Raw genomic sequence first — 110,327 nt, forward strand, 5'->3', positions numbered from 1 at the left:
GTGGGGTAGAAGGCGTCGGGGCGGGCGTCGATAAGCAAACGAAGCTCTGCTTCGTCGAGCTGCGCAAGTGCTTGGGCAAAAGACATTTCCAGCAATCCTACGTGCGTTTTGTTTCCCGGCGTGAGATAATGCTGCGTATGGCTAAAGATGCAGCGAAGATCGGCCGCGCGAACCCGGCATGGCCCACCCACGTTCCCGGTAATGGTCACCCGGTGACCGAAATCTCCAACAAGCTCACTGGCGCGAACAGCCCGTTCGGCAACGAGCTTGTCCTGCCGCTGCCGGCAGACCAGGTCGGGTACGTCCACCCGACCACGCGCATCAACCGGTAAGCATTATCGGTAGCAAAAAGGACCGGCTCCCCGCTGCGGGGAGCCGGTCCTTTTTGCCGCGCGCGTTTCAGCCGTTCTAACGCAACGCGGCGATCGCGCTCTGGACGTCGCCGGTGAGTGCGGCGTCGATCAGCGTCTGGTTCGCCAGGTAGAAGCCGTTGTAGTCGTGGCGGTTCGCGGCGTAGTTGTCGTGAACGAACTGCGGCACGGCGAAGCCTGCGTCTTTCACAGCCTGGGTGAGTTGGTTGTACAGCTCGTCAACGGCCAGATCGGACTTGGAGCTCGTTGCCGGAGCCGCGGGAGCGGCCGGTGCTGCAGGAGCCGGGGCCGGGGCCGCTGCCTGGTGGTCGCGGTTGGTCGGCGCCGAGTTCAGGCCGTAGCGCGCGGAGCAAGCCGGCCATGCGCCCCAGCCCTGGCCGGCGAGGGTGCGCTCAGCGACGATGATCTGCTGCTCGCGGGTGGCCAGGTTTGCGGTCGGGGCGAACTGGCCGCCGCCGTAGGCGAGCCAGGTGCCATATGAGAACTGAAGGCCGCCGTAGTAGCCGTTGCCGGTGTTGATGGCCCAGTTGCCGCCGGACTCGCACTGCGCGAGCTTGTCCCAGTCGGAATCCGGGGCGGCGGAGGCCTGCGGGGCGGCGATGCCGGTGAGCGCTGCAACGGCCGCGGTGCCCGCGAGCGTCTTCTTGGTCACCGAGGAGGTCTGCTTGGAGTGGCGTCCCATGGAGATGTTCCTTCGTATCGACTTCGGTTGACGTTTGCGGCAAGCCTAACGGTTTATAACGATTCAGTCACGCTGCGGATACGATACGAACGATATGACACGTCCGCGAAGAGTGTTTGTGCTGGTTACGCGCGATTCAACATGTAGATGTGAACTGCACCACAGGTAGTGCGATCTGGGTGCGTTGCGGGCAGGAGTATGCTGAAGCCTTTAATTAGAGGAGGTTTCGCCATGCCAGTTGGAAAAGTCAAGTGGTACGACGCGGAAAAGGGCTTCGGTTTCGCGTCCAACCCCGGGGATGAGGACGTCTTTATCGGTCGCAACGTGTTGCCGGAGGGCGTTGACGAACTCGTCGCCGGCCAGCGCGTCGAGTTCGACTTCGCCGCCGGCCGCCGCGGCCCGCAAGCGCTGCGCCTGAAGGTGCTGGAGACCCCGAAGCGCCGCCCCATCCACCAGCGCAAGCCGGAGGAGCTGGGCAGCATGCTTGCCGACGTAATGACGCTCATCGAGACGCAGATTCAGCCGGCGCTGACCGCGGGCCGTTACCCGGACCGCAAGGAATCCCGCCAGGTGGCGGAGATCCTTCGCGCGGTGGCGAAGGAGCTCGACGCTTAAAAAGCCAGCACCTAGAACCCGACCGACCACGTCGCGATCACGGGGATTTCCTCCCCGGACGCGTCGTGGTCGATTGCTAGCGCTGAAACCTCTGCGACCACGAGGCGGGCACCGGACTCGGTGACCGCCTCTACGTCGTGTTCGGAGGCTTCGCCCGAGGTGTAGACGGTTTCGTTGTTGGCGGCGGGGTCGTCGTAAATCGCCAGCATCCGCCAGCTGGAGTTGGCTATTTCAGCAGGGACGGAAACGTGCACCGCCGCTTCGTCGAGCTCCATGCTCGGCGGCTGGCCGCCGGGGCACTCCTCGTCCAGTTCGCAGACGGTGTACGGCTCGACCTCGAGCGTCTTCCCAGCCGAGGTGACCTCGACGCGCAGCTCGCGAACCGGGGTGCCGGGGCGCGAGTTCTGCCACTCCAGAAACGCGTACAAACCCGCGACCAGCAGCAGTGCCGCGATCACGATCGCGATGACGGGCTTCACACTCTTCGCTCCAGCAGGACGTGCCATGGGTGCGCAGTCTAGTCGGCCGCCTCGAAGGTGACGCGGTACAGGTCGGGCCAGCGCTTGCCGGTTATGTAGAACTGCGCGGGGTCCGACGTGCCGGGAATGTGGGCGATGCCGTTGAGCACGTTGTTCGGGTCCGCTGCGGCGTTGTTGGGCACGCCGGAGGCGTCGATGACCGCGGTGACCTCGCCCGTCGACGCGTCGATGCGGACGATGTCGGTCGTGGTGAAGATGTTTGCGTAGACGTCGCCGCCCACGCACTCCAGCTCGTTGAGTCCGTCGACAGGCGCGCCGCCGCGGGTGACGGTGAAGCGCTCCCGCTCCTGAAGCGTCACGGGGTCCATGCGTCGCAGCTCTGCGGAGCCGTCCGAGAAGATGACCTCGTCGGCGTCTTCGCGGAAGCAGATGCCCCAGCCCTCGCCTTCGTACCCCGCGCGCGAAATCTCCTCGAGGGTGACCGGGTCGCGCAGCACCGCTACCTGGTCTTGCCAGGTGAGTTGGATGAGGTGGGCGTCGGCAAGCGTAATGCCCTCCCCGAAGTGTGTCGGGTCGAGTGGCGCGGAAGCGACCTCCTCACCTTCGACGGTGCGGCGGTACACCCGAGACTGCCCCTCCCAGCCGGTGCCGACGACGATGGTGCCGTCGGGCGCGACCTCCAAACCTTGGGTGAAGCTGGTGTCGTCGAAATCCAGGCGCTCGTGCACCACGGCGGTCAGCGCTTCGGGCGCAGCATCAGCTGAGCAGCCGGCGGAAAGCAGCGAGGAACACACGGCGAGCGACCCAACGAGGCGGCAGTGTTTGACCATGGCCACCATCTTGCATCAGCCAATTCTGCGTTGCGCATAATGGGGGAGTGAGACAAACCAGACGCCAACGCACCTCCTCCGGCTCTCCGCTTCTTACCCCAGAGGCAGTGGAGACCGCCCGCGGCGCGCTCGCGGACGTTGCCGACGACGGCCAAATCGGCGATCACATCGGGGTGACGGGCTTAAGCGCCAACGTGGCCACCCACCGCTTCGAGGCGCACCTGCCCGGCTACACCGGCTGGGAGTGGAACGCGGTGCTGGCATGCGCGACCGGGTCGGACAGCGTCACCATCAACGAGGTCGCCCTGGTGCCGGCCACCGGAGCGCTCGAGGCGCCGGAGTGGGTGCCGTACTCCGAGCGCGTGCGCCCAGGCGACCTAGGTCCCGGGGACTTCATTGAGCTTTTGCCTGACGACGTCCGCGTGACCCAAGATTCATTCTCCCGCCACGCCATCACTTTCCCCGGCAGGGAGACGAAGTATTACCTGACTGAGCAGGGGCTCGCCGACGCGGAGAAGCGCTGGCGCACTGGCGACTACGGTCCCAACAGCGAGTTCGCGGAGAAGGCGGCGCTGCACTGCCGAAGCTGCGCGTTCTACATCCCGATGGGGGAGCCGGTGGGCGACAACTTCGGCGTGTGCACGAACATGTACTCCGCGGACGGTCATGTCGTGGCCGCGTCCTACGGCTGCGGCGCCCACTCAGACACCGTCGTCAACGACTAGCGGGTGCTACACCCGCTCCGCGAGCAGCTTGCGCGTCTCGTTCACCTCGCGGTGGGAGGGCAAGCCGCCGCGGTCGAACAGGAGGCGCGCCGGGCGGGGCGTGCCGTACTCGAGCCACGTCTCCACCAGTCGAACGCCGTAGACGGGGTCGATCACCCACACTTCGTTATCGCGCAGTTCCCCCACAACGAACCCGCGAGGCTCCTCCACGATGTCCGCGCCGCGGCTGGCGAGGATGTCGAGGACCGATGCAAGCGCTACCGAGCGCGGCGAGTGCGGGTGGGTGGAGACCCGGACAGCACCCCGCTCGATCACCGCAAGCGGGTGCATGATTGCGGAAAGGATGCTGCCCGCGGCGTCGATAAGCAAGCCCTCCTGCGCCGGCAGCGCGGCGAGCGTGCTCTGCTGCCAGCCGTAATCCGGACCGGTGCGGGTGGGCTGGGTGCGCTCGTCCGCAACCGGCTCCGCGGCCACGGTGATTTCCACCGGCGCAGGGGCCAGCGGGCGCAGCGCGAGCGAGGCGGTGCCGCCGGTAATCTCCAGCACGCCGCGGCGGGTGCCCGCCACATCTGCCAGCTGGATGCGCAGGCGCTGCAGCTCTTTCTGGCTCACACCTAGATCGCGCAGCGCGCGAGCGTACCGCGGCGCGTCGATCACCCTGCCCTCTGCCACTACGAAATTGAAAACGTCCACGCTTACTACGGTTGCCCCAAATGCGCCTGAATTGGAAAAAATGGTTGCGGAGTGCAAGTCTATGTCAGTCATTAGCCAGCGAAATCCTATGGCCTTCCCATGAGTACGAAGGGTTGCACACTTCCCGTGACTACGAAACACGAACCGGCGCACAAGCCGGCGGCAGGCGGTCTCGACCGGTTTTTCCACATCTCTGAGCGCGGCTCCACCGTCGGCCGCGAGGTCCGCGGCGGCGTGGTCACGTTCTTCGCCATGGCCTACATCATTCTGCTGAACCCGCTGATCCTGGGCACGAGTCCGGACCGCGACGGCGTGGTGCTCGGCATCCCGCAGGTCGCTGCCGTCACGGCGCTCGTGGCAGGTGTGATGTGCATCCTCTTCGGCGTGGTTGCGAAGTACCCGTTCGGCATCGCGACGGGCCTCGGCATCAACACCCTGGTGGCGGTGACCCTGGTCGGGCAGCAGGGCCTGACCTGGCCCGAGGCGATGGGGCTGGTGGTTATCGACGGCCTGATTATCTGCCTGCTCGCCGTCACCGGCTTCCGCACCGCGGTGTTCAACGCCATCCCGAACTCCATGAAGGTGGCCATGAGCGTGGGCATCGGCATGTTCATCGCGATGATCGGTCTGGTGGACGCGGGCTTCGTGCGCCGCGTGCCGGACGCCGCGATGACCACCGTGCCGGTGCAGCTCGGCTTCGAGGGTTCTATCGCTTCCTGGCCGACGCTGGTCTTCGTTATCGGCCTTGCCATCTGCGGCTTCATGGTGGTGCGCAACGTCCCCGGCGGCCTGTTCATCGGCATCGTGGTCACCACCGTCATCGCCATGATCGTCGAAGCGCTCACCGGCGCAGGTTCCTCGGCGGACGACCCGCACGGCTGGTCGCTGGCCGTGCCGCGCCTGCCGGAGTCCTTCGGCGGTGTGCCGGACCTGTCGCTGGTGGGCAAGGTCGATCTGGTCGGCGCGTTTGTCAACGCCGGTGCCGTCGCCGCCTCGCTCATGGTGTTCACGCTCGTGCTCGCCAACTTCTTCGACGCGATGGGCACCATGACTGCGCTCGGTCGCCAGGCGGAACTTGCGGACGAGCAGGGCAACCTGCCGGACATGAAGCGCGCCCTGGTGGTCGAGGGCTTCGGCGCGGTTGCCGGCGGTTTCGCCTCCAGCTCCTCCAACACCGTGTACGTCGACTCTTCCGCGGGTATCGCCGACGGCGCCCGCACCGGTCTGGCCAACGTGGTCACCGGCGTGTTGTTCCTGCTCGCGATGTTCTTCACCCCGCTCTACGAAATCGTGCCGATCGAGGCTGCGGCACCCGTGCTGGTGGTTGTCGGCGCGCTGATGATGATGCAGGTCGGCGGCATCGAGTGGGACAAGTTCCACGTGGCGCTGCCGGCGTTTCTCACCATTGCGGTGATGCCGTTCACTTACTCCATCGCTAACGGCATCGGCGTCGGTTTCATCGCGTTCACGCTGATGGCGCTGTTCTCTGGCAAGGCGAAGGAGATTCACTGGATCATGTGGCTGATCTCCGCGCTGTTCATCGTCTACTTCGCGCAAGGCCCGCTGCTGGCGGCATTGAGCTAATGCTTATCGACGACCCCTTCAACCCCCTTCTCGACGACATCCGGAACCTGAAGCGTTCCGACGCCGAGAAGGGGCTCGTCATTGCCGAGGGACCGCTTGTGGCCGGCCGCCTCGTGGAATCGCGTTTTCCGCTTCGTGCCGTCTACGGGTTCGGCGGGCGCTTAGCCGCGTTCCTGGAAGAACATGGTGACGAGCTTTCCCGCCGCGGCGTGCCGGTGTACGAGACCCCGCGCGAGGTGATGGGTGCCGCCGCAGGCTACGACCTGCACCGCGGGCTGCTCGCATCGGCGGACCGCCCAGAGCCGTTGACGGTGCCTGAGGTGATCGGCGGTGCGCGTTCACTCGTCATCCTCGAAGGCGTTGGCGACCACGAGAACATCGGCTCGATCTTCCGCAACGCCGCCGGGATGGGCGTCGACGGCGTGCTGTTCGGCGCGTCCACCGCGGATCCGCTGTACCGCCGCAGCGTGCGCGTGTCCATGGGCCACGTCCTGCGCACCCCGTTCGCCCACTTGGAGGGCACCACGACCACTTGGCAGCGCTCGCTTACGCAGCTGCAAGATGCGGGCTTCCACGTCGTTGCGCTCACCCCGTCCCACGACGCGGTGCCGCTCAAGCAGGCGTGCGCGGGGCGCGAGAAGATCGCCTTCCTCGTCGGCGCCGAGGGCCCGGGACTGACTGAGCACGCGATGCGCGCAGCTGACGTGCGGGCTCAGATCCCGATGGCGCCGGGCACAGATTCGCTCAACGTCGCCACCTCGGCGGCGATCGCGTTCTACGAGTTCATGCGCTAGCGGTCGGAGTGGCGAATCCGCTCCTGGATTGCCCGCTTCGCCTCAGCCAGGCGGCAGCGTATGTCGCGCCCGAGGCGGCGCGCGGCAGCGACTGACGCATCCGCAAGCTCGGCAAACTCGTTGCCGTCTTCGGCCGGCGGCGTGACGTCGTAGTCGTCGTAGTCGTTGTCTTTTTCTGCGAAGCGCGCGGCGACTTCGCTCACCGTCTTGGTTTTCGGCTTCTCCGGCGGCGCAATCTTCGGCTCTGGGCGGCCGTCGACCGCGTAGCCGACCACGTGGACGTCTGGTCCGGCGCCGCGGTGCTCCAGATCCACCCCGACCCAGCTGCGCTGCGCCTCATGCATCAGGTCCTTCGGCTCGAAAGGCAGCGTGATGCCGCCGAGCTGCTCCGCTTTCTCGCCGGCCCAATAGACCGCTTCGAAGGGCTCGGGCAAACCGATGTCTTCCAGCACCCGCTGACGCGTCGCAGTCAAGGAGCGGCGAAGGTCGTCGCCGACGTAGTGGGCGAAGCCCGCGTAGTCCGTGTCGGCTCCCTCGGCGAAGAGGTAGGTGTCGGCCGCCGGCAGCGCGCCGCGGAGGTACTCAACAGTCTCCGTGAGCTTGTCGGAGTCCTCGACGAACGTCTGGACCACCGCAACCCCCGGGTAGCCGGCGATGTAGAACTCGTCTCTGCCCGGCTTGGAGGAGCGGTTTAAGGGGAACTCGCCGATTGGGGTGATGGGCCACGCTGGGTTGATCTGCGCCAGCAGCTTGCGGCCGAACCCGCGGTCCGCCTTCGGCTCGGCCTCGAGCACCTCGCGCGGGTTGGCTGCGGTGATAAACCAGAACGTCACAACTGCCGGGTAGCCCATGGTTAGCTCCTTGGACGCTTCTGCGTGGTGCGCACACCGAGCAGGACGTCCTCCCAGTGCGGGGTAACAGCCTTGCGGCGGCGCTTCTGCGGTTGTTCGGCCTCGTCAGGGTGCTGCAGGAACTCGCCTTCGAGCGCCTCCGGCTCGTCGTCCTCCACGGCGGTCAGCGAGCGCACCGGCTGGACGAAGTCGGGGTCTGTCAGGTCGGCAGCGACGGCGTCGCGCGCCTCCGTGGTCGCTCCCGCGCCCATCTGGCGCTTGAACGACCACGTCGCTTCGTTATCGGTGAGGCCTGCTTGCCAGCGAAGGTGGACGACCCATGTGTCGCCGGGTTCGCGGGTGGCGTCCCACGTAGCGTCGACAAGCGAATGCCCCCTAGCCGCGAACGCTGAGGCGAGGATCTCAAACAGGGTGAGCTTGGCCGGGCCGCCGTCGCGGATTGGGTGGGACTGCTTGGCGGCTTCGGCGATCTGGGAGCGTTCCAGCAGCACCGGGTGCGCGTAGGGCTCGACGCGGCTTGCGGCGACCCCCATTTCCTCGGCGAGCTCGGTGACAGTCGCGCCGGCGCGGATGCGGGCTTGAATCTCGCTGGGCCGCATCGACAGCGCCGTGGCGAAGAGCGGATCCGGCTCGGGCAGCGTCCGCTCGACCTCGGCGGGTGCTTCCGCCTCAGACGCCTCAGCGGAGGCCTCGTCGACCGTCTCGGCGGCTTCGGCCAGCTCGGCCGGTTCCGCAGGCTCCGTCAACACCGCCGGGACCTGCGGGATCTCGGTGCGTGCGAGCTGGTAGCGGACACCGTCAGCGTCGTGCAGTACAAAAAACTGCTCCGTTGACTCCTCTTCACTGAGATATAGCTCGCGCATAATGGCCTAGCTTAACCCAGGGCAGCGCTAATTTTTCGCACCGACGCCCTGCTCGAGCAGCGCGTCGATCGCGTGGGTGAGCGTTTCGATGTCCGCGGTGTCGATCGAGGGGAACATGCCGATGCGCAGCTGGTTGCGGCCCAGCTTGCGGTACGGCTCCACGTCTAGGATGCCGTTGTGGCGCAGCGCCTTGGCCAGCTCGGCGGCGTCGATCTCGTCGTCGAAGTCGATGGTGCCGACCACGAGTGAGCGCGCGGCGGGGTCGGTCACAAACGGGGTGGCGTGCTCGTGCGACTCGGCCCAGGAGTACAGCGCGTTGGCGTTAGCGGTGGTGCGCTTGACCATGCCCTCGAGGCCGCCCTCGGCGTTCATCCACTGCACTTGGTTCGCCAGCATGAGCAGCGGCGCCACGGCCGGAGTGTTGTAGGTCTGGTTCTTGCGCGAGTTGTCCACGGCGGTTTGCAGGTCCAAGAATGCCGGGATGAAGCGGCCGGACGCCTTGACCTTTGCAATGCGCTCGATGGCCGCAGGGCTCATCGCAGCGAGCCAGATGCCGCCGTCGGAGGCGAAGCACTTCTGCGGGGAGAAGTAGTAAACGTCGACCTCGGTCATATCGACGGGGAGGCCGCCGGCGCCGGAGGTGGCGTCGATAAGCACCAGCCCCTCGGTGTCGGGCCGCACGACCGGCACCATGGCGCCGGTCGAGGTTTCGTTGTGCGCCCACGCGACCACGTCAGCTGCCGTGCCGTCCAGGTCGCTCGGGCTGGGGGCGGTGCCAGGCTCGGCCTTGACCACTTGCGGCTCCTCCAGCCACGGCGCCTGCGCGGACGCCTTGGCGAACTTGCCCGAGAACTCGCCGAAGCTCAAATGTGCCGACTGCTTTTCGATGAGTCCGAACGTTGCGGCGTCCCAGAACGCCGTTGCGCCTCCGAGGGAGAGGATGATCTCGTAGCCCTCGGGCAGGTTGAAGAACTGGCTGAGGCCGTCGCGCACTTCGCCAACCAGGTTCTTCACCGCCGGCTGGCGGTGCGACGTGCCGATGATATCGGCGCCCTTGGCGATGGCGTCGAGCTGCTCGGGGCGAACCTTCGACGGGCCGCAGCCGAAGCGGCCGTCAGCGGGAATGAGATCGGCAGGGAGGGTGGGGTAGACGCTCATCGAGTGGTCTTGTCCTTCGCTCGGTTGAAATTGCAGTAGGTCGCATAATATACCGGTTGGTTCCTCTGGGCGGGGCGGGAAAGCGATATCTATTCGCCGCCGCAGAATGTGGCCGGATGCTGTTTGCGCGAACCCTGTCGTCCGCATCACAGGCGGTGCTACTATGGCACATGGAAAATGTCCGGGTTGTCATTTCAACTATCTCGTTCCTGCAGGTTACTGCGGTTACGGGTAAGTCTGGCAAGACGGATTGTGATCACACGTGGAAAGGCACACAGTGGCTTCTGAGAATGAAAACAAGGCAGTACTGCACTACCCGGGCGGCGAGTACGAGATGGACATCATGCGCGCCACCGAGGGCAACGACGGCGTCGTGCTGGGCAAATTCCTTGGCGAGACAGGCCTGGTCACCTTCGACCCGGGCTACGTCTCCACCGGCTCGACCGAGTCGAAGATCACCTACATCGACGGCGACGAGGGCATTCTGCGCTACCGCGGCTACGACATCGCGGACCTGGCAGAGAAGGCCACCTTCAACGAGGTGTCCTACCTGCTGATCAACGGCGAGCTGCCAACGGTGGAGGAGCTCGACTCCTTCAACAGCGAGCTGCGCCACCACACCCTCTTGGACGAGGACTTCAAGGCAGCGTTCAACATTTTCCCGCGCAACGCGCACCCGATGGCCGTGCTCGCGTCCTCGGTGAACATTCTCTCGGCGTACTACCAGGACCAGCTCAACCCGCTCGACGAGGAGCAGCTGGACAAGGCGACCGTGCGCCTGATGGCAAAGGTGCCGATGCTGGCCGCGTACGCCTACCGTGCGTCGCGCGGTAAGCCGTACATGTACCCGGACAACTCGCTCAACCCGCGTGAGAACTTCATGCGCATGATGTTCGGTTACCCGACCGAGGACTACGAGATCGACCCGATCCTCACCAACGCGCTGGACAAGCTCCTCATCCTGCACGCCGACCACGAGCAGAACTGCTCCACCTCCACCGTGCGCATGATCGCGTCGGCGCAGGCCAACATGTTTGTTGCCATCGCCGGTGGCATCAACGCCCTTGCGGGCCCGCTGCACGGCGGCGCAAACCAGGCCGTGCTCGAGATGCTCGAGGACATCAAGAACAACCACGACGGCGACGCCACCGACTTCATGAATCGCGTGAAGAACAAGGAGAAGGGCGTCCGCCTGATGGGCTTCGGCCACCGCGTGTACAAGAACTACGACCCGCGCGCTGCCATTGTGAAGGAGACCGCGCACGAGGTGCTCGAGCACCTCGGTGGCGACGAGCTGTTGGATCTCGCGATGAAGCTCGAGGAGATCGCGCTGAACGACGAGTACTTCATCCAGCGCAAGCTGTACCCGAACGTGGACTTCTACACCGGCCTGATTTACCGCGCGATGGGCTTCCCGACGGACTTCTTCACCGTCCTGTTCGCCATCGGCCGCCTGCCGGGCTGGATCGCCCAGTACCGCGAGCAGCTGGAGATGAACTCCAAGATCAACCGCCCGCGCCAGATCTACACCGGCTACGAGCAGCGCCCGTTCGTGCCGAAGGACCAGCGCTAGCCGCGCGCTTATAGCGTGTAAGAAGCGCTGACAGCGCGATAACCGCCGGTTCACGGCATTCCCCTATAATTTTGGGGAAGTCCGTGTCGGCGGTTTTTCTATGCCGCCGAGTCAACGAACAAGGAGAAATTGAGCAATGGAAAAGCCCATCATTGAGGTACCGCAGGAACCGGCGCCGATGGATCTTGTCATCGAGGATCTGGTGGTCGGCGACGGCGCAGAGGCTGTCGCAGGCGGGCACGTCAAGGTGGAGTACCTCGGAGTCACCTACGACTCCGGCAACGAGTTCGACTCCACCTGGGACCGCGGCGAGGCCGCAGAGTTCCCGCTTGCTGGCCTGATCGAGGGCTGGCAGGAAGGCATCCCCGGCATGCGCGTCGGCGGCCGCCGCAAGCTCACCATCCCGCCGGAGAAGGCGTACGGCCCCGCCGGCGGCGGCCACCCGCTCGCCGGCCGCACGCTGGTCTTTGTCATCGACCTGCTCGAAGCGAACTAGGGAGCACTTATGCGAGTCCCCGTGACCACCCTGAACGACGGGTACGACTTCCCCCTCCTCGGCCTTGGCACGTACAAGCTTCAAGGTGACGAGGTGGAAAAGGTGGTTCGCACCGCGATCGAGCTGGGCTACCGCCACATCGACACCGCCAAGGTCTACGACAACGAGGTCGAAGTTGGCAAGGCGATCAACGCCGCCATTGCGGCAGGCGACGTGACACGCGAGGAGCTGTTCATCACCACCAAGCTGTGGAACGACGACCAGTCCCGCGCTGCGGAGGCGTACCAGGAGTCTCTGAAACGTCTGGATCTGGATTTCATCGACCTCTACCTGGTGCACTGGCCGGTGCCGCAGCAGGGGACCTACGTCCAGGCGTTCGAGCAGATCGTGCAGCTTCAGGGCATGGGCCAGCTGCAGTCGGTGGGTGTGGCGAACTTCTACGAGGAGCTTTTGGACGAGCTTGCGGCTGCCACAGGTGTGACCCCGGTGCTGAACCAGGTGGAGCTGCACGCTGGGTTCACCCAGCCCGAGTTGCGCCAGTATCACGCCGACCACGACATCGTGACGGAAGCGTGGGCACCGCTCGCGCGCGGCGAGAATTTCGACGCGCCCGAGATCGTCGCGGTGGCTGACCGCCACGGCAAGACTCCGGCGCAGGTCGTGCTCGCGTACCTGCTTCAGATGGGGTGCTCGGTGGTGCCGAAGACCTCCAACCCGCAGCGTCTGGTTGAGAACATCGGCGCGCTCGAGGTCGAACTCACCGACGAGGATATCGCCACGCTCGACCAGGTGCAGGGAGGCAGGATGTCGGGGGATCCTCGGACGTTCCCGAACTAAGTCATTGAGGCGTTTGCGCCTCGCGGAAGGAAACAGGGCAGTTGCTTGGCGACGTGCCCTGTTTTTCTATTGCCCCATCCGATTATCAACGCGTCGGGGGTGAGGTAGTACCTATTAATGTGCCAGTTCAGGGCGGGTGACGGGGGTAACAATCCGGGCTTCGCAAAGCCCCAAACGCCGAACGCTGCTGCCGCTTGTGTGTTGTAGGTTACATTTTGCTTCAAGCGTTGCAGATCCAACAGGATTCTCGCGCAGTGATTGACTTCTTCGACTTAGAAAGGATGAGCCTGTGGCCGGATCAACAGCCATCACGGGCCGCCGCGAACCCACGCCTGAGGAATTCGTGGCGATGCAGCAAAGCCCCGAATTCCAAGAACTACGTGGCACCTTCCGCGGTTTCACGTTTCCCGTGATGATCGGCGCTTTCATCTGGTACGTGTGCTACGTGGTCGTCGCCACGTTCGCACCAGGATTCATGGGCCGGCCCTTTTGGGGCCTCAACGTCGGCCTCTGGTTAGGCCTGGCGCAGTTCATCACCACCTTCGCTATCACGTGGATCTACGTGAAGTGGGCGAACAAGAACATCGAGCCGCGTGCGGCGCACATCCGTGAAGAGATGGAGGGCTAAGCAATGCACACGACAACCCTCGCCGCAGCCCAGTCTGAGGCAGCCGGCAACCCGATCCTCAACATCGCCATCTTCGGTATCTTCATCGTGGTGACCCTGTACGTGGTCACCCGCGCCGGTAAGACCACCGGGGAGTCCGCTGACTTCTACACCGGTGGCGCGTCGTTCAGCGGCACGCAGAACGGCCTTGCCATCGCTGGCGACTACCTGTCTGCCGCGTCCTTCTTGGGCATCGTCGGCTCGATCGCGCTCAGCGGTTACGACGGCTTCCTGTACTCCATCGGCTTCTTTGTGGCGTGGCTCGTGGCGCTGTTGCTGGTTGCTGAGCCGCTTCGAAATGTCGGACGCTTCACCATGGCGGACGTGCTCTCCTTCCGCTTGAAGCAAAAGCCGGTACGCGTCGCCGCCGCCTTCGGCACGCTGTTCGTTTCGCTGTTCTACCTCATTGCCCAGATGGCCGGTGCTGGCTCCCTGGTGAGTGTGTTGCTCAACCTGCACTCGTTCACCTCCCAGGCTATCTGCGTGGCAATCGTCGGCGTGATCATGATCATCTACGTTCTCGTCGGCGGCATGAAGGGCACCACCTACGTCCAGATGATCAAGGCGGTCCTGCTCATCGCCGGTGTGGCAATCATGGCCGTGCTCGTCTTCGTTAACATCCGCGGCGGCATGAACACCCTGTTCGATTCCGCCATCGCCACCCACGCGGCGTCCCAAACTGCCGCAGACAAGGGCTACGACCCGGCGGCGATCATGGAGCCGGGTCTGAAGTACGGCGGCACCTTGACAAAGCAGCTGGACTTCATTTCCCTAGGCCTTGCGCTCGTCCTCGGTACCGCGGGTCTGCCACACGTGCTGATGCGCTTCTACACCGTGCCGACGGCGAAGGAAGCCCGCAAGTCCGTGACCTGGGCCATCGTGCTTATCGGTTCCTTCTACCTGCTCACCCTGATTCTCGGCTACGCGGCCGGCGCTCTCGTCGGCCCGGACCGCATCCTCGCCGCACCCGGCGGCGCGAACTCCGCTGCTCCGCTGCTTGCGTTCGAGCTCGGCGGCTCCATCTTCATGGCGCTGATCTCCGCAGTTGCGTTCGCCACTGTGCTCGCCGTGGTCGCCGGCCTGGCGATTACCGCCTCGGCGTCCATCGCCCACGACGTCTACGACGCCGTGTTCCGCGACGGCCAGTCCACTGAAGAGGAGCAGGTCCGCGTCTCCCGCATCACCGTGGTCGTCCTCGGCATCGTGTCCATCATCCTCGGCATCCTCGCTATGACCCAGAACGTGGCCTTCCTGGTCTCCCTGGCATTCGCCATCGCGGCGTCCGCGAACCTGCCGACCATCCTGTACTCCCTGTACTGGAAGCGTTTCAACACCACCGGTGCTGTGGCCTCGATCTATACGGGCCTGATCTCAGCGCTGCTTTTGATCTTCTTCTCCCCGGCAGTGTCCGGTTCTCCGACCGCAATGTTCCCGAACGCGGACTGGGCGCTGTTCCCGCTGACCAACCCGGGTATCGTCTCGATCCCGCTTGGTTTCCTCGCCGGCATTGTGGGCACCTTCCTAGGCAAGCCGGACAACTTCGACGAGCTGCAGGCCGAGATGGAGGTTCGCTCGCTGACCGGTGTCGGCGTCGAGGCTCCGGTCGACCACTAACACCCGCGAGCGGCCACTCGGCCTCACCGCGACAGAAGCGCGGAGGGAGGGTTCGAACCCTCCCTCCGCGTTCGTGCTGTGTCGGCGGAGTCGCACCCACTACGGCAGCAGCTTGCTCCAATCCGCCTTGGAGGAGAGCTCGCTGCTGGTTGCGATGAGGTCGGCCAATTGGGCCGCCTTCTCCTGCTGCGGGCGGTTCAGATTCAGCTGCGGCAGCGATGGCGCGGTCGGCTTCGCGGCTCCGCCCGGCACCCACTGGCCCCAGTCGGACGCGTAGACGTTGTTGACGTCCACCTGCACGCCGTCGATTACCGCAGTCCACTTCGCCTTCTGGTGGATGGTGGTGCGCGGGTGAATTTTGCCGCCGGAGCCCCAGTCGTGCTGCCAGAAGAAGGAACCGATGCCGTCCTCGATGCACCACTGGATCACGTTGTAGTTGCCGTACACGCCGGTCTGGTACCCGGCGACGGTGAGCGCAGCCTGGAACGCCTTGAGGTACGGGCGAATCTGGTGCGTGTAGTGGTCGCGGTGCGGGTTGTCGTCGATCGCCACGTAGATCGGCCGCCCAGTCGGTCCGCCGGCGGCCTTGTGCAGGCGGATTGCCTCGGGCGCGTGCCGCGCTGCAGAGGCTGCGCCGCCGAGCCAGTCGGCAGTTTCGGCGCGGCCGAATTGGTAAACCGAGGCCGTCGCTAAGCCGTTTGCGGCGTAATCGCGGGTTTCGCCCAGCGACACCGGCTTGCCCAGCATCCAGTTCGCGCCGGGGCGGCGCTCCGAGACGTAGCGCACCGCACCCATGTGGCCGGCGGCTTTCACTGCGCGGGCTGATGGCACGCCGGCTGAATAGTCGACAACCGTGCCAAGGACCCGTCCCTGCGCTGCGGCGGGGGAGGGGGCAGCAAAGCCGAACGTGGCGGCGGCGGTCGCGATGCCGGCTGTTTTCAGGAAGGAGCGGCGAGAAACTTTAGTCACATCAGTAACAATAGGCCCAGAAGGGGGCTTCAATCACGCTGACACGGCTACAGGCCCAGGGTTACGAACCTCGTGTGCCCCGCCATAGCCTCCAGCGCCTGCTCCACGCCGGCGGCCGTCTCTGAGTGCGGGTGGTTCATGTGCATCAGCACGACAGCACCGTCTGGCGCGTGCTGGATTTGCTGCGCTACCTGAAAAGCCCCGGCTGAAGCGCCGAAGTCGCCGTTGACGCTGAACCCCGCAACCCGCATGCCCGCGTCGTTCGCGATCCGCACCGCCACATCGTCGTAGTGCGCGGTACCTGCCCGAAACCAGGTCGAACGAACCCCGAAACGCTCAAGTGCAGTGGCGTTACCGGCGATCTCCTCGATGGCTTCGGCGGCGTTCGCGGTGCCGTGGATGCCGTACGCCGCATGCCCGCTCACCGAGAGCGGAACGTGGCGGGTGCCGTGGTTCTCAAGTTGGAAGAGGGGATCAGCCGCGAGCTCGCGAGTCAGGTCTGGATGCGCATCAATCCACGGTTTCGCGAGAAACAGCGTCGCCGGCACGCCATGGGAGCGAAGCATCTCGATCAGGTGCGCGTCGTAATCCCCGCCGCACGCGTCGAACGTCAGGGCCACCGTGCGCTGGCCCGGCACCGTCGGCACCGAATCCACAATGCCGTCGAGGTGCGTGCCGAAATCGCTTGGGCTCATCTCGTCGTACGCGTGCGGGGGCAGCATGCTTGCCGACGCCCCCGTCGTCCCCGGAAGCGCAGTCACCTCGGTGACCTCAGCCGTTTCGGTGACCTCACTCAGAGCTGATGAGGTCTCCGGGGTAGGAGCGGGCGGTTTTGACCCGCACCCGGCGACTCCAGCCGCGGCGAGCAGGCTCGCGCCGAGGAAAGCGCGGCGGGTTAACGGAGACGGCATGCGTTAGCAGTGTAGTTTCCTCGAGACGGTGTTGCACAAGGGTAGTACCTTGATCGCTATGCAGAACACCACGCAGCGCCTCATCGTGCCTGACCTCGCCCGCGGCATGGCCCTTCTAGGCATCGCCATGGCCAACGCCGCGCAGGCGTGGATTATCAACGACTGGTCCGAAGACAGCTCCCGCGCCGGGTGGTCCGTCGGCGGCGTGCGACCGGACGACCTCCTCGACCAGATCTGCGCCGTCTTCGCCGCGATGTTCGTCCACGTCCGCGGGTTGCCGATGTTCAACACGCTCCTCGGTTTCGGCTTTGGCTTGGTTGTGGCCAGCCTGTTTAGGAAGGGCTACACCCACAAAGAGGCGCGCCGCATTCTGGTGCGCCGCTACGGCATCCTCGCGCTGTTCGGTCTTTTGCACCTGTCCCTGCTGTTCTTCGGTGACATCATGCTCACGTACGGCCTTGTCGGCGTGGTCATGGCGTTCATGCTGAAGGTCTCCACCAAGTGGCTGCGCCGCATTTCGTACTGGGTTCTCGGCATCTTCGCGGCCTTCGCTCTCTTCGCTACGGCGGTGCAGTGGTTCTTCGAGTTCGACCCGACCGAAGTTGGTCTCATCCCCACCGCGGAGCTGACCACGTTCGCTGACTACTTCAGCGCGAACTTGCAGATGGCGGTGTTCGTCGTGCCGTCGCTGCCGTTCCAGGTGGTGCAGCTTGCGGCGCTGTCAATCCTCGGGTTCGTGTGGGCGCAAGAGGGTGTGCTCACTGACGTCGCCGCTCACCGCAAAACACTCAAGACCTGGATGTGGATCGCTATCGGCATCATCGTGCTGATCGGATTGCCGTGGGGGCTGACCGCGGCAGGGGTGCTGCCGTCGAACCTGGAGACCACCTTCTACCTGCTGAACCAGGCGCTGGGCCTCTACACCGGCCCGGGTATTCTCGCCGCGTTCGCGCTCGCCACCGACAACCTGCACAACGAGGTGCCGGGCTGGGCGCGCGCCTTCGTCGCACTGGGCAAGCGCTCGATGTCGGGCTACCTCGCGCAGTCGTTCCTCTTCATCCTGCTGGTCGTCCCGGCGTTTCTGGGCATCGGCAACGACGCCAGCGTGAGCGGCAAGATCGGGATCGGCATCTTGGTCTGGTTGATCACGCTGCTGCTCGCGGTCGCGCTTGAGGCCGCCGGCAAGCAGGGGCCGTTTGAGTGGGCGCACCGCCACCTTTCCTACGGCAAAACCGGCCGCATCGAACCGAAACGCGAAAACCCCAGGTTAGAGGGGTAAAAAATTGGGGACAGTCGAGTAATCCCTAGCCCATTCACTCCACAACTGCCCCAGCTGAGCTTCCTCTCGCCATTTCTGAGTATTCCTCACACTGCCTCTGCCCGAAATGGGATGGTTCCGTCAAGACAAAAGTTTCTTGATGCCCTCGGAGAGGATTTCTTGTGGGCTTATGTGGTGCGCCACGTGGAGGCGCGCATAAGTCGGGGCTTGTTCGGGGTCGATGGCAACACGCTTTTCGTCGGGTGCCATGGGGGCCGTCAGGGCGGCGCCGATCACAAGGTTTGATAGCCGGTAGGCAGTTCCCAACGGATCCGGGACGCCCTCTCGTTCAAGCAGGACACACATGCGCTCAGAAAGCGCCAGGTAAGCAGGGCCTCTGGGGGCGCGCATGCCGATGACCTGACCAGCCCACCGGTGGGTCGTGAGGTGCGTGAAGAAAGCTTGCATCAGGGTGGGCAGGTCGGCGTTGCTGATCGACTCGGACATTGCGGGATCATCTGCAAGCGCTGTATCTAGGGCGAGGTCGAATAGGTCGTCAACCGACTCCACGCGGGAGTACAGGCTAGCTGGGGCGACGCCCACCTGTTGCGCCACAGCCCTCATAGTGAGCGCCTTCAAGCCACCTTCGTCCAACAGTCTGCCCGATGCTCTTGCAACTTCCGCAATATCCACGGCGCGATGGCGTTGCACCGGTTTCCGATGTTCCCAGTAGCTCACCCCGCCAGCCTAACCAAACATCCTTGAACCACCTATCCAAACTATGTTAGTTTTGGGCGCATGCTGGATGCCGCCAACCTTCCGATCACCTTTGAGAACACTCGCCTACGCCCTCTCGCCGAACTGGACGCAGACGCGTATGCAGCAGGCACAAAAGACGAAGCTGTGCGGCGCTTCGCTCACCTGCCTGAACCTGATTACACCCCCGAGTCCGTGCGACGGATGATCTGTGACGAGGTCGCGACGGGCCTCTCGTCCGGCACGTTGGCAGTCCTCGCACTTGCCGACGCCGAAACCAACCGGTTCGTGGGTTCCATGGTTCTCTTTGACGTTAGCTCCGATGCTGCCGAGGTTGGGTTCTGGATTCATCCCGGTGCGCGAGGGGAAGGACATGCCCGTCGGGGCTTGGAGCTGGCATCACGCTTCGCGCGCACCAGTGGACTTAAAACCTTGACGGCACGCACGCTTCCGGAAAACAGGGCCTCCCAGCACTGCTTGACGACGGCGGGATTCCACGAGACCGGCCGAGGCGTAGGGACCACGCCCGCAGGACAGCGCGAAGAGTTGTTCCACTACCAGCGCGATCTCGTGACCGTCGCCCAGTGGCCGTTGGTGACAGAACGACTTCGACTCCGTCTGCATGAGACAGACGATGTCGCATGGCTTCACGAGCTGTACTCGCAACCTGACGTTGCTCGTTACCTGTTGGACGAACCATGGACTGTGGAAGTTACCCGTGACAAGCTCGCGGAGCGGCTATCAAAAACTGACCTTGATGGTGAGGCTGCTGCACTTGCACTAGTCATCGAGCATGACGGCACCCCCATAGGAGACGTCGCACTGTGGCTCACAGACAGGGAGCACCGCCAGGGCGAGATCGGGTGGGTTCTGAACCCGGCACACGGTGGGCAAGGATTCGCAAGCGAAGCCGTTCGCGCGGTACTTGCCCTCGGGTTTGACCATTACCATCTCCACCGCATCACCGCGCAGATGGATGCCCGCAACGGCGCCTCCGCGGCACTTGCTAACCGCGTTGGACTCCGGCTCGAAGCGCATCACGTCCAGGACTGGTTCAGCAAGGGCGAATGGACCGACACCCTTATCTACGCGCGACTCGCCTCCGAGACCCATAGCCAATAAATGATGTCTGATTTGAAATGAGCAGCGGCTGGACGCTATTAGCGGATAGCGAACTCTAGTTGCGTTTTCAGGCACAGGTCTCGGACGACAGTCCGCGTATATCAGGAAATGCCTCGCCTACTTTTGCAGGAAGAGGCATTGTTTCATGCTTTCGGGGGTTGTTCGAACAATCAAATCTAATTCTTCGAAACCCCGAATTGAATTGCGCCCCAGGTAGGAATCGAACCTACGACACCTTCTTTAGGAGAGAAGTGCTCTATCCACTGAGCTACTGGGGCAACGGCGATAAGGCTACCGCAGCAACCTGCGGGCCTTGAAATTCGCCCGAGTGGTTTACACTTCCTCGCCGGTGAGCTCGCGAAGCTTCGCACGGACTGCGGAGGCCTCCGGGTTCGTTTCGTGCGTGCCGTCGGAGTACAGCACGGTCGGCACGACTCGGTTGCCGCCGTTGACGCTCTCTACCCACGCGGCGGCGTCCTCGTTGCCGTCAGCCTCGACGTCGACGACGTCGTAGGGTGTCTCCGTGCGGTCAAGACGCTCGCGCAGCTTGCGGCAGAACGGGCACCACGAGGTGGCGAAGATAGTCACGTGGGACGAAGTTTCAGGGGTGGTCATAGCTTCCTTTCTGGTGGCTAGCGCCGCTCGAGGCGCTGGAATTTGTAGCGCAGCCCGTTCTCGGATGTCAGCCAGTCGCCGTCGCGGACGAGTTCGAACTCGTCGCCGAAGCGAGGTGCGAAGACGGGGGTGTCGATGGGGAGAACGTGGACGTCGATAAGCGTGCGCTCAATCACGTCAACCTCGTCCAGCGTGGCCTCGTACAGCTGGCCACCGCCGATGATCCACGCGTCGGTTTCAAGGTCCGGCAGGTCGGTGGACACGTAGGCGCCGTTGGACCACGTGCCCGGCTGGCGCGACGACAGGACGTGGTTGGTGCGGCCCGGAAGCGGGCGCTTAGGCAGCGCTTCCCACGTGCGACGACCCATGATGATGGGGTGCCCCATGGTGGTGTCCTTGAAGTGTTTCAGGTCCTCCGGCAGGTGCCACGGCATCGTCTCGCCATCACCGATCACGCCGTCGACGCTCTGCGCCCAAATTGCTCCAAGTGTTGGCATTACACGGACACCTTCGCGCTAATCGTCGGGTGCGGGTCGTAGCCTTCGACCTCGATGTCGTCGAAGGTGTAGTCGAAGATCGACGCCGCTTTGCGCAGCTTGAGTTGCGGATAAGGGCGTGCCTCCCGGGAGAGCTGCTCCTCAACCTGATCAACGTGGTTGTTGTAAATGTGGCAGTCGCCGCCCGTCCAGATCAGCTCGCCGACCTCAAGTCCTGCCTGCTGGGCGAACATGTGGGTTAAAAGCGCGTAGGAGGCGATGTTGAACGGCACGCCGAGGAACATGTCCGCGGAGCGCTGGTAGACCTGCATCGACAGTTTTCCGTTGGCGACGTAGAGCTGGAACAGCAGGTGGCAGGGCATGAGCGCCATCTTGTCCAGCTCAGCGACGTTCCATGCGGAGACCAAGATGCGACGCGAATCGGGATTTTCGGTGAGGTCTTTCATCACCTGCTCGATCTGGTCGATGTGGCCGCCGCCGGGGGTCGGCCACGAGCGCCACTGCACGCCGTAGACCGGGCCCAGCTCGCCGTTCTCATCTGCCCACTCGTTCCAGATGCGAATGCCGTTGTCTTGCAGCCAGCGCACGTTTGAGTCGCCGCGCAGGAACCAGAGCAGCTCGCCTACGACGGCCTTGAAGTAGACCTTTTTCGTAGTCAGGAGCGGGAACGACTCGGACAAGTCGTAGCGGATCTGGCGGCCGAACACGCTGCGCGTGCCGGTGCCGGTGCGGTCGCCCTTCGCGGTGCCGTTTTCCAGCACGTCGCGGAGCAGGTCCTCGTACGGGGTGGGGACTGACACTAGTTTGAGACTCCTTCGTAGCTGCCGTGCTGCTCAACGTAGCGCGCGCAAGCGGCGAGAATGTCATCGGCCAGCTCGGGACGGCAAATCAGAAGATCCGGGATATAGGTGTCGGCGTTGTTGTAGCGCAGCTCGGAACCGTCGAGGCGGGAGCAGTGCAGGCCCGCGGCCATAGACACGCCCACCGGCGCGGCCTGGTCCCACTCGTATTGGCCGCCGGCGTGAACGTATGCGTCGTAATCGCCGAGGAGCACGTGCATGGCCTTCGCTCCCGCGGAGCCCACCTGGGCCACCTCGAAACCCAGCTCGCCTGCAACGTGCTGCGCGATTGCGGGCGGGCGGTTGCGGCTCATTGCGATCTTTCCCGCGAACGGGCCGGAGACGTGGCGCACGTCGGACGATTTGAAAACCACGCCGAGATCCGGCAAGCCGACGGCGGCGTGGGTGGGCACCCCGTCTTCAACCAGCGCCACGTGCACGGCCCAGTCTTGGCGGCCGGTGGCGAACTCCTTGGTGCCGTCGAGCGGGTCGACGATCCACACGCGGCGGTTCTCAAGGCGCGCTGGGTCGTCCGCGGCCTCTTCGGACAGCACGGCGTCTCCGGGGCGGTGTTGTTCGAGCACGCGGGCGATCCAGTTCTGGGCGAGGTCGTCTCCCGCCTCACCGAGCTCGCGGCCGCGGAGCAGGCCGACGCCGCGGATGCCTTTCAGGATCTCGCCGGTGCCCTGCGCGATCAGATTGGTCAGCCTGGAATCCGAGTACTGGGCGCTCATAGGCTTTAAGTTTAGCCGGTCTGCCGAGTTTCGGGGCTGGGCTGCAGGTTGGCGGGGTGCGTCTGCCCGGAGCAACCGGAGGCGGCAGCGTGCCTGCAGTGGGCCTGCAGCGTGCCGACTACCCGCTGCCGTAGCGGCGTTCCAAGATGCTGCTTGAAGAGTGTTGCTTGCAGATGGTCATTAACCGCCGTCGCGGAAATCGGGCTGGGGCCGGTTACTCGGTTAATGACCATCTGCAAGCAACACTTTGGGGGTGACCATGTGCGTCCGTCCGGGGTAACTGGGGTTTTGCCGGCACACCGGCCGTCGCCCTCCCACACGTGGCACGTGAAGTGGCAAGCTCCCTAGAAGCTTCCATCGAACCCCGCCGCGGTAGGATCCTCGCCATGTCCGACAACGTGCTCGCCCGCTTCCACCCGCAGGTGGCGACGTGGTTCGAGGAGGTTTTTTCCGCGCCCACCGCGGTGCAAGACCAAGCGTGGCGCTCGATCTCGGCGGGGGAGAACACCCTCGTTGTCGCTCCAACCGGCTCCGGCAAGACGCTGGCGGCGTTTCTGTGGTCTTTGAACTCGTTGGTTGAGCGCTCCGGGCAGCAGGCGCTGCCGATCAGCGGGGGCGAGAAATCCACGCACGGCGGCACCCGCGTCCTCTACATCTCGCCGCTCAAAGCGCTCGGTGTGGATGTTGAGAACAACCTGCGAGCGCCGCTCGCCGGCATCGCGCGCGTGGCTCTGCGGATGGACAAGCAGATGCCGGACATCTCCGTCGGTGTGCGCTCCGGCGACACCCCCCAGGCGGAGCGCAACCGCCAGCTGCGCAAACCGCCAGACATCCTGATCACCACGCCGGAATCGCTCTACCTCATGCTCACCTCAAAGGCGGCGGGGATCCTCAAAACCGTGGACACGGTGATCGTGGACGAAATCCACGCGCTCGCGGGCACGAAGCGCGGCGTTCACTTGGCGCTGTCGCTGGAACGGCTCGAGCGCCTTGCGGGGAAGTTCCAGCGCATCGGTCTTTCCGCCACGGTGCGGCCGATGGAAACAGTGGCGAACTTCCTAGGCCCGCGAACCACGATCATCAACCCGCCCGCGGAGAAGAAGTGGGAGCTTGACGTCCGGGTCCCGGTGGACGACATGAGCGACCTGCCGGTTCCGGAGGACGCATCCACCATCGGCGAGGCGGTCGTGGACGACCAGCTGGGCTTCGGCGGCGAGCCGACCGAAACGTTCAGCGGGGCGCACCAGAGCATCTGGCCGCACATTGAGCGCGCGGTGTACGACGAGGTGATGGCGCACCGCTCGACCATCGTGTTCGTGAACTCCAGGCGCGCCGCAGAGCGGCTCACCAGCCAGCTCAACGAGCTGTGGGCCAAGGAGCACACCCCGGAGTCGCTGAGCGCGCCGACGCGGCGCCCGCCCGCGCAACTGATGAAATCCGTCGACACCGCTGGCCACGCGGCGCCGGTGATTGCGCGCGCCCACCACGGCAGCGTGTCGAAGGAGGAGCGGCTCCAGACCGAGACCATGCTGAAAGAAGGCTCGCTGAAGGCCGTGATCTCCACTTCCTCCCTGGAGCTGGGTATCGACATGGGTGCGGTCGATCTGGTCATCCAGGTGGAATCGCCGCCGAGCGTCGCCTCTGGCTTGCAGCGCGTCGGCCGCGCCGGGCACTCCGTCGGCGCGGTCTCTGAGGGCATTTTTTACCCCAAGCACCGCTCCGACCTTGTCCAGGCCGCGGTGACCGTCCCGCGGATGCGAGAGGGGCTGATCGAGGAGCTCAAGCCGCCGCGCAGCCCGCTCGACGTGCTCGCCCAGCAAACGGTGGCGGCGGTCGCGTTCGAGGACTTGAACGTGGACGAGTGGTACGACACGGTGCGCAAAGCCTGGCCCTACCGCGACCTCGCTCGCGACGTGTTCGACTCGGTGATCGACCTGGTTACCGGCGTGTACCCGTCCACGGACTTCGCGGAACTGCGTCCCCGCGCGATCCTGGAGGGTTCCATACTCAAAGCCCGTCCCGGCGCGCAACGAGTCGCGGTGACCAACGCCGGCACGATCCCGGACCGCGGCATGTTCGGGGTGTTCCTGGTCGGTTCCGACGCGGAGGGCGGCGTGCCCAGAAGGGTCGGTGAGCTGGATGAGGAGATGGTGTACGAGTCGCGGGTCGGCGACGTGTTCACGCTCGGCGCGTCCAGCTGGCGGATTGAAAACATCACGCGCGACCAGGTGCAGGTCTCCCCGGCGCCCGGGCATACGGGCCGTCTGCCGTTTTGGACTGGTGACGGGTTGGGTCGGCCGTATGAGTTGGGGAAGGCGGTTGGGGCGTTTCGTCGACAAGCAAAAAGCTCCCTGGACCCTTCCTTGGACCAGCGGGCGCGCAGCAACCTCCTGCAATACCTCGAGGAGCAGGAGGAAGCCACCGGCATACTGCCCGACGACACGACACTGGTGCTCGAGCGCTTCACCGACGAGCTGGGGGACTGGCGGGTGGTGCTGCACACCCCGTTTGGCAAGGGGGTGAACGCCGCGTGGGCGCTGGCGACGGGGTGGCGTGTGAGCCAGGAGACCGGGATGGACGCGCAGGCGGTCGCGGGTGACGACGGCATTGTGCTGCGGCTGCCGCAGGGGGAGAAGGAGCCGGACGGGTCGCTCTTCCAATTCGACCCGGACGAAATCGCGGACATCGTCACCGAGCAGGTGGGCAACTCGGCGCTGTTCGCGTCGCGCTTCCGCGAGTGTGCCGCCCGCGCCCTGCTCCTGCCGCGTCGCAACCCGGGCAAGCGCGCCCCGCTGTGGCAGCAGCGGCAAAGGGCAGAGCAGCTTTTAGACGTCGCGCGCAACTACCCGTCTTTCCCCATCATTTTGGAGACCGTGCGCGAGTGCCTGCAGGACGTTTACGACCTGCCCGCGCTGTCCGAGGTGATGCGCGACATCGCCACCCGCCGCGTGCGTATCGCGGAGGTGACAACGGAAACACCAAGCCCGTTCGCCTCATCGCTGCTGTTCAACTACACCGGCGCGTTCATGTACGAGGGCGACACCCCGCTCGCGGAGAAGCGCGCCGCGGCGCTGTCGCTGGACCCGTCGCTGTTGGCCAAACTCCTGGGAACCGTTGAGCTGCGGGAACTTTTGGATGCGGACATCATTGCCGAGGTCGACGCGAGCTTGCGCCGCGTGGGCCGCGCGGAAACAAGCGAGCAGTTCGCCGACACGCTGCGCATCGTGGGCCCGATCCCGGTAGACGAGCTTTCGCTGTATACCTCCGTGCCCTTGATCTCGCTGGAGCAGGCGCTGGGGCCGGCGCGCATGATGCGGGTGCGCATCGGCGGTCGCGAGCACGTTGCGCAGGTGCTGGACGCCCCACTTCTCCGGGATGCGTTAGGCATCCCGGTCCCGCCCGGCGTCCCTGCCCAAGTGCAGACGATTCCGGACGCGCTGGCGCAGCTGGTCAGCCGCTGGGTGCGCACGCGCGGGCCGTTCGTCTTAAGGGATTTAGCGGACGCGTTCGGGTTGGCGGTTGGCGCCGCTTATTCCGCGCTGCAACCGTTGGTGGACGCGGGCAAGGTGGTGGCCGGGCGCTACCGACAGGGCGTGGACGAAGAGGAGTACGTCGCCGCGGAGGTACTGCGGATCATCCGCACCCGTTCTTTGGCGGCTGCGCGCGCCCAAACCCGACCGGTCACCCAGTCGGCGTACGCCCGCTTTTTGCCGGCGTGGTCGAACGTGGCTCCGCACGGTGTTACACCGGCGCTGCGCGGAGCTGACGGCGTGTACTCCGTGCTTGAGCAGCTGGCCGGAGTGCGGTTGCCGGCTTCCGCGTGGGAGTCGCACATTCTGCCCTCTCGCGTGGGCGATTACTCCCCGGCGCATCTGGATGAGTTGACCGCGAGTGGTGAGATCGCCATCGTCGGCGCGGGCAAAGCTGGCGCCCGCGACCCGTGGATCATGCTTCTGCCGGCCGACTACGCCGCCCAGCTCATGCCGCAGGTGGACGAGCCGCTGCTGAGCTTGACCCAGTCGCAGGTGATGGAGAAAGTGCGTCGCGGCGGCGGATTCCTCTTCCAGGATCTCCTCGAGCCGACCACCACCACCGAGGAGCTGCGCGAGGCGATCTGGGATCTCGTCGAGGCCGGGTTTGTGGCCCCGGATTCTTTCGCCCCCGTTCGAGCGAGGTTGGCCGGCGGGAAGACGGCGCACCGGGCGAAGCGGAGGCCGTCAAGAAGCAGGGTGCGCTCGGGCCGCACCTCGTTCGCTACCCTGACTCCGCCCGACATGGTCGGCCGCTGGTCGCTCACCCCGACCCCGGACGCTGACGCCACGCGCCGCTCGGTGGCGCTAGGGGAGTCACTTTTGGACCGCTACGGTGTGGTCACCCGAGGCTCAGTCGTTGCCGAGGACATTCTTGGCGGGTTCGCGCTGGCCTACAAAACGCTGGCCGGGTTCGAAGAATCGGGCAAGGCGATGCGCGGCTACCTCGTCGAGGGGCTCGGTGCGTCGCAGTTCTCCACGCCAGCAACCATCGACCGGCTGCGCGGCCACCAAGATTCGGACGACGTGGTCGGCTGGCCGTCGGGTGCCCGCGACCCGCTCGTCCACGTGCTCGCCGCCACCGATCCGGCGAACCCGTACGGTGCCGCGCTACCGTGGCCAACCCAGGGACCGACCCGCTCCGCGGGGGCAATGGTGGTGCTTATCGACGGCCTGCTGGCCGCCCACATCACCCGCGGCGGAAAAACTATGACCACATTCTTCAACGCGTTTCCAGACGGTGTTGGCGACCCGATGCCGCTAGTTGTCGACGCCCTGGCGCACGCCGTGCGCGCCGGGCGGATGGAGCCTGTCGGGGTGGAAAAGCTCAACGGGGAACCCGCGTTCAGCCTGAAGCAGTACGGCGCGACCGTGACGCACAAGGGCGTGAAGATCGGTGCGAAAGCCACTGCGCCGCCGAAGCGGCGCGGCCGGAGCGTGGCCGAGGCGCTCGAAGAGCTGGATCCAGATCCGCCCGAGGGCTTAAGTTTCGACGACTGATCGACCCCAAAAGCCCCCGGCATCGCGGCGCGGTTGCGCAGGGTGGTTGAAGGAGACCCGGACGGGTACCCTCGCACGCATGCCCGAAGGTGATTCCGTCTACCAGCTGTCGAAACGCCTCCAGTGGATGGCCGGTCGCGAGGTGACCCGCACGAGCATCCAGGTCCCGCGCTACGCCACCGTCGACTTCACCGGCATGACGTGTAAGCGGGTGTGGCCCTACGGTAAACACCTCTTCATGGAGTTCGCGGCGCCGGGCCACGAACCGCAAATCCTGCACACCCACCTCAAAATGGAGGGCACGTGGTCGATGCACAGGGTGGGCACCAGGTGGCGAAAGCCCGGGCATGCTGCGCGCGTGGTGTTGCAGCTTGACGACGCCCCCCAGCCCGACATCGAACTCGTCGGTTTTTGGCTCGGCCTCGTCCGCGTGTTTCCGGCCCGCGAATATGAGGCGGAGATGGGCTACCTCGGCCCCGACCTCTTGGACCCGGATTTCGACTTCGACGAGGCGGTGCGGCGGATTCAGGCCCACCCCGATCTCGAAATCGGCCGCGCGCTGTTAGACCAGCGCAACCTTGCCGGCATCGGCAACGAGTACCGCGCCGAGATCAATTTTCTGGCTGGGACGCATCCGCGGGAGAAGGTGGGGGAGGTGGACGTCGGCAAGCATGTGCTCCTTGCGCGGCGCTTGATGTGGGCGAACAAGGACTCCCCCGTGCGGGTGACCACCGGGGTGAAGCGTGCAGGGGAGACGAGCTACGTCTTTGGGCGCAACAACAAGCCGTGCCGGCGCTGCGGCACGTTGATCAAGAAGGACTTTCTCGGCGGCGAGGGAGACTTGGAGCGGGTGATCTGGTGGTGCCCGCAGTGCCAGCCGGAGCCTTAGCAGGGCGCCGACTTCAGGCAAAACCTCTATGGTTGCCGGTGTCCCAGACAAGCTCAGACGATTGGTTCGACCTCGCGGTGTGGCTTGCTGTCGATCATCCAGAGACCACCGACATTGCTGAGCGGTTACGCAGGGTGGTTATTATGCCTTAGCCGGCGCGTTCTTCTCCCGCACCGCGCGGCGGATGAAGAACGCCACGAACCCGAGGATGATCAGCAGCAGCACCACGTAGATCACCTTGGAGTACGCGTCGACGTAGCCGGTGGCCTTCTCCCAGTTATCGCCGAGCAGGTAACCCAAGTAGATCAGGATGGCGTTCCAAATGCCGGAGCCGAGCGTGGTCCACAGACCGAAAGTGATGAGGTTCATCCTGTCTAGGCCCGCGGGGATGGAAATCAGCGAGCGGATACCCGGGATCAACCGGCCGAAGAAGATCGATGGCTTGCCGTACTTGTGGAAGAAGTCCATCGCCTTATCCACGTCCGAGGCCTTGACCAGCCACATCCAATCGGCGATCCTGCGCAGGCGCTCCAGCCCGAGCCACGCGCCCACGCCGTAGAGCACGTACGCGCCGACGACCGAGCCGAGCACCGACCAGATGAACACATTGAGCATGTTCAAGCTGCCCTGCGCGACAGTGAAGCCGGCGAGCGGCAGCACCACCTCGGAGGGGATGGGCGGGAACAGGTTCTCCAAAAGGATCGCGATGCCGACGCCGGGGGCGCCGAGTGTCTCCATCAGGTTGACGATCCAGTCGATGATGCTCTGCATTGCGCCAATCTTGCCCTATTCGACATCCAGCGACCAAGTGTGCACCGGCGCGCCGGACTCCTGATTCTTCAGGTATTGGCGGAGCACCCGGGCCAGCGCTTGCCGACGCTCCCGTGAATCTGGCCTGGTGCCCCCTCCCACAACGTTGAGGGCGTTGAGCTGCCACATCGCCCCGTTCTGGCGTGTGTTCACCCGGCCTTCAATGATGCCGAGGGACTCGTCGATGCAGGCTTGGTCTACGTTCAGCGCTTGCAGCCCGTCTTCCGCGATCGCAAGGAAGTGCTCGCTGACCAGCTCGGTGACGGGGAGCGTGCCGAGGGTGGGCCACGTGAGGTTGGCGGTCAGCCCGTGCCGGGATCCTTGGCGAAAGTTCTCCCGCGCGTCGTCGAAGCTTAAACGCGACCACACTGGGCGGGTTTGTTCGGCCAGCGTTTTCACGCAACCGTAGAAAAACGCGGCGTCGGCGACGATGTCTTTGACGGTTGGGCCGGCGGGTAGCAGCCGGTTCTCCAGCCGGATGTGGGAGAGCTCCCCGCTGGGATCGTAGATTGGGCGGTTCCAGCGCCAGATGGTGCCGTTCTGCAAGTTGAGGTAGTGCAGGCCGGGGTTGTTGCCGTCCATCGCTTGTTTTCCGGCCTCTGCGCGTCCCTCGGGCAGAAGCGGCGAGAAGTAGCGGACGTTCTCCTCGAAAAGGTCGAACACTGACGTGATCCAGCCGTCGCCGAACCAGACGCGCGGGCGAACGCCTTGGTTGATCAACTCTTGGGTGCGCGTGTCCATCGCTTGCTTGAACACGGGGACGCGGGACTCGTGCCACACCCGGTAGCCGAGAAACAGCGGCGAGTTCGCGGACAACGCTACCTGCACGCCGGCGATGGCCTGCGCCGCGTTCCACGCGCTCGCGAACATGTTCGGCGCTACTTGCAGGTGCAGCTGCATCGAGGTGCAGGCAGACTCCGGCGCGATGCTTTCGAAGTCGTGGGCGTAGTTCTCTTCGCGCCACAGGTTCATCTGCACGAGCTCGCCGCGCGACTCCATCACCGAATTGTTGAGGCCGGCGTAGCGGTTCTCGGGCGTCATCCACACCGGATCCTCGAGGAACTCGGTGGTCAGCGTGGGCAACGAGCCCACCATGGCGACAGTGGATCCGGCGTCGCGGGCGGCGCGGCGGACGTCGTTAAGCCTTTGCTCTATCCCCTGTTCCAGCGAAGCAAGCCCGTCACCCGCGATGGCGAGCGGCGGGTGGTTGAGTTCGACGTTGAACTGGCCCACCTCGGATTGGAACTCGTCGCTTAAACCTTCGAGCACGGCCATGTTGTTTGGGTGGGGCTGCAACTGGTCGTCCACGAGGTTGAGCTCGAGCTCGAGGCCGATCGTGCCGTGCGCCACGAACTCGGCGTCCTGCAGGTGGCGGTCGAACTCCTCCAGCTCCTGCTCAAGCTGGCGGCGGTAGACAGTGCGTTGGCGCGGTGAGTAGCTGTCGCGCGAGACCTTGTCGCCCATTAGCGGTGGTGCCGGTACCAGGTGATCAGGGCGTCGGTAGATGCGTCGCCCGTCGCGGCGTCTTCTTTACCTTGGACGGCCACGGCGAGATCGTTTGCCTGCGTCTTGCCAAGCTCCACGCCCCACTGGTCAAAGGAGTTGATGTCCCAGACCGCGCCCTCGGTGAACGTGATGTGCTCGTAGAGCGCGATCAACGTGCCCAGCGCGAACGGGGTGAGTTCTTCTGCGAGGATGGTGGTGGTCGGACGGTTGCCCGGCATTGTTTTGTGGGCGGCGAGCTCTGTGGTGACGCCGTCGGCCTCGACTTCCTGCTGGGTCTTGCCGAAGGCGAGCACCTTGGTTTGCGCGAAGAAGTTGCCCATCAAAAGGTCGTGCATGGACCCGGTGCCGTCCGCGGTGGGGAAGTCCTGCGCTGGGCGCGCGAACCCGATGAAATCAGCCGGGATCAGACTCGTTCCTTGGTGGATGAGCTGGAAGAAGGCGTGCTGGCCGTTGGTGCCCGGCTCGCCCCAGAACACTTCGCCGGTGTCGTAGGTCACGCGCGTGCCGTCCCTGCGCACCGATTTACCGTTGGACTCCATGGTCAGCTGCTGCAGGTACGCGGGGAAGCGGGAGAGATCCTCGGAGTACGGCAGCACAGCGTGTGTCTGAGCGCCGAAGAAATTGCGGTACCAGATGTTCAAAAGCCCCATCAGAGCGGGAACATTCTCACCGAGCGGAGCGAGACGGAAATGCTCGTCCATGGCGTGGAACCCCTCGAGCAGACGCATGAAGTCCTCGGGGCCGATCACGGCCATAAGGCTCAGCCCGATCGCGGAGTCCATGGAGTAGCGTCCGCCGACCCAGTCCCAGAACTCGAACATGTTCTTCGTGTCGATGCCGAAGGCCGCGACCTTCTCGGCGTTGGTGGACACCGCAACGAAGTGCTTGGCCACCGCGGCCTCGTCCCCGTCGAAGTGCTCGAGCAGCCAGCGTTTGGCGGCGTGCGCGTTGGTGAGCGTCTCTTGGGTGGTGAACGTTTTGGAAGCGATGATGAAGAGCGTCTCTTCCGCGTCGCAGCGATCCAGCACCGCGGCGATGTCGGCAGGGTCGATGTTGGAGACGAACTCCGCGGAGATACCGGCGGTGGCGTAGGCGCGCAGCGCCTTCGCGGCCATCGCGGGGCCCAGGTCCGACCCGCCGATGCCGATGTTGACGATGGTGGTGATCTTGCGGCCCGTGTGGCCCTTCCACTCGCCGGAGCGCAATGAGGTTGCGAAGGCGCGCATCTGCTGCAGGACCTTGTGGACGTCCGCGGTGACATCTTGGCCGTCGACAGTCAGCTCGGCGTCGGCCGGCGCGCGCAAAGCGGTGTGCAACACGGCGCGATCCTCGGTGTTGTTGATCCGCTCGCCGGCGAACATCGCCTCGGTGCGACCCTTCAGGTCCACTTCCTCCGCGAGCGCGACGAGGGCGTCGAGAACATCGTGGTCGATGAGGTTCTTCGACAGGTCGACCCGCAGACCGGCGGCGTCGAAGGTGAAATGCTCCGCGCGTTTACTGTCTGCGGCGAAGAGATCCCGCAGCGTGACCCGCGTTTTCTCGGCGTGCAGTTTCTGCAGGTTTCCCCAGGCGGCTGTACCGGTGATGTCCGTCATGGCTCCAACGGTAGACAACATTTACGCATAATGGCGGGCATGAGCATTGTGAAGATCAACGCTATTTCTGTTCCTGAGGGACAGGGTGAGGAGCTGGAGCGCCGCTTCGCCGCCCGCAAGCACGCGATCGACGCGCAGGCGGGGTTCGAGGGCTTTCAGCTGCTTCGCCCCGTCAAGGGCGAGGAGCGCTACTTCGTGGTCACCCGCTGGACAGATGAGGCGTCCTACCAAGCCTGGTGGGAGGGCGAAGGCCGCGCGGGCCACGCCAAGCCGGCGGGGGAGCGCGGCGGTGCAGAACACGCCGCGCCGGTTTCCACACGCGCGGAGCTGCTCGAGTTCGAGGTTGTCCTCGACTCTCTGGAGGAAGACCGCTAAGCCTGGGCCTTCAGCGCCTCGACCACAGCCTCGCCGACGCCGGTGGCGCTCATCGGGTTCTGCCCGGTGATCAGCTTGCCGTCTACCACCACGTGCTTGGTCATCGGGATGCGGGCGGTTATGTATTCCGCAGCGTCTGCCGACAGGCGCTCTTCCAGGCTGAATGGGACTTCGTCGGCGCGGCGGGCGAGTTTTTCCTCCGCCCAGGAGTAGCCGGTGACCTTGCGGCCGCGCAGCAGCTCGGTGCCGTCAGCCGTGCGAACGCCCAAGAGACCAACCGGGCCGTGGCAGACGGCGGAGACAATCTTTTCCGCGTCGGCGAAGTAGGCGACGGCGTTGTTGACCTCGTCGGTGAGGAAGTCGAACATCGTCCCGTGGCCGCCGATCAAGAAGATACCTGCGTAAGCCTCGAGGTCGACATCGGCAATGGCGGGGGAGTCGTCGAGCTGCGACATGAACTCGGGGTCTTGGTAGCGCTTGTTGGTCCCGCCTAGCTGGATCACGGGCGGCTGCAGGCTCACCGGGTCAACAGGGATCACCCCGCCGCGCACGCTGGCGAGGTCCACCTCGTGGCCGGCATCTGTCACTGCGTCGAAGAAGTGGGTGTACTCGCCCAGCCACACGCCGGTGCGCAAACCGGACGTTTCGTAACGGTGGGCGGAGGTGGAAAGCGCCAGAAGTTTCATGCCCCTTTTCTACACCGGGAAGCAGTGCGGGCGGCGGGCTTAGCCGAGTTTGCCGCGGCCCAAGCGGAGCAGAATCTGGGCGAGGCCCGGTCCTTCTTCCCCCAGCTCGTCCCGGAACTGGTTGATGATCGCCACTTCGCGGGTGTGCACCAGCTTGGTGCCGCCGGAGCCCATCCGGGTCTTGCCGATGGCTTGGGAGATCTCCGTGCGGCGCTTCACCGCGTCGAGGATAACGCGGTCGAGGCGGTCGATCTCCTTGCGGTATTCCTGGATCTCCGCATCCGACAACGGGTCATCGGTACCGGACGGCAGGCGGATCTCAGGCTTAGTCATAAACGACAATTATGCCACCGCCTCCGGGCCGCGTTCGAACATTCGAAAACCGCGTTCGGGCGTGTTGGTGTCGGTAGGTAGGGTTTAGCCCATGACCCAGCAAACCGATCTGACCCTAGGACTCAACCCGCAGCAGCAGGCGGCCGTCACGCACCAGGGCGGCCCGCTGCTCATTGTCGCCGGCGCCGGATCGGGAAAGACCGCTGTGCTGACCCGCCGTATTGCGCACCTGCTGCGGGACCGAGGGGTCGCCCCCTGGCAAATTCTGGCCATCACCTTCACCAACAAGGCTGCGGCGGAGATGCGCGAACGTGTGTCCCACCTCGTCGGGCCCGAAGCCGAGAGCATGTGGGTGGCCACATTCCACTCTGTGTGCGTGCGCATCCTGCGCCAGCAGGCGCAGCTAGTGCCTGGGCTCAACACCAACTTCACCATCTACGACTCGGACGATTCCCGCCGCCTGCTCGGCATGATTGCGAAGGATTTCGGCCTCGACTTAAAGAAGTTCACGCCGCGCACGCTGGCGAACGCGATCTCCAACTTAAAAAACGAGCTGGTCGGCCCAGAGGAGGCGCAGGCCCAGGCGCAGCAGACGCACAACCCGTTCGAGACCACGGTGGCGAAGGTGTACGCCGAGTACCAGCGGCGGCTGCGCCAGTCCAACGCGCTCGACTTCGACGACTTGATCGGAGAAGTGGTGCGAATCTTCCGGGAGCACCCGGAGGTGACCGACTACTACCGCCGACGCTTCCGCCACGTGCTGGTGGATGAGTACCAAGACACCAACCACGCGCAGTACGAGCTGATCCACACACTGGTGGGCAACGGTTCCGACGCGCCGGAGTTAGCTGTGGTGGGCGACTCGGACCAGTCGATCTACGCCTTCCGCGGGGCGACGATCCGCAACATCGAGGAGTTCGAGCGCGACTACCCGAACGCGACCACGGTGGTGCTGGAGCAGAACTACCGCTCGACTCAGAACATCCTGAACGCCGCGAACGCCGTGATCAGCCAGAACGAGGGGCGGAGGCCGAAAAAGCTGTGGACCGCCCACGGCGAGGGCGAAAAGATCGTCGGCTACGTCGCGGACAATGAGCACGACGAGGCGAGGTTCATCGCCTCGGAAATCGACGCGCTGTCTGACCAGGGAATGAAGTACTCCGACATGGCGATCATGTACCGCACCAACAACGCCTCGCGCGCGATGGAGGACATCTTCATCCGTTCCGGCATCCCGTACCGGGTGGTCGGCGGCACGCGGTTCTACGAGCGCCGCGAGATTCGCGACATCATCGCCTACCTCAAGGTGTTCGAGAACCCCGACGATACGGTGAGTCTGCGCCGCATCGTTAACGTGCCGAAACGGGCGATCGGCGACAAGGCGCAGGCGATGGTTGCGCTGCACGCGGAAAACAACAACCAGAGCTTCGGGCGCTCGCTTGTCGACGCGGCGGAGGGCCGTGTCGACATGCTGAGCTCGCGCTCGGTCAACGCGATTTCGGCCTTCGTGGACCTGATGCGCGGCATTGCGAACGACATCCCGTCGATGGTCAGCGAGGGCACCGGCGTGACAGATCTGGGCCAGTTGGTCACCCGCGTTCTGGAGGACACCGGCTACAAGGCTGAGCTCGAGGCCTCCAACGACCCGCAGGACGCGGCGCGCCTGGACAACCTCAACGAGCTGGTCTCGGTCGCCCGCGAGTTTTCGTCGGAAGCGGCGAACCAGTTGGCGTACATGACCCAGGACGAGCTGGACGAGGTCATGCAGGAAGGTGAGCCCGCGCCGGGCTCGCTCCAGGCGTTTTTGGAGAAGGTGTCGCTCGTGGCGGACGCGGACCAGCTGCCCGACAACGACCAAGGCGTGGTCACGATGATGACGCTGCACACCGCGAAGGGGCTGGAGTTCCCGGTCGTCTTCGTGACCGGCTGGGAGGACGGGCAGTTCCCGCACCTGAGATCGCTGGGGGACCCGAACGAGCTCGCGGAGGAGCGCCGGCTCGCGTACGTCGGCATCACCCGAGCGCGGGAGCGGCTCTACCTGACTCGGGCCATGCTGCGGGCGTCGTGGGGTGCGCCGGTGACCAACCCCGCCAGCCGCTTTCTCGCTGAGGTCCCTGCGGACCTCGTTGACTGGCGCCGGGTGGAACCGGAGCCCACCTACAACTCGAGCGCGTGGGGCAGCCCTTCGCCGGTGTCGGCACGGGCCAAGCGGCCGCGCCGCGGTATCGCGGGCGACATGAAGGTGAACAAGCAACTCGACTTGGCGCCGGGCGATCGCGTCAACCACGCCAAGTATGGCCTTGGCACGGTGCTGACCGTTGAGGGCAGTGGCGTGCGGGAGACCGTCACCGTGGATTTCGGCTCCTCCGGCACGGTGCGCCTCATGCTCATCGGCGGAGTGCCGATGGAGAAGCTCTAGGCAGCGCGGCGCTAGATGGTGATGCCCTGCGCCTTGAACCACGGCACGGGGTCAACCTGCTTCTGGCCGTCGGGCTTGATTTCGAAGTGGAGGTGCGGGCCGGTGGACTGGCCCTCGTTGCCGATTTTCGCGATCTGCTCGCCGGCTTTCACCCGCTGGCCCACGCTGACGTTGTAGTCGCGCATGTGCCCGTAGACGGACACCTCGCCGCCGTCATGCTTGATCACCACCCAGTTGCCGAAGCCTTGGGCGGGGCCCGCGTTGATCACGGTGCCGTCCATCACCGCGTAGATCGGGGTACCGAGGTTGTTGGCGATGTCGATGCCGTTGTGGATGCGTCCCCAGCGCGGGCCGTAGCCGGAGGTGAAGCGGCCGACTGCCGGGGTGACCACCTTTCGGCCGTCGGCTGTGCGGCCGGTTTGGAAGCGGACGGAGTTGTCGCTGGTCTCCGGCGCGAAGGCGGAACTGATTTCCTCGCCCAACGAACGCGGGTCGTAGACAACCTGGTAGCCGGCGTAGCTCAGCGTCGCCCCGGACTTCGCCACGGTGGTCGCGGCGCCGACGAGTGCGCGAACCGCATCCTGGCTGTCCTTGATCGGGGCGCCGTTGAGGTGGACGGACAGCGCGTGGGCGGGCGCCGGCGCACACACGGTGAGCGCGAGAGCCGCCGCCACCGCGGCGGCGAGGGTGTTGCGGTTCGTTTTCATGCGGGCAGAAGCACCTTTACGTTCGTTGGGCATACCGGGATAAAACTTAGTGGTGGGGGCGTCGTTAAGCAATGCTCTGACATGCGGTTTTGTCGAATGACTGTTTCAATCCGCCGGGTTTTGCCAGCTCAAAGGGCTGTTACGGATGTGAAAATTGTTGCAGATGTTATTTGCGGCGCGTGACCAATCGGGGGCAAAACGAAAACCCGCCACACGAACGCGTGACGGGTCGGAAGGGCGTGTTTGCGCTAGAGCGAAATGCCGCGGGCCGCGAGCCACGGCACCGGGTCGACCGGGTTCGTGCCGTCCGGGTGAATCTCGAAGTGCAGGTGCGTGCCGGTGGAGAAGCCCATGTTGCCCATGCCGGCGATCTGCTGGCCCGCGGTCACGCGGTCGCCGACGGCGACGTTGAGGGATTGCATGTGGCCGTACACGGAAACGGCGCCGTCGTTGTGGAGGATGCGGATCCAGTTGCCGTAGCCCTGCGCCGGGCCGGAATCGATGACCGTGCCGTCCTGCACCGCGAGGATTGGGGTGCCGTTGACGTTGGCGATGTCGATGCCGTTGTGCATCGTGCCCCAGCGGGGGCCGAAGCCGGAGGTGAACGCGCCGAGCGCCGGCTTGACCACCTCGGGCAGGCGGGCGGCCAGGTCGGCCTTGGCTACCTCGGCGGAGTGCTCGACGGCCTTGGAGAGCTGCTCGGTCAGGTTGTCAATCGGCTTGTACTCCGGGATGGCCAAGATCTGCGGCGCGGCAGTGGCCTCGGACACCTTCGCGGCCGCGTCCTGGACCGCCTCGAGCTTGTCCACGTTGGCTGCGAGCTTGATCTCGACGCTCTGGTTCGCGGAGTCCTTGCCCGGGATCAGGTCGGCTGCAGTCGCGCCCGAGAGGCTAGCGGTAGAGACAGCGCCGGTGGTGACGGCGACAATGGCCACGCGACCCTTGTTCGGGCTCTGCTTGCGGTGCTTGCCACCGGTGTTCGACGACTTGAACATGCTGCCTCTTCGTTAAGATCCGTCGGCCCCGGGTGGTTGCTGCGGCAGTCAACCGTGACCTTTCCGTTATCTAGACGAGGTAACTGTAACGAATAGGTTTCGGGACAGCAACCCACTTCGCCAACAAAGGTCTGTCGGGAAATAGTAAGGAAACGTTACAGGGCCCCTCAAGTCACACGCTTATCACGGGCACCATCCGTTCGCGGTGCGCGGCAGAGTGTCTATCGGCCTGCTACCCCAACCGGGGTGGCAGAGTAAACGTCGATGAGTACAAACAACGCACCCCGGTCCACCGCGCCGCGCAGGGACGACGCCACAGCGCCGAAGGCCACCGCGCGCCGCAAACCGGTGAAGGCTACGGTGTCCTCCAACTCGCGGCCCGCAGACGCGCCGCAGGCCCCGACCACGTGGGGACAGCGCATGCGCGGCTTCATCCCGACGGCCGCGGCGCCGCTGCTCATCACAGCGCTGGCGGTCGTGGCGATCTGCTTCGCTGTCATCCTGATCAGCGGTTGGCGCCTGGCATACCTGCCGGCAGCCATCGGGCAGACGTGGCTCACGGTCAACGGTGCGCCGCTCAGCATCGACGGGGTAGAAGTAGCCAACGTCCCGCTGTTGCCCACCATCGGTATCGTCGCGCTGATTGCAGCCCGCATCCGCGCCGCGGCAAGAAGGAAGGTCAGCGTGCGCGACATCGGCGCAATACTTGCGGTTCTCGCGCTGACCTCGCTCACGCTGAGCGTGATTGCGCTGTTCATGGTCACCGACGCGGCCAACGTGTTCGCGATCGACCCGCCGAACCCAGCCGCGGCGTTGCTCGCGCCCCTTGTTGCGCACCTAGCCGGATTCGCCATCGGTGTGGGCCCCAAGGTATGGCGGGCGCTCGCGCGCCACGGCGGTGTGCCGGAGGAGGCGGCGGTGGCCGCTGCGGCAGCGTTTCGGTTTGTTGTCGCGCTTCTCGCGTGCGGGCTTGCGGTGTACGTCGTGCTCCTTGGGGCAAACGTCGCCGGCATCCGCGCGTCGCTCGACGCGTACCCGAATCTGGGCACCGGCGGACGGATCGCGCTGTGGCTGATTTGCCTCGGGTACCTCCCGAACGCGGCCGTCGCAACGCTCGCTGTCCTACTGGGCGGCAGCTTCGACTACGCGGCGGCGTCCGTCTCCCTCTTCGACGCGACCGCTGTGCCCGCCCCTCCGCTGCCGCTGTTCGCCGCGGTGCCCTCCGCGGTTCCGGCGTGGGCCCCAGCGCTCATGCTGATCCCGGCAGCGGTGGTGGTGCGCTTCGTGTTGAAGGAGCAGGGTTTGCTTATCGACGCCCTGTCCACCGCCACTTGGGCCGCCCTCTTCGGAGCGTTCGTCGGGGTGTATGCGGCCGGTGCTGTGGGCGCCTACGGCGTCGTCGGGGCCAACCCGTGGACGCTTGCGCTCACCCTGTTTGTGTGGGCTTCTGTAGCGGGCCTTGCCGGCTGGCTCCTTGCGCGTGTGCGGGGGGACTAGACTAGCCCACCGTGAGTGTGGACGTAGTGGTACTCGTGTCCGGATCGGGCACCCTCTTGCAAGCCATCCTGGACAACCAGGACGATAATTACCGGGTCAACCTGGTCGTCGCGGACAAGCAGTGCCCCGCGCTCGAGCGGGCCGAAAACGCTGGAGTGCGCACTATGGTTGTGCCTATGGAGGCAGACCGCGGCGAGTGGAACCGCAAGCTCGCGGCCGCGGTTGGCTCGGCCGACTGCGACGTGGTGGTCTCCGCCGGGTTCATGCGGATTCTCGGGCCGGAGTTCTTGGCCGTGTACGAAGGCCGCACCATCAATACTCACCCCTCCCTCCTGCCAGCGTTCCCGGGCGCGAACGCGGTCGGTGACGCGCTGGCGTACGGCGTGAAAGTCACCGGGTGCACCGTGCACTACGTTGATGAGGGCATGGACACAGGCAGAATCATCGCGCAGCGGGCAGTGGACGTCCGCGACGGCGAATCGCAAGACGCCCTCCATGAACGGATCAAGAAGGTCGAGCGGGAACAAATTGTGGAGCTACTTCAAGGAAAGGTGACCTGGTAAATGGGTATCGAGATTAAGCGCGCGCTAATTAGCGTCTACGACAAGACCGGTGTTGAGGAGCTCGCGCAGGCCCTCGGCGCCGCCGGCGTGGAAATCGTCTCCACCGGCTCCACCGCGAAGCGCATCGCGGACGCTGGCGTCGCCGTGACCGAGGTGGCTGAGCTCACCGGCTTCCCTGAGGTGCTCGACGGCCGAGTCAAGACCCTGCACCCGCGCGTCCACTCCGGCATTCTCGCGGACCTGCGCAAGGACGACCACGTGAGCCAGCTTGACCAGCTTGGCATTGAGCCCTTCCAGCTCGTCGTCGTTAACCTGTACCCCTTCGAGGAGACCGTGGCTTCCGGCGCCGATTACGACGAGTGCGTCGAGCAGATCGACATCGGCGGGCCCTCCATGGTTCGCGCCGCCGCCAAGAACCACCCGTCGGTGGCAGTGGTGACCTCGCCGGCGCGCTACGCGGACGTCATCGAGGCCGTCCGCGGCAACGGTTTCGACCTTGACCAGCGCAAGGCACTGGCACTTGAGGCATTCACCCACACCGCGCAGTACGACGCGGCCGTCTCCACCTGGCTCGCCGGTCAGCTGGCCGCCGAGATTCAGGATGCTGCTGCGCCGACCACCGCCGAGGCTCCCGCGCTGCCTGCTGACGCGCCGGCAGAAATCCCGGGTGCGCTGCGCTACGGCGAGAACCCGCACCAGGCGGCTCGCCTAGAGTCGGAGGGTTGGGGCATCGCGGCCGCTACCCAGCACGGCGGCAAGGAGATGAGTTACAACAACTACCAGGACGCTGACGCCGCGTGGCGCGCCGCCTGGGACCACGAGCGCCCGTGCGTCGCCATCATCAAGCACGCCAACCCCTGCGGCCTCGCAGTGGCGGACGAGTCGATCGCCGAGGCCCACCGCAAGGCCCACGCCTGCGACCCGGTGTCCGCCTACGGCGGCGTGATCGCCTGCAACCGCGAGGTGACCCTCGAGCTGGCTGAGCAGGTCAAGCCGATCTTTACCGAGGTCATTATCGCGCCGTCCTACGCTCCGGACGCGCTTGCGCTGCTGCAAGAGAAGAAAAACCTCCGCATCCTCGAGGTTGCACCGGAGACCCGCGGCGAGGAGCGCCGCCAGATCTCCGGCGGCTGGCTCGTCCAGGAGCGCGACACCTACCAGGCGGACGGCGATAGCGCCGTCAACTGGAAGCTCGCGGCCGGCGAGGCCGCAGACGAGGCAACGCTCGCGGACCTCGAGTTCGCGTGGCGGTCGGTGCGCTGCGTGAAGTCCAACGCAATCCTCATCGCCAACGACGGCGCCTCGGTGGGCATCGGCATGGGCCAGGTCAACCGCGTGGACTCCGCGAAGCTCGCCGTCGACCGTGCGAACACCCTCGACGGCGGCAAGAACCGCACCAACGGGGCGGTTGCTGCGTCGGACGCGTTTTTCCCGTTCGCTGACGGTTTCCAGATCCTCGCGGACTCCGGGGTCACCGCCGTAGTCCTGCCTGGCGGCTCCATCCGCGACGAGGAAGTCATCGCCGCCGCAAACGAGGCTGGGGTGACCATGTATTTCACCGGCACTCGCCACTTCGCGCACTAGCGCGGCCCTTCGACAGAAAGACCCTGAGCTTCCGTGTCATCTCGTCTCACCGCGGCGCTGCTCGCCGCGGGTATCGCACTTCCGACGGCTCCTGCCGTGTTTGAAATCCCCGTCATCGGCCCCGCCATCGTCCAGGCTTACAACGGGCTGCCTCCGGAACTGAAAAACCGCGTCCCCGAGTCCGTGCGGGCGCAGCTGGTGCCTCCTGTGAACGCCCCGGGCGCCGCACCAGCGACGCGGGCCCACGTAGCACCGGGAGCGGTCCAAGCTCAGCTCGATGCGCTGGTGCGTGACGTCCAGGCCCGCCACGGCGGCCGCGCCACGGTTTCGGTCGCCGGCGCAGGTGCGCAGTTCACCGCGGGCGACAACCGGCCCGAGCCGGCGTTTTCCACCATGAAGGTGCCGAGCGGCATCATCGCGCTGCGCAACAACCCGGGCACGTACGCCGACGTGGAAGCGACGATCGTGCGCTCCGACAACCCCGCCTCTTACCGGCTCAACGCTTCTGTGCCGGGTCCGTCGCTGAACGACGTGATTGCCGAGGCTGGGTCGCGCACCACCAACACGGCCGCGTGGCGCATGGGGACGTTGTGGACCACGTCTGACCAGGCGCAGTTCGCCTCCGGCCTTCGCTGTGTCGCTGGCCACGAGCCGGTGCTGGAGATGATGGGGCGGATCATCCCGGAGCAGCGTTGGGGGCTCGGCCGCATCCCGGGCGCTAGGTTCAAGGGCGGTTGGAACTTCCACGAGGAGGGGCATCTTGCCCGGCAATTCGGGTTGATCCCGGGGCCGAACGGCGACATCGCCGTGGCAATCACGGCCCACAACCCGCGCGGCTACCAGTCCAGCTACGCGATGCTGAACGATCTTGCCGACGGCCTGTCCAACATGACCAGCCAGCTCCCAACGTCGCGCTGCTAATGAGATACGCGCGCACCGCAGCGACGTGCCTTGCGGCGTGCGCGCTTGCCGCGTGCGCGCCGGGTGCGGGCGAGCAGACAGCTACGTTGCCGCCGGCGACCACGGTCACGTCGACGTCGGCGGTTCCGCCCGCGCACGGGGCACCTCCGCTGTCCGCAGAACCGGGCGCGGAGGACCCCGAAACCCAGTTAGCGCGCATCGCGCAGGGAGCTATAGAAATCTTTGGCGGCGAGGCCAGCGTTGCTGTCTCGAACACAGCGCAAACCCTGACTTCGGGGGACGCGCGAGACTACGTAGCATGGTCCACCATCAAGATTCCCATCGCTGTGGCTGCGCTGGAGGCAGACCCGAGTCTCTTGCCTGTCGCCGAGGCCGCGGTCACGATCTCAGACAACGGTGCCGCCGAGACGCTGTGGTCGGCAACCACACCTGCGGATGTCGAAGCGGTGCTCGCCGCGGCGGGAACACCAATCGCTGTCAACGCGGAGCTGACCCGGCCGGGATTCACGCCGTTCGGGCAGACAGTCTTCACAACCGCTGACCAAGCCGCGTTCGCTGCCGGTCTCCCGTGCTCGGCGGCATCTTCACCTGTGCTGGAAATGATGGGGCGGATCACCGCGGAGCAACGCTACGGGCTCGGTCTCCTCGGCGGCGCGCAGTTTAAGGGTGGGTGGGGGCCAGACGAATCAGGATCGTACGTCGTCCGGCAACTTGGCCTCGTCGAAGGCAGGGGAGTGGCGCTGACCGCAGCACCCGCTGACGGCACGTATGAAACGGCGCAGCGCATGGCGTCGATGATGGCTGTTGACGTCGAAACAGTCATACGCCAGCTTCCGCCCGCCAGCTGTTGGTAGACGGGTGTGACGGTACGATAAGCGTGCTAAATGGTTTCACAAATCCGAGGTAGCAATGTCCAATCCTTATGACAACCGCCCGAACGAGTGGGACTCACCCAGCTCCGCTCCGAGGGATTACCCGCCCACGCAGCAGTTCCCGCCTCAGCAGCACCAAACGCCGTACCAAGCCTCGCCCTACGCCCAGCAGGCTCCGTATTCGTACGGCGACTGGCAGCCCGCGGGGTGGCAGGCCGAACCAGAGAAGAAACCGAAGTCTAACGCGCCGTTGTGGGTTGCGCTCGGCGTAGCTATCGCTGCCGCGCTTGGTGCGGGCGGCTACTTCGCTTACCGGGCTGTTGATGCCGGGCAGGCGGAGCCGATTACGTCGACGGTCGTGGTCACCTCGACGTCTCCGGTTGCATCGGCCCCGGCCGGCGGTTCGAGCGCGAGTGCAGCAACCCAAGCTTCCGAGCCGACGCGGTCGCGCGCCGAAGAGGAGCGTGAGGCTGCGAAGAACAAGGAATTTGCTCCCGGCAAATCTGAGACGTCGGTGACCTCGCCCGAGTTCTCGGCCGTTGTCGGCGAAGACTTCGCGGCCTACTATCGCCAGCACGGGCAGGCGCCGGCGACGCTTGAGTCCAAAAGCCCGGTGACAGGGAAGACGTACACGATGACGTGCTTCAAGGCCTCTGGCGGCTACCGCTGCACCGGCGGAAACAATGCCTCTGTCTTCATCGGCGAGCGTTAAGATCCAAACGCGAGGCAAAACAAACACCCGCTCTCAAACCCTCGTAGGAGGGGAGAGCGGGTGTTTGTGCTGCTGCCAACCGGTCTTTAGCGGCTGGTGAACGGCAGAAGAGCCATCTCGCGAGCGTTCTTCACTGCGGTGGCGACCTGACGCTGCTGCTGCGGAGTCAGACCGGTCACGCGGCGGGAACGGATCTTGTGGCGGTCGGAGATGAAAAGACGCAGGGTCTCAACATCCTTGTAGTCGACCGACTCAATGCCCTTCGCCTTGAGCGGGTTCTTCTTCGGGCGGCGGGACTGCTCCATGCGAGCCTTGCGCTGGTTGTTGTTGCGCTTCATAGTTGTGCTGCCTCCTTACCACGAAGACTTACGGACGCCAGGCAGCTCACCGCGGTGAGCCATCTCGCGCATACGGACACGGGAAACACCGAACTTGCGGAGGTAGCCGCGGGGGCGGCCGTCACGCGAGTCGCGGTTGCGCACGCGAACCGGGGAGGCGTCGCGCGGCTGGCGGTTGAGCTCGAACTGGGCCTCCAGACGATCCTCGTCGGAGGTTTCCGGGTTCTTGATGATCGCCTTCAGCTCGTTACGGCGTTCCGCGTAGCGAGCGACGGTCTCCTTGCGCTGCTCGTTCTTCGCAATCTTGGACTTTTTAGCCATGGATTATCGCTCCTCGCGGAATTCGACGTGCTTGCGAACAATCGGGTCGTACTTCTTCAGCGTGATGCGATCCGGGTTGTTGCGCTTGTTCTTGCGGGTGACGTAGGTAAAACCGGTGCCCGCAGTGGACTTCAGCTTGATGATGGGACGGATATCGTTACGTGCCATTAGATCTTCTCACCTCGCGCGCGGATCTGTGCCACGACGGACTCGATGCCGTCGCGGTCGATGATCTTCAAACCCTTCGCCGAAACGTTCAGGGTGATGGTGCGGCCCTCAGAGGGCAGGTAAAACTTCCGCTTCTGCACGTTGGGGTTCCAACGGCGCGAGTGGCGGCGGTGCGAGTGCGAGACCGTCTTGCCGAAAGACGGCTTGCGGCCCGTAACCTGGCAATGTGCCGACATGGTTGACTTCCTTTACTTCTGCCGCCCACGCAAAGATTGTCAAAAGTAAAGCACCGGGAACAAGCGGTGTGAGGGTCCGCGGGCGGTGCAGTGCAATCGGTTGGCGCAGGCGTAAACGTGTACTTCGACAACAGCGAGAGCTAACCATACACGTCCGCACCTGTATCTCCTAATTTATGGCAGTCTGCGTGGCGTCGATAAGCAAATGGCCCTATCCCGCCTTCTTCCTGGGGGATAGGGCCCTGCGTTGGGCGGCGAACCTGCGCTGTTTAGAGCTGCTTCGGCTGGCCGTTCTGCGCCGCCAGCAGGTCGCGAATCTCGCTGAGCAGCTCCTGCTCGGTCGGGTCCTCGGCCTCCGGGTCGATGCCCTTGCGGCGCTTCTGCGCCTCGTCCAGCTTGTTCATCGGCGCGACGATGAAGAAGTAGACCACGGCGGCGATCAGCAGGAAGTTGATCACGGCGGTGAGCAGTGCACCGAAGTTGACGAAGGTCGCTTCGTTGCCCGGCACGATGCGCACGCCGAAGCCGGGGATGTCTGCGCCGCCGAGGGAAGCGATGAGCGGATTGATGATGTTGTCCGAGAACGCAGTGACGACCGCGGTGAAGGCCGCGCCGATCACGACACCGACTGCGAGGTCGATGACGTTGCCGCGCATAATGAAGTCTTTGAAGCCCTGGAGCATGATTTCCCTTCCGAATATGAATTTTCAAGTGTTTGGATGACGGTACGGGAATATAACAGATGTTTCGCTTCGTGCGATTATGACGACAGGGGCGCGGCCGGTAGGATGTTGCAGGTTGTCCGGCACCAGCTGGATGAAAACGTATTTTCGCACCCAACTCAGGCACGATCCAGCCACGCCGCGACGTGGCTGGAACCGACCTGAAGTTCAATCCTGAGGGAGACGAATTCCACTATGAAGAACGATATTCACCCGGATTACCACCCGGTGATTTTCCAGGACGCGAACACGGGCCACAAGTTCCTGACGCGTTCCACCTTGACCTCTGACCGCTCCGAGCAGTGGGAAGACGGCAACGAGTACCCGCTCGTCGTTGTCGATGTGACCGCAGAGTCGCACCCGTTCTGGACCGGCGCACAGCGTCTCATGGATACCGCTGGCCGCGTTGAGAAGTTCAACCAGCGCTTCGGTGGCATGGCTCGCCGCAAGAAGAAGTCCGCAGAGTAACCCAGAGACAGCACTTTAAGGAGGAAGAGATATGGCAACCCCCAAGTTCAAGATGTCCCGCGCGAACACCCGCATGCGCCGTTCGCAGTGGAAGGCTGACAACCCGGACCTGGTGTCCGTGAAGATCGACGGCCAGGAAGTGCGCATCCCGCGCCGCCTGGTGAAGGCAGCTCAGGCAGGCCTCATCGACGTCGAGCAGTTCTAGATCACCGCTAACCGGCGCTGCGTTATGCGCGCAGCTTGTGACGCGACTGAAGTTCCGGGCCCGAACAGGCCCGGGACTTTTTTGGTGCCGCGGTAACTAAATTGGCTAATCAAATCTACGAGATACCAATATTCCGTTAAGATCTTGCCTATGAAAATTTTGGTTGTGGACGACGAGCAGGCCGTTCGCGAGTCTCTGCGCCGGTCGCTGCGTTTCAACGGTTACGATGTCTTGCTGGCCGAAGACGGGGAGCAAGCTTTGGCGTTCATTCGCCAGCACCGACCGGATCTGGTCATTCTCGACGTCCTCATGCCGAAACTCGACGGGCTCGCCGTCTGCCGCATCCTGCGCGAGGAAGGCGATCACACGCCGGTGTTGATGCTGACGGCACGCGACGATGTTGCGGACCGCGTCGCCGGCCTCGACGCTGGCGCCGACGATTATCTGCCCAAACCGTTTGCGCTCGAGGAGCTGCTCGCGCGGGTTCGCTCGCTGCTGCGCCGCACCCGAGATTTGAGCGGCGGTAACGATTCGCTCGAGCGCGCCACGCTCGTGTTCCAGGACCTCACCATAAACACGGAAACGCGCGACGTGTACCGCGCATCGCGTCCTATCACGTTGACCCGAACCGAGTTCGCGTTGCTGCTGCTGCTCATGCAGAACGCCCGCCGGGTGCTGACCAGGCAACAAATTCTCGAAGAGGTGTGGGGCTACGACTTTCCAACGTCCGGTAACGCGCTCGAGGTCTACATCGGCTACCTGCGCCGGAAAACCGAGGCTAACGGCGAAGACCGGTTGATTCACACGGTCCGCGGGGTTGGGTACGTCTTACGGGAGAACGCTCCGTGATTCTCCGGCAGTCCGCCGACAGCCTTCCCCGCACTCGCGGTGCAGGGGACGGAGAGGTGGAGGCGCGCACGTCCCCATTCTTCGGATGGGGGCTTTCTTTGCGTCAGCATCTCGGGTTGCTGACCACGGCTATGGTGGCGGTGACCATCTTGGTCTCAGGCATGGCGGGTTACTGGGCGTTCCGCTCGGCGCTGACAAATGTGCTGGACAGCGAGCTGGTGGTGGAAGCTCAAACCCTGCTCGCGGAAGTACAGGACGTCTACATCGAACCAGACGAAGACGACGAGCTCGTGATGCGCGAGCGCCTCGCCTTATTCAAATCGCACAACCCGTTCACGCGTGTGGCGGTGTCGCCTTCCGGCACGAACGCGTTCTTCGGCGACCCGGTACCGGTCGGCGGGCAGTTCCGAGACCAGATCGACGGCGGGAAGCTTTCGACTCGGACCCTCGGCGGCGAGCGGATCATTGTCTACGTCGGGCCCGCAGAAAACGCAGTCGCGCTTTCACAGACGATCGACCCCTACGGGCGCATCTCCGGCAGTCTCGGAGCAGCGCTGTTGATCATCGTTGGCATCGGCGCGCTGTTGGCGTGGGCCGTGGGCGGTGCCGTAGTGGCCGCGGGGCTGCGCCCCCTGCGCCGCTTGCAGCGGGCTACTGACGACGTGACCCGCACCGGCGAGCTGAACCTATTGCCTGTCGACGGCGATGACATTTACTCGCAGGTCAGTGATTCGTTCAATCAGATGATGACGACGCTGCAGGAGTCGCGCACCCGCCAAGCCCAGCTCGTGGCGGATGCGGGCCACGAGCTGAAGACGCCGCTGACGTCTATGCGCACCAATATCGAGTTGCTGATGATGGCGACCTCGGCGGGCGCCGGGAAAGGCATTTCGGCCGAGGACCGCGCTGACTTGGAGCGCGACGTGCTCGCGCAAATGGAGGAAATGTCGGCGCTCATCACTGATCTGGTCGACCTGGCTCGCGAAGAGGCCCCGGGAACGGTGAGCGAGGAGTTCAGACTCGACGAAGTGCTGCACGAATCGCTGGAGCGGGCGCAGCGGCGGCGCACGGACGTTCAGTTCAGCGTGCGGACTCAGCCTTGGTCGATGCAAGGAGATCGCGCGGCGATGGGCCGGGCGCTGATCAACGTCGTCGACAACGCGGTGAAGTGGTCGCCGGTCGAGGGTACGGTCCGCATCACGCTGCGCGCAGGTGGCAAGCAAGCGGTGCTGCTTGTCGACGACTCCGGGCCCGGCATTCCAGCATCGGAGCGGGAGAAAGTGTTCGAACGCTTCTACCGCGCGACCGAGACGAGGTCGACCCCCGGCTCGGGGCTCGGCCTGGCAATTACGAAGCAGGCTCTCGCGCGCCACGAGGCAACCGTTGTGGTGGAGGATTCCGACGACGGCGGCGCCCGGTTCCGCATCGCGTTGCCCGGGTGGCCTCCAGGGGATTACTCCAGCTCAACCCCCACAGTAAACACTCAGTAAACCTTATGTGTCGTGGGGACGGGGGTTAAGACCAGGCACAGCGGGAGAGGGAACAATGACGCGAATGAGCAATCCCTTTCCTCCGCAGGGGCAGCAGGGCCCGGTTGGCCCGTCCGACCCCCATTTTGAGCAGCAGCAGCAGCAGTTTGGGCAACCGCAGTTCTATCAACCGGCGCTGTCGCCTGCACCGAAACGGGCGCGTGTCCTGCCCGCCATCGCGGCGTCTGTGGTGACCTCGCTAATCGTGGGCGGCGCGACCGGTTACCTTGCGGGGACGGTCAACACCGCGGCGTCGAGCCAGTACGAGGTCCGTGAAGCGCTTGAAAAACCCGCTGAGGAAGATGTCCAGGATGCGCCTGAGGGGTCGGTGGAGCGCGTCGCCGCTGCGGTGCTGCCCGCGGTGGTGTCTATTGAAGTCGAAAGTGCGCGCGGGTCGGCGGAGGGGTCGGGTTCGATCATTTCCTCGGACGGGTACGTGCTCACCAACCACCACGTGATCGAGTCGGCGGCAAGCGGTGCCGCGCGCCTGACTGTCACGCTCAACGACGGCTCGCAGTACCCCGCCGCGTTTGTCGCTTCCGACGTCAACACCGATGTCGGTGTGATCAAGATCGAGGGCATCGAAGGTCTGCCGGTGCTCGAGTTTGGAAACTCCGACAACCTAAAGGTCGGGCAGCAGGTGGTCGCCGTCGGCTCTCCGCTCGGCCTGTCCGCTACCGTGACCACAGGTATCGTCTCCGCACTCAACCGCCCGGTCCGCGCAGGTCAGGGTGGGGGAGAGAGCTCGCTTATGGACGGTATCCAGACCGACGCAGCTATCAATCCGGGAAACTCGGGCGGTCCGCTGGTGGATATGAACGGTCGCCTTGTCGGCATGAACTCGGTGATCGCGTCGCTGTCCACAGGCGGGCTGTCGGGCCAGTCCTCCGGATCAATCGGGCTCGGCTTCGCCATCCCCTCCAACTTCGCGCAGCGAGTAGCTCGCCAGCTCATCGACAAAGGCGAAGCTTCCCAGCCGATGCTGGGTGTCCAAGTCGATGTTTACCGCAGCGGCATGCACGGGGCAGTGATCGCGCAAGTGGAGCCGGGCAGCCCTGCTGAAGCGGCCGAACTTGCGCCGGGGGAGTCCATCGTGCGCCTCAACGACCGGCTGATCGACTCGGCGGATGGGCTCATTGCCGCTACCCGTTCCCGAGACTTCGGGGAGACGGTGACGCTGGAGGTTGAGGGCGCGGACGGTAGGTCTCGATCGGTAGATGTCACGCTCAGTTCCGAGTAAAGTCCCACAGGAAAACGATCTCCCGGCCCGAATAGAGGACCCCAATGGCAGCAACGCACGACGCGCTCGAGTACATGGAACCGGACGACGAGTTTCTGCAGGCCGCAGAGCTCGAAAACGGTAAACCGGGTACGCCGTGCGCGCTCGTCGTCCTGATCGGTGACCGCCGCTTCGGCGATCCCGGCGACGACACGCACAAAATGGTCACGGAGCTGCTCACCGAGATCGGTTTCCAGGTCGACGCGGTGGTGCGGGCGAAGTCGAAAAAGTCCGAGATTCGCAAGGCGATCGAGACTGGTGTCGTGGGCGGCGTCGACCTGGTGCTCACCATCGGCGGCACGGGCGTCGGCGCGCGGGATAAGGCGCCGGAGGCGACCCGCGGCGTGATCGACAAGATGGTGCCCGGTGTGGCGCAGGCGCTGCGCTCCTCCGGGCAGGCGTGCGGAGCGGTCGACGCCTGCACCTCCCGTGGTATTTGCGGCGTCTCCGGGCAGACCGTGGTGGTCAACCTCGCACCGAGCCGCCAGGCGATCCGCGACGGGCTGGCCACGATCGGGCCGCTGGTGCACCACCTTATCGGTGAGCTCAACGAGCACTCTGTGGACTAGATATGGCAGACCAGCAGCGCCGGGTACGGCGCCGCGTCCGGCGAGTTTCGGACGCCGACTACGACCGCACCGCCGATGCGCCGGTGACTGCAGAGGCCGGCGCCGACGCGGACCGGGCGGTGCAAATAGACGAGGACGCCGACGAGCAGCTTGCCGGCATCGAGTTCTATGAAGCGGAGCGCCCGCCGCACCACGGCGGGAACTAGGTTACTTCAGGACCACGGTCAGCGGATCGGCGAGCGAAGCCGCAGCCACAGCCGCGGCTTCGGATTCGCGCAACAGCACTAGGACGGTCCCTTGATCGCCGACGGTTACGATCTTGCCGCCGGAAGCAATCACTCTCGGCCCTTGGCCCACGACATCGACTCTGGCGCCGTGGTGCAGCATCGGCAGAATGTCTGGCTCGGCCAAGGGCAGTGGCACCATGGTGAACGGCTCCCCCGGCGCTTCGCCATCCACGAGCTGCGCAACTAAATCCGGTCCGACGAGGCGGGTCGTGGTCACCACCTCTCCCCGCGAAGCCCCGGCCGCAAGAATGTGCCCGACCACGAGCGCTGGGTCGTCGATCGCGTTGTCGGGAATCGCGGCGGCTGGAAGCCTGGCCGTGGTCACGTCGTCGGCAGTGACCAGCGTTCCCGCGGCAACCTCGCGGGCGAAGGTGGTGGTTAAGGGGTCGGTTTTGCGGACGTCGACAAGAAAGCTCAACGCCGCAACCACAACACAGCCCGCAGCGACAATCCGGCGAATCAAGGTGGCGCGGCGGTGACCGGGATGGGTGAAGGCTTGGAACTTCGATATCGCGTCCATAGGTATTGGACGCGTGCTACCGCGCGGCGGTTCCCTCCACAATGAAAAAGCCGGACGGCGTGATCACCGCGTCAACGGGTGCGTCGAGCTGGCCGTGCGGCACCTTTTCCGCAACCTCGTGGTCAAACACCACCGCCGCGACCGGGACGTGAAGACCAGCAAGCGCACGGTCGTAGTAGCCTGCACCTTTGCCAAGGCGCATGCCGGACCGGTCGACAGCGAGCGCCGGGACAACCACCAAGGCGCATTCGCGCAAAACGGCGGAATCATGGCGCTCGCCTACAGGCTCGGTGATCCCCAGCGCGCCGGGCGTGCTCGCGCCCTCTTGGTACATCGACCAGGCGAGGCGCCCCTGTGCCAGCGAGATCGGCAGCCAGACGCGCGCGGCGTAAGCGGCAAGCTGCGCAGGGAAATCCGCCGTGCCTGGTTCGCTGGGCAGGGGAGAGTAGGCGGCGATCGCGCCCCCGGTTGCCTCGAAGTGGCGCATGCAGTCAACGGTGTGGGCCACGATTGCCTGGTCTAGGCGAGCTTTCCTTTCAGTGTCGCCGCGCAGCTGCCTGCGCGCGGCGGTGTGGTCTTCGCGCATCCGCTGTTTTTCTTGCAGCAGTTCGGCGGCGGGGTCGGTCACGGAATAGGCCTTTCATCGCTGTAAGCTCATGTCTTATGCAAGAGTCTATCGATCAAGCTCAACAGCCCTCGACCGGCGCAGTGCGCACTGTTGTTGTTCCGGCGGCTGGTATGGGGACGCGGTTTTTGCCGGCGACGAAGACAGTGCCGAAAGAGCTTTTGCCGGTTGTTGACACCCCGGGTATTGAGTTGATCGCTGAGGAGGCCGCGGCTCTTGGGGCTGCGCGGTTGGCGATTGTGGTGGCTCCGCAGAAGCAGGAGATTATGGCGCACTTTGGGGAGTTCGCCACTCTGCGTGAGCGTCTTTTGTCCCGGGGCAAGGATGAGCAGGCTAAGAAGGTCAGTCGCGCGTTCGGGTTGATTGATGCGGTTGCGGTGACCCAGGATGCGCCGCTTGGGCTTGGGCATGCGGTGGGGTGTGCTGAGGCGGCGTTGGATGCTGAGGAAGATGTGGTGGCGGTGATGTTGCCGGATGATCTGGTGTTGCCGTTTGGGGTGATGGAGAAGATGGTTCGGGTGCGCGAGCAGTTCGGCGGCAGTGTGCTGTGCGCGTTTAACGTCACTGAGGACGAGGTGTTCAACTACGGCGTGTTCGATGTTGAGGATGCGGACGCGGGGGTTGATGGTGTTGAGGTGAAGCGGGTTCGGGGGATGGTGGAGAAGCCGGCGAAGGAGGAGGCGCCGTCGACGCTGGTGGCGACGGGGCGCTACCTGCTTGATCGTGCGGTGTTTGACGCGTTGCGCCGGATTGAGCCGGGCAAGGGTGGGGAGTTGCAGCTCACGGATGCGATTGAGTTGATGATTCAGGAAGGTCATCCGGTGCATGTTGTGGTGCATGACGGTAAGCGCCACGATTTGGGTAATCCTGGGGGCTATATCCCGGCGAATGTCGATTTCGGGTTGCGGGATGAGAAGTACGGGCCTGCGCTGTACACCGCGATTAAGCAGATTCTGGCCGATTTCGAGGCGGAGCACCCCGAAGTCGTCGACAACACCGGGCACTAACCCGGCAGGGCGAGAAGGGGCAGACCGATGCGCAGCGTTGATGAGCAGTTGGCGATGGTGGTTGATGCTGCCGTCACCCCGGAGCCAATTCGGCTCAGCCTCACGGACGCGCTCGGGCTGATGTGCGCCGAGGAGATCGCCGCCTCGGAACCGCTGCCAGGGTTCAACCAAGCTGCGGTCGACGGCTACGCCGTGCGTAGCGTCGACGTTGGCGGGGCGGTGGCGATCTCCAGTGCCGCCGCAGGTAGTAGCGATGCTCCCGCTGGCGGCGCAATCGCGCTGCCCGTGGTCGGTGAGGTGGCCGCCGGGTCGCAGAAGCCGCTGCGCCTGCAACCTAAGCAGGCTGTTCGCGTTGCAACGGGCGCGCCGCTGCCCACGCTGGCGGATGCGGTGCTGCCGCTGGAGTGGTCCGACCGCGGCCAGAAGCGGGTCACGCCTCGGCGTCCTGTGCACACCGGCGATTTCGTCCGCCGCACCGGCTCCGACATTCAACCGGGCGACATTGCGGTGCGCCAAGGGACTGTGCTCGGACCCGCGCAAATCGGCCTGATCGCCGCCGCCGGCCGCGACAAGGTGCTCGTCTACCCGCGCCCGCGTGTGACGGTGATGGCGTACGGCCTCGAGCTGGTCGACGTGGACCGCGATCCGGGCCTCGGCCAGGTGTACGACGTGGCGTCGTACGCCGTCGCAGCAGCTTGCGGGGAAGCCGGCGCTGACGTGACCCGCGTGGGCATCATCAACGCAGAACCGCGCCGCCTGCGCGAAACGGTTGCCAACGCGGTCGCGCGCAGCGAGATGGTGGTCATCATCGGAGCGGTCGGCGGCTCCGGCGCCGATGCGCTGCTTAGCGTGCTGCGCGAGATCGGCGAGGTGGACACGACCCGCGTAGCAATGCACCCGGGCTCGGTGCAGGGTTTCGGGCTTATCGGCGACGAGCGCATCCCCGCATTCCTTCTGCCGTCGAACCCTGTCTCGGCGCTTGTCGTCGCGGAAACGCTGGTCCGCCCGGCGATTCGCAAGTCCCTGGGGAGGCAGACCACCGAGCGCCGCACTGTGCGTGCGCGGTCGCTGAAGCCGATAGAGTCCATCGGCGGCCGCCGCGGCTACATTCGCGCGCGCCTGATGCGCGACGCCACCACGGGCGATTACTTGGTGGAGTCACTTGGATCCGTCGGCGGTGCGGCCGCGCACCTGCTAGCCGGTTTCGCTGAGGCGAACGCCATGATCCGTCTGCCAGAAGGCATCACCCGTGTTCGCCCAGGCGAGATCGTGGACGTCGAGTTTCTCCAGCAGCGCGGCTAATGCTCGACCGTCTCGCCGCGGCGCTGCGCGCGCCCACCCCGGGTTGGCCGGAACAGACCCGTGCAGTGCAGCTTGCTGACGGTTCCACTGTCCACCTCCGCCCGCTCAAATCCAGCGACGGGGACAGCTGGATGCAGACCCGGATTGTTGATGAGGCGTGGCTGCGCCCCGTCGAACCCACCACACACGGCACGTGGACGCAGGCCCATTCGTACGCCGCATGGCGCACCACGTGGCTGAACCTCAAGCGCCTCGCCGCAAACGGCGTCGTCGTCCCGCTCGTCATCGAGGTAAACGGCGAGTTTGCCGGCCAGGTCACACTCGGCAACATTCAGCACGGCGCGGTGGGGGAGTGCTGGATCGGGTACTGGGTGCATTCGCCGTTCATGGGCCGCGGGGTGGCTACGGCAGCCTGCGCGCTCGGCACCGACCACGCCTTCGGGCGCATCGGCATGAACCGGGTGACGGCGACCTACCTGCCGTACAACCCGGCGTCTGGCAAGGTGCTCGCCCACTGCGGTTTCCGCGAGGAGGGCTACATGCGCCGCAACCTCCACATCGACGGGCAGTGGCGCGACCACCACTTTGTGGCGATCAACGCTGACGATTACCCCACCACTGCGGTGCAGCGCCTGGCTGAGGCAGGCAGGATTCGAATTTGAGCTCTAGCTAACCGGCGCGCCGGCGCGGTGCGGGCGTCTTGCCCCGATAGCGTAAGCGCAGATACAAGTCTGCGACGAAAGGTGACACGTCCCAATGGGCAGCCCGAGCCTGATCATTTTGCTGATCATTGTCGTGTGGGTGATTGTGCTGGCACCACTGGTGTTCGGCAACAACAAGCCGATCCGCCGCTCCGGCGACGGTTACGAGGAGACCCGCGTGCTGCACCAAGGCGGCACCACCGCGGTTGCCGCTCGCCGGCGCCCGAAGCTGACGGCCGCCGATGTCCACCGCTACGACGCGCCTGAGGGCGAGGAGTACGAGGTGGTCGAAGTTGCCGAGGAGGAGCAGGTGCTTGTCGACGACACCCCGAACCTCCCCAGCCCCGTCATCATCGACGCCGAACCCGAACCGGAGGAGCCGGAGGCGCCGGCCGAAGAGCCCGCGCCCACCGGCGGCTCCACCGCGTACTCCGTCCTTCGCGCCCGCGCAGCGGCTGCATCGAGCACGCAGGAAGCAGACGCGCAGGAGCGCTACGAGGCTGCCGAAACCTACCTGGATGCGAGCGACTTCGGATACGAGCCTGAAACCGGCGCCGAGGAAGCGGCGCCGGCTGAGGAATTAGGGCCCGCAGTCGAACCTGCCGAAGACCCCGTCGCGGAGGAGGCTACCGACCTCGACGACGAGGATCTGGCGTTCGCCGAAGCTCGCCGAGGCCGCGGAGGCTACGACCCGCGCCGCGACGAGCGCACCCGCGCAGACCGTTATAAGCGGCGCCAGCGCACCTTCTTGGGCCTTCTGATCGCCGACGTGGTGACGCTTGTGGCGGCCGTAGTCGCCGGCGGCTGGGCGTGGCTGCTCCCAGCGGTCGCGATCGGTCTTACCGCTTGGTTCTTGGTTGCGCTGAACAAGGTGGTCAAACAGGAACGCGCGCTTCGCCAGCGCCGCATGCGCCAGCTGCGCCGCGCCCGCTTGGGTGTCGACTCCGAGCACCACCCGGGCATGAAACACACAGACCGCGTCCGCGCCGGCGCGGTAATTCTGGACATCGACGACGAGCACCCGGACTTCGACCATCTGCCGCGTTACCGCCAACCTGAACCGGTCCACGGCGGCCCATACCGCGGCGGTGACGAGTACGACGACTACGACCGCGCCAGCTAACCGCCCCGTCTGTTCTCCCAGCTCACACCGGCGATTTAGCAATGCGGGATGCGCGGAGTAACGTCTAGCGCATCGAAGGGGCTATAGCTCAGTTGGTAGAGCGTTGCGTTCGCAATGCAAAGGTCAGGGGTTCGATTCCCCTTAGCTCCACGCAACACAACCCGCAGGTTGGCAACATCCTGCGGGTTTTGCCGTGTCTACCGGAAGGATCCCCGTTACCACAGAGAGAATCCGCCGCGCCGTCCTTATCGTCGCGCTTTTGAATTTCGCTTACTTCTTCGTCGAGTTCGCTGCCGCTGTTGCTATCGGCTCGGCGTCGCTGTTCGCCGACTCGGCGGATTTTTTGGAAGACACCGCGATTAACCTGCTGGTGTTCTTCGCGGTCGCCTGGCCCGCAAAGCGCCGCCAGCGCGTCGGCGGCGTGCTCGCCGCGCTGATCCTGATTCCGGCGATCGCGGCGATCGCCACCGTGGTGGCGAAGGTGATGAACCCGGTGCCGCCGTCGCCGGAGGGGCTGACCTTGGTTGCGGTCGGCGCGCTCGCGGTCAACGTCGCCTGCGCGGTGATCCTCATGCGGTTGCGCGAGGCCGGATCCAGCCTCACCACCGGCGCGTGGCTCGCCGCGCGCAACGACGCGGTGGCCAACGTGCTGATCATCGTCGCGGGTCTGTTGACCTTCGTGTGGCCCACAGCGTGGTTCGACATTGTCGTCGGTGCGATCATCGCCGCGATTAACCTGAGCGCCGCCAAGGAGGTGTGGGAGGCCTCCCGCGAGGAGCACGCGTCGGTGGAGGAGGCCTTCGCCGAGATGGAGGAGGACTAGCCCCACACGCCCGAGGCGCCGCGGCGCCACGTGCCGATCAGGTTCGTGTCCACGATGCCGACAGACTCCATCAGCGCGTACATGGTCACTGGCCCCACGAGGGTGAAGCCGCGGGACTTCAAGTCCTTGGCCAGCTGCTCCGATTCAGGGGAGCGGGTGGGCACCTCGTCCATGGTTCGCGGCTGCGGGTTCGTGTCCGGCTGGTAGGACCAAATGAAGTCGGCGAGGTTTGTGCCCTCGCCGCGGAGCGCAAGGGTGGCCTTGGCGTTGGTCACGCAGGCTTCGAGTTTGCGGCGGTTGCGGATCAGGGTGGCGTCGTCAAGCAGGTGCCCCACCTCCATCTCTGCAACTTTTACCGGGTCGAAGCCGAAAAACGCTTCGCGCAGGGCCTCGCGCTTGGTCAGGATGAGCCGCCACGACAAGCCGACCTGGAACCCTTCGAGGCACAGGCGCTCGAACATGCCCGCCTCGTCGCGCACCGGCATGCCCCACTCGGTGTCGTAGTAGCGCATGAGCAGCGCATCGGCCGCGGCCCACGGCGGGCGAGCGCGGCCGTCGTCGCCGACAATCGGTTCGAGTTTAGGATTCGTCATGCCCCTTTAGACTCCGTTCGTTACGGCCAGGTTCCATGAGTAGTGTTGTTCGCATGAACCGGCCCGCTGTGCGTGATTTCGCCCTGCTGCTTTTGCGCTGCGTGCTCGGCGTAGTGTTCGTCGCTCGTGGGTACGAGCGCTGGTTTGGCACCGGCATGCGCGCCTCGGCGCGGGAACTTGCAGCCGCAGGGGTTCCGCAGCCGAAGTTTAGCGCCTACCTTGTGGGCACCGTTGAGCTGATCGGCGGCGTCTTCCTCATCATCGGGCTACTCACCACGATCACTGCCGCCATCCTCGCGGTGATGATGCTGTTCGCGGGCTACTTCGTACACCTGCCGAACGGGTTCTTCGCGGAAAACGGCGGGGTGGAGTACCCATTGGTGCTCGCCGCGTCGTTGTTCATGATCGTGGTGTTCGGTACCGGCCGCGCCAGCTTGGACGGGGTGCTCACCCGCGATGCTTAGCCACGAGGAGGTCCGCGACGCGCTGTCCGCACGGATCGACGGAGAGCAACCCCTGCTTGACGACGCAGTTGTGGACGCCCACCTCGCCCAATGCGAGCCCTGCCGCGAGTACTTCTCCCAGGCGCTCGCTTTGGGCCGCCAGCTCCATGTAGCGGACGGGGATGGTCAACTCACCCCGCCGGATCTCTCCGACGTCATCCTCGCCGGCGTGGACGACCCGTGGCGGAAGATGGCGCAGCGCCGCATTGTCACGCTGACAATCGGGCGCGTGGCACTTGTGGTCATGGCGCTAACGTGGGCCGCGTGGGCGGTGCAATCGGTGGCCGGGGGCGCGGCCGGGGCTGGCGGTGTGACAGATGCCGCCGTACGCTTCGGCGTCGCGACCTCGCTGGCGCTGTGCGCCTGGCGGCCGGCGCAGGTCCCCGGCGTGCTTTTGATCGTGGGCACCATGTTCACGTTCACCGCCGGCTTTGCGGTGCGCGACGCGGTTCTGGGCGCGGGCGAGCTGGGGCCGGGCGTTGTTGTGGTGCCGTTGATCACCGCGCTCGCGCTGGTGTGGACGTGGGTCGCTGACCGCGGGATCGAAGTGCGCCGCGCCTGGTCGTACCTCAGCGCGAATCCGAGTTAGCGCCAGCTCGGTAGCCACATGAGCGACTGGAAATAGTCCTCCGGCACCATGTAGCCGTAGAAGATCGGCGACCAGTAGATGAAGCTCGCGGCCACCAAGGCGACGTAGACGATGACGGCCAGCTGCCCGGTGCGCAGCTGGGCGCCGGCGATCTTGCCCACCCAGGGCCAGCGCACCGGCTCACCCTTGCCGGCAATGTTGCCTAAGGCAAGTGCGATGAGCACCGCAGTGAACGGCACAAGTGCGGTGGCGTAGAAGAAGTACATCTGGCGGTCGAAGGCGGCCAGCCACGGCAGGAAGCCGGCGGCGAAAGCGATAAGCGGCACCATCACGCGGTAGTCGCGGCGCGTCACCCACACCCACAGCGCCCACAGCAGCACCGGCACCGTCAGCCACCAGATAGCTGGGGTGCCGAAGAGGTAGATCATCTCGCGGCACGTGCCGCCGTTGCCGCACTCGATGTCGGTGGCGGAGTAGTAGAGGATCGGCCGAGCGGAGACCAGCCACGCCCACGGCTTGGAATCCCACGGGTGTGAGTGCCCGGAGGACGATGTCAGCGAGCCGTGGAACTCGAGCACGGAGAAGTGGTAGTAGAGCCACCCGGCGATGGAAGACGGCAGGTTTGCAAGCCAGGGCCAGTCGGAGGAGGCGATGGTGCCGTCGGCAAGCGAATGCCTGTACACAGAGGTTTCCGAAGCAAACCAGGCGCGCCACGACCACAGGTAGAGCAGCGCCGGTAGCAGCACGATCGTCGCGAGCGCGGGCGGGACGTCCTTCGACAGCGCGCCGGCGAGGGGTTTCTCCACGCCGTAGCGCTTGCGCAGCCACAGGTCCCAGAACGAGCCGAGCAGGCCGAAGAACGCGATGTAGTACAGGCCCGACCACTTCACGGACAGGGCGAGTCCGAGCAGCACGCCTGTGGCGAAACGCCACCAGCGGAAACCAGTGCGCGGGCCGCGGGGGCCGGCAGATTGGAGCTCACCAGATGCCCACGCGTCGTGCCAGCGCTGGTGCGTCTGGCGCATGTCTCCCGCCAGCGTCCAGGCGGCGGCGACGATAAACAGAACTTGGAAGATGTCGAGCATGCCGAACTTGGCCGCGACGAGAAGCACACCGTCGAACAGCGCGATGGTGCCGGCGAGGACGCCGATGGTGGTTGACTGGCTCACGCGGCGGGCCAGGAGGAACGTGAAGACGATGACGGCTGAACCGAACAGCGCAGTCATCACGCGCCAGCCCAACGGGGTGTAGCCGAACAGCGCCTCGCCCGCGGCCAGCAGCTGCTTGCCCAGCGGTGGGTGCACCACCAGGCCGTAGCCCGGGTTCGACTCGATGCCGCCGAGCACCGGGTTGAACGAGGAGCGCACCATGTCCCAGCCTTGCGGCACGTAGTGTTTCTCGTCGAAGACCGGGGTGCCTGAACTGGTGGGCAGCGTCACGCCGATGAAACGGGTCAGTAGCGCCAACACGCCGATCACCGCTGCGGATATCGTGTCGCGGCGCGACCACGGCACCGTCACCGGCGCACCTGGCGCCGGGCGCTTGGGGCGGGTGACCTCCACCGCGCCGGCCGGATCCGGGGTGGGGCCTTGCGCGGGCGTATTCGCAACGACTGTACTCACGAGGAAGGATATTAGCTGCCTGCGCGTATGGTTGGGGTTTATGGTCGACCCCGTAACCGAGCTCCCCGCCCGCGGCGTGGTGCTGGCGGCGACGCCGCTGGGCAACATCGGCGACGCATCGCAGCGCCTGCGCGACGCGCTCGAGCGGGCGGACGTCATCGCCGCCGAGGACACCCGCCGGGCCAAGGCGCTCGCTGCCGCGCTCGGCGTGACCCCGCGTGGCCGGATCGTCTCCAACTTCGACCACAACGAGGACTCCCGCTCGGGCGAGCTGATCGACGCCGCCCGCGCCGGCGTGGTCCTCGTGGTCACCGACGCCGGCATGCCAATAGTTTCCGACCCGGGTCTCGCCCTGGTCGCCGCCGCGCACGACGCCGGTGTGGAAGTCACCTGCATCCCGGGCCCGTCCGCGGTCACGACGGCGCTCGCCCTGTCGGGCTTAAACGTCGGCCACTTCATCTTCGACGGCTTCGCTCCCCGCAAGCCCGGCGCGCGGGATGCGTGGCTGGAATCGCTGGTAGGGGAGAAGCGGGCGGTGTGTTTCTTCGAGTCGCCCCACCGCATCGCGGCCACGCTAGCGGGCGCCGCGCGCATCATAGGTCCCGGCCGCCGCGCCGCGGTGTGCCGCGAGCTGACCAAGACCTACGAAGAGGTCAAGCGCGCCACACTGGGCGAGCTCGCCGACTGGGCGTCGGAGGGTCTGCGCGGCGAGATCACCGTGGTCATCGAGGGCGGCGCGCCCGAGGCGCCCGAGCCGGAAGATCTCGTCGACGAGGTGCTGCGGAGGGTGGACGCCGGCGAGCGGATGAAGGACGCGGCGCGGGCTGTGGCCAAGGAAAACGGCGTGAAGGGCTCGGCGCTTTACGACGCCACGTTGAGCGCCCGCCAGCGTTAACACAGATTCCTCCAGTTCGAGACATGGGCGCCTTTCAGGTAGCCTGCGGGGGCAATTGATCGTCCCCTAAGGTTTCGAGGAGAACTCATGTCAGACCAAGACACCTCAGCGGCTAGCGAGCTTGCGTCGCTCATCGCCGCGGAGGAGCGCGGCGAGCTGGGCACCATCACCGCGCCTGAGGACCAGGTGGAGATGCAGTCGGAGCAGACCAACGCGCCTGTTTCGTGGGGCATTGTCGCCACCATCGCCGCACTCGTCGCGGCTATTGTTGCCTGGGCGCTGATCGCCCCCGAGAAATTCATCGACTTCGCCGACAACGCGTTCACCTGGGTCATGAACGACTTTGGCTGGGCGTTCGTCTTGTTCGGTACCGCGTTCGTCGTCTTCATCTTCGTCGTCGCGTTTTCCAAGTTCGGTTCCATCCGCCTCGGCGGCAACGACGAGCAGCCGGAATTCCGCACCTCGTCCTGGATCGCGATGATGTTCGCCGCCGGCATGGGCATTGGCCTGATGTTCTTCGGCGCCTCGGAGCCGCTCGCGATGTACCGCGACGGCGTGCCCGGCCACGAGCCGCACGAAGTGGGCACCGCCATGGCCCAGACCATGTTCCACTGGACGCTGCACCCGTGGGCGCTCTACGCCATCGTGGGCCTGGCCATCGCGTACTCCACGTTCCGCCTCGGCCGCAAGCAGCTGCTTTCGTCCGCGTTCGTCCCACTGATCGGCCAAGAGCGGGCTGACGGTTGGTTGGGCAAGCTTATCGACGGCTTCGCCATCTTCGCCACCATCTTCGGCACCGCTTGCTCGCTCGGCATCGGCGCCATCCAGATCTCTTCCGGCCTCGAGGCCTCCGGGTTCGTGGACAACCCCTCCGACAAACTGATCATCGGCATCGTCGCGGTACTCACCCTGGCGTTTCTGCTGTCCGCAATGTCGGGCGTGGGTAAGGGCATCCAGTGGCTGTCCAACTTCAACATGGTCATCGCAGCCCTGATCGCGATCTTCGTGTTCGTGCTCGGCCCGACGGTGAGCGCGCTGAACATGCTGCCAACCTCGATCGGCAACTACTTCTCGCAGTTCTTCGAAATGGCCGCCCGCACCGCCGAGAGCGCCGACGGCGAAGCCGGCGAGTTCCTCTCCGGCTGGACCATCTTCTACTGGGCGTGGTGGGCGTCCTGGTCGCCGTTTGTGGGCACCTTCCTGGCGCGCATCTCCCGCGGCCGCACGATCCGGGAATTCTGCCTCACTGTCCTGCTCGTCCCGTCGCTTCTGTCCACCATCTGGTTCGCCATCTTCGGCGGCACCGCGATCAAGTTCGAGCAGAGCGGCGAATCCATCTACGGCAGCGGCAGCTCCGAGGAGCAGCTGTTCAACCTGCTGCACATGCTGCCGGGCGGCTACTTCATAGGCATCTTCGCCGTGATTTTGCTGGGCACCTTCTTCATCACCTCCGCTGACTCCGCCTCGACCGTGATGGCGTCCTTGTCCCAGAACGGCCAGACCGAGGCGAAGCCGTGGCTCGCCGCTATCTGGGGTATCGCCACCGCCGCGGTCGGTCTGACCATGCTCACGGTAGGCGGCGCCGACTCCTTGAACGCGCTGCAAAGTGTCACCATCGTCGCGGCGTCGCCGTTCCTCATCATTTTGGTGGCGCTGATGTTCGCCATCGTCCGCGACGTTTCCAACGACTCCCTCTACCTCGCGCAGAAGGAGCAGGAGCGTTTCGCCCGCCAGCTGGCCATTGAGCGCCGCGCCCACCGCGACCAGGTCCAATTCGACAACCGCAAACGCCAGGTGAAGCAGATGCTCAAACCCCGCGGGCGTCAATAGCGACGCAGCGCAGCTCTGCCCGTTCGGCTGGAGTTGTAGGTCTACTGTCGTAGTTCAGCGCAAAAACTCCAGGTGGGGGTGGAGACCTACAACAGTAGAACTACAACTCGGGCCCAGGCGCAGCGCGTAACCGCGGCGGCACTGCCCGCCCATACGGCCTCCGGTAAGGAAACCGGGGGCCGTTCATTATGCTTGAGACCATGACTTCTCCCGAGACCAACCAGAATGTTCTTGTGTGCGTGGCGTGGCCGTACGCGAACGGCCCGCGCCACATCGGGCACGTCGCCGGCTTCGGCGTCCCCTCCGACGTCTTCGCCCGCTACCAGCGCATGACGGGCAAGAACGTGTTGATGGTCTCCGGCACCGACGAGCACGGCACCCCGCTTTTGGTGCAGGCCGATAAAGAAGGTGTCAGCGTGAAAGAGCTCGCTGACCGCTACAACAAGCAGATCGTTAACGACCTTGCTGGTCTCGGCCTGTCGTACGACTTGTTCACCCGCACCACGACGCGCAACCACTACGCAGTGGTCCAGGAGCTGTTTAAGGGCCTGTACGCGAACGGGTACATGATTAAGGAGACGACGCAGGGCGCGATCTCGCCGTCGACGGGGCGCACCCTGCCGGACCGCTACATCGAGGGAACGTGCCCGATCTGCGGCGCCACCGACGCCCGTGGTGATCAGTGCGACACATGCGGCAACCAGCTCGACCCGGCCGACCTGATCAACCCGGTGTCCAAGATCAACGGCGAGACGCCGGAGTTCATCGAGACGGAGCACTTCCTGCTGGACCTGCCGGCGCTGCACGACGCCCTCGAGGAGTGGCTGAAGGGCCGCCAGGACTGGCGTCCGAACGTGTTGAAGTTCTCCCTCAACCTGCTCGAAGACATGCGCCCGCGCGCTATGACCCGCGACATCGACTGGGGTATCCCGGTTCCCGTGGAGGGATGGGAGGACAACCCGTCGAAGAAACTCTACGTCTGGTTCGACGCAGTGGTCGGCTACCTGTCTGCCTCCATCGAGTGGGCGCAGCGAAGCGGCAACCCGGAGGCGTGGAAGCAGTTCTGGCAGGACCCGGCTACCGAGGGGTACTACTTCATGGGTAAGGACAACATCACGTTCCACTCCCAGATCTGGCCCGCAGAGTTGCTCGGCTACGCCGGCAAGGGCTCGAAGGGCGGCTCCGAGCACGCGCTCGGTGAGCTGAACCTTCCGACGGAGGTTGTCTCGTCAGAGTTTCTCACCATGAGCGGCTCGAAGTTCTCGTCGTCGAAGGGCGTCGTGATCTACGTCAAGGACTTCCTCGCCGAGTTCGGTCCTGACCCGCTGCGCTACTTCATCGCGGTGGCCGGCCCGGAAAACAACGACACCGACTTCACCTGGGACGAATTTGTCCGCCGCGTGAACAACGAGCTGGCTAACGGCTGGGGCAACCTGGTCAACCGCACCGTATCTATGGCGCACAAGAACTTCGGCCAGGTGCCGGTGCCGGGGCCGCTGCAGGAGGCGGACGAGAAGATCCTGGCCTTAGCCGAGGACACGTTCGCTTCAGCAGGCCAGGATTTGACCCGCGCACACTTCAAGGCGGCTGTGACCAAGGTTATGCACGTCGTCGGCGAAGCCAACGCCTACATCGCGGAAATGGAGCCGTGGAAGCTGGCGAAGGACGACGCCCAGCGAGAGCGCCTCGCTACTGTGCTGTGGACTGCGCTGCAGGTCGTCTCCGACTGCAACGCGATGCTTACCCCGTTCCTGCCCACCACAGCGCAGCGGGTGCACGAGACGCTCGGCCGCACCGGCACCTGGGCGGCGCAGCCGCGGGTGGAGGAAGTAACCGACGACGCCGAGTACGACCTTATCGGCGTGGGCCTGCCGGAGAAGGGGCAGACCTACCTCACGATCACCGGCGACTACTCGCAGGAGCAGGCGGCGTGGGCGCGCGTCGACGTTGTGCCGGGCACGGAGCTTTCCAAGCCCCAGCCGCTGATTGCCAAGCTCGAACCGGAGCTCGGCGAGACCGGGCCGGAGTGGGCCCCAGTGCAGTAATTACTACCCCTACACCCCCACCGCGGGCCTCGCACTCGTGAGACGCCCCGATTGGGGAGTGGGGGTTTCACATGCGCGCGAAACGTCACGCAAAATTCACTTTGAGTGGACGGTGTGTTCATCTTCGGGATCTACGATGAACGCATCGTCCATAATCCAAGGGGACCGTGAACGTGACGCGCAGCATCATTTTCGACTTCGATGGCACGCTCGCCATCGGGCATGGGCCCGTCGTGGCATATGCTCGTGAGCTGGCGAGCGTGGCTCGTGTGGGTTTTGTAGCCCGAGTTGAGGAAGCGCTGAGCAGTTTCGAATCAGGCCACTCCGACTACCTCGACGGCTACCAGGTCGTTGCGGAGCTCGCGGCTCGAGACGGGGTTCCTTCGGGGACGATGAGCAAGGCCTACCTAGCAAGCCGAGAAATGCTTGGGACTGCCGAGGCGCCCGTCAACGCGCCCGCTGGTCTCGCTGAGCTGCTTCGCACACTCAGTGAGCACGCCACCATCCACGTTGCGACCAACGCTCCCGCTACCGGGGTGGAACGTGTCTTTGATACGTGGGGAGTGGGTGATTTCATTGATCATCTTCACGTCAACGCGGGCAAGCCGGAGGGGTTGTACCCGATCATCAGGGATGCACTGGCAACCGGACCGGTGATGGCGGTGGGGGATATCGTGGCCAATGATCTCCAACCAGCGTTGGACCTGGGTGCGGACACAGCGTTGGTCGGTGCCACTGCCGTCACGAGTGGCGCGGATGTGACGATGCGAGGCGCTTCGCTGACGGACCTTCATGACGCGCTTGTTAGCTGGGCTCAAAGAGAACCCCGACCTACCGCGAAAGGCACTCATCATCATGCGTAAACCCGTTCTCGCGCTCGGCGCAATCCTCACAGCCACTGCACTTTCTGTAACCGGTTGCTCCTCCGATTCCGGCTCCGACTCCACTGGGATGTCAAACGCTTCGGACGCCAACGACTGGCCAGAGGAGATCACGATCTCTCTCGTTCCAGCAACAGAGGGCGAGAACCTCGCCGAAGCACTGCAACCGCTCACCTCGTACCTCTCCGATAACCTCGGCATCAAGGTAAACGGGGTTGTCGCCAACGACTACGCCGCGACGGTTGAAGCGATCGGCGCCGACCAGGCGCAGGTCGCCATCACCGACGCTGGCTCGCTCTATAACGCGATGAACCAGTACGACGCCAAGCTCATCCTGCGCGACGTGCGTTTCGGTGCGACGAAATACGCATCCGTGGCCTACACCAACAACCCGGATAAGTACTGCGACGAGGCCCCGGTAACAGCAACATACGAGGCCTCAAAGACCGAGTTCGCGTACTGCAACGGTATTGAGAAGGCTGGATCGACAGCCACCGGCACAGGCCCCGCGGCGACAAACGCTCTAGAGAAGATCGAGGCCGGCACCAAGGTTGCGATGCAAGCCGTCACGTCCCCAGCTGGCTACCAGTATCCGATCGTGACGATGGAAGACCAGGGCGTGGACGTGGACAAGCTCGACCAAGTGCCGGTGCAGGGTAACAACAATGCCATGCTCGCGGTGCTCAATGGCGATGCCGAAGTTGGCTTCGGCTACTGGGATGCCCGTGCATCCATCATCAAAGAGGCTCCGGAGGCCGCGACCGACATGGTCGCATTTGCGTACACCGAGATGATTCCGAACGGCGGCGTGGTCGTTACCGATACCCTGCCGGACGATCTCGTGGCCAAGCTCACCGACCTGATGGATAACTACGCAGACTCTTCGGACGAGGCGAAGCAAGTTATGCAGGACCTCGTTGGCCTGACCGATTGGACGGATGAGACGAACGAGGATGAGATCCAGCGTTACGGCGAGATTTACACCCGTTTCAAGTCCTAACCCGGAACGAAAGCTGATCATGGATAACGCGCGCGCATCGCAGATCACCCGCGAACCGTGGCCGATAGTCCTCGACCATGTCTCCGTGACATACCCGAACGGTACCCAGGCGTTGAAAGACGTCTCGGTATCCATTGAACCGGGGGAAATGGTCGCGGTAGTGGGTTTGTCCGGCTCGGGTAAATCCACCCTCATCCGGACGATGAACGGGCTGACCAGTGTTTCTGCGGGAACCGTTCAAGTTGGTCCCTACGCCATGAACGAGTTAAACGGGAAACAACTGCGTGAGGCGCGCGGCCAGATCGGCATGATATTCCAGCAGTTCAACCTAGCGGAGCGCACCGACGTCTTCCATAACGTCATGGTGGGCAGCTTCGCGCGAAACCCGTGGTGGCGCACCGTCTTCGACATCCCCGCTGCAGCGGATAAAGAGCTCGCGCTCAGCGCTCTGGATTCGGTCGGGATGTTGGAGAAAGTGTGGACCCGAGCAGGGGCTCTTTCCGGCGGTCAGAAACAGCGTGTGGCCATTGCGCGCGCACTCACGCAGGAGCCATCGGTCATGCTTGCCGACGAGCCTGTTGCCTCCCTCGATCCGCCCACGTCGCATTCTGTGATGAGCGACTTGCAGCGCATCAACCAAGAGCGCGGCCTGACGGTGATGGTTAACTTGCACCTGATTGACTTGGCGCGGCAGTACACGACGAGGCTGATCGGTTTGCGCCACGGCGAGTTGGTGTACGACGGTCCAACTGCCGACGCCACCGATGATGACTTCCAGCAAATTTACGGCCGTCCCGTTCAGGCCAAGGACAGGTTAGGGGAGCACTGATGCAGACTCCCGCGAAGCCGACAAGCCACCTTCGCTGGGCGCTCATTGTGCTCGCGGTCGTGGGGTTCACGGCCCTGACGATGACGCCGCAGATTGGCGGCATCGCCATCGACTTGGAATCCATCGCTCGCAACTGGCGCAACGGTGCAGCGAAGCTAGCGCAGATGGTGCACCCCAACTTTGCGTTCCTGCCGCGAACCGCGCTGCCGATGCTTGAGACCTTACAGATGGCCTTTGTGGGCGCGGTCCTGTCCGCAATCGTGTCGGTCCCGCTGACACTGTGGGCCGCACAGCCGACCAACCCGAACCGAATCGGACGGGTGGTAACGCGCACCCTAATAAACATCATGCGGTCAGTGCCCGACCTAGTGTATGCATCCATCTTGGTCGCCATGGTCGGAGTCGGGGCGCTTCCGGGTGTGATCACACTGTTCTTGTTCAACTTGGGCATCGTGGTCAAATTGGTTTCGGAGGCCATCGACTCGGCAGACCACTCCTACATGGAGGCGGGTCGGGCGGCGGGTGGCACGCAGCTCCAGATCAATCACGCGATGGCGCTTCCGCAAAACATGCCCCTGTTTGCCAATCAGTGGTTGTACACGTTGGAGCTCAATGTGCGCGTGTCCGCGATCTTGGGCCTTGTAGGTGCCGGCGGCATCGGCCGCCTACTGGAGGAGCGCCGATCCTTTTTTGCCTACGACGATGTCTCGATCATCATCCTTGAGATTCTGGTGGTCGTAGTTCTGGTCGAGATGATTTCCAACTGGCTGCGAAAGAGACTGGTGTAGATAATGCCGGGCAAGCCGAGGAAAACGTACGAGACCATCGCTGCCATCCTGCTTGGTCTCTTAGTGATCGTTTCGATCGCGACGCTGAACATTACGTGGAGTGAGCTTTCGCAGGTACCCGGGCAGGTTTGGCACTACCTGCAACTGATGTTTGCCGAGCCCGACTGGTCGAAGCTTGACCGCGCTTTGTTGGAGATGTGGCGGTCCATCTCAATGGCGTGGATCGGCATGATCGGCACTGTCGTGCTGGCCATCCCTCTCGGCATGCTGGCTGCGCGTGGCGTGGGGCCAGCCTGGCTGAGGGCCCTGCTGCGGGGCCTTTTCGCCGTCATCCGCGCCTTCCCGGAAGCGGTGATCGCCATTATCTTGCTTACGGTCACCGGGCTCACGCCGTTCACCGGGGCGCTGGCTTTGGCCATTTCGGGAATCGGTCAGCAGGCAAAGTGGGCCTACGAAACGATTGAGTCCCTTCCGCCGGGTCCGGCGGAGGCCGTGCGCGCTGCCGGCGGCACGACCGCTGAGACCGTGCGCTGGGCACTGTGGCCGCAGGCCGCGCCGTCGTTGATCTCGTTCGCGCTCTACCGTTTCGAGATCAACATCCGCACCTCGGCCGTGCTCGGCATGGTGGGCGCAGGCGGCATCGGTGCGATGCTGGCGAACTACACTAACTACCGTCAGTGGGACGTGGTGGGTATGACGTTGATCGTTGTCATTGTGGCCACCATGATCGTTGACGCTATATCCGGCACTATCAGACGCCGCATCATGGAAGGGGCTACCGTTCGTGCCAACGCAACCGAGTCAGGCCAGCCCGCCCACCGTCCGGATCGCAGCGGCGATGTCGTCGCTGCAACCGACGGAGCGAACGGTCGTTGATTTCATCGGTGCGGATCCAGCGTCGGCCGTAGAGATGACGGCGCAGCAGCTTGCCGATCACGTTGGGGTAAGTCGGGCAAGCGTTATCCGTACGGCGCAAACGTTAGGATACTCGGGATTTCCCCAGCTTCGCGTGGCGCTCGCGCAGGAAGTAGCGAGCGCCCGGGCGGCCACAGCGTTCGACCCCGCAACCGGTTCCATGCTCGACATGGTTCAGCACAATGTCGCGCAGTTTTCGCACCGCCTCGAGGCATCCTTCGGGGCGATTGATGGCACAGCGCTGGCCGAAACGGTGCGGCAGCTTGACGCAGCTGATCGCGTACTCGTGGTCGCGAACGGTTTTTCCGCGCCCCTCGGTCTCGACCTGGTGCAGCGGCTTATCTCGGCTGGCCGATCAGCGGAGTTCCATACCGATGCAATGGCGCAGCGCATTGCGGCGCACCACCTCGGAGCACAGTCGGTGTGTTTCGTCTTTTCCGGCTCGGGTGCGAACCGGCCCACGCTTGAGGCCGCGGAGCGGGCGCGGGAAAGCGGTGCGGCGGTGATCGCGATGACGAACTTCTCGCCGTCGCCGTTGACGCAGCTCGCCACCGTGGTGCTGCTCGTGCCGCCGGCGAACAACTCGTTTCAAGACGAGCTCATCCACACCTCCCGCGCGGCGCTGATGGTGCTCACGGAGCAAATCGTCGAGCTGCTGCTTGCCTATCGCGGTGAACGCGGGGCGGAGGCGCGTGGAGTGGTGCTCTCACTGCTCGGAGACGCGCTCGAAAGCTAACTGCAACGAGCCCTAGCGCCCGCCCAAGAACTGGTCCAAGAACACGGTGAGTTTGCCCGTTTCCTCGTCCTCGTAGCGGGTGTCCACGACCACCAGCGGGGCGACGTATTTCTCCCCCTTGTGGACGACGAGGTCGGTGCCGTAGGCGTCGGCAAGCAATGCCCACACGTAGCCCTCGCGCACCAGCGCATCGCCGAGTGCGGTGCCGTAGATGCGGGCCGTGTCGCCGCGCGGGTAGGACCGCTGCACGTCGCGCGGCAGGGCGAGGTAGTCGGCGAGCTCGCCCTCGAAGCTTTCCACGATGTCGTGCGGGGAGCCGTTGATGCCGCGGCCGGCGGCTTCGGCGAGGTCGGCGTTGATCTGGCGCTCGGTGGCGCTGTCGATGGGTTCGAATGCCATAGGGTTGGATTCTATGAGCAAGAAACCCCGCCCTACGCCAGTGCCCGCGGACCGCATCGACGGCCTGATTGACGCCCACACGCACCTCGCCTCGTGCAAGGTGCCGGCGGCGGAACTGGTTAAGCGCGCGACAGAGGCCGGCGTGGCGCGCATCTGCACCGTCGGGGACGGGCTTCGGGAGGCAGAACTTGCACTCGCCGCGGCGCACGAGTTCGACAACGTCTACGCCGCGTGCGCGATCCACCCGACTCGCGCGGGTGAGCTCGACGACGCCGCGCGTGCGCGCCTGACCGAGATGGCCGCAGATCCGCGCTGCGTGGCTGTGGGGGAGACCGGCATCGACACCTACTGGCTCACGCACGACCCGGACGCAACCGCGCCGCTTGACGTGCAGGAAGAGGCGCTGCGCTGGCACATCGACTTGGCGGTCAGCTCCGGCAAGGCGTTGATGATCCACAACCGCGAGGGCGATGCGGAGTTGATGCGGATTCTCGCGGACGCGCCCGCACCAAAGCACGTGATTCTTCACTGCTTCTCCTCGCCGCTCGGCGTCGCGCGCGAGGCGCTGGAGCGCGGCTACGTCTTGAGCTTCGCCGGCAACGTGACGTTCAAGCGCAACGAGGAGCTTCGCCAAGCCGCGGCTCTTGCACCGGCGGGGCAGTACCTGGTTGAGACCGACGCGCCGTACATGACGCCGGAGCCGTTCCGCGGGGCAGCCAACGAGCCCGCGTTGATCGGTCACACGGCGCAGCTGCTTGCCGACGTCCGCGGGACAAGTGTTGCCCAAGTTGCAGACGAGGTGCGTGAGACGTTTTCGCAGGTCTACGGGGTGTGATGCGCGACAAAAAACGCGCAATTACTTGAAAGTAATAGAAGCGTTACCGTATCGTTACCGCCATGTCTGCCGCGAAGAAAACGCTGAACCCGCCCCACGAGACCGCCTCGACCCCGAAGCGGGTCATCGCCGGTGCCGTCGCGGGCGCCGTCATCGTGGGCGGAGCCGGCACGGCACTGGCCGCTCAGAAGGACATCACCCTCGACGTCAACGGCGAGGCGACGAACGTGCGCACTTTCGCCGGCGACGTTTCTGGCGTGCTGCAGGCTGCCGGCGTGACCGTGGGCGCGCAAGACTTGGTGTACCCCGCGCCGGGCGAGCGCGTCTCCCGGGGCGACACCGTCACTGTGCGCACCGCCAAGCCGGTCGCGGTGGTGATCGACGGTGTGGCTCAGGAGCTCACCTCCACCGCGGCCACGGTCGGCGAGCTGATGGACGAGGCCGGGGTGGACGCTGCCTCCGCAACCGACGTCGACCGAAACGCTCCGGTGACCGAGGGCCTTTCCGTCGACGTGACCACCCCGAAGGTCGTCGGCATCACTGACGCAGGCGTGCAGCACTTCACCACGGCCGCGGCGAAGACCGTCGGTGAGCTGCTCTCGTCCCGCGGGGTCACGCTCAGCTCCAACGACCGAGTCAACGTTCCGCTCGACGCGGCGGTGACGCCGAACATGGACATCGTGATCGACCGGGTGCAGGTGCTGCGCTCCTCCGAGATCGTTGAGGTGGTTGCCGAGCCGTCCTACGTCGAGGACCCGAACTTGGACGAGGGGGTCGAGGAAGTCCGCGCCGAGGCTGTCCCAGGTGAGACTGAGGTCTACCACCGCACCGTCACGGTGAACGGGATTGAGGAGTCGCGCCACGTCGCGGGCGAGCGCGTGGTCCGCGAAGCGAAGCCCGCGACCATCGCGCGCGGCACCAAGCCGGTCGCGAGCAGCGCGGCCGCCCCTGCTGCCCCTGCTGTTGCTTCCGGCTCGGTGTGGGACGCGCTCGCGCAGTGCGAGTCGGGCGGCAACTGGTCCATCAACACCGGCAACGGTTTCCAGGGCGGCCTGCAGTTCACGCCGTCGACCTGGGCCGCGTACGGCGGCACTGAATACGCCCCGCTGGCGCATATGGCCACCCGCGAGCAGCAGATCGCGGTCGCCCAGCGCACGCAGGCGTCCCAGGGTTGGGGCGCGTGGCCGGCGTGCACTGCCTCGCTTGGCATCCGCTAGTCTCGCCGTATGGCAGATTCCCACCTGCTGGGGCCAGTCGAGATCCGGGAACTGGCTTCAGAGCTCGACGTCACCCCCACGAAGAAGCTCGGACAGAACTTCGTCCACGACCCCAACACCGTCCGCCGCATTGTCGCGGCCGCGGAGCTTTCTCCCGACGACGTTGTGGTGGAGGTTGGCCCCGGGCTGGGGTCGCTGACCCTGGGGCTTGTGGATACGGTCTCACACGTTGTCGCGCTCGAGATCGACCCGCGCCTCGCCGGCCGGCTTGCGCAGACAGTTGGTCAGCGCGCGCCGGAGTTTGCAGATCGCCTGACCGTGCTCAACACCGACGCGCTGCAGGTGGCTCGCGCGGATGTTGCCGCCGCCGACGCGGTGCCCACCGCGCTGGTGGCGAACCTGCCCTACAACGTCTCAGTGCCCGTCTTGTTGCACCTTTTGGCGGAGTTCCCCTCCATCCGCCGCGTGCTGGTGATGGTGCAGAAAGAAGTCGCCGACCGCCTCGCGGCAACACCGGGTTCCAAGATCTACGGGGTCCCCAGCGTCAAAGCGGCGTTCTACGGCGAGGTATCGCGCGCCGGCACCATCGGCAAGAACGTCTTCTGGCCGGCGCCGAACATCGAGTCCGGGCTGGTGCGCATCGACGTCGACCCGCACCGCGACAGGGGGCTTCGGGAGCATGTTTTCCCGCTTGTCGACGCAGCGTTTTCCCAACGCCGCAAAACTCTGCGCTCCACGCTTTCGAGTGTCTACGGCTCGCCGGCTGCCGCCGAGGAGGCGCTTCGCGCGTCAGGCATCGAACCGGGCCTGCGCGGCGAGGCCCTGGGCGTGGACGACTTCATCCGCCTAGGCGAGATGCGAAGGAGCGTCGCCGATGACTAGCCGCGAGATCGAGCCGCGCACGTTCACCGCTTCGGCGCCGGCGAAGGTGAACCTGCACTTAGGCGTCTCTAACGTCATCGATTCCGGCTACCACGAGCTGATCACGGTCTTCCAGGCCATCGACCGCCGCGAGGTGGTGCGCCTGGTAGTGGAGCCGGACGAGGAACCCACGCGCGCGGAATCGGTGGTCACCGGCATCACCACCCGCTGGCTCTACGATGACGACCTGCCCGAGGACATCGACACCCCCGACAACCTGGCGTGGCGCGCGGTGGATCTCGCAGTGAACTCGTTCCGCAACGGATGCAACCACACCGCTGGCGTGACCCACCCGGCGCTGCCGAAGGTGCGCATCGAGGTGGACAAGTCGGTGTTCGTCGCTGGCGGCATGGCCGGCGGCTCCGCGGACGCGGCCGCAGCGCTGCTCGCCGCGAACCACTACATCGAGCACTACTTCGGCGAGCCGTACGCTCCAGACCATTTCACCAGCTCCTCGGCGCCCGTCCTCGGCGCGGACGTCCCGTTCGCGGTGCTGGGCGGCAACGCTGTCGGCAAAGGCCGCGGGGATTCGCTCAGACCGCTTCCTGGCGGCGGCACCTTCTGGTGGGTGTTCGTCAACCCCGCAACCACCATCAGCACGAAACTCGCCTTTGCCAAGCTGGACCAGCTGCGCGCGAACGACCCGGACCTGACTCCCAACATGGACGTCGGCCCCGTGTCCGACGCGCTCATCTTGGGCGACCCGCACGCCCTGGCCAAGGCGCTGCACAACGACCTCGAGCTGCCGGCGCGTCTGATGCGCCCGCAGCTCGGTGAGCTGCTCGAGTTCGGTAACGCCGAAGCGCTGCGCGCCATCGTCTCCGGCTCGGGGCCAACCGTGGCCTTGCTGTGCGAAAGCGGAGAGCACGCGCGTAAGGTCCGCGCGCGGGTTAGCGAGGTCTTCCCGCGCTACACCTCCTTCGCGGCGTCTGGCCCGGCGCATGGCACGCAGATGCTGCCGTGAACCTGCTCGACTCGCTTCGTTACCACCTCGACGGCACCAGCGGTGCGTTGGACTCTGCGTACTCGCCGATTACTGCGGGGAAGGGTCGGAAGGGGAAATACGTGCCGTCGGTAAGCAGCCTGCTCCGAAGCTTCGTCGCCGTGGACTTTGAGACCGCGAACCGGGTCGGCGGGGCGTCTGCGTGCCAAGTCGCGATGGTGAAAGTCGCCGACTTCGAGGTGGTCGACGCGTTTTGCACGTACCTGCGCCCGCCCGAGGAACACATCGCGTTCGAGTTCAGCCACATCCACGGCATCTACCGCGGCGACATCGACGACGCCCCGAGCTGGTTCGACATCGCCGACGACGTGGTCGATTTCGTTGGCGACGCGCCCGTGTACGCGCACAACGCCACGTTCGACGCTTCCGTGTGGCGCGGCCTCGACCGCTACTACTTCACGGGCACGGTGCCGGCCCAGATGTACTGCACCGCGCGAATGGCAAGGCGGCTGCTGCCGGAGCTTTCTGACCACACCCTGCCCACCGTCGCCGCGTTCTGCGCGCCGGGTTTTCCGCTGAACCACCACCGGGCGGACTCCGACGCGCTGGCGTGCGCGCACATCGTCGCCTACTTCCAAAGAAGCCGGGGGTTGCACGGTTTGCTTGCGCCGTAAGATTGGGCCTCGATGGCAAACCTGATCAACTTAGAAAACGTCTCCAAGACTTGGGGCTTGAAAACGCTGCTCGACGGTGTGTCGCTGGGCGTGCAGAGCAGCGAACGAATCGGCATCGTCGGGGTCAACGGCGGCGGTAAAACCACGCTGCTCGAGGTGCTGACCGGCATTGAGCCGCCGGACGCGGGCCGGGTGTCGCACAACTCCTCGCTGCGCATGGCCGTGGTGACGCAGCGATTCGAGCTCGACCCCGCGCTGACCGTGGGCGAGGCCGTTGTGGCGCCGTTGGGGCTCGAGACCTTCGAGTGGGCGTCGAACGCCAAAGTGCGCGAGGTGCTCGCCGGCACGGGCGTTGCCGCGCTCGGGCTGGACACGCCGGTGGGCGAGCTCTCGGGCGGCGAGCGGCGCCGCGTGAACCTCGCTGCGGCGCTGGTGCAAGATCTGGACCTAGTGGTGCTGGACGAGCCGACGAACCACCTCGACGTCGAAGGCGTGCAGTGGCTGGCCGACCACCTGCTCTCGCGCAAGCTCGCGGTTGTGGTGGTCACGCACGACCGCTGGTTCCTCGACACCGTGGCGAACCTGACGTGGGAGGTCCACGACGGAACCGTCGACGTCTACGAGGGCGGTTACAACGATTGGACCTTCGCGCGCGCCGAGCGGGCCCGCCAAGCCGACGCCATTGAGCAGCGGCGGCAGAACCTGGCGCGCAAGGAGCTTGCGTGGTTGCGCCGCGGTGCGCCGGCGCGCACCTCCAAACCGCGCTACCGGATCGCAGCCGCCGAGGCGCTAATCGCCAACGTCCCGGCCCCGCGTGACAAGGTCGAGCTGATGGCGTTTTCCAAGCAGCGCCAGGGCCGCGTGGTCATCGAGCTGGAAGACGCGCGCATCGACGCCCCCGACGGGCGCACGCTGGTCGACCACCTCACCTGGCGCCTCGCGCCGGGCGAGCGTATCGGTCTCGTCGGCGTCAACGGCTCCGGCAAAACTACGCTGCTGCGAACTTTGGCGGGGGAGTACCCGTTGGCTGCGGGCAAGCGCATCGAGGGCCAGACCACGCGCATCGGCTGGCTGCGCCAAGAACTCGACGACCTTGACCCGACGCGGCGCGTCATCGACGCGGTGGAAGACGTCGCCACCTACATCGAGCTAGGGAGGGGCCAGCTTTCGGCCTCCCAGCTCGCGGAGCGGCTCGGGTTCTCACCCAAGCGCCAGCGCACCCCAGTCGGCGACCTCTCCGGCGGCGAGCGGCGCAGGTTGCAGCTCACGCGCGTGCTGATGGCGGAGCCGAACGTGCTGCTGCTTGATGAGCCGACCAACGACCTCGACATCGACACCCTCCAAGAACTCGAGGACCTGCTGGACAACTGGGCCGGGACCTTGGTGGTCATCTCCCACGACCGCTACCTCATCGAGCGCATTGCCGACACCACCTATGCGCTGTTCGGCGACGGCAAGCTCACCAACCTGCCCGGCGGCATCCAGCAGTACCTGGACCGCCGCGCCGCCGAGCAGGTCAGCACCGGTGTGCTGGATCTGGGCGCGGGCGATCCGCAGGCTGGCGCCGCCCCCGCCAAGACGTTGTCTTCGCAGGAGGAGCGCGAGCTGCGCAAGAAGATGAACGCGCTCGAGCGCAAGCTGGAGAAGGCCGGCAAGGACGTGGCCGCGCTCGAGGCGGAGATCACCGAGCTGTCCGGCGGCGCCGGCCCCGATTTCGAGGCGATCGGCGCGAAGACCAAGGCGCTTGCGGCGCTGCGCGACGAACGCGGCGAGCTGGAGATGCAGTGGCTCGAACTCGGGGAGCAGCTCGAGGCCTAATCGTCCACAATGGTGCCATGCGCACCCCACTCGTCGCCCTCGTCCTCGCAGGCGGCCGCGGCAGCCGCCTCACGCCGCTCACCGACCACCAGCCGAAGCCCGCGGTGGCGTTCGCCGGGAGCTACAGGCTTATCGACGTCACCCTGTCCAACCTCACCCACTCCGGCATCAACAACGTGTGGATCGCCGAGCAATACCGCCCCAACTTCCTGAACCGGTACTTGGCAGGCGGGCGCCCCTGGGACTTGGACGGCACCTTGGCGGGGCTGCGGGTTCTCCCGCCCGGCGAGGGCGGCACCGAGGACGGCTTCAGTGAAGGCAACGGCCACGCCCTGTACCAGCACCTCGACGAGGTGGAGGCGGCGGGCGCCGAGACACTGGTGGTCATGAGCGCCGACCACCTCTGCCAGCTGGACCTTCGCGATGCCGTTGCCCAGCACGAGCAACTCGGCAGCGACGTCACTGTAGTGACCACCGAGGTCGCCGAGGACCCCTCCCGCTACGGCGTTATCCAGACCGACGGCGACCGGGTCACCGAGTACGCCTACAAACCTGAGTCGCCGAAGGGCCACGTGATCGCGACCGAGGTCTTCGTCTTTCGCGTGGCGGCGCTGCGCGCCGCGTGCGACGCCCTGGTCAGCGAAGGATCTGACGGTGCTGAACTGGGCGATTACGGCGAAACCATCCTGCCGCACATGGTGGAAAACGCCTCCGTGCACGCGTACCGCTCGGACGGTTACTGGCGCGACGTCGGCACCATCGACGCCTATTTCCGGGCGCACATGGAACTCATCGACGGCACCGGTTTCAACCTCTACGACCCCGACTGGCCCGTTTTGAGCAACCTCTCGACTTCCACGCCGGCCCGGATTAGGCCTGAGGCCAAGGTCGACAACTCGCTCATCTGCCCGGGCGCCGACGTTGCGGGCGAGGTTACCCACAGCCTGATCGGCCCCGGTGTGCGTGTGGAGCGGGGCGCGAAGGTGGACCGTTGCGTGCTCACCGCGGATGTGGTGGTGCCCAGCGGCGCGCATTTGGAATCCGTCATTGCGGACACCGGAGCACACGTCGGTCCCGGCCGCACCGGGGCGACGAAACCGGGCCCGGGAAACATCACCGTGCTGACCGCGGAGTTGTAGTCCCACAGTTGTAGTACAGCTCGAGAGCCGCAGGTGGGGCCGGAGACCTACAACTCTAGAACTACAACTCCAGCGGACCCGCGCCCCGGGCAAGACGGCGGGCTCTACCATAATCGAAACAGATGTGGCAAAATGATACGCATGTGGAATATCGGACATAACTCTAAGAAAGTTGCGGGCGTCGCCGCCGTCACCGCAGCGCTTGTCGCCGGAGCGTTCGCACCGGCCGCCTCCGCCCAGCCGCAGAGCTCTGCGCCGTTTATGGATCTCCAGGTCAACGGCCTGTCGTCGCAGGCGAACATCGTGGTGCCGCAGCTGCCGGACATTGAGGTGCCCCGCGAGGTTGTTGACGGCGCCAAGCGCGTCGGCATCACCCTGCCGGAGCGCATTGAACTGTCGAAGCGGCTCGGTGGTGCCGCACCGCAGGATGAGGTCAGCGCCACCGAGCGCGACCTCGTCGCGGCCTCCGAGGCGCAGCTGGTTAAGGAAGGCCACCGCCGCGACGACGAGGCGCAGCGCATTGCCGCTGAGTGGGCTGCCCAGGCGGCTCGCGGGGAGGCCACGTTCAACGGCAACGTCGGCCGCGGCACGACGGCCACTGACCGCGGCACCGGCCAGATCTACCGCCTGAACCCGGCGCAGGCAGCTGAGCGCATCACGTGGCTGCGCCGCGACGAGACTACGAACCGCGTCAGTACCAACCCCGTCAAGGAGCCGAAGCGCTTCGGCGTCGCCACCGCGCGAAACGGCGAGACCGTCTACTTGGTGGAGTACTTCCTCAACTAGAACTACCATTGGCGCGCAGGCGTCGGTTACCGTGGATGGTATGAGCGAAGAGTCTGTGAAGAAGCCGCCGAAGCTGTCCAAGAAGGCGTATGAGAAGGAGCTGCTGCGTCTTCAAGCGGAGCTCGTAGCCATGCAGCAGTGGGTGGTGGAAACCGGCGCTCGCATCGTGATCATCATGGAGGGCCGCGACGCGGCGGGCAAGGGTTCCGCGATTAAGCGGATCACCCAGTACATGAACCCGCGCACCTGCCGCATTGAAGCGCTGCCGAAGCCGACTGAGCGCGAGCAAGGGCAGTGGTACTTCCAGCGCTACGTGGAGAAGTTGCCGGCGGCGGGCGAGATCGTCATCTTCGACCGTTCTTGGTACAACCGCGCAGGCGTGGAGCGCGTCATGGGCTTTTGTACCTCGCAGGAGTACCGCCGCTTTCTGCACCAGGCGCCGATCTTCGAGCGTCTTCTGGTTGAAGACGGCATCATGCTGCGCAAGTACTGGTTCTCGGTGTCCGACGAGGAACAGTACAAGCGCTTCGTGTCGCGCCGCGAGGATCCGTTGCGGCAGTGGAAGCTCTCGCCGATGGATCTCGAATCCATCACGAAGTGGGAGGAGTACTCGCGCGCGAAAGACGAGATGTTCATCCACACCGACATCCCGTCTGCGCCGTGGTACACGGTGGAAAGCGAGGACAAAAAGCGCTCCCGCATTAACGTGATCTCGCACCTGCTCTCAACGATCCCGTACGAGCACGTCGCCCTTGACCTGCCCGAGATCCCGGAGCGCCCCGAGACCACCGATTACCTGCGCCCGCCGCGCGACGAGTTCCGCTACGTGCCGGACGCCGCCGCCAAGCTGGAGGAGCCAAAGGTGGAAGGTAAGAAAAAGAAAAAGGGCAAGAAGCGCTAGGCAGCTTGTCGACGCTACGCTTTCTTCGGATACCCCCTCGGCGTCGACACCGTCTTGTTCTTGGGGATCCAGAACCTCAGCGGGGCGTCGGCGTTCTTGCTGATGCCGATGCGCGGCCCCGCCACCCATTCCGGCTCCTCCGCACGCTCTGTGAGCTGGACCGGAGTGCCGTTGTCCGGCAGTGTTAGTCCTAAAGCTTGGCCGAGGTTGCCCGGCCCGCGCGCCAAGTTCTCGTAGGGGATGGGTGCGCGCTCCGGCCGCTGGCGCCGTTGGCGCGCGAGCTCCTCGCCAGCTACGACTTCGCCGCCGCGCATGAGGCAACCTTGGCCCTCGCCTTCGGGGGCGCAGACGATGTTGCCGTTGTGGTGGATGCCGTAGGAAAAGTAGACGTACAGCCGCCCCGGCGGACCGAACATCGACGCGTTGCGCGCCGTCTTCCCGTTGAAGGTGTGTGCCGCGGGATCGAGGGAGCCCACGTACGCCTCGACCTCCGTTAACCGGATGCTCACCCCGTTGTGCGTGATCACGCACCCCAGAAGCTGCGGGGCAACAATGTCGGCGGTCTGGGTGAAATCGATCATCCAACAATCGTAGCTTGTGATGTGGAACACTTGGATCCCATGGATGCTGCTATGGACAACAAGATTCTGACCGAGGTCCGGGACACCACCGGCATCATTACGCTCAACCGGCCGAAAGCCCTCAATTCGCTTGACGACGAGATGATTCGGGTGCTTGATGCCACCCTGCGCGAATGGGCGGTCGATCACACGGTCGAGCAAGTGGTGATCTGCTCGAACTCCAAGCATTTCTGCTCCGGCGGCGACGTGAAGTTCGCCCGCGCCGAAGGCCTCGCCGGCAACGGGGAGCGCATCGACGCCTTCTTCGCGCAGGAGTACGCGATGAACAACTTCATCGCCGAATTCCCCAAGCCCTACATCGCGCTGGTCAGCGGGGTGGATATGGGCGGCGGCATGGGTATCTCCGCGCTCGGGTCGCACATGGTGGTTGCCGAGGGGTCGTTCGCCTCAATGCCAGAGATGAACATCGGTTACATCACCGACGTCGGCATGAGCTGGAAACTGCAGCACTTGCCGGGCCGCGAGTCGACGAACCTCGGGAAGTACCTTGGGCTGACCGGCTACCGCATGACCCCAGACGACATGATTGCCCTCGGCCTAGCCAGCCACAAGGTCGAGAGCTTGGAGGGACTCCTCGACACTCTCGTTGACCAGGGGATCGGGGCCCTCGATGCGGCCGCGGTTCAGCCCGGCGAAAGCCCCCTCGCGCGTTGGTTCGACGACATCGAAACCGCATTCGGCGGGTCTTGGGCCGAGATTGAGGCGCGCCTTGTCGCCCAGCCCGGCGAGTTCGCCGAGCTGGTTCGCGACCTGACGAAGCAAGTCTCGCCATCGTCACTCGTAGCCACGGCCGAGCTTTTCGAGGCGAACGCCCGCCACGACCTCGCCGGCGCGTTGGAAAACGAGCGGGTGCTCGGCGAGCTCATGCGGCGCGAACCCGACTTCGCCGAGGGCGTGCGCGCGGTGCTCGTGGACAAGGACCAAGCTCCGGCGTTCGCGCCCCAGCCAGATCCGGACAAGTACCGCGCGGTGCTGTCCTAGCCTGGCCTAGAAGCCGTTCAGCTTCACCAGGCCGGTGTGGAGCGCGCCTGCGCCGAGCGTCGCGAGCAGCGCCGCAAGCGTGCCCACGATAATGGCGATGACGCCGGCGGTGGAGGATCCGCGCTGCGAGGCCGGCTTGTCCTCTGGTGTGAGCTTGGTATCCCCGCTGAGGTTCGGGCGCGCCTTCGAGTGGTCGGAGGTGCTGCCCAGCGGCAGGCAGTCGGCCAGCTCATCGATGGTGTAGAACATCGACTCATCCGCCACCGGCACGCAGCCCGCGTGGAACGGGATCTCAACCTCGTTGTAGAGCATGCGCACCAGGGTGACGCCCTCGTCGTTCTGGAACGCGTCCCACTGGATGTTCGCGCCCATCGGCGAGACCTTGTCGCCGCGCCACGCGGAGTTGTCGTAGGACATAACTGCGTCTGCCGGGACCGCCTTCTCGGAACCGGGCAGCTTCAAAAGCGCTGCGAGCGGGATGATGGTCTCGGCGTGGCCGAAGCGGTACTCGGCGGCGATGTCGCCACCGTTCGCACGGTCCTGCACGCCTGTGATCATGTGGTCGAGTAGGGGAGCGAAGTTGTCGTACGCGACAGTTTGGCCCTCGATTGCCGGGCCCTTCTCGTAGTAGTCCTCCACATCGAGCAGGTAGGCGAAGACCGGGCCGTCGGTATCGTCCATGTACTCGTGGAAGATCCAGCCTTCCTTCGGCTTGGAGGCCTCGCGCTCGAGCGCGGGGGCGATGATGTAGAGGTTGTAGAACTGCAGCGCGGCGTCGACAATCCCTTCCACCGTCTTCGAGTCGTCCTTGCGGCCGACGAAGGTTTCTTCGCCGGATTCGAGATCGGCGATGAACTCCGGGGCAAAGATCTTGCCCAGCAGTGTCTGAGCGGCTTTCTGGGCATCGGGCTGGTCGTAGGCCTCCTGCACCTTGGCCTCAAGTACCTCGCCGTCCTTCCACGCCGAGTACGCCTTGTAGCTGTCCGACTTCTTGTCCTTGTGGGCGTAGAGAAGGTCCTTGCGGGTCTCGAGGTTGACGGTGCCGTTGTCGGTGCCGTCCACCACGTGCGAGGCGAGCGCTGGGTTCACGGACAACAGGCCGTTGCCGAACTGCTGGCCGGACTCGATCGCGCGGTCCTCGCCGGAGGACATGAACTTCACCTTGTCGTTGTCGCTTGCGACGACGCGGTCGAGGAAGGCCGTGTTGCGAGCGGCGTTGCGCACACCGATGCCGCGCAGTTCCTCGCGGCCGAATGTGGTCAGGTTGCCGTAGCCTGGCTCGCCCGGACCGGTGAGTTCCTCGTTGACCTTGGTCATCGCCTCAACCTGCGGGATGAGACGCTCGCCGAGCTCCGTGAGCTGGCCACGCTCCTGCGCGGCTTGGAGCATCTGCTGCGCTAAGTCGTCGTACTTGAAGCTGGACAGGCCGCGGGAGCCGTGGCGGTTCACCGAGGTGGTGTAAATCTGCGCAAAGCCTGCCGGCGCCTCGCTGTAGGAAGAGATCGGCGCGGCGGGGGAGTACGGCTGCTTTGTGGAGTAGTAGGTGGCTGCGTCCGCCGCGGAAGCGGTGGGGACAGCGACAAGTGGAACAGTGATTGCTGCGGCTGCGGCAGCAGCGGTTGCGCGGCGGGACATGGGTGCTCCTTGGCGGTGAAGATGGGAAACTCTGACAGCGCAACGGTAAGACCACGAGATAACAACGAGGTGAACCCCGCGTGAACATCGCGGGGAGATTGTGGCGCGGCCGCACTCTGGGGCCGGTAGGATAGGGGAGGTTCTGGGGCCAAAATCGCCCCCATTTCCCACATTTTTCATTCCGCGCACTACCACTTCAAGGAGCGTTCGTGACCGAGCCCGCCATCACCCGCGACGATTGGAACACCAAGCTTGAGCTCGCGCAGCAGATGCTGCCGCTGATCAGCCGCCTGCACCGAGAGCACAACGTGGCTACTTCGATCCACGGACGTCTGTTGGTGGGGGTCACCGACATCGACGTGATCAAGGCGCACCGCTACGCCCGCCGCATCGAGGAAAAGGAACTCCCGCTGCAGGAGACGCTGCCGATCCTCCAAGAGCTGGTCGAGATGGACTTGGGCACCGCGTCCATCGACCTGGGCCGGCTTGCCCGCCTGTACCGCAAGGCCGAGACCACCGACATGCGCGCGTTTTTGGAGGAGCAGCTCGCGGACGTGGTCGGCACGTCCTCTGAGCTGGAGGCGCGCGACGTGGTGCTGTACGGCTTCGGCCGCATCGGCCGCCTGCTCGCCCGCATTCTGATCGCCCGCGAGGCGACCTACGGCGGCGTGCGCCTGCGCGCTGTGGTGGTGCGCAAGAAGGGCGACATCGACATTGTGAAACGCGCTTCGCTGCTGCGCCGCGACTCCGTCCACGGCCCGTTTAACGGCACCATCACCGTGGACGAGGAGAACGAGATCATCTGGGCCAACGGCACCCCGATCCAGATGATCTACGCCAACGACCCGGCTGAGATTGACTACACCGCCTACGGCATCGACAACGCCATCGTGGTGGACAACACCGGCGCCTGGCGCGACCGCGACGGCCTGTCCCGCCACCTGGAATCCAAAGGCGTGGACCGCGTGCTGCTCACCGCGCCGGGCAAGGGCGACATCCCGAACATCGTCTACGGCATCAACCAGGACATGATCGGCGACGAGCGCGTGCTCTCCGCCGCGTCCTGCACCACCAACGGCATCACCCCGGTGCTGAAGGTGATCAACGACCGTTACGGCGTGGTCCACGGCCACGTGGAGACCGTCCACTCCTATACCAACGACCAGAACCTGGCCGACAACTTCCACAAGGGCCCGCGCCGCGGCCGCGCCGCAGGCCTGAACATGGTGCTCACCGAGACCGGCGCTGCCAAGGCCGTGTCCAAGGCATTGCCTGAGTTTGCCGGCAAGCTCACCGGCAACGCGATCCGCGTGCCCACCCCTGACGTGTCGATGGCTGTGATCAACCTCGAGCTCGAGCAGGAGGTGGAAAAGGACGAGGTGAACAACTTCCTGCGCCGCGTCTCCACCGATTCCGAGCTGCGCCAGCAGATCGACTACATCAACTCGCCCGAGGTGGTTTCCACCGACTTGCTCGGCACCACCCACGCGGGTGTGGTCGACGGTTTGGCCACCATCGCCTCCGGTAAGCACCTAGTGCTCTACGTGTGGTACGACAACGAGTACGGCTACTCCCACCAGGTGGTCCGCGTCGTCGAGGACATCGCCGGCGTGCGCCCGAAGATCTACCCGCCGCGTAAGGCAGTCTCCGAGCTCTAAAGAGCTCGGCTAGCGCCGCGCGGCGTGTGCCGCGATAGCTTCGTTGTAAACCTCCACCACAGCTTCGGTGGAGGTTTTCCAGTTCCACCGGAGCGCCTCGGTGCGCGCGGCGGTGGACATGGATGAGTGAAGGGGTGCGTCGATAAGCAACTGCTCTACCGCGGCCGCCCACCGCGCGTCGCTTTCCTCCGGATCCACCAGGAACCCGGTTTCGCCGTCGGCGACGACGAACGGAAGGCCGCCCGCGTTCGCCGCGACCACCGGCACGCCGGACGCGAACGATTCGAGGGCCGCAAACCCGAGCGTCTCGGTGGTGGAGGGGAAGAGCAGCACGTCGCCGGAGGCGTAGGCGGCGCGGAGGTCCTCGCCGGACAGGTAGCCGGTGAAGTGGATCCAGTCGTCGGTGAAGTCGTCCCGCAGCGCGTCGTAAAGCGGGCCCGCACCGATGAGCGCCAAGCGAGCGTTCGGCACGGCCTTGCGCAGCTCCTGCATGATCGGGCGGGTGCGCTCGACCGACTTCTCGGCGGAGAGGCGGCCCACCACTGTCACCAGCGGGTCCTCCGGGTGGCCGCCCGTCAACCTCGCGCGCATCTCGCTTGTGCGGGCATCCGGGCGGAAGCTCTCCGTGTCCACGGCTTTCGGCCACAGGCGGATGTTCTCGACGCCGTAGCCTGCGGCTTTATCCATCATCGGTCCCGAGGTGACCAGGTTGTATTCGCAGCGGCCGTGGAAGGTGCGAAGCCCCCATTCCGAGATCGGCTTCGCCCAGCCGATGCCCAGCTTGCTGGTGTACTCGGGCACATCCGTGTGGAACGACCCGACCAGCGGAAGGCCCTGCGCACTCGCAATCAGCGTGGACCACCCAGCCGTCCAGATCGGGTTCACCGCGTGCACCACATCCGGTTCGAACTGCGCAAGCCGACGCGCTACCAGCGGGCCAACCAGGCCAAACTGGATTTCCGGGTAGACGGGCTTAAAGCTTAAAGACGGCACCTTCACCACCTCGCACCCCGCGTACTGCGAAGGTGCGTCACCGGTGGCGAAGATGAGGACGTCGTGGCCCATCGCGGCGAGTTGCTCCACGTGGCGCACTGTCCGGGTGACCACGCCGTCGATCTTCGGTAAGAAGACCTCGGTGAGCAGGGCGATGCGCACTACTTTTCGCCCTCGGGCACGCCCGCGGACTGCGCGGAGGTCCACAGGGAGCGCGCCGGGATCTTCTCGCGGTCGGCGCGGTCGGCGTACTTTCGCGCCACGTCCTCGACCTCTTGGAGCAGGCCCTCGGCCAAGTAGGTCGGCTCGAGGCCGAGGCCGATGAAGGTGTCATTGGCCACGAACAGCTCGTTCTCAGCGGCCTCGTTGCGCGGGTTGGGCACCATCTGCACCTCGGCGCCGGAGATCTCCGCGATCAGGTTGGCCAGATCGCGCACGCGGTGGGTCTCGGTCATCTGGTTGAAGATCTTGACGCGCTCGCCCTTTGCCGGCGGGTTCTCCACCGCGAGCTGGATGCACTTGGCCATGTCGCGGATGTGGATGAACGCGCGGGTCTGCCCGCCGGTGCCGTGAACTGTCAGCGGGTAGCCGACCGCGGCCTGCATGAGGAAGCGGTTGAGCACGGTGCCGTAGTCGCCGTCGTAGTCGAAGCGGTTGATCAGGCGCTCGTCGCGCTCCGTCTGCGGGGTGTGGGTGCCCCAGATGATGCCCTGGTGCAGGTCGGTGATGCGCAGGGAGTCGTTCTTGGCGTAGTAGGCGAACAGGTTCTGGTCCAGCACTTTGGTCATGTGGTAGACCGAGCCCGGGTTGGTGGGGTAGAGGATCTGCTGCTCCACGATGCCGTTCTCGCCGGCGTCGACTTGGATGTCCAGGTAGCCCTCCGGGATCTGCATGCCAGCGGTGCCGTAGCCGTAGACACCCATCGTGCCTAGGTGCACCACGTGGATGTCAAGACCCGACTCCACAATCGCAACCAACAGGTTGTGGGTGGCGTTGACGTTGTTGTCCACTGTGTAGCGTTTCGTGCGCGGGGTCTTCATAGAGTACGGCGCGGCGCGCTGCTCGGCGAAATGGATCACGGTGTCCGGTTGCCACTCGTTAATGAAGGCGGAAAGCCCCTCGTAGTCCTGCGCCACGTCGATGTTGCGGAAGCCGATCTCCTTGCCGGAGACCTCCTTCCACGCCTCAAGGCGGTCCTCGATGGACGCGATCGGGGTCAGAGACTCTGCGCCAAGCTCCTGGTCAATCGCGCGGCGGGACAGGTTGTCCACGATGACGACCTCGTGGCCGATATCGGAAAGGTGCAGTGACGCGGGCCAGCCGCAGAATCCGTCCCCACCGAGTACAGCAATTTTCACGTGAACACTCCAGACTAGAACCGAGAACTAACGTCTAGACAACGTTACCCGGGGTCTGACACCCCTGCCTGCCAAGTGCTGGGTTCGGGGATAAAGTAACCCTTGATTTTCCGTATTCGCCTGCACTAATTGAGGTTGCGCATGCTTACCCCCGCCGGTTACGCCGTTATATCCCTCGAGACAACCGGGTTTGGAGGCGCCGACCGGGTGATTGAGGTCGGCGTGGCGTTGCTCGCCCCGGACATGTCCCCGGAGCGCTCGTGGTCGACGCTGGTCAACCCGGGCCGCGGCATCCCGAGCAGTTTCTCCCACGGGTTGAGTTCGGACGATGTCGCGGACGCGCCGCGCTTCGAGCAGATCGCTGCGGAGCTGGCCGGGCTCATCGGCGGGCGCATCCCGGTGGCACACAACGCCGAAGCGGTTCAGCGCTTCCTGCGCCTCGAGTACCGCCGGCTGGGCGCGGACACCGGTTTTACAGACGGTGCCTGGCTCGACACCGCCGCGTACGCCCAGCGGTTGTGGGGCATCCGCTCGCTTAACGACGCACTGTTGCACACCGCCCTCGCGCCCACCAGATCCGCCTCCGCGCTCTCCAAATCCGAGTCGATCGCCGAGTTGTTGCGCGTGATTTCCCGCGCCCACGGCATCTCGTACACCGAGGTCGAACGCCTGAACGTTGACGCCAACGGCCTGCCCGCCGGCGCGCCGCCGAAGCCGCGCGACGGGGAAGGGGCCGACACGTGGGATAGCTACCGCAGCGCGCTCCGCGGCGCGGCCGCTGAACGCCCCGTCGACCTTGATCGGATCCGCGCGCTGCGCTCGCGGCCGGAGCTTGCGGGCGTGAGCCCGGAGGACGTCGCCGCTGTCCACGACGAGTTGCTGCGCCAGTTGGCGGTCAAAGCGTGGTTCGACGGGGTGGTCACCGACGCGGAACGTAGCTCGGTCGTGGCCCTGGGCGAGGTGCTTGGCGCGGACCCGGACGCGGTGGCGCGGTTGTTCGCCGACCCAGAGCCCCACGAGCACGGCCCGTGGGTGCCGCTTGCCGCGGGATCACGCGTCGCGTTCGCCGGTGTGCTGGATTTGCCGCGTGAAGAGTGGGAGGAAAAAGCCGCGTCGGTGGGCTTGCTGGTCGGGGACGTGACTGAGCAGACGAGCGTCCTTGTCGCGGCCTACCCCCGGGGCGAGGGGCCGAAGATCCACCGTGCCCGCGAGCTTGGCGTGCCGATCATTAGCGAAACCCGCTTCGCCCAGATCGCGTCTGGTCTCGAGCCGGCCTCCGCGATCGCTGACACGGTGTCGGTTTCGCCGTGGGCGTCGTTTGCGTGGTTGAACGAGGACTGGGCCACTGCTGCCGAGGTGGCCGAGGCGTGGATCGAGCAGTTCCCGTCGCGCCCGCTGCACGAGATGAGCCACGCGTTGACCCCGAACACCCCGATCGAGTTCCCGCCGACAGGGGTGGACAAGGCGGTCTCGCGCTGGACCGAGCGCTTTGAGCGGCTCCTCGACGCGACCGCGTACGACGTCAAGGACCTCCCGGGGGTGGGAACGAAGAAGCTCCGCGCCCTGGTTGAAGCAGTGGTGCTTACCGCACGGGACACCGCGGAGGTTGCCGTGCCCGGTCTCTACGTCGACAACGCGGGTAGCGAGGTGCCGGAGTGGAACGCCGACACGGCACGCCACGACGCGCTGCACACCCAGATCACCGTGCTCTCCGGATGGCTGACGCTAAGCGGCGCTGCGCTGCCAGAGGGCACCACCAGCTCGTCGCTGCCGGACATGCCGCAGCCTGAAGCAAGTGCGGACGCGCTGCGCGCACTATTCGCCGCTTGCGTTGCGGAGCTTACGCACGTGTGCGCATCCGACGAGCGCTACACCGTCGTTGCCAAACGCCGCCTGCTCGGCGACACAACGCTCGACGAGATCGGCACGAACTTCGGTGTGTCGCGCGAGCGCGTGCGCCAGCTGCAGTCGGGCATGCTCGACCACTTCAACCCGACCAGTGGGCTGTCGCGGGCCGTCGCCAAGCAGCTTGCAGCCCTGCTCACCCCGCTCGCATCCGTCGAGCAGACCAAGGCAGCGATGCCCGCCCTGTTCGAAGTCACCGACTTCGACGTGACATACGAAGAGTACTTCCGGCGCTTGTTCGGAGCTTGGCTTAACGACGGAACGTGGATCACCACCACCGATTTCGACGACACCGCCCGCGCTGCGATTCGGCAGCGGGATACGGGCTACGGGGCGTCGGCAATCGCACTTGTGGCGGGCGATCTTGGGGTCGACCCGGAGCTTCTGACTGCGTGGCTCAGCGAAGCACCTGGCCTGCTCGTGTTGCCGGACGGCGAGCACGTGGTGATCGACTCCAGCCACCAAGACCGCGCCGCTGCGGTCCTGTCGATCCACGGCGCGCCGATGACGACGGAGGAGATTGTTGACGCGCTCGGCAACGGCGCCAACCCGCGCTCGGTGGGCAACCAGATCGCGGTGGACGATCGCATCATCCGCGTCGCGAACTCCCTGTTCGGCCTGCGCGAATGGGGCCAGGAGGAGTTCAACAATATCCACGAGTGGATTGGCAAACGCATCGACGAATCCGGTGGGCAGGTGCCGCTCGACGAACTGATGAGTGCCGCGCCGGCGCTGCGCATCAGCGAGAACTCCGTGTACCAGTACGCAACGAGCGTCCACTACGAGCTTGAGGGCGGGATGGTCAAGCGCAAGGAAGCGACGGGGGAGGCGATCAATGCGGACCCTCAGGAGTCGCGCGACCTGTACTTCCGCGATGGTGCGTGGCACCTTTTGGTCACCGTCAATTCCGAGCACCTGCGCGGTTCCGGGTTCCAAGTGCCGCGCGGCGTGCCGGGCATCTACAGCGTGCCCGTCGATTCCTACGTGGATGTCCCGAGCCGGCTGGGGCCGCAGGCGGTTCGCGTGAACAAGCTGCGCCAGCCGAGCCTCGCCACTATCCGCCGGTTCCTCGAGGACATCGGGGCGCGGGAGGGCCACCGCGTGTGGCTTCGTTTCGACGCCGACCTGGACAACCCGAACGCGTTCGACGTAACGATGGCGCCCGAGGCCCAGTTCGACGGCGGCGAGGCGGGCACCGGCGGACTCGCCGCGCTTTTGGACCGGATGGCGCTCGACCCGGCGCTAGCGTCGGATGAGGCGTCGGCGATGCGCGCCATCAACGCGGCCCTCGGCCTGGATCCAGACGCGCCGCGCCGCCGCGCTGCCGCCATCTTCGGACACCGCCGCCAAGACGACCTCGCGGACGTGATCCGCTCGCTGTAGCTAGAAGACGAGCTCGATCGCGCGGATGACGGAGTCCCACAGCCCAGTCACCGAGTAGGAGAGCTGGGTGATGGATTCTTGCCACGACGTGGGCAACCAATCATTGGCGAGGTTAGACCATACGAATCGGCGGGTGTCCTGCGCGCCGAGGTGGAAGTTTCTGTTCAGCGTCGAGCTCAAAGGCGTCATGTCGGCCATAATAAGCCCTCAGCTGAAAAACCTCTAAGACGCCTCGACGGCGTAGTACGTCTCCACGTACTCCACGGCCTTGTCCAACGCGTCGTGGATATCGTCAGCCTCGACCGTGGGCAGTTTCTCCGAGCGGAACTGCGGCCCCATGTTCTTGAACGGGCTGATCGTCCGCCCCTCGCGCTTCGCCCGCTCAATTGAATCGAATAGCTCTTTCATTCGACGGTTCACAACTCTTACGTGCAGCTGGTTGTACGCCGGCGGCGCGAACGGGTTCTCCCACCCGTACACCTCGGAAACGAGCCGGCCAATCCGCGGATCGAAAACGAAGACAGCCACAGGGAACGTGGACGGGTCCTTCAGGTTCGGCTGGAATTCAACGGTGAACGCGGTAAACAAGTTTGGTCCCGCGTCCATCACCGCAATCGTCGCCGTCGAAGGGTCTTCGGCCTCGAACTTGGTACCGGTCTCGAGGCGGAAGTTCGGAAGACCCGGATCGTGGATCTCCAGCGTCTCCTCGTCGATTCCCTTCACCACGAGCGCGACAGTGTTCACGACTTCAGTGAAACCGTCGACATCAAACCATGCAGCTGCGTGTTCCGAATGGGGTTCGACGATCGAGAGTTGTACCTCCGGCTCCGAGCCTTGCCGCGGTTTACCGACGACGATGATGGCAGCGCAGAATTCGTCGAACCCTTCACCAGTTTCTTTTCCGTAGAACAGTTTGTACGTAGCAAACGCCATGGTTTCCCCCCAAGTTTTCTGATTCCAGTGTGGTGCGTTAGGTGATCTTTCATCCCCCACGGCGAACTTTAGGGCTGCGTTCGTGTTGCCACCCGGAAATGCGTGCACACTTGAGTGGACGTGCTGGGGCTAGACGAAGATCAGCCCGAGATGCTGTGTCGTCAGTTCGTACTCGCCGGGCCCTTTTGGCAAGGACCGAATCTCCTCCTGCGTTTCGGGCAGTACTGGGATGATCCAACCTTGACGTGGGTCAAGAACCGGGGCCGAGGACTTCCGTGTCGGAACAAACGTGACCAAACGAGAATCCGCTTCGCCTGTTAACTGAACGGCGGTGGTGGCCTGTCGTAAATCCTCAAGGGCGGCAGCGGAGGTGGTGATGATGACTAGCCGCTCATTGGTATCGGGGGAGAGGTTCGCTGTGTGCACGGACAGGGTGTCCACATCTACCCGCGCGACGCGCCTCGGCACTTCAACCAGCTTTTCCGCTGAACTGCCGAAACCCAACTTGTCGAAGAAACCCATGGTTGGCATCTTTCCACCCACCCTGAAATAGGCGGCGGTGAGTGGGTAGTTATTATGCGCGGCAGAATGACTGCCGCGACCGGGGTGGATTATGCGCGGCAGAATGACTGCCGCGACCGGGGTGGATTATGCGCGGCAGAATGACTGCCGCGACCGGGGTGGATTATGCGCGGCAGAATGACTGCCGCGACCGGGGTGGATTATGCGCGGCAGAATGACTGGTCTTGAGTAAGGTTCAACGCAATGATGTAGTGGCCACCCCTCAAGAATTCAGAGAAAAGCATGATCTATGTGGTTCTTGGTGTAGTAATCGCACTGTTCCTTTCCTTGTGCATCGTGGCAATGGGGTATCTAGTCCAGTTTTTCGCTAAGCGAAGGGTGCTTTCTCCATACCGTTTCTTGGCCACGATGGTTTTACTAGCGCCCGTTTTTCTGATTTACGATTTACTTAGCGATGGGATGTGTAATGGCCTTTTTAACTATGCGGTCAGCGGCTACTTAATTACGGCAGTCATCATCAGTTCCTTAGGGCGCATCTTTGCAGATGGCCTCAGCGAAGCGCGGCAATAGGAGTGTCAGGCCACCATTTGGATTATGCGCGGCAGAATGACTGCCGCGACCGGGGGAGGGCGTGGGCGTCGGCAAGCAACTGCTCCCTTGCGCTTGCAGGTACGGTCGACGCATGGCTGACGCGAAACTCGAACGAGTGTTTACCTATCCGTTTGGCGACATCTACCGAAACTATGTAGCCAAGGTTGAGCGGAAAGAAAGGACCCGTGAGCAGCTCGATGACGTCCTTGGGTGGCTGACCGGGCTGTCGCCGACGGAACTCGACGCGGCTGCCAAGTCCGGTGAAACGCTCCGCGACTTTTTCGGATGCGTCGAACTGAACCCTGCCGCAGAGCTTATTACCGGCAGCGTGTGCGGGGTGAAGGTCCAAGACGTGGAGGATCCGCTCATGCGCAAGATCCGCCAGATGGACAAGGTTGTTGATGAACTCGCGCGCGGAAAGAAAGTTGAAAGCATCAAACGCAGCGCCCCGGTTTAAGGTGATGGGCATGACGCAGCCCGCCTATGAACCAGACGGCACCTCCTACCGCGCCGAACTCATTGTCCCGTACGGCGCGGGTGACTTGGTGGTGGCGCCGGCTGCGGAAACCATGCCCGACCCGCTGGCTAAGGGCAACCGGCTCACGTGGCCGAGTGTGAAACTCATTCTTAAGCGCATCGTCTTAGATTTCTCCTTCGATGCGATGGTGGATCGTGCGGCGACTTTGACTTACTACACGGTGTTGTCGATGGCGCCGATGCTGCTGGCCACGTACTCCGTGTTTAGCCTCTTGGTGCCGCGCGACGAGCTGGCGGCTGATTCTGTGATGGCCGACATCATTCGGATGTACGTGCCCGAGGCGTTGCAGGATGAGGCGATGAAGCTGCTGCTCACGATTATCGGCACACCGACGCAAAGCACAGTCGCGCTGGTGATCTCGCTGTTGATTTCGCTCTTGTCCGCCTCCGGCTACGTACGCTCGTTCTCCCGCAACGCGAATCTGATCTACGGGCGAACGGAAGGCAGGAACATCGTGGTCACATGGGTGACCATGTGGCTGATCACGCTGGTGCTGGTGGCTGGCGCCATTGTGATTGTGCTCGGCGCGCTGCTGAATGAAAGCGTGGTCAACGCGGTGTTGGGCCCGATCGCGCGCCCGCTCGGGTTGCAGGGCGTGCTGGAGTATCTCAACAGCATCTTCCTGCCGGTGTGGGCGTACCTGCGCGGCCCAGTCATCGCGGTGACTGCCATCGCGCTGATCTCGGTGCTGTACTTTTTCGCGCCCAACGTGCGGCGCGGCAGGTTCCGCTTCTTCACACTCGGATCCTCGCTGGCGCTGATTGTCATCACTCTTCTGTGGGTGGGGTTCGGCTGGTACCTCGCGGTTTTCGGCATCCGCAGCCCGTACGGGGCTTTCGGCACGGTGCTCGCCGTTCTGGGTTTGATTTGGGTGATGAACATTGTTCTGCTCGAAGGCGTCAAGATCGACGCGGAGGTCCTCAGAGCGAAGGAGCTGCAAGTCGGCATGGACTCCGCGCGGGTGATCCAGGCTCGTCCGAGGTCGAACGCGGGCGCGGCGTGGCGGGCGCAAACCCAGCGGTGGACGGATCGCACGGTCGCGGAAATTCAGAAAGAGCGCAGGTAGTCTGGGCGGGCATGGCACTGATTGATCCCCGCACGAAGTACCCGAAGACCTTTGACAAGGAAGACCGCCAGGAAAACCCCGGTCTTGACGTGAAGATGACCACCGAGCCGGATCTGGGCGCGGACACGTACACCGGTTCTGGCAAGCTCGAGGGCCGCAAAGCCCTGATTACCGGCGGTGATTCCGGCATCGGCGCGGCTACCGCGATCGCGTTCGCCCGCGAGGGCGCCGACGTCGCCATCGCGTACCTGCCGGAGGAGCAAGCTGACGCCGACCGCATCATCGCGCTCATCGAGGAAGCCGGCCGCAAAGCCGTGGCGATCCCAGGAGACCTGACTGAGCTTGCAACCTGCATCGACACCGTTACCAAGGCCGTCGACGAGCTCGGCGGGTTGGACATCTTGGTTAACAACGCCTCGCGCCAGGTGTGGAACGACGGCATCCTGAACATCTCCGATGAGGATTTCGACGCCACCATCAAGACGAACATCTACTCGGCGTTCCGCGTGACCAAGGAGGCGGTCAAGCACATGCAGCCGGGCTCGTCGATTATCTTCACCACCTCGATCCAGGCGTATGACCCGTCGAAGGAGCTGCTCGACTACGCCATGACCAAGGCTGCCTTCAACAACTTGGCGAAGGGCCTGTCGGGTGAGCTTCTGCCGTCGAAGGGCATCCGCGTCAACGCCGTTGCCCCGGGCCCGATCTGGACGGTCATCCAGCCGGCGGAGGGCCAGCCGCAGGAGGTCGTCGACGAGTTCGGGCAGGGCTCCAAGATCGGCCGCCCGGGCCAGCCGGCGGAGCTCGCGGGCGCATACGTCTTCCTCGCGTCCGAAGACGCCTCGTACATCTCCGGCGAGACGCTGGCCGTCACCGGCGGCGCGGTCACTCCTTAAAACCCGCCCGCAGGGACCCCGCGCTTTAGTAGGGTCAACCTGTGAGTGATTTGAACAGTGTTCAAGGCGTCGATGTCCAAAGCATCGACGCCGCACACATTTGGCACCCCTACGCCGAGCCGGGCCTGTTCGCGTACCCGGTCAGCCGCACCGAAGGGGTGCATTTGCAGCTTGCTAGCGGCGCCCTCCTCATCGACGCCATGAGCTCCTGGTGGGCCGCCATCCACGGGCACTCCAACCCGCGCCTCACCGCCGCCGCGAAGGACCAGATCGACCGCATGAGCCACGTCATGTTCGGCGGGCTCACCCACACCCCGGCAGCGCTGCTCACCGAACGCTTGCTGGACCTCACCGGCGGCAACTTCAGTCAGGTGTTCTACTCCGACTCGGGCTCGGTGGCGGTGGAGGTTGCCATGAAGATGGCGCTGCAGTACGCCCGCGGCCAGGGCCATCCTGAGCGCACTAAGTTTTTGACGTGGCGCTCCGGCTACCACGGCGACACGTTTGCCACGATGAGCGTGTGCGACCCCGATGGCGGCATGCACTCCTTCTGGGGCTCGGCGGTCACCCAGCAGCGGTTTGCGCCGCCACCGCCCGTGCGAGGTTCATCACCCGTAGACCAGCGCGCCTACCTCGAGCACTTCGCCACGCTTGTCACCGACGACGTCGCCGCAATCATCATCGAGCCGGTCGTGCAGGGCGCCGGCGGCATGCGGTTCCATGACCCCGAGCTGGTCAAGGGGCTCAGGCAGCTTGCCGACGCCCACGCCATCCCCCTCATCGCCGACGAAATCGCCACCGGCTTCGGTAGATCCGGCCAGCTTTTCACCACCCTCGACAACGGCGTTGTCCCCGACATCATGTGTGTGGGCAAGGCTTTGACCGGCGGGTTCATGACGCTCGCCGCGACGTTGGCCACCGAGAAGATCGCCGCCGGCATGGAGCCGAAAGCGCTGATGCACGGCCCGACGTTCATGGCCAACCCGCTCGCCTGTGCCGTGGCGGCCGAATCCGTGGCGATGGTGGCAGAGGGGCAGTGGCGCACCCAAGTCGCCGCGATCGAAGAGGGTCTGCGCGAGGGCCTTGAGCCGCTCCGGAACAACCCCGGCGTCGCGGACGTGCGGGTGCTCGGCGCCATCGGCGTGGTGGAAATGGAACGCGACGTCCCGATGCGGGCGGCAACCGAGGCCGCCATGGAGCGCGGCGTGTGGATTCGCCCGTTCGGCAGGCTGATCTACACCATGCCGCCGTACATCTGCACCCCCGAGAACATCGAGACCATCTGCGCCGGCATCGCGGCCGCAGTCGGCGTAAGCACCAAGGAGTAGTACCATGATCGTCGCTATAACCGGGACAAACACCGATGTGGGCAAGACCGTTGCAACGGCGGCGCTTGCCAGTGTGCTAAAGAGCAAGGGCGTCGACGTCGTCGCCGCCAAGCCGATTCAGACGGGGGAGGCCCCGGGCGAAGGAGACGCATCTACCGTTGAGCGCCTCGCCGGTATTGAGACCTTTGAGCGGTGGCGCTACCCGGAGCCACTCGCGCCCAACTTGGCGGCGCGGCGGGCGGGGATAGCAACCCCGCCGCTTCAAGAGGTGGCCGAGTGGGTGCGCAGCCTCGACGCGCCGGACCGCGTGGTGTTGGTGGAGGGCGCGGGCGGGCTCCTCGTCCGTCTCGCCGACGACTACACCCTCGCAGACCTCGCCTCTGCACTCGCCGCCCCGCTCGTCGTCGTCACCTCGCTGGGGCTCGGCAGCCTGAACCTAGCGGAGCTGACCTGCGTCCAGGCGCGCCAGCGCGGCCTTGCGGTGCTCGGGCTCATCGGCGGGATCATGCCGGAGAACCCGGACCTGCCCACGCGACTCAACATCGAGGAGCTGTCGCAGGTGACGGGCGCGCCGCTGTGGGGTTCGATCCCCGCTGGCGCCGGTAGCTTGAACCAGCGTGAGTTCGCCCAGGTGGCGGCCAGTGCGCTGGACGCGGCGCAGGTGCTCGCCGCCTTCCGCTAGTCGGCGACGAGGGGCTCCATCGTCAGCTCCGGGTGCTCCTTCTCCACGAAAGCCAGCTTCCACTTGTCGCCGAACAGCGCGATGAGCTCGCCGTCGGAGCGGGTGAAGATCTCCACGCCGCGCTGGCGGCCCAGCTCCGGAGCACTTTCGGCATCGGTGCGGCGCGCAACCGAGTAGGGGATCGGCTCCGTGACGGTTTCCACGTTATACTCCAGCTCGAGTCGGGCCTGCATCACCTCGAACTGCATTGGGCCGACCGCGGCCATAACGGGGGCGGCGTCGCCGCGGGCGTCGTTGCGCAAAATCTGCACAACACCCTCGGAGTCCAGCTGGTCCAGGCCCTTGCGGAACTGCTTGTACTTGCCCAAAGACTTCGCGCGCAGCGTGCGGAAGTGCTCGGGCGCGAACTGCGGCATCGGCGGGTACTGCACTTTTTTACCTGCGTAGATCGTGTCGCCAGGGGCAAGCGCACCAGCGTTGACAAGACCGATGATGTCGCCGGGAAAGGCGGTTTCCACGGTGTCGCGAGACCGTCCGAAGACTGTCAGCGCGTACTTGGTGGAGAAGCTGCGGCCCGACTGTGCGTGCGTGACCTGCATACCGCGGTCGAATTCGCCGGAGACGACGCGCATGAACGCCAGCGTGTCGCGGTGGTTGCGGTCCATGCCGGCCTGGACCTTGAACACGACACCGGAGAAATCGTCGCCGACCGAGCGCTCGTTCTCCAACCCCGCGCGGCCTTCGGGTGCGGGCGCGATGGCGCAAAGCGTGTCCAAGATCTGGTGGACGCCGAAGTTCAGCATCGCGGAGGCGAAGATGATCGGGGAGGTGATGCACTGCTCGAACAGCTGCTGGTCGTGCACGGCGCCGTCGGCAAGCAAAAGCTCTGCCTCCTCCAGCGCGGTTTCCCACGCCGCTCCCTCGCGCGCGAGCGCCTGGTCGGGGGAGAAGTGCTCCTCGGGCGCGATGGTGGAACCGCCGGCGGTGCGGATGAAGTGGATGTACTCGTCGACGTCGCCGTCGGTGTTCACGTGTGCGAGGCCGCGGAAGTCTCCTGCCTCACCAACCGGCCAGTACAGCGGCGTTGGCTGCAGGTCGATCTCCGTGACAATCTCGTCCACCAGCTCGAGCGGCTCCCGGCCGACGCGGTCCCACTTGTTAATCACGGTGATAATCGGCAGGCCCCGGGCCTTGCACACGCGGAAGAGTTTGAGGGTTTGGGGCTCGAGGCCCTTGGCGGCGTCGATAAGCATGACCGCCGCGTCGACCGCGGAGAGCACGCGGTAGGTGTCCTCGGAGAAGTCCGCGTGGCCTGGGGTGTCCACCAGGTTGATCACATACGGTTCGCCCTCGTGGCCCTCGGGCGCGTACTCGAACTGCAGCGCCGAAGACGCAACGGAGATGCCGCGGTCCTTCTCCATCTCCATCCAGTCGGACACGGTCGACTTGCGGCCGGCCTTGCCGTGGACGGCGCCGGCCTCCGAGATCATGCGCGCATGCAGCGCCAACGCCTCCGTCAACGTGGACTTACCGGCGTCCGGGTGGGCGATGACGGCAAACGTGCGGCGGCGTGCGGCCTCGGCGGTGGTGCTCATGGCGTTTCAGCGTAGTTGCTGGCTGATCTCAATCCCAGCCAAGGTCCCTGGTGCCGCTGCCGGTCAGGTGCCGCCCGAGATAGGGGATGAGAAAGTTGAGGTATCCGCGCCGGGGGCTGTAGATAAGCTCGCGCCTGATCAACCGGTCGCGCACCACTGACAGCTCTTGCGTGCGCTTGCCCATGTGCCGGGCGATGTCAGCGGAAGCGACAGCTTCCTGGCCGCGTTGAATCTCCGCCATCGCAGCCAGATACGCCCGCTCGCCGGCGGGGACGGGAGACAACGCCGGGTCGTGAACGAGCTGGCCGAGGGAATCGAGAACGGTACCGCGAACCGCGATAATGTCGTCGACCGAAGCTTTGGTGCTGCTGGCCGACACACGCTGGAAGACGTGGTAGCCCAGCAGCTGAACCAGAAACGGGTAGCCGCGGGTGAACCCCACCGCTTCGTTGAGCGCGTCGCCCTCGAGGTCGAGGCCGCCAGCGGCAGCCGTTGTCTGGAGCACAGATGCTGTCTCTGCAGGTGTCATCGGCGCCAAGACAGCGTGCTGGGCGCGGCGCAGAAATGTCGTGCCGGGGTGCTGGAGCAGGCGCGCCACACCTTCCGGCAGGCCTGCCGCAGCGAACGCTATGTTTCTGTTGTCCCGGCGCAGATCCTGAACCGCAGCGGTCAGGTGCCAAAGATCGGTCTGGTCGACGCTTTGGACTTCATCGAGCGTGATCAGCACCCCGGATGGCCCGGGTAACGCATCGCACAGCTCGTGTAACGCACTGGTTAACGACGGCGCCGGCTCCGCCCCTTCCGCGGCGGAGGTGGAAAAGCCGCCGAGACCTGCGACGCTAACCCCAGTCACCTTACGGCGGTTTGGGTTCGACTGGCGCAGCCTCTGGAGCGCACGCGGTATCTCCGTGTCAACGAGCGGTTGGATGAGGTCGTAAGGCTGGGCTCGAACATGCATCCAGCCGCGGCGCGCTGCTTCGTCCTCCAGCTCGTTGAGAAGCACTGTTTTGCCGATTCCCCTGGGGCCAGAGATCAACAGCGTCCGGCGCGGATCGCCTGGGCCAGCTTCGAGGGATGCGCCGAAACCGGATGTTAACGCGTCGCGACCACCTAGGATGGCAGGGGAGACACCGAAGGTGGGAACAAACGGATTCACTAGACACCTCGTCGCGCAGTTGGTCGTTGTTATCTTTGTTATACAGCACCGCGTTGTTATATTTGTTATATTCGCGACATGGCCAATGACACGTCAACAATCGGCATTTTCCTCGGATCCGTCCGCGAGGGCCGCTTCGGTGAAGCGGTCGCGCACTGGGTCCTCGAGACCGCGGCCGCGCGCGGCAACGGGTTCAACTACACCCTGATCGACCTCGGCGAATTCGATGTCCCGCACCTCGTCGCCGCAACGCCGCCGGGGATGGCGAACAAGCAGTACGACGACCCGGCTGTCGCCGTGTGGTCGAAGGCCGTCGACGAGTGCGACGGCTACATCTTCGTCACCCCCGAGTACAACCACTCGGTGCCGGGAACGATGAAGAACGCCTTCGACTCCCTCGGCCCGGAGTGGATGGGCAAGCCCGTCGCCTTCGTGGGCTACGGCGCGGACAACGCGATCCGCGCGGTGGAGCACTGGCGCACCATCGTGGCGAACTTCTCCATGTTCGACATCCGCAACCAGGTGGCGCTGTCTGTCTTCGAGGACGCCGCCGACGGCGCGTTTCGCCCGCGGGAGTCGAAGGTGGCGTCGTTAAGCAAGGTGCTCGACGACATCGAGGCGCAACTGAGCGAGTAACTAGCGGGCGTGGATCACGTTCTGCGCCTTCGCCAACCCTTCGGTGACAACGAGCTGCGCCGCGTGCGCCGCTGCGGCGATGTCTTCCTCGCCAGAGATCGGCCCCAGCACCCAGTCCGGCACTGCAATCCCCGCCGGCGGCCGCCCGATACCGATGCGCACGCGGATGTAGTCGCGCGTGCCCAGGTGCTCGGTGATCGATTTCAGCCCGTTGTGGCCGTTCTCGTTGCCTCCAAGCTTCACCCGCACCTTGCCGGCGGGCAGATCCAGCTCGTCGTGCAGCACGATGACGCGCTCAGGCGCAATCCCGTAGCGGCGCACCAGCGGCGCCACCGCTTCGCCGGAGAGGTTCATATACGTCTGCGGCTTGCAGCGCGCCACGCCGTCGATCGGCGGCAGCTGGTCGAGCGCCAGAAAGCCCACGTTGTGCCTCGTCGATGCGTACTCCGGGCCGGGGTTGCCCAGCCCCACCACGAGCCACTCCGCCTTCGTGCGCCTCCAGAATCCAAACACGCCGCATACTGTACCCATGAAACTGCCCAAGATTATCGCGGCACCCATGGCCGGCGGGCCGTCCACTCCCGCGCTGGTCAACGCCGTCAGCTTCGGATTCATCCCGCTCGGCACGTGCACCGCGGCGCAGGCCCGCAAGTGGCTCGCGCAATGCGAGCCACCGTTCGGCGCGAACCTCTTCCTGCCGCAGGAGGAGCCCATGCTTGCCGACGTCCACCTCATCGCCAACTCCCTCAACCACCCAGTACCCGCCATCACTTCCGACTACGACGAGAAGTTCGCGGCCGTCCTCGACGCCGCACCCGCCATCGTCTCCTCGACTTTCGGGTGCTTCACGGAACACGAGATCGAGCGCCTGCACGCCGCCGGCTCCGAGGCGTGGGCGACGGTGACCAGCCCCGCCGAGATCGCTGAGGCCGCCGCCAGGGGAGTGGACGGGGTGATTGTCCAAGGCCCCCGCGCCGGAGGGCACCGCGGGACGTGGGACCAGCGCGACGACCCGGACCAGCGGCCGCTTGATGATCTCCTCTCACTCGTGACCATCCCCGCCATCGCCGCCGGCGGCATCCGGGGCCCAGAAGACGCCGCCGCGTTCGACGTTCCGGTCGCGTGCGGGACCGCGTTTCTGCTTGCCGACGAAGCGGGGACCTCCCAGCGCAACCGCGAATTGCTGCGCTCCGATGCGCCCGCCGTGGTCTCCCGGGCCTTCTCCGGGCGCTGGGCCAGCGGGGTCGAGACCGCGTTTGTGAGGGAGCACCCCGACATCCCGCCGATCTACCCGTACCTGCGGCCCATGACAAGCGACAACGATTACTGCCTCGTCGGCGCGGACCGCGGCGAGCTCCTCGCGGCTCCCGCCGCGGTTATCGAAGAAGCGTTAACACCCTAAGAGGTACCTGCGATTGGTGGAGCATGAAGCTCTCCAAACTTGCCATCGCAGCAGCTACCACCGCGTCCGCGCAGCCGGCGGACCCGACCCCGCGCGGCGGCAGCGCGATGTGGCTCTACCAATCCCTCATGTTGGACGCGATGCACCGCTTCAACAACGTGAACGGGCCCGACAAGCACCCGTCGGAAGTCTTCATTTCCAACATGCTGAGCTCCTTGCCGTTGGCGATCATGCTGTTCCCGCTGCAGGTCATCGCCGAAGCTGAGCTCGCGCTGTCCAGCACCTTCGCACGTTAAGAGGTGCGCTAGTAAATCCGCGTGGTGTTCTCGATAGCGCCGAGGCCGTCGATCTCCACGCGCACGGTGTCGCCGTCGCGCAGGTAGCGCTTCGGGTCGCGCGCGTGGCCCACGCCGTCCGGAGTGCCGGTGGCGATCACGTCGCCGGGCTCCAGCGGGTACAAGTGCGAGATGAACTCGACGAGTGCAGCTGGGGTGAACACGAGGTCGTCGGTAAGCGAATGCTGCACCCGCTCACCGTTGAGTGTGGTGGTCAGCGCGGGGCCCGGCCGCCACTTGGTGTCCAGCCAGGGGCCGAAGCCGGCGGTCTTCTCCAGCGACTTGCCCTGGTGCCACTGCGGTGTGCGCTTCTGGTACGTGCGCTGGGTGTAGTCGTTGATGATGGTGTAGCCGGCGATGAAATCCTCGCCGTTGGTCACGTGCCGAGCCCGTTTGCCCACCACCACAGCGAGCTCGCCCTCGTAGTCGAGCGTGTTGGCGTTGAACGCGGGCACCTCCGCGTCGTCGAAGGCACCGATCAGAGCCTCGGGGAATTTGATGAAAAGCGTGGGCACGTCCGGCTGCTCGTGGCCCATCTCTTCGATGTGCTTGGCGTAGTTGAGGCCGACGCAGATGATCTTGCCCGGGTTCGGGATCACCGGCGCGAAGTCCTGCGGCGCGAAGGTGATCTCCTCGCCTTCGTCATAACCGCCCTCACGAAGCAGCGTGCCGACATCCGGCGCGCTCAGCAGCACAGCCCGCGAGTCGTTGATAATGCGCGCGGCTTTCGTGGTGTCCCCGGTTCTGATCGTGGCAAGTCGCATTGCGCTAGCCTAGCTCGCCCAAGATCAAGTCGGCCGCATTCGCGGCTGCGATGGCGAGGTCCACCTGCTCCTTTGTGCCGAAGGGTTTGAGCACGTAGTCGGCTGGTGCCATGCGCCCTGGCGGGCGGCCGATGCCGACGGCCACCTTGTTGTAGGTGTTACCGAGCGATCTGGTCACCGACTTCAAACCGTTATGCCCGTGGTCGCCCCCGCCGGTGCGAAGCTTCACTTCGCCGAGTTCCAAATCGAGCTCGTCGTAGACCACGTACAGGTCGCCGGGAGAGACCCGGAAATAGTCTGCGAGCGCCTTTACCGGGCCGCCGGAGAGGTTCATATAGGACCGGGTGCGCGCCAGCACCACTTGGTCGCTTGAGGTGAGGCGCCCTGCGGCGAGCTGCGCGATCTCGGTGTTGGTCTTCTTGTGCGGGGAAAGCACCGCGGGCATAGGTAAAACCCTGGTCAGCAGTTCCTCAATCACCACCACGCCCGCGTTATGGCGGGTGGAATCGTACTGCTGGCCAGGGTTTCCCAGTCCGACAATCAAGATGGTCACACGACCATCTTAGGGTTACTCGGAAGCGCCCTCGTCGCCCTCGCCGCCGTCAGCGATCTCGACGTTGTCCGGGTTTGCCTCGTCGCTGTCAGCACCGGCGTCCGCGCCGCCCTCCTCGGCCTCGGCAGCGGCAGCCTCGAGGTCCTCGTCAACCTGCTCGAAGGTGACGTTGACGAGCAGGGTCTCCGGATCGGAGAGCAGCTCAGCGCCGGCCGGCATGGTGACGTCGGAAGCGAAGATCTGATCGCCGATTTCCTTGCCCTCGATGGACACGACGATCTCGTCCGGGATGGACAGGGCGTCGACCTCGATCTCGAGCTCGGTCGCCTCCTGGAGCACGACAGCGTCCTGCGCAGCCTCGCCCTCGGTGATAACCGGCACGGAAACGGTCACCTTCTCGCCGCGCTTCACGCCGAGCAGGTCGATGTGGTCGATCTCGAGGGTGAGCACGTTCTGGTCGACGTGCTTGACCATGCACAGCAGCTTGTCGCCGTCGACGTCGAGCTCGAGGATGGCGTTGGTGCCGTCGTTGCGCACCAGCGCGGTCATTTCGATGCGGTCAACTGCGAAGTGGACGTTATCGATACCGGACTCGTAGAGGACGCCCGGGATCTTGCCGTCGCGGCGCAGGCGGCGTGCGGAGCCCTTGCCAAACTCTTCGCGCTTCTCAGCCTTGATAACCGGAGGAGTGGTAGCCATGGTGGTTCCTTCTTTCAATCGAAGGGCCGCGGGCAAAGAAAAACCTGCGACCACTGAACGTAAAAAATGTGCTCGTCGAGTGATCACAGGGAAGAAATGTCCTGTAAATCTATTCAGATCGCGCCGATAACGGCTCACTAATGAGCCCTCGCCGAGACGACTACAGGCTAGCAGGGCGCTGCTGCCAGACAAAATGGCCGCTTGCCTGCAACTCCTCGTGCTCCTGGCCGAGCGGAATGCCCGTGCGGTCGCACATCACCAGGCTCACGACAAACCCGATCACTGTCGCGGTGAGCAAGTACACCGTGATCGCGCTGGTGCCGCCAGTGGCTTCGCGTAAGGCTGCCGCGATGGTGGGGGCGAACGCGCCACCTAAGATCGCGCCGAGCGCGTACGAGATCGAGGCGCCGGAGGCGCGGATCGAGGCGGGGAAGAGCTCGGCGTAGAACGCGCCGATCTCGCCGTAAGTCAGGCCTAGGCCGATTGTGAGGAACACCAGCGCGAACGTGATTTTGCCAAGTGAGCCGGTGTTTACGAGCGGGAAGAGCGCGAGGACGCCCACCGCTTGGACGATGAACCCGATAGCAAGCGTGCGGGTGCGGCCGATGTAGTCGGAGACCCAGCCCGCAAACGCCGTGGTGCACAACCACACAGCGGCTGACGCGGTCACCGCCCAGAGAATGTCGCCGCGCTCAATCGCGAGCCCTTCCGTGTCGGTGACGTAGTTCTGGATGTAACCGCCGGTTGTCATGTAACCCACGGTGCCGTTGGCGGCAAAGATGAGCGCGGCCGCGAGGACCAAACCGGCGTGGCGCTTGAACAGGGATCCCACCGGGTTGGAGGCAGGGCGCATCTCTTCAACTACCGGCGATTCCTCCACACCTGTGCGGATCCACCAGCCGAGGAACGTCAGCGCGATAGACAAGACAAACGGCACGCGCCAGCCCCACTCGATAAACGCGTCGCCAGGCGCAATCACCGTCATCAGCGCGAGCATGCCGGACGACAGGAGGAGGCCGGCGGGCACGCCGACTTGCGGGCCCGCGCCGTAGAGGCCGCGCTTATCCACCGGCGCGTGCTCCACGGCGAGCAGCACGGCCGAACCCCACTCCCCACCGGCGGACGTGCCCTGGAGCACACGCAGGACGATCAACGCGGCCGGGGCAAGCCATCCGGCGGTCTCGTAGGTGGGCAGTAAACCGATCAGCGCGGTGGCAGTGCCCATGGTGAACAGGGTGACCATCAGTACCTGGCGGCGGCCGAGCCGGTCAGCGTAGTGGCCGGCAAGGACCGCGCCCAGGGGGCGGAAAAGGAAGGACAGGCCCACAGTCAGAAATGCTGCGATGGTGGCGGCTGCAGGACCCAACGGTCCAAACATGACTTTGTTGAACACGAGGCCAGCCACGGCAGCGTAGAGGAAGTAGTCGTACCACTCGATGGCCGTTCCGATGGTGGTAGCCGCGATCACGCGGCGGCGCTCGTTACGCACGTCCGTACGCCTTTAAGAACGCGTCCGTTTCCGCCTCGTTCGTCACGGTGACGCGGATGCCTTCAGGGAAGACTCGGACGAGCACGCCGCCTTGGGCGAGCTGATCTGCAACCTCCTGAGCCGCACCCGGCAACCAGATGAAGTTCGCTTGCGACTCGTCGATTCCCAGCTCGTCCGTTACCCGCTTGCGCTGCGCGACCGTTTGATGGACGCGCTCCCGCAGCTCGTCTTGCGCTTCCAGGGACGCGATCGCACCGGCCTGCGCCACAGAACTGACCGAGAACGGCACAGCGACCTTGTTCAGCGCCTCGATGAGGTGGCGCGGACCGAACGCGTAACCGACGCGCGCACCAGCGAGCCCGTACGCCTTGGAAAAGGTCCGGAGTCCTATCACGTTGGGGTACCTAGTGATTGCCTCTGTGGCGATCGGCCCGTCGGAGGCGGTGTTGTACTCGAAGTACGCCTCGTCCAGCGCCACCAGCACAGCTTCGGGGACACGATTCATGAACTCGTCGAACTCATCGTTCGTAATTGTCGTTCCCGTCGGGTTGTTCGGGTTGCACACAAACACCATGCGGGTGCGCTCCGTAACCGCATCTGCCATCGCAGCAAGATCCACGCGATGGTTGGCGGTCAGCGGCACCGCCACCGGCGCCGCACCGGCGATCTGGGCGAAGATCGGGTACGCCTCGAACGACCGCCACGGGAAAACGACCTCATCACCTGGACCGGAGGTGGCAACCACCAGCTGCTGGCACAGCGCGGAGGAGCCGGTGCCAACAGCAACCTGGTACGCGCCCACACCGAGGTGGCGCGCAAGTGCCTCGCGCAGCTCCACCGCGCCCATGTCGGGGTAGCGGTTCACGCCTGCGAGCGACGCCTGCATTGCGTCGATCACGCTTGGAAGCGGCGCCTCGGCGCACTCGTTGGAGGAGAGCTTTACTGCTCGCGCGTTGCGCACGCCCGGAACGTAGGCCGGCAGCGTGTCAAGGTCGGGCCTGATCATGCGCGTTACGGTACACCGTGGCCGCTACGAACAGTGCCACTGACCACGCGATAAGCGCGAACAATCCGGCGCGGTAATCCGGCAGAACCGCCATGAGCACCAGCACGAGGGCAAAGTAGGCAGCGCACAGGTAGTTGGCCACCGGGTAGCCAGGAGCGGTGAAGCTCGACGACTCACCTCGGCGGCGGAAGTTGAGGTGGGCAAAGTTGACCGACGCCCAGGTGATGAGCTCGGACCCAACCACGACGGCGAGCAGGATCTGGAAGACGCGTCCCTCGAAGAAGTAGTTGAGCAGCACCACAACGCCCATAAGCGAGCAGTTGAACAGCAGCGCCGGAAGCGGCAGACCCTTTTGGGTGGTGGCGGCGAAGGCTCGCGGGGCCTGGCCGTTAATGGCCAAGTCGCGCAGCATGCGGGAACCGGAGTACGTCATGGTGTTGCAGACCGAGGCGACTGCGGCGAGGATAACCAAATTGAGAAGGTTGGCCGCGCCGTCGACGCCCACGAACGTCAGGACGCGGACAAACGGGCTGACGGAATTGTCCAGCTCGTCCCACGGGGCGAGCAAAAGGATGACGCCGATGCCGCCGATGTAGAACACGAGAATGCGCCAAATCACCGAGTTGATGGCTTTCGGGATCGTGCGCTCTGGATCCTCGGTCTCGCCCGCTGCGGTACCGATCGACATCACGCCGCCAAAGGTGAATGTCACGGCCACCAGCGAAAAGACAACACCGCTCACACCCTTCGGAAGGAACCCACCGTGGGCGACCATGTTGTCGAATCCCAGCGCGGGCTCGGGTCCGAGCCCGAGCACCAGCGAGAGACCGAGCGCAATCATGGCAATGAGCGCGACCACCTTGATAAGGGATAGCCAATACTCGGCTTCAGCGAAGATGCTCACCCGCGCCGCGTTGATCACCAGCACGACGAGAAGCGTCACCAGCGCGGTGACCCAGTGGGGGATAGAGGGGAACCAGAAGTCCAAGAAGGTGCCCATCGCGGTCAGCTCGATCATGCCGACCACGATCGTGGTGTACCACCAGTTCCAGCCCGCAATGAACCCCGCGCGCGGGCCGATGTAATCGCGGGCGTAGGCGGCAAAAGATCCTGAAACCGGGTGCGCAACGGCCATCTCGCCGAGCATGCGCATGAGCGAGTACACCACCGCGCCCACGACGAGGAAGGCCAACAGCACCCCGGGCCCGGCGTACCCGATGGATTCCGCCGAGCCGAGAAAGAGGCCGGTGCCGATCGCCGAACCCAGCGCGATCATCCGCAACTGGCGGCTTTTCATCCCGCGCCGGAGCCCGGCGTCGCGGTCGGTGAGCGCGTCGCCGTTCGTCACGTCGCGCTACGCCTGGCCTTCGAACAGGGTCGTGACCGAGCCGTTCTCGAAGATCTCGTGGATCGTCTTCGCCAGAAGCGGAGCGATCGAGAGCACGGTGAGGTTGTTCCAGCCTTCCGTGGATTGCGGCAGTGTGTCGGTGGTGATGACCTCTTCGGCGCCGCAATCGTTCAGGCGCTCGCGGGCCGGGTCGGAGAACACGCCGTGGGTGCAGGCGATGACGACGGACTTCGCGCCCGCCTCTTTCAGCACGCCGACGGCGCCGGCGATGGTGCCGCCGGTGTCGATCATGTCGTCGAGCAGGATGCAGTCCTTGCCCTCGACCTCGCCGACCACGCGGTTGGAGACAACTTTGTTGGCGGCGTCGATGTCGCGGGTCTTGTGCACAAACGCCATCGGGGCGTCGCCCAGCATGTTGGCCCACTTCTCCGCGGTCTTCACGCGGCCCGCGTCTGGCGAAACCACCACGAGGTTGTCCAGCGGGTACTTGGACTTGATGTAGTCGACCAGGATCGGCATTGCGTGCATGTGGTCGACCGGGCCGTTGAAGAAACCCTGGATCTGGTCGGTGTGCAGGTCGACCGACACGATGCGGTCTGCGCCCGCTGCGGTGAGCAGGTCAGCAACCAGGCGCGCGGAAATCGGCTCGCGGCCGCGGTGCTTCTTGTCTTGGCGCGCGTACGGGTAGAACGGCAAGATCGCGGTGATGCGCTTCGCGGAGCCGCGCTTGAGCGCGTCGATCATGATGAGTTGCTCCATCAGCCACTTGTTCAGCGGCTGGGCGTGGGACTGCATGACGAAGCAGTCGGCGCCTCGGACGGACTCTTCGAAGCGGATGAAGATTTCGCCGTTGGCGAAGTCGCGCGCCGTGGTGGGAACGAGGTCGATGCCCAGTTCTTTGGCCACGGCCTCGGCCAGCTCCGGGTGCGCGCGGCCGGTGAAAACCTTCAGGTCCTTGTGGCTTTCAGTCGAGTATCCAGTCATGGCGTGTCTCGGTCCTACCCTTCTTCGCGTGCTCGCTGTGCGGCCGCAGCCGCGTCGGTTCCCGGCCGGTTTTTCTCCACCCAGCCTTCGATGTTGCGCTGGCGGCCTTCCTTGATAGCAAGGGCTCCAGCCGGCACATCCTGCGTCACCACTGTACCCGCACCGGTGTACGCGCCATCGCCCACCGTCACGGGAGCGACGAACATGGTGTCGGAGCCCGTGCGACAGTAGTCGCCGATGGTGGTGTGGTGCTTGTTCACGCCGTCGTAGTTGGCGAAAACGCTGGAGGCGCCGATGTTGGACTCGCGTCCCACCGTCGCGTCGCCGATGTAGGTCAGGTGCGGCACCTTCGAGCCTTCGCCGATCTTCGCGTTCTTCGACTCAACGAAGCCGCCGAGCTTGCCGCGGGCACCAAGTTCGGTGCCGGGGCGGATGTAGGTGAACGGGCCGACGGTTGCCTCTTCGCCGATCACGCCGAGCTCGCCCTGGGTGCGCACCACGGTTGCGCGCGCACCGACTTCCATGTCTTTCAAAGTGGTGTCGGGTCCGATTTCGGCACCGTCGCCAATCACGGTCGAGCCCCACAGCTGGGTGTTCGGGTGGATGATCACGTCGCGGCCGATCTCCACCTCCACACCGATCCACGTGGTGTCCGGGTCGATGACGGTCGCGCCTGCGCGCATCGCACGCTCCACCAAGCGGCGGTTGAGCTCCTTGCCGGCGGCAGCAAGCTGCACGCGGTCGTTCACGCCGGCTAGCTCGCGGGCGTCGGGGGCGATGAACGCGGCGACCTTCTTCCCCTCGCCGCGGGCGATGCCCAGCACGTCGGTGATGTAGAGCTCGCCTTGGGCGTTGTCGGTGTTGAGGTGGGTCAGCGCCTCGCGCAGCACGGCGCCGTCGAACGCGAAGACGCCGGAGTTGACCTCGCGCACCCGGCGCTCGTCATCGGTCGCGTCCTTTTCTTCCACGATGCGCTCGACGTCGCCGTCTGCGTTGCGGATGATGCGCCCGTAGCCGGTCGGGTTCTCAAACTCGAGAGAAAGCACGGTGACTGCGGCGTGCTCGGACTCGTGCTTTTCCACCAGCATTTCAATGGTCTCGGCGGTCAAAAGCGGCACGTCGCCGTTGGTCACTACCACGGTGCCGTCGAAATCCGGGATGGCGCCGAGGCCGATCTGCACGGCGTGGCCGGTGCCGTTTTGTTCCTCCTGCACGGCCTGGCGCACCTCGATGCCCATCTGTGTAGCGATCGCCTCAACCGCGGGGGAGACCTGGTCGCGCTGGTGGCCCAC

The 110,327-nt window shown here is 65.0% G+C and carries 115 protein-coding genes, 2 tRNA genes and 1 pseudogene (1 of these 118 running past the window's edge); 68 read left to right on the plus strand and 50 right to left on the minus strand.

The window, feature by feature from the left end:
- Positions 1-137: 137 nt before the first annotated feature.
- Positions 138-332, plus strand: coding sequence for a hypothetical protein (locus V6D40_RS04150; RefSeq protein WP_334289107.1), 195 nt, complete (start codon positions 138-140; stop codon positions 330-332).
- 76 nt (positions 333-408) lie between these two features.
- Here the strand turns inward: V6D40_RS04150 and V6D40_RS04155 are convergent, their stop codons facing one another.
- Positions 409-1,053, minus strand: a complete 645-nt coding sequence (locus V6D40_RS04155; protein ID WP_334289108.1) for a resuscitation-promoting factor Rpf1 domain-containing protein — start codon at positions 1,051-1,053, stop codon at positions 409-411.
- Positions 1,054-1,284: 231 nt separating this feature from the next.
- Here V6D40_RS04155 and V6D40_RS04160 point away from each other — a divergent pair, with 231 nt between their 5' ends.
- Positions 1,285-1,668, plus strand: coding sequence for a cold-shock protein (locus tag V6D40_RS04160; RefSeq protein WP_334289109.1), 384 nt, complete (start codon positions 1,285-1,287; stop codon positions 1,666-1,668).
- An 11-nt stretch (positions 1,669-1,679) separates the two neighbouring features.
- Here V6D40_RS04160 and V6D40_RS04165 read toward each other — a convergent pair whose 3' ends face one another.
- Entirely contained in the window at positions 1,680-2,174 is a 495-nt protein-coding gene (locus V6D40_RS04165; RefSeq protein WP_334289110.1) for a DUF2771 domain-containing protein, read from the minus strand.
- An 11-nt stretch (positions 2,175-2,185) separates the two neighbouring features.
- Positions 2,186-2,986, minus strand: coding sequence for a glutaminyl-peptide cyclotransferase (locus tag V6D40_RS04170; protein WP_334289111.1), 801 nt, complete (start codon positions 2,984-2,986; stop codon positions 2,186-2,188).
- Between the two features lie 38 nt (positions 2,987-3,024).
- Between V6D40_RS04170 and V6D40_RS04175 the strand changes: the two genes are divergently transcribed.
- Complete coding sequence (locus V6D40_RS04175; RefSeq protein ID WP_334289112.1) at positions 3,025-3,702, plus strand: DUF3027 domain-containing protein; 678 nt, start codon at positions 3,025-3,027, stop codon at positions 3,700-3,702.
- Between the two features lie 6 nt (positions 3,703-3,708).
- Here the strand turns inward: V6D40_RS04175 and V6D40_RS04180 are convergent, their stop codons facing one another.
- On the minus strand, positions 3,709-4,395 hold the full coding sequence (locus V6D40_RS04180) for a hypothetical protein (protein ID WP_334289113.1): 687 nt from the start codon (positions 4,393-4,395) through the stop codon (positions 3,709-3,711).
- Between the two features lie 99 nt (positions 4,396-4,494).
- On the opposite strand from V6D40_RS04180, the gene V6D40_RS04185 reads away from it, so the two are divergent.
- Entirely contained in the window at positions 4,495-5,979 is a 1,485-nt protein-coding gene (locus tag V6D40_RS04185; RefSeq protein ID WP_334289114.1) for an NCS2 family permease, read from the plus strand.
- On the plus strand, positions 5,979-6,773 hold the full coding sequence (locus V6D40_RS04190) for a TrmH family RNA methyltransferase (protein WP_334289115.1): 795 nt from the start codon (positions 5,979-5,981) through the stop codon (positions 6,771-6,773). Before V6D40_RS04185 ends, V6D40_RS04190 begins: the two co-directional genes overlap by 1 nt.
- Here the strand turns inward: V6D40_RS04190 and V6D40_RS04195 are convergent.
- From V6D40_RS04195 to serC, 3 genes are read right to left on the minus strand one after another with little or no spacing between them, the layout of a single operon-like run.
- Entirely contained in the window at positions 6,770-7,624 is an 855-nt protein-coding gene (locus tag V6D40_RS04195; RefSeq protein ID WP_334289116.1) for a DUF6928 family protein, read from the minus strand. The two genes, V6D40_RS04190 and V6D40_RS04195, sit on opposite strands and share 4 nt — an antisense overlap.
- 2 nt (positions 7,625-7,626) lie before the next feature.
- A complete protein-coding gene (gene sepH / locus V6D40_RS04200; RefSeq protein ID WP_334289117.1) occupies positions 7,627-8,487 on the minus strand; it encodes a septation protein SepH in 861 nt (286 codons plus the stop codon).
- A gap of 27 nt (positions 8,488-8,514) precedes the next feature.
- Complete coding sequence (gene serC / locus V6D40_RS04205; RefSeq protein WP_334289118.1) at positions 8,515-9,645, minus strand: phosphoserine transaminase; 1,131 nt, start codon at positions 9,643-9,645, stop codon at positions 8,515-8,517.
- A gap of 277 nt (positions 9,646-9,922) precedes the next feature.
- On the opposite strand from serC, the gene V6D40_RS04210 reads away from it, so the two are divergent.
- From V6D40_RS04210 to V6D40_RS04230, 5 genes are all read left to right on the plus strand, one after another.
- Complete coding sequence (locus tag V6D40_RS04210; protein WP_334289119.1) at positions 9,923-11,218, plus strand: citrate synthase; 1,296 nt, start codon at positions 9,923-9,925, stop codon at positions 11,216-11,218.
- 136 nt (positions 11,219-11,354) lie between these two features.
- Positions 11,355-11,714 (plus strand): FKBP-type peptidyl-prolyl cis-trans isomerase, encoded by a 360-nt coding sequence (locus tag V6D40_RS04215; protein ID WP_334289120.1) that lies wholly within the window; start codon positions 11,355-11,357, stop codon positions 11,712-11,714.
- A 9-nt stretch (positions 11,715-11,723) separates the two neighbouring features.
- Complete coding sequence (locus tag V6D40_RS04220) at positions 11,724-12,551, plus strand: aldo/keto reductase (RefSeq protein ID WP_334289121.1); 828 nt, start codon at positions 11,724-11,726, stop codon at positions 12,549-12,551.
- A 289-nt stretch (positions 12,552-12,840) separates the two neighbouring features.
- The gene (locus V6D40_RS04225; RefSeq protein ID WP_442891886.1) at positions 12,841-13,179 is read left to right on the plus strand and encodes a DUF485 domain-containing protein; all 339 of its coding nucleotides are present in this window, start codon (positions 12,841-12,843) and stop codon (positions 13,177-13,179) included.
- Between the two features lie 3 nt (positions 13,180-13,182).
- Entirely contained in the window at positions 13,183-14,832 is a 1,650-nt protein-coding gene (locus V6D40_RS04230; RefSeq protein WP_334289122.1) for a solute symporter family protein, read from the plus strand.
- A gap of 99 nt (positions 14,833-14,931) precedes the next feature.
- On the opposite strand, the gene V6D40_RS04235 is transcribed toward V6D40_RS04230, so the two are convergent.
- A complete protein-coding gene (locus tag V6D40_RS04235; RefSeq protein WP_334289123.1) occupies positions 14,932-15,801 on the minus strand; it encodes a DUF1906 domain-containing protein in 870 nt (289 codons plus the stop codon).
- A 47-nt stretch (positions 15,802-15,848) separates the two neighbouring features.
- Positions 15,849-16,712, minus strand: a complete 864-nt coding sequence (locus tag V6D40_RS04240; RefSeq protein WP_334289124.1) for a polysaccharide deacetylase family protein — start codon at positions 16,710-16,712, stop codon at positions 15,849-15,851.
- A gap of 58 nt (positions 16,713-16,770) precedes the next feature.
- Here V6D40_RS04240 and V6D40_RS04245 point away from each other — a divergent pair, with 58 nt between their 5' ends.
- Positions 16,771-17,991 carry a DUF418 domain-containing protein gene (locus tag V6D40_RS04245; protein ID WP_334289125.1) on the plus strand — a complete coding sequence of 407 codons (1,221 nt, stop codon included), beginning with the start codon at positions 16,771-16,773 and terminating at the stop codon, positions 17,989-17,991.
- 120 nt (positions 17,992-18,111) lie between these two features.
- On the opposite strand, the gene V6D40_RS04250 is transcribed toward V6D40_RS04245, so the two are convergent.
- Entirely contained in the window at positions 18,112-18,708 is a 597-nt protein-coding gene (locus tag V6D40_RS04250) for a TetR/AcrR family transcriptional regulator (RefSeq protein ID WP_334289126.1), read from the minus strand.
- 60 nt (positions 18,709-18,768) lie between these two features.
- On the opposite strand from V6D40_RS04250, the gene V6D40_RS04255 reads away from it, so the two are divergent.
- Entirely contained in the window at positions 18,769-19,848 is a 1,080-nt protein-coding gene (locus V6D40_RS04255) for a GNAT family N-acetyltransferase (RefSeq protein ID WP_334289127.1), read from the plus strand.
- Positions 19,849-20,053: 205 nt separating this feature from the next.
- Here V6D40_RS04255 and V6D40_RS04260 read toward each other — a convergent pair.
- The 5 genes from V6D40_RS04260 to V6D40_RS04280 all read right to left on the minus strand — a co-directional run bounded on the left by V6D40_RS04260 (position 20,054) and on the right by V6D40_RS04280 (position 22,533).
- Positions 20,054-20,126: transfer RNA gene (locus V6D40_RS04260), tRNA-Arg, on the minus strand.
- A 55-nt stretch (positions 20,127-20,181) separates the two neighbouring features.
- Positions 20,182-20,463 (minus strand): mycoredoxin, encoded by a 282-nt coding sequence (locus V6D40_RS04265; protein WP_334289128.1) that lies wholly within the window; start codon positions 20,461-20,463, stop codon positions 20,182-20,184.
- A 17-nt stretch (positions 20,464-20,480) separates the two neighbouring features.
- Entirely contained in the window at positions 20,481-20,960 is a 480-nt protein-coding gene (locus V6D40_RS04270) for a dihydrofolate reductase (RefSeq protein ID WP_334289129.1), read from the minus strand.
- Complete coding sequence (locus V6D40_RS04275) at positions 20,960-21,760, minus strand: thymidylate synthase (protein ID WP_334289130.1); 801 nt, start codon at positions 21,758-21,760, stop codon at positions 20,960-20,962. The genes V6D40_RS04270 and V6D40_RS04275 overlap by 1 nt, the downstream gene beginning before the upstream one ends.
- Positions 21,760-22,533 (minus strand): 3'(2'),5'-bisphosphate nucleotidase CysQ, encoded by a 774-nt coding sequence (locus tag V6D40_RS04280; RefSeq protein WP_334289131.1) that lies wholly within the window; start codon positions 22,531-22,533, stop codon positions 21,760-21,762. Before V6D40_RS04280 ends, V6D40_RS04275 begins: the two co-directional genes overlap by 1 nt.
- A gap of 386 nt (positions 22,534-22,919) precedes the next feature.
- Between V6D40_RS04280 and V6D40_RS04285 the strand changes: the two genes are divergently transcribed.
- A complete protein-coding gene (locus V6D40_RS04285) occupies positions 22,920-27,563 on the plus strand; it encodes an ATP-dependent helicase (RefSeq protein ID WP_334289132.1) in 4,644 nt (1,547 codons plus the stop codon).
- 79 nt (positions 27,564-27,642) lie between these two features.
- Positions 27,643-28,452: a DNA-formamidopyrimidine glycosylase family protein gene (locus V6D40_RS04290; RefSeq protein WP_334289133.1), complete on the plus strand. Its 810-nt coding sequence runs from the start codon at positions 27,643-27,645 to the stop codon at positions 28,450-28,452.
- Positions 28,453-28,593: 141 nt separating this feature from the next.
- Here the strand turns inward: V6D40_RS04290 and V6D40_RS04295 are convergent, their stop codons facing one another.
- The 3 genes from V6D40_RS04295 to pgi are packed head-to-tail and all read right to left on the minus strand — an operon-like array spanning position 28,594 to position 32,363.
- Positions 28,594-29,223: a DedA family protein gene (locus V6D40_RS04295; RefSeq protein WP_334289134.1), complete on the minus strand. Its 630-nt coding sequence runs from the start codon at positions 29,221-29,223 to the stop codon at positions 28,594-28,596.
- A gap of 15 nt (positions 29,224-29,238) precedes the next feature.
- Positions 29,239-30,726, minus strand: a complete 1,488-nt coding sequence (locus V6D40_RS04300; RefSeq protein WP_334289135.1) for a glutamate-cysteine ligase family protein — start codon at positions 30,724-30,726, stop codon at positions 29,239-29,241.
- Positions 30,726-32,363, minus strand: a complete 1,638-nt coding sequence (pgi, locus tag V6D40_RS04305) for a glucose-6-phosphate isomerase (RefSeq protein ID WP_334289136.1) — start codon at positions 32,361-32,363, stop codon at positions 30,726-30,728. The genes V6D40_RS04300 and pgi overlap by 1 nt, the downstream gene beginning before the upstream one ends.
- 39 nt (positions 32,364-32,402) lie before the next feature.
- On the opposite strand from pgi, the gene V6D40_RS04310 reads away from it, so the two are divergent.
- Positions 32,403-32,738: an antibiotic biosynthesis monooxygenase family protein gene (locus tag V6D40_RS04310; RefSeq protein ID WP_334289137.1), complete on the plus strand. Its 336-nt coding sequence runs from the start codon at positions 32,403-32,405 to the stop codon at positions 32,736-32,738.
- On the opposite strand, the gene V6D40_RS04315 is transcribed toward V6D40_RS04310, so the two are convergent.
- Both V6D40_RS04315 and V6D40_RS04320 read right to left on the minus strand, forming a co-directional pair.
- Positions 32,735-33,424, minus strand: a complete 690-nt coding sequence (locus V6D40_RS04315) for a type 1 glutamine amidotransferase domain-containing protein (protein WP_334289138.1) — start codon at positions 33,422-33,424, stop codon at positions 32,735-32,737. The genes V6D40_RS04310 and V6D40_RS04315 overlap by 4 nt on opposite strands.
- A gap of 39 nt (positions 33,425-33,463) precedes the next feature.
- Positions 33,464-33,757, minus strand: a complete 294-nt coding sequence (locus V6D40_RS04320; RefSeq protein ID WP_334289139.1) for a chorismate mutase — start codon at positions 33,755-33,757, stop codon at positions 33,464-33,466.
- Between the two features lie 91 nt (positions 33,758-33,848).
- On the opposite strand from V6D40_RS04320, the gene pcrA reads away from it, so the two are divergent.
- A complete protein-coding gene (gene pcrA, locus V6D40_RS04325) occupies positions 33,849-36,176 on the plus strand; it encodes a DNA helicase PcrA (RefSeq protein ID WP_334289140.1) in 2,328 nt (775 codons plus the stop codon).
- An 11-nt stretch (positions 36,177-36,187) separates the two neighbouring features.
- Here pcrA and V6D40_RS04330 read toward each other — a convergent pair whose 3' ends face one another.
- Both V6D40_RS04330 and V6D40_RS04335 read right to left on the minus strand, forming a co-directional pair.
- Complete coding sequence (locus V6D40_RS04330; protein WP_334289141.1) at positions 36,188-36,883, minus strand: M23 family metallopeptidase; 696 nt, start codon at positions 36,881-36,883, stop codon at positions 36,188-36,190.
- A 248-nt stretch (positions 36,884-37,131) separates the two neighbouring features.
- Positions 37,132-37,878, minus strand: a complete 747-nt coding sequence (locus V6D40_RS04335) for a M23 family metallopeptidase (RefSeq protein WP_334289142.1) — start codon at positions 37,876-37,878, stop codon at positions 37,132-37,134.
- A gap of 264 nt (positions 37,879-38,142) precedes the next feature.
- Here V6D40_RS04335 and V6D40_RS04340 point away from each other — a divergent pair, with 264 nt between their 5' ends.
- Genes V6D40_RS04340 through V6D40_RS04365 form a run of 6 tightly spaced genes read left to right on the plus strand, consistent with a single transcriptional unit; the run spans position 38,143 to position 44,027 of the window.
- On the plus strand, positions 38,143-39,375 hold the full coding sequence (locus V6D40_RS04340) for a cell division protein PerM (protein ID WP_334289143.1): 1,233 nt from the start codon (positions 38,143-38,145) through the stop codon (positions 39,373-39,375).
- Positions 39,376-39,386: 11 nt separating this feature from the next.
- Positions 39,387-39,938, plus strand: coding sequence for a phosphoribosylglycinamide formyltransferase (gene purN, locus V6D40_RS04345; protein ID WP_334289144.1), 552 nt, complete (start codon positions 39,387-39,389; stop codon positions 39,936-39,938).
- Positions 39,939-41,522 carry a bifunctional phosphoribosylaminoimidazolecarboxamide formyltransferase/IMP cyclohydrolase gene (gene purH, locus V6D40_RS04350; protein WP_334289145.1) on the plus strand — a complete coding sequence of 528 codons (1,584 nt, stop codon included), beginning with the start codon at positions 39,939-39,941 and terminating at the stop codon, positions 41,520-41,522.
- 33 nt (positions 41,523-41,555) lie between these two features.
- Entirely contained in the window at positions 41,556-42,443 is an 888-nt protein-coding gene (locus V6D40_RS04355; RefSeq protein WP_334289146.1) for a hypothetical protein, read from the plus strand.
- The gene (locus V6D40_RS04360; protein WP_334289147.1) at positions 42,443-43,297 is read left to right on the plus strand and encodes a hypothetical protein; all 855 of its coding nucleotides are present in this window, start codon (positions 42,443-42,445) and stop codon (positions 43,295-43,297) included. Before V6D40_RS04355 ends, V6D40_RS04360 begins: the two co-directional genes overlap by 1 nt.
- A gap of 55 nt (positions 43,298-43,352) precedes the next feature.
- Positions 43,353-44,027, plus strand: coding sequence for a hypothetical protein (locus tag V6D40_RS04365; protein WP_334289148.1), 675 nt, complete (start codon positions 43,353-43,355; stop codon positions 44,025-44,027).
- Positions 44,028-44,113: 86 nt separating this feature from the next.
- On the opposite strand, the gene rpsR is transcribed toward V6D40_RS04365, so the two are convergent.
- From rpsR to mscL, 5 genes are all read right to left on the minus strand, one after another.
- A complete protein-coding gene (gene rpsR, locus V6D40_RS04370; RefSeq protein WP_066530425.1) occupies positions 44,114-44,365 on the minus strand; it encodes a 30S ribosomal protein S18 in 252 nt (83 codons plus the stop codon).
- Positions 44,366-44,380: 15 nt separating this feature from the next.
- Complete coding sequence (rpsN, locus tag V6D40_RS04375; RefSeq protein ID WP_334289149.1) at positions 44,381-44,686, minus strand: 30S ribosomal protein S14; 306 nt, start codon at positions 44,684-44,686, stop codon at positions 44,381-44,383.
- 3 nt (positions 44,687-44,689) lie between these two features.
- Positions 44,690-44,854, minus strand: coding sequence for a 50S ribosomal protein L33 (gene rpmG / locus V6D40_RS04380; RefSeq protein WP_334289150.1), 165 nt, complete (start codon positions 44,852-44,854; stop codon positions 44,690-44,692).
- Positions 44,854-45,090 (minus strand): 50S ribosomal protein L28, encoded by a 237-nt coding sequence (gene rpmB, locus V6D40_RS04385; RefSeq protein WP_334289151.1) that lies wholly within the window; start codon positions 45,088-45,090, stop codon positions 44,854-44,856. The genes rpmG and rpmB overlap by 1 nt, the downstream gene beginning before the upstream one ends.
- Before the next feature lie 269 nt (positions 45,091-45,359).
- On the minus strand, positions 45,360-45,773 hold the full coding sequence (mscL, locus tag V6D40_RS04390; RefSeq protein ID WP_334289152.1) for a large-conductance mechanosensitive channel protein MscL: 414 nt from the start codon (positions 45,771-45,773) through the stop codon (positions 45,360-45,362).
- Positions 45,774-46,007: 234 nt separating this feature from the next.
- Between mscL and V6D40_RS04395 the strand changes: the two genes are divergently transcribed.
- The 7 genes from V6D40_RS04395 (at position 46,008) to V6D40_RS04425 (ending at position 50,917) form a co-directional block, all read left to right on the plus strand.
- Positions 46,008-46,280: a type B 50S ribosomal protein L31 gene (locus V6D40_RS04395; protein ID WP_334289153.1), complete on the plus strand. Its 273-nt coding sequence runs from the start codon at positions 46,008-46,010 to the stop codon at positions 46,278-46,280.
- Between the two features lie 31 nt (positions 46,281-46,311).
- Positions 46,312-46,485: a 50S ribosomal protein L32 gene (rpmF, locus tag V6D40_RS04400; RefSeq protein WP_334289154.1), complete on the plus strand. Its 174-nt coding sequence runs from the start codon at positions 46,312-46,314 to the stop codon at positions 46,483-46,485.
- Positions 46,486-46,635: 150 nt separating this feature from the next.
- Positions 46,636-47,334, plus strand: a complete 699-nt coding sequence (locus V6D40_RS04405; RefSeq protein WP_334289155.1) for a response regulator transcription factor — start codon at positions 46,636-46,638, stop codon at positions 47,332-47,334.
- A 98-nt stretch (positions 47,335-47,432) separates the two neighbouring features.
- Complete coding sequence (locus tag V6D40_RS04410; RefSeq protein ID WP_334289156.1) at positions 47,433-48,824, plus strand: HAMP domain-containing sensor histidine kinase; 1,392 nt, start codon at positions 47,433-47,435, stop codon at positions 48,822-48,824.
- Between the two features lie 64 nt (positions 48,825-48,888).
- The gene (locus V6D40_RS04415) at positions 48,889-50,103 is read left to right on the plus strand and encodes a S1C family serine protease (protein ID WP_334289157.1); all 1,215 of its coding nucleotides are present in this window, start codon (positions 48,889-48,891) and stop codon (positions 50,101-50,103) included.
- Positions 50,104-50,147: 44 nt separating this feature from the next.
- Positions 50,148-50,711: a MogA/MoaB family molybdenum cofactor biosynthesis protein gene (locus V6D40_RS04420; protein WP_334289158.1), complete on the plus strand. Its 564-nt coding sequence runs from the start codon at positions 50,148-50,150 to the stop codon at positions 50,709-50,711.
- Positions 50,712-50,713: 2 nt separating this feature from the next.
- Positions 50,714-50,917 (plus strand): hypothetical protein, encoded by a 204-nt coding sequence (locus V6D40_RS04425; RefSeq protein WP_334289159.1) that lies wholly within the window; start codon positions 50,714-50,716, stop codon positions 50,915-50,917.
- A gap of 1 nt (position 50,918) precedes the next feature.
- Here V6D40_RS04425 and V6D40_RS04430 read toward each other — a convergent pair whose 3' ends face one another.
- Positions 50,919-51,518: an SAF domain-containing protein gene (locus V6D40_RS04430; protein ID WP_334289160.1), complete on the minus strand. Its 600-nt coding sequence runs from the start codon at positions 51,516-51,518 to the stop codon at positions 50,919-50,921.
- 16 nt (positions 51,519-51,534) lie between these two features.
- On the minus strand, positions 51,535-52,146 hold the full coding sequence (locus V6D40_RS04435) for a 5-formyltetrahydrofolate cyclo-ligase (RefSeq protein WP_334289161.1): 612 nt from the start codon (positions 52,144-52,146) through the stop codon (positions 51,535-51,537).
- A gap of 35 nt (positions 52,147-52,181) precedes the next feature.
- On the opposite strand from V6D40_RS04435, the gene V6D40_RS04440 reads away from it, so the two are divergent.
- From V6D40_RS04440 to V6D40_RS04465, 6 genes are all read left to right on the plus strand, one after another.
- Entirely contained in the window at positions 52,182-53,150 is a 969-nt protein-coding gene (locus tag V6D40_RS04440) for a UTP--glucose-1-phosphate uridylyltransferase (protein WP_334289162.1), read from the plus strand.
- Between the two features lie 27 nt (positions 53,151-53,177).
- On the plus strand, positions 53,178-54,452 hold the full coding sequence (gene glp, locus V6D40_RS04445) for a molybdotransferase-like divisome protein Glp (RefSeq protein WP_334289163.1): 1,275 nt from the start codon (positions 53,178-53,180) through the stop codon (positions 54,450-54,452).
- Positions 54,452-55,114, plus strand: coding sequence for a GNAT family N-acetyltransferase (locus V6D40_RS04450; RefSeq protein WP_334289164.1), 663 nt, complete (start codon positions 54,452-54,454; stop codon positions 55,112-55,114). The genes glp and V6D40_RS04450 overlap by 1 nt, the downstream gene beginning before the upstream one ends.
- Positions 55,115-55,208: 94 nt before the next feature.
- Entirely contained in the window at positions 55,209-56,276 is a 1,068-nt protein-coding gene (sepX, locus tag V6D40_RS04455; RefSeq protein WP_334289165.1) for a divisome protein SepX/GlpR, read from the plus strand.
- A gap of 77 nt (positions 56,277-56,353) precedes the next feature.
- Positions 56,354-56,426: transfer RNA gene (locus V6D40_RS04460), tRNA-Ala, on the plus strand.
- 43 nt (positions 56,427-56,469) lie between these two features.
- Positions 56,470-57,099 carry a cation transporter gene (locus V6D40_RS04465; RefSeq protein ID WP_334289166.1) on the plus strand — a complete coding sequence of 210 codons (630 nt, stop codon included), beginning with the start codon at positions 56,470-56,472 and terminating at the stop codon, positions 57,097-57,099.
- Here the strand turns inward: V6D40_RS04465 and V6D40_RS04470 are convergent.
- Positions 57,096-57,692 (minus strand): DNA-3-methyladenine glycosylase I, encoded by a 597-nt coding sequence (locus V6D40_RS04470; RefSeq protein WP_334289167.1) that lies wholly within the window; start codon positions 57,690-57,692, stop codon positions 57,096-57,098. The genes V6D40_RS04465 and V6D40_RS04470 overlap by 4 nt on opposite strands.
- Before the next feature lie 53 nt (positions 57,693-57,745).
- Between V6D40_RS04470 and V6D40_RS04475 the strand changes: the two genes are divergently transcribed.
- On the plus strand, positions 57,746-58,156 hold the full coding sequence (locus tag V6D40_RS04475; protein ID WP_334289168.1) for a DoxX family protein: 411 nt from the start codon (positions 57,746-57,748) through the stop codon (positions 58,154-58,156).
- Positions 58,149-58,784 (plus strand): zf-HC2 domain-containing protein, encoded by a 636-nt coding sequence (locus tag V6D40_RS04480; protein ID WP_334289169.1) that lies wholly within the window; start codon positions 58,149-58,151, stop codon positions 58,782-58,784. The genes V6D40_RS04475 and V6D40_RS04480 overlap by 8 nt, the downstream gene beginning before the upstream one ends.
- On the opposite strand, the gene V6D40_RS04485 is transcribed toward V6D40_RS04480, so the two are convergent.
- On the minus strand, positions 58,781-60,406 hold the full coding sequence (locus V6D40_RS04485) for a dolichyl-phosphate-mannose--protein mannosyltransferase (protein WP_442891887.1): 1,626 nt from the start codon (positions 60,404-60,406) through the stop codon (positions 58,781-58,783). The genes V6D40_RS04480 and V6D40_RS04485 overlap by 4 nt on opposite strands.
- 40 nt (positions 60,407-60,446) lie before the next feature.
- Here V6D40_RS04485 and rsmI point away from each other — a divergent pair, with 40 nt between their 5' ends.
- The 10 genes and pseudogenes from rsmI (at position 60,447) to V6D40_RS04535 (ending at position 70,325) form a co-directional block, all read left to right on the plus strand.
- Positions 60,447-61,301, plus strand: coding sequence for a 16S rRNA (cytidine(1402)-2'-O)-methyltransferase (rsmI, locus tag V6D40_RS04490; RefSeq protein ID WP_334289170.1), 855 nt, complete (start codon positions 60,447-60,449; stop codon positions 61,299-61,301).
- Between the two features lie 87 nt (positions 61,302-61,388).
- Complete coding sequence (locus V6D40_RS04495) at positions 61,389-63,131, plus strand: BCCT family transporter (RefSeq protein WP_334289171.1); 1,743 nt, start codon at positions 61,389-61,391, stop codon at positions 63,129-63,131.
- A gap of 188 nt (positions 63,132-63,319) precedes the next feature.
- Positions 63,320-65,176, plus strand: a complete 1,857-nt coding sequence (gene metG, locus V6D40_RS04500) for a methionine--tRNA ligase (RefSeq protein ID WP_442891888.1) — start codon at positions 63,320-63,322, stop codon at positions 65,174-65,176.
- Between the two features lie 173 nt (positions 65,177-65,349).
- Positions 65,350-66,039: an HAD family hydrolase gene (locus V6D40_RS04505; RefSeq protein WP_334289173.1), complete on the plus strand. Its 690-nt coding sequence runs from the start codon at positions 65,350-65,352 to the stop codon at positions 66,037-66,039.
- A complete protein-coding gene (gene phnD, locus V6D40_RS04510) occupies positions 66,032-67,057 on the plus strand; it encodes a phosphate/phosphite/phosphonate ABC transporter substrate-binding protein (RefSeq protein WP_334289174.1) in 1,026 nt (341 codons plus the stop codon). The genes V6D40_RS04505 and phnD overlap by 8 nt, the downstream gene beginning before the upstream one ends.
- A 19-nt stretch (positions 67,058-67,076) precedes the next feature.
- Entirely contained in the window at positions 67,077-67,886 is an 810-nt protein-coding gene (phnC, locus tag V6D40_RS04515; RefSeq protein ID WP_334289175.1) for a phosphonate ABC transporter ATP-binding protein, read from the plus strand.
- Complete coding sequence (gene phnE / locus V6D40_RS04520) at positions 67,886-68,674, plus strand: phosphonate ABC transporter, permease protein PhnE (RefSeq protein ID WP_334289176.1); 789 nt, start codon at positions 67,886-67,888, stop codon at positions 68,672-68,674. Before phnC ends, phnE (V6D40_RS04520) begins: the two co-directional genes overlap by 1 nt.
- Before the next feature lie 3 nt (positions 68,675-68,677).
- Entirely contained in the window at positions 68,678-69,550 is an 873-nt protein-coding gene (gene phnE / locus V6D40_RS04525; RefSeq protein ID WP_334289177.1) for a phosphonate ABC transporter, permease protein PhnE, read from the plus strand.
- Positions 69,513-69,650 (plus strand): annotated as a pseudogene (locus V6D40_RS04530) (MurR/RpiR family transcriptional regulator); the annotation flags it as partial. The gene phnE (V6D40_RS04525) and the pseudogene V6D40_RS04530, both read left to right, overlap by 38 nt.
- 108 nt (positions 69,651-69,758) lie before the next feature.
- Positions 69,759-70,325, plus strand: coding sequence for a MurR/RpiR family transcriptional regulator (locus V6D40_RS04535; RefSeq protein WP_334289300.1), 567 nt, complete (start codon positions 69,759-69,761; stop codon positions 70,323-70,325).
- Between the two features lie 12 nt (positions 70,326-70,337).
- On the opposite strand, the gene V6D40_RS04540 is transcribed toward V6D40_RS04535, so the two are convergent.
- Entirely contained in the window at positions 70,338-70,724 is a 387-nt protein-coding gene (locus V6D40_RS04540) for a DUF3806 domain-containing protein (protein ID WP_334289178.1), read from the minus strand.
- Between the two features lie 13 nt (positions 70,725-70,737).
- On the opposite strand from V6D40_RS04540, the gene V6D40_RS04545 reads away from it, so the two are divergent.
- The 9 genes from V6D40_RS04545 (at position 70,738) to ppk2 (ending at position 79,958) form a co-directional block, all read left to right on the plus strand.
- Positions 70,738-71,559: a TatD family hydrolase gene (locus tag V6D40_RS04545; RefSeq protein ID WP_334289179.1), complete on the plus strand. Its 822-nt coding sequence runs from the start codon at positions 70,738-70,740 to the stop codon at positions 71,557-71,559.
- A 62-nt stretch (positions 71,560-71,621) separates the two neighbouring features.
- The gene (locus V6D40_RS04550; RefSeq protein WP_334289180.1) at positions 71,622-72,776 is read left to right on the plus strand and encodes a transglycosylase family protein; all 1,155 of its coding nucleotides are present in this window, start codon (positions 71,622-71,624) and stop codon (positions 72,774-72,776) included.
- 9 nt (positions 72,777-72,785) lie between these two features.
- Complete coding sequence (gene rsmA, locus V6D40_RS04555) at positions 72,786-73,658, plus strand: 16S rRNA (adenine(1518)-N(6)/adenine(1519)-N(6))-dimethyltransferase RsmA (RefSeq protein ID WP_334289181.1); 873 nt, start codon at positions 72,786-72,788, stop codon at positions 73,656-73,658.
- Entirely contained in the window at positions 73,651-74,661 is a 1,011-nt protein-coding gene (locus tag V6D40_RS04560) for a GHMP family kinase ATP-binding protein (RefSeq protein WP_334289182.1), read from the plus strand. Before rsmA ends, V6D40_RS04560 begins: the two co-directional genes overlap by 8 nt.
- Positions 74,658-75,314 (plus strand): exonuclease domain-containing protein, encoded by a 657-nt coding sequence (locus tag V6D40_RS04565; RefSeq protein ID WP_334289183.1) that lies wholly within the window; start codon positions 74,658-74,660, stop codon positions 75,312-75,314. Before V6D40_RS04560 ends, V6D40_RS04565 begins: the two co-directional genes overlap by 4 nt.
- Before the next feature lie 12 nt (positions 75,315-75,326).
- Positions 75,327-77,132, plus strand: coding sequence for an ABC-F family ATP-binding cassette domain-containing protein (locus V6D40_RS04570; protein ID WP_334289184.1), 1,806 nt, complete (start codon positions 75,327-75,329; stop codon positions 77,130-77,132).
- A 17-nt stretch (positions 77,133-77,149) separates the two neighbouring features.
- Positions 77,150-78,271 carry a glucose-1-phosphate adenylyltransferase family protein gene (locus V6D40_RS04575; protein WP_334289185.1) on the plus strand — a complete coding sequence of 374 codons (1,122 nt, stop codon included), beginning with the start codon at positions 77,150-77,152 and terminating at the stop codon, positions 78,269-78,271.
- Positions 78,272-78,412: 141 nt separating this feature from the next.
- Positions 78,413-79,057: a hypothetical protein gene (locus tag V6D40_RS04580; protein ID WP_334289186.1), complete on the plus strand. Its 645-nt coding sequence runs from the start codon at positions 78,413-78,415 to the stop codon at positions 79,055-79,057.
- Between the two features lie 40 nt (positions 79,058-79,097).
- Positions 79,098-79,958, plus strand: coding sequence for a polyphosphate kinase 2 (ppk2, locus tag V6D40_RS04585; RefSeq protein ID WP_334289187.1), 861 nt, complete (start codon positions 79,098-79,100; stop codon positions 79,956-79,958).
- Positions 79,959-79,972: 14 nt separating this feature from the next.
- Here the strand turns inward: ppk2 and V6D40_RS04590 are convergent, their stop codons facing one another.
- Positions 79,973-80,539, minus strand: a complete 567-nt coding sequence (locus V6D40_RS04590) for a DNA-3-methyladenine glycosylase (RefSeq protein WP_334289188.1) — start codon at positions 80,537-80,539, stop codon at positions 79,973-79,975.
- A gap of 39 nt (positions 80,540-80,578) precedes the next feature.
- On the opposite strand from V6D40_RS04590, the gene V6D40_RS04595 reads away from it, so the two are divergent.
- A complete protein-coding gene (locus tag V6D40_RS04595; RefSeq protein ID WP_334289189.1) occupies positions 80,579-81,580 on the plus strand; it encodes a 3-hydroxyisobutyryl-CoA hydrolase in 1,002 nt (333 codons plus the stop codon).
- A gap of 6 nt (positions 81,581-81,586) precedes the next feature.
- On the opposite strand, the gene V6D40_RS04600 is transcribed toward V6D40_RS04595, so the two are convergent.
- Positions 81,587-83,215 (minus strand): histidine-type phosphatase, encoded by a 1,629-nt coding sequence (locus V6D40_RS04600; RefSeq protein ID WP_334289190.1) that lies wholly within the window; start codon positions 83,213-83,215, stop codon positions 81,587-81,589.
- A 209-nt stretch (positions 83,216-83,424) separates the two neighbouring features.
- On the opposite strand from V6D40_RS04600, the gene V6D40_RS04605 reads away from it, so the two are divergent.
- On the plus strand, positions 83,425-84,873 hold the full coding sequence (locus tag V6D40_RS04605) for a glyceraldehyde-3-phosphate dehydrogenase (protein ID WP_334289191.1): 1,449 nt from the start codon (positions 83,425-83,427) through the stop codon (positions 84,871-84,873).
- Positions 84,874-84,882: 9 nt separating this feature from the next.
- Here the strand turns inward: V6D40_RS04605 and V6D40_RS04610 are convergent, their stop codons facing one another.
- Both V6D40_RS04610 and V6D40_RS04615 read right to left on the minus strand, forming a co-directional pair.
- Positions 84,883-86,028 carry a glycosyltransferase family 4 protein gene (locus V6D40_RS04610; protein ID WP_334289192.1) on the minus strand — a complete coding sequence of 382 codons (1,146 nt, stop codon included), beginning with the start codon at positions 86,026-86,028 and terminating at the stop codon, positions 84,883-84,885.
- Positions 86,028-87,224 carry an NAD-dependent epimerase/dehydratase family protein gene (locus tag V6D40_RS04615; RefSeq protein ID WP_334289193.1) on the minus strand — a complete coding sequence of 399 codons (1,197 nt, stop codon included), beginning with the start codon at positions 87,222-87,224 and terminating at the stop codon, positions 86,028-86,030. The genes V6D40_RS04610 and V6D40_RS04615 overlap by 1 nt, the downstream gene beginning before the upstream one ends.
- A 141-nt stretch (positions 87,225-87,365) precedes the next feature.
- On the opposite strand from V6D40_RS04615, the gene V6D40_RS04620 reads away from it, so the two are divergent.
- Positions 87,366-90,512, plus strand: coding sequence for an exonuclease domain-containing protein (locus V6D40_RS04620; RefSeq protein ID WP_334289194.1), 3,147 nt, complete (start codon positions 87,366-87,368; stop codon positions 90,510-90,512).
- On the opposite strand, the gene V6D40_RS04625 is transcribed toward V6D40_RS04620, so the two are convergent.
- The 3 genes from V6D40_RS04625 to V6D40_RS04635 all read right to left on the minus strand — a co-directional run bounded on the left by V6D40_RS04625 (position 90,513) and on the right by V6D40_RS04635 (position 91,967).
- Positions 90,513-90,701, minus strand: a complete 189-nt coding sequence (locus V6D40_RS04625; RefSeq protein ID WP_334289195.1) for a hypothetical protein — start codon at positions 90,699-90,701, stop codon at positions 90,513-90,515.
- A gap of 33 nt (positions 90,702-90,734) precedes the next feature.
- Positions 90,735-91,445 carry a hypothetical protein gene (locus V6D40_RS04630; protein WP_334289196.1) on the minus strand — a complete coding sequence of 237 codons (711 nt, stop codon included), beginning with the start codon at positions 91,443-91,445 and terminating at the stop codon, positions 90,735-90,737.
- A gap of 129 nt (positions 91,446-91,574) precedes the next feature.
- A complete protein-coding gene (locus tag V6D40_RS04635) occupies positions 91,575-91,967 on the minus strand; it encodes a hypothetical protein (RefSeq protein ID WP_334289197.1) in 393 nt (130 codons plus the stop codon).
- Positions 91,968-92,249: 282 nt separating this feature from the next.
- Between V6D40_RS04635 and V6D40_RS04640 the strand changes: the two genes are divergently transcribed.
- The 6 genes from V6D40_RS04640 to bioD all read left to right on the plus strand — a co-directional run bounded on the left by V6D40_RS04640 (position 92,250) and on the right by bioD (position 97,068).
- Positions 92,250-92,537, plus strand: coding sequence for a hypothetical protein (locus V6D40_RS04640; RefSeq protein WP_334289198.1), 288 nt, complete (start codon positions 92,250-92,252; stop codon positions 92,535-92,537).
- 112 nt (positions 92,538-92,649) lie between these two features.
- Positions 92,650-93,015: a DUF2200 family protein gene (locus V6D40_RS04645; protein ID WP_334289199.1), complete on the plus strand. Its 366-nt coding sequence runs from the start codon at positions 92,650-92,652 to the stop codon at positions 93,013-93,015.
- Between the two features lie 10 nt (positions 93,016-93,025).
- Positions 93,026-94,162, plus strand: coding sequence for a YihY/virulence factor BrkB family protein (locus V6D40_RS04650; protein ID WP_334289200.1), 1,137 nt, complete (start codon positions 93,026-93,028; stop codon positions 94,160-94,162).
- 11 nt (positions 94,163-94,173) lie between these two features.
- Positions 94,174-95,058 (plus strand): SDR family oxidoreductase, encoded by an 885-nt coding sequence (locus V6D40_RS04655; RefSeq protein WP_334289201.1) that lies wholly within the window; start codon positions 94,174-94,176, stop codon positions 95,056-95,058.
- 50 nt (positions 95,059-95,108) lie between these two features.
- Positions 95,109-96,386 carry an adenosylmethionine--8-amino-7-oxononanoate transaminase gene (locus V6D40_RS04660; RefSeq protein WP_442891892.1) on the plus strand — a complete coding sequence of 426 codons (1,278 nt, stop codon included), beginning with the start codon at positions 95,109-95,111 and terminating at the stop codon, positions 96,384-96,386.
- Between the two features lie 4 nt (positions 96,387-96,390).
- Entirely contained in the window at positions 96,391-97,068 is a 678-nt protein-coding gene (gene bioD, locus V6D40_RS04665) for a dethiobiotin synthase (protein WP_334289203.1), read from the plus strand.
- Here the strand turns inward: bioD and V6D40_RS04670 are convergent.
- Positions 97,065-98,663 (minus strand): peptide chain release factor 3, encoded by a 1,599-nt coding sequence (locus tag V6D40_RS04670; RefSeq protein ID WP_334289204.1) that lies wholly within the window; start codon positions 98,661-98,663, stop codon positions 97,065-97,067. The genes bioD and V6D40_RS04670 overlap by 4 nt on opposite strands.
- A gap of 28 nt (positions 98,664-98,691) precedes the next feature.
- The gene (locus tag V6D40_RS04675; protein WP_334289205.1) at positions 98,692-99,819 is read right to left on the minus strand and encodes an ATP-binding protein; all 1,128 of its coding nucleotides are present in this window, start codon (positions 99,817-99,819) and stop codon (positions 98,692-98,694) included.
- A 78-nt stretch (positions 99,820-99,897) separates the two neighbouring features.
- Here V6D40_RS04675 and V6D40_RS04680 point away from each other — a divergent pair, with 78 nt between their 5' ends.
- Positions 99,898-100,455: an NADPH-dependent FMN reductase gene (locus tag V6D40_RS04680; RefSeq protein WP_334289206.1), complete on the plus strand. Its 558-nt coding sequence runs from the start codon at positions 99,898-99,900 to the stop codon at positions 100,453-100,455.
- Here the strand turns inward: V6D40_RS04680 and pth (V6D40_RS04685) are convergent, their stop codons facing one another.
- A complete protein-coding gene (gene pth / locus V6D40_RS04685) occupies positions 100,456-100,986 on the minus strand; it encodes an aminoacyl-tRNA hydrolase (RefSeq protein ID WP_334289207.1) in 531 nt (176 codons plus the stop codon). It lies immediately after the preceding gene.
- Here pth (V6D40_RS04685) and V6D40_RS04690 point away from each other — a divergent pair.
- Positions 100,985-101,857, plus strand: coding sequence for an NAD(P)H-dependent flavin oxidoreductase (locus V6D40_RS04690; protein ID WP_334289208.1), 873 nt, complete (start codon positions 100,985-100,987; stop codon positions 101,855-101,857). The two genes, pth (V6D40_RS04685) and V6D40_RS04690, sit on opposite strands and share 2 nt — an antisense overlap.
- A 23-nt stretch (positions 101,858-101,880) precedes the next feature.
- On the plus strand, positions 101,881-102,153 hold the full coding sequence (locus V6D40_RS04695) for a hypothetical protein (RefSeq protein ID WP_334289209.1): 273 nt from the start codon (positions 101,881-101,883) through the stop codon (positions 102,151-102,153).
- An 8-nt stretch (positions 102,154-102,161) separates the two neighbouring features.
- Here the strand turns inward: V6D40_RS04695 and V6D40_RS04700 are convergent, their stop codons facing one another.
- The 8 genes from V6D40_RS04700 to glmU all read right to left on the minus strand — a co-directional run.
- Complete coding sequence (locus V6D40_RS04700; RefSeq protein ID WP_334289210.1) at positions 102,162-102,956, minus strand: fumarylacetoacetate hydrolase family protein; 795 nt, start codon at positions 102,954-102,956, stop codon at positions 102,162-102,164.
- 4 nt (positions 102,957-102,960) lie between these two features.
- Positions 102,961-103,509 (minus strand): aminoacyl-tRNA hydrolase, encoded by a 549-nt coding sequence (gene pth / locus V6D40_RS04705; protein ID WP_334289211.1) that lies wholly within the window; start codon positions 103,507-103,509, stop codon positions 102,961-102,963.
- A 15-nt stretch (positions 103,510-103,524) separates the two neighbouring features.
- Positions 103,525-104,208, minus strand: coding sequence for a 50S ribosomal protein L25/general stress protein Ctc (locus V6D40_RS04710; protein ID WP_334289212.1), 684 nt, complete (start codon positions 104,206-104,208; stop codon positions 103,525-103,527).
- Between the two features lie 160 nt (positions 104,209-104,368).
- Positions 104,369-105,697 (minus strand): MFS transporter, encoded by a 1,329-nt coding sequence (locus V6D40_RS04715; protein ID WP_334289213.1) that lies wholly within the window; start codon positions 105,695-105,697, stop codon positions 104,369-104,371.
- Positions 105,690-106,703 carry a histidinol-phosphate transaminase gene (gene hisC, locus V6D40_RS04720; protein WP_334289214.1) on the minus strand — a complete coding sequence of 338 codons (1,014 nt, stop codon included), beginning with the start codon at positions 106,701-106,703 and terminating at the stop codon, positions 105,690-105,692. Before hisC ends, V6D40_RS04715 begins: the two co-directional genes overlap by 8 nt.
- Entirely contained in the window at positions 106,684-108,051 is a 1,368-nt protein-coding gene (locus V6D40_RS04725; RefSeq protein WP_334289215.1) for an amino acid permease, read from the minus strand. The genes hisC and V6D40_RS04725 overlap by 20 nt, the downstream gene beginning before the upstream one ends.
- A 6-nt stretch (positions 108,052-108,057) precedes the next feature.
- Positions 108,058-109,035, minus strand: coding sequence for a ribose-phosphate diphosphokinase (locus tag V6D40_RS04730; protein ID WP_334289216.1), 978 nt, complete (start codon positions 109,033-109,035; stop codon positions 108,058-108,060).
- Positions 109,036-109,049: 14 nt separating this feature from the next.
- Positions 109,050-110,327, minus strand: partial view of a bifunctional UDP-N-acetylglucosamine diphosphorylase/glucosamine-1-phosphate N-acetyltransferase GlmU gene (gene glmU, locus V6D40_RS04735; RefSeq protein ID WP_334289217.1) — the 3' portion only. 162 nt of this gene lie beyond the right edge of the window; 1,278 of the gene's 1,440 nt are visible here — the last part of the coding sequence; the start codon falls outside the window, past its right edge; it ends in the stop codon at positions 109,050-109,052.

The sequence above is a fragment of the Corynebacterium sp. Marseille-Q4381 genome (assembly GCF_036881695.1).
Taxonomy (GTDB): domain Bacteria; phylum Actinomycetota; class Actinomycetes; order Mycobacteriales; family Mycobacteriaceae; genus Corynebacterium.

What these genes read in the sequence shown, in the direction of transcription:
- glp (WP_334289163.1), top strand. Translation starts at nt 53,178, where the DNA reads ATGCGCAGCGTTGATGAGCAGTTGGCGATGGTGGTTGATGCTGCCGTC.
- V6D40_RS04635 (WP_334289197.1), bottom strand. Translation starts at nt 91,967, where the DNA reads ATGGGTTTCTTCGACAAGTTGGGTTTCGGCAGTTCAGCGGAAAAGCTG.
- V6D40_RS04195 (WP_334289116.1), bottom strand. Translation starts at nt 7,624, where the DNA reads ATGGGCTACCCGGCAGTTGTGACGTTCTGGTTTATCACCGCAGCCAAC.
- V6D40_RS04420 (WP_334289158.1), top strand. Translation starts at nt 50,148, where the DNA reads ATGGCAGCAACGCACGACGCGCTCGAGTACATGGAACCGGACGACGAG.
- V6D40_RS04470 (WP_334289167.1), bottom strand. Translation starts at nt 57,692, where the DNA reads ATGACGAATCCTAAACTCGAACCGATTGTCGGCGACGACGGCCGCGCT.
- V6D40_RS04405 (WP_334289155.1), top strand. Translation starts at nt 46,636, where the DNA reads ATGAAAATTTTGGTTGTGGACGACGAGCAGGCCGTTCGCGAGTCTCTG.
- V6D40_RS04690 (WP_334289208.1), top strand. Translation starts at nt 100,985, where the DNA reads ATGAAACTGCCCAAGATTATCGCGGCACCCATGGCCGGCGGGCCGTCC.
- V6D40_RS04590 (WP_334289188.1), bottom strand. Translation starts at nt 80,539, where the DNA reads ATGATCGATTTCACCCAGACCGCCGACATTGTTGCCCCGCAGCTTCTG.
- V6D40_RS04270 (WP_334289129.1), bottom strand. Translation starts at nt 20,960, where the DNA reads ATGCCAACACTTGGAGCAATTTGGGCGCAGAGCGTCGACGGCGTGATC.
- V6D40_RS04395 (WP_334289153.1), top strand. Translation starts at nt 46,008, where the DNA reads ATGAAGAACGATATTCACCCGGATTACCACCCGGTGATTTTCCAGGAC.
- V6D40_RS04330 (WP_334289141.1), bottom strand. Translation starts at nt 36,883, where the DNA reads ATGAAAACGAACCGCAACACCCTCGCCGCCGCGGTGGCGGCGGCTCTC.
- V6D40_RS04570 (WP_334289184.1), top strand. Translation starts at nt 75,327, where the DNA reads ATGGCAAACCTGATCAACTTAGAAAACGTCTCCAAGACTTGGGGCTTG.
- phnD (WP_334289174.1), top strand. Translation starts at nt 66,032, where the DNA reads ATGCGTAAACCCGTTCTCGCGCTCGGCGCAATCCTCACAGCCACTGCA.
- V6D40_RS04495 (WP_334289171.1), top strand. Translation starts at nt 61,389, where the DNA reads ATGTCAGACCAAGACACCTCAGCGGCTAGCGAGCTTGCGTCGCTCATC.
- phnE (WP_334289177.1), top strand. Translation starts at nt 68,678, where the DNA reads ATGCCGGGCAAGCCGAGGAAAACGTACGAGACCATCGCTGCCATCCTG.
- V6D40_RS04540 (WP_334289178.1), bottom strand. Translation starts at nt 70,724, where the DNA reads ATGGCATTCGAACCCATCGACAGCGCCACCGAGCGCCAGATCAACGCC.
- bioD (WP_334289203.1), top strand. Translation starts at nt 96,391, where the DNA reads ATGATCGTCGCTATAACCGGGACAAACACCGATGTGGGCAAGACCGTT.
- V6D40_RS04700 (WP_334289210.1), bottom strand. Translation starts at nt 102,956, where the DNA reads ATGCGACTTGCCACGATCAGAACCGGGGACACCACGAAAGCCGCGCGC.
- mscL (WP_334289152.1), bottom strand. Translation starts at nt 45,773, where the DNA reads ATGCTCCAGGGCTTCAAAGACTTCATTATGCGCGGCAACGTCATCGAC.
- V6D40_RS04640 (WP_334289198.1), top strand. Translation starts at nt 92,250, where the DNA reads ATGATCTATGTGGTTCTTGGTGTAGTAATCGCACTGTTCCTTTCCTTG.
- purH (WP_334289145.1), top strand. Translation starts at nt 39,939, where the DNA reads ATGGGTATCGAGATTAAGCGCGCGCTAATTAGCGTCTACGACAAGACC.
- V6D40_RS04310 (WP_334289137.1), top strand. Translation starts at nt 32,403, where the DNA reads ATGAGCATTGTGAAGATCAACGCTATTTCTGTTCCTGAGGGACAGGGT.
- V6D40_RS04340 (WP_334289143.1), top strand. Translation starts at nt 38,143, where the DNA reads ATGAGTACAAACAACGCACCCCGGTCCACCGCGCCGCGCAGGGACGAC.
- pth (WP_334289207.1), bottom strand. Translation starts at nt 100,986, where the DNA reads ATGGGTACAGTATGCGGCGTGTTTGGATTCTGGAGGCGCACGAAGGCG.
- rsmI (WP_334289170.1), top strand. Translation starts at nt 60,447, where the DNA reads ATGGTCGACCCCGTAACCGAGCTCCCCGCCCGCGGCGTGGTGCTGGCG.
- V6D40_RS04155 (WP_334289108.1), bottom strand. Translation starts at nt 1,053, where the DNA reads ATGGGACGCCACTCCAAGCAGACCTCCTCGGTGACCAAGAAGACGCTC.
- phnE (WP_334289176.1), top strand. Translation starts at nt 67,886, where the DNA reads ATGCAGACTCCCGCGAAGCCGACAAGCCACCTTCGCTGGGCGCTCATT.
- V6D40_RS04430 (WP_334289160.1), bottom strand. Translation starts at nt 51,518, where the DNA reads ATGGACGCGATATCGAAGTTCCAAGCCTTCACCCATCCCGGTCACCGC.
- ppk2 (WP_334289187.1), top strand. Translation starts at nt 79,098, where the DNA reads ATGAGCGAAGAGTCTGTGAAGAAGCCGCCGAAGCTGTCCAAGAAGGCG.
- V6D40_RS04580 (WP_334289186.1), top strand. Translation starts at nt 78,413, where the DNA reads ATGTGGAATATCGGACATAACTCTAAGAAAGTTGCGGGCGTCGCCGCC.
- V6D40_RS04630 (WP_334289196.1), bottom strand. Translation starts at nt 91,445, where the DNA reads ATGGCGTTTGCTACGTACAAACTGTTCTACGGAAAAGAAACTGGTGAA.
- V6D40_RS04245 (WP_334289125.1), top strand. Translation starts at nt 16,771, where the DNA reads ATGCAGAACACCACGCAGCGCCTCATCGTGCCTGACCTCGCCCGCGGC.
- V6D40_RS04170 (WP_334289111.1), bottom strand. Translation starts at nt 2,986, where the DNA reads ATGGTGGCCATGGTCAAACACTGCCGCCTCGTTGGGTCGCTCGCCGTG.
- V6D40_RS04160 (WP_334289109.1), top strand. Translation starts at nt 1,285, where the DNA reads ATGCCAGTTGGAAAAGTCAAGTGGTACGACGCGGAAAAGGGCTTCGGT.
- serC (WP_334289118.1), bottom strand. Translation starts at nt 9,645, where the DNA reads ATGAGCGTCTACCCCACCCTCCCTGCCGATCTCATTCCCGCTGACGGC.
- V6D40_RS04710 (WP_334289212.1), bottom strand. Translation starts at nt 104,208, where the DNA reads ATGGCTACCACTCCTCCGGTTATCAAGGCTGAGAAGCGCGAAGAGTTT.
- V6D40_RS04680 (WP_334289206.1), top strand. Translation starts at nt 99,898, where the DNA reads ATGGCCAATGACACGTCAACAATCGGCATTTTCCTCGGATCCGTCCGC.
- phnC (WP_334289175.1), top strand. Translation starts at nt 67,077, where the DNA reads ATGGATAACGCGCGCGCATCGCAGATCACCCGCGAACCGTGGCCGATA.
- V6D40_RS04220 (WP_334289121.1), top strand. Translation starts at nt 11,724, where the DNA reads ATGCGAGTCCCCGTGACCACCCTGAACGACGGGTACGACTTCCCCCTC.
- hisC (WP_334289214.1), bottom strand. Translation starts at nt 106,703, where the DNA reads ATGATCAGGCCCGACCTTGACACGCTGCCGGCCTACGTTCCGGGCGTG.
- V6D40_RS04600 (WP_334289190.1), bottom strand. Translation starts at nt 83,215, where the DNA reads ATGTCCCGCCGCGCAACCGCTGCTGCCGCAGCCGCAGCAATCACTGTT.
- V6D40_RS04150 (WP_334289107.1), top strand. Translation starts at nt 138, where the DNA reads ATGGCTAAAGATGCAGCGAAGATCGGCCGCGCGAACCCGGCATGGCCC.
- V6D40_RS04480 (WP_334289169.1), top strand. Translation starts at nt 58,149, where the DNA reads ATGCTTAGCCACGAGGAGGTCCGCGACGCGCTGTCCGCACGGATCGAC.
- sepX (WP_334289165.1), top strand. Translation starts at nt 55,209, where the DNA reads ATGGGCAGCCCGAGCCTGATCATTTTGCTGATCATTGTCGTGTGGGTG.
- V6D40_RS04295 (WP_334289134.1), bottom strand. Translation starts at nt 29,223, where the DNA reads ATGCAGAGCATCATCGACTGGATCGTCAACCTGATGGAGACACTCGGC.
- V6D40_RS04730 (WP_334289216.1), bottom strand. Translation starts at nt 109,035, where the DNA reads ATGACTGGATACTCGACTGAAAGCCACAAGGACCTGAAGGTTTTCACC.
- V6D40_RS04450 (WP_334289164.1), top strand. Translation starts at nt 54,452, where the DNA reads ATGCTCGACCGTCTCGCCGCGGCGCTGCGCGCGCCCACCCCGGGTTGG.
- V6D40_RS04695 (WP_334289209.1), top strand. Translation starts at nt 101,881, where the DNA reads ATGAAGCTCTCCAAACTTGCCATCGCAGCAGCTACCACCGCGTCCGCG.
- rpsN (WP_334289149.1), bottom strand. Translation starts at nt 44,686, where the DNA reads ATGGCTAAAAAGTCCAAGATTGCGAAGAACGAGCAGCGCAAGGAGACC.
- pcrA (WP_334289140.1), top strand. Translation starts at nt 33,849, where the DNA reads ATGACCCAGCAAACCGATCTGACCCTAGGACTCAACCCGCAGCAGCAG.
- V6D40_RS04550 (WP_334289180.1), top strand. Translation starts at nt 71,622, where the DNA reads ATGTCTGCCGCGAAGAAAACGCTGAACCCGCCCCACGAGACCGCCTCG.
- sepH (WP_334289117.1), bottom strand. Translation starts at nt 8,487, where the DNA reads ATGCGCGAGCTATATCTCAGTGAAGAGGAGTCAACGGAGCAGTTTTTT.
- V6D40_RS04315 (WP_334289138.1), bottom strand. Translation starts at nt 33,424, where the DNA reads ATGAAACTTCTGGCGCTTTCCACCTCCGCCCACCGTTACGAAACGTCC.
- V6D40_RS04335 (WP_334289142.1), bottom strand. Translation starts at nt 37,878, where the DNA reads ATGTTCAAGTCGTCGAACACCGGTGGCAAGCACCGCAAGCAGAGCCCG.
- rpsR (WP_066530425.1), bottom strand. Translation starts at nt 44,365, where the DNA reads ATGAAGCGCAACAACAACCAGCGCAAGGCTCGCATGGAGCAGTCCCGC.
- V6D40_RS04475 (WP_334289168.1), top strand. Translation starts at nt 57,746, where the DNA reads ATGAACCGGCCCGCTGTGCGTGATTTCGCCCTGCTGCTTTTGCGCTGC.
- V6D40_RS04595 (WP_334289189.1), top strand. Translation starts at nt 80,579, where the DNA reads ATGGATGCTGCTATGGACAACAAGATTCTGACCGAGGTCCGGGACACC.
- V6D40_RS04560 (WP_334289182.1), top strand. Translation starts at nt 73,651, where the DNA reads ATGACTAGCCGCGAGATCGAGCCGCGCACGTTCACCGCTTCGGCGCCG.
- V6D40_RS04425 (WP_334289159.1), top strand. Translation starts at nt 50,714, where the DNA reads ATGGCAGACCAGCAGCGCCGGGTACGGCGCCGCGTCCGGCGAGTTTCG.
- V6D40_RS04535 (WP_334289300.1), top strand. Translation starts at nt 69,759, where the DNA reads ATGGTTCAGCACAATGTCGCGCAGTTTTCGCACCGCCTCGAGGCATCC.
- V6D40_RS04240 (WP_334289124.1), bottom strand. Translation starts at nt 16,712, where the DNA reads ATGCCGTCTCCGTTAACCCGCCGCGCTTTCCTCGGCGCGAGCCTGCTC.
- V6D40_RS04360 (WP_334289147.1), top strand. Translation starts at nt 42,443, where the DNA reads ATGAGATACGCGCGCACCGCAGCGACGTGCCTTGCGGCGTGCGCGCTT.
- pgi (WP_334289136.1), bottom strand. Translation starts at nt 32,363, where the DNA reads ATGACGGACATCACCGGTACAGCCGCCTGGGGAAACCTGCAGAAACTG.
- V6D40_RS04230 (WP_334289122.1), top strand. Translation starts at nt 13,183, where the DNA reads ATGCACACGACAACCCTCGCCGCAGCCCAGTCTGAGGCAGCCGGCAAC.
- rpmB (WP_334289151.1), bottom strand. Translation starts at nt 45,090, where the DNA reads ATGTCGGCACATTGCCAGGTTACGGGCCGCAAGCCGTCTTTCGGCAAG.
- V6D40_RS04165 (WP_334289110.1), bottom strand. Translation starts at nt 2,174, where the DNA reads ATGGCACGTCCTGCTGGAGCGAAGAGTGTGAAGCCCGTCATCGCGATC.
- V6D40_RS04290 (WP_334289133.1), top strand. Translation starts at nt 27,643, where the DNA reads ATGCCCGAAGGTGATTCCGTCTACCAGCTGTCGAAACGCCTCCAGTGG.
- V6D40_RS04300 (WP_334289135.1), bottom strand. Translation starts at nt 30,726, where the DNA reads ATGGGCGACAAGGTCTCGCGCGACAGCTACTCACCGCGCCAACGCACT.
- V6D40_RS04440 (WP_334289162.1), top strand. Translation starts at nt 52,182, where the DNA reads ATGCAAGAGTCTATCGATCAAGCTCAACAGCCCTCGACCGGCGCAGTG.
- V6D40_RS04545 (WP_334289179.1), top strand. Translation starts at nt 70,738, where the DNA reads ATGAGCAAGAAACCCCGCCCTACGCCAGTGCCCGCGGACCGCATCGAC.
- V6D40_RS04320 (WP_334289139.1), bottom strand. Translation starts at nt 33,757, where the DNA reads ATGACTAAGCCTGAGATCCGCCTGCCGTCCGGTACCGATGACCCGTTG.
- rsmA (WP_334289181.1), top strand. Translation starts at nt 72,786, where the DNA reads ATGGCAGATTCCCACCTGCTGGGGCCAGTCGAGATCCGGGAACTGGCT.
- V6D40_RS04645 (WP_334289199.1), top strand. Translation starts at nt 92,650, where the DNA reads ATGGCTGACGCGAAACTCGAACGAGTGTTTACCTATCCGTTTGGCGAC.
- V6D40_RS04670 (WP_334289204.1), bottom strand. Translation starts at nt 98,663, where the DNA reads ATGAGCACCACCGCCGAGGCCGCACGCCGCCGCACGTTTGCCGTCATC.
- V6D40_RS04215 (WP_334289120.1), top strand. Translation starts at nt 11,355, where the DNA reads ATGGAAAAGCCCATCATTGAGGTACCGCAGGAACCGGCGCCGATGGAT.
- V6D40_RS04190 (WP_334289115.1), top strand. Translation starts at nt 5,979, where the DNA reads ATGCTTATCGACGACCCCTTCAACCCCCTTCTCGACGACATCCGGAAC.
- V6D40_RS04620 (WP_334289194.1), top strand. Translation starts at nt 87,366, where the DNA reads ATGCTTACCCCCGCCGGTTACGCCGTTATATCCCTCGAGACAACCGGG.
- V6D40_RS04575 (WP_334289185.1), top strand. Translation starts at nt 77,150, where the DNA reads ATGCGCACCCCACTCGTCGCCCTCGTCCTCGCAGGCGGCCGCGGCAGC.
- metG (WP_442891888.1), top strand. Translation starts at nt 63,320, where the DNA reads ATGCTTGAGACCATGACTTCTCCCGAGACCAACCAGAATGTTCTTGTG.
- V6D40_RS04255 (WP_334289127.1), top strand. Translation starts at nt 18,769, where the DNA reads ATGCTGGATGCCGCCAACCTTCCGATCACCTTTGAGAACACTCGCCTA.
- V6D40_RS04285 (WP_334289132.1), top strand. Translation starts at nt 22,920, where the DNA reads ATGTCCGACAACGTGCTCGCCCGCTTCCACCCGCAGGTGGCGACGTGG.
- V6D40_RS04625 (WP_334289195.1), bottom strand. Translation starts at nt 90,701, where the DNA reads ATGACGCCTTTGAGCTCGACGCTGAACAGAAACTTCCACCTCGGCGCG.
- rpmG (WP_334289150.1), bottom strand. Translation starts at nt 44,854, where the DNA reads ATGGCACGTAACGATATCCGTCCCATCATCAAGCTGAAGTCCACTGCG.
- V6D40_RS04185 (WP_334289114.1), top strand. Translation starts at nt 4,495, where the DNA reads ATGAGTACGAAGGGTTGCACACTTCCCGTGACTACGAAACACGAACCG.
- rpmF (WP_334289154.1), top strand. Translation starts at nt 46,312, where the DNA reads ATGGCAACCCCCAAGTTCAAGATGTCCCGCGCGAACACCCGCATGCGC.
- V6D40_RS04265 (WP_334289128.1), bottom strand. Translation starts at nt 20,463, where the DNA reads ATGACCACCCCTGAAACTTCGTCCCACGTGACTATCTTCGCCACCTCG.
- V6D40_RS04365 (WP_334289148.1), top strand. Translation starts at nt 43,353, where the DNA reads ATGTCCAATCCTTATGACAACCGCCCGAACGAGTGGGACTCACCCAGC.
- V6D40_RS04280 (WP_334289131.1), bottom strand. Translation starts at nt 22,533, where the DNA reads ATGAGCGCCCAGTACTCGGATTCCAGGCTGACCAATCTGATCGCGCAG.
- V6D40_RS04415 (WP_334289157.1), top strand. Translation starts at nt 48,889, where the DNA reads ATGAGCAATCCCTTTCCTCCGCAGGGGCAGCAGGGCCCGGTTGGCCCG.
- V6D40_RS04655 (WP_334289201.1), top strand. Translation starts at nt 94,174, where the DNA reads ATGGCACTGATTGATCCCCGCACGAAGTACCCGAAGACCTTTGACAAG.
- V6D40_RS04650 (WP_334289200.1), top strand. Translation starts at nt 93,026, where the DNA reads ATGACGCAGCCCGCCTATGAACCAGACGGCACCTCCTACCGCGCCGAA.